This window comes from Microcystis sp. (assembly GCF_048564745.1).
In the GTDB taxonomy this organism is placed as follows: Bacteria; Cyanobacteriota; Cyanobacteriia; order Cyanobacteriales; family Microcystaceae; genus Microcystis; species Microcystis ichthyoblabe_A.
Window position 1 is genome coordinate 1 of the sequence record NZ_JBLZRT010000007.1, and the last position, 81,984, is coordinate 81,984.

Annotated in this window: 84 protein-coding genes and 4 pseudogenes; 34 read left to right on the forward strand and 54 right to left on the reverse strand. The window is 42.7% G+C overall.

Annotation, left to right across the window (positions count from 1 at the left end; genetic code table 11):
* Positions 1–213 precede the first annotated feature (213 nt).
* The 7 genes from ACOCD9_RS00815 to ACOCD9_RS00845 form a co-directional block, all read right to left on the reverse strand.
* The gene (locus tag ACOCD9_RS00815) at positions 214–1,296 is read right to left on the reverse strand and encodes a sulfate ABC transporter substrate-binding protein (protein WP_419546156.1); all 1,083 of its coding nucleotides are present in this window, start codon (positions 1,294–1,296) and stop codon (positions 214–216) included.
* Positions 1,297–2,045: 749 nt separating this feature from the next.
* Positions 2,046–2,438 (reverse strand): DUF5615 family PIN-like protein, encoded by a 393-nt coding sequence (locus ACOCD9_RS00820; RefSeq protein WP_287701071.1) that lies wholly within the window; start codon positions 2,436–2,438, stop codon positions 2,046–2,048.
* On the reverse strand, positions 2,435–2,812 hold the full coding sequence (locus ACOCD9_RS00825) for a DUF433 domain-containing protein (RefSeq protein WP_002734748.1): 378 nt from the start codon (positions 2,810–2,812) through the stop codon (positions 2,435–2,437). Before ACOCD9_RS00825 ends, ACOCD9_RS00820 begins: the two co-directional genes overlap by 4 nt.
* 260 nt (positions 2,813–3,072) lie before the next feature.
* Positions 3,073–3,444: a hypothetical protein gene (locus ACOCD9_RS00830; protein ID WP_002793820.1), complete on the reverse strand. Its 372-nt coding sequence runs from the start codon at positions 3,442–3,444 to the stop codon at positions 3,073–3,075.
* Complete coding sequence (locus tag ACOCD9_RS00835) at positions 3,441–3,716, reverse strand: hypothetical protein (protein ID WP_002733756.1); 276 nt, start codon at positions 3,714–3,716, stop codon at positions 3,441–3,443. The genes ACOCD9_RS00830 and ACOCD9_RS00835 overlap by 4 nt, the downstream gene beginning before the upstream one ends.
* Before the next feature lie 248 nt (positions 3,717–3,964).
* Positions 3,965–4,174, reverse strand: a complete 210-nt coding sequence (locus tag ACOCD9_RS00840) for a hypothetical protein (RefSeq protein ID WP_002732654.1) — start codon at positions 4,172–4,174, stop codon at positions 3,965–3,967.
* Entirely contained in the window at positions 4,161–4,652 is a 492-nt protein-coding gene (locus ACOCD9_RS00845) for a type II toxin-antitoxin system VapC family toxin (protein WP_419546157.1), read from the reverse strand. The genes ACOCD9_RS00840 and ACOCD9_RS00845 overlap by 14 nt, the downstream gene beginning before the upstream one ends.
* 241 nt (positions 4,653–4,893) lie before the next feature.
* Between ACOCD9_RS00845 and ACOCD9_RS00850 the strand changes: the two genes are divergently transcribed.
* From ACOCD9_RS00850 to ACOCD9_RS00860, 3 genes are all read left to right on the forward strand, one after another.
* Complete coding sequence (locus ACOCD9_RS00850) at positions 4,894–5,118, forward strand: DUF433 domain-containing protein (protein WP_002753441.1); 225 nt, start codon at positions 4,894–4,896, stop codon at positions 5,116–5,118.
* Between the two features lie 191 nt (positions 5,119–5,309).
* A complete protein-coding gene (locus ACOCD9_RS00855) occupies positions 5,310–5,528 on the forward strand; it encodes a hypothetical protein (RefSeq protein ID WP_002753442.1) in 219 nt (72 codons plus the stop codon).
* Positions 5,521–5,913 carry a hypothetical protein gene (locus ACOCD9_RS00860; RefSeq protein WP_002753443.1) on the forward strand — a complete coding sequence of 131 codons (393 nt, stop codon included), beginning with the start codon at positions 5,521–5,523 and terminating at the stop codon, positions 5,911–5,913. The genes ACOCD9_RS00855 and ACOCD9_RS00860 overlap by 8 nt, the downstream gene beginning before the upstream one ends.
* A 266-nt stretch (positions 5,914–6,179) precedes the next feature.
* On the opposite strand, the gene ACOCD9_RS00865 is transcribed toward ACOCD9_RS00860, so the two are convergent.
* Positions 6,180–6,458 carry a hypothetical protein gene (locus tag ACOCD9_RS00865; protein WP_104397832.1) on the reverse strand — a complete coding sequence of 93 codons (279 nt, stop codon included), beginning with the start codon at positions 6,456–6,458 and terminating at the stop codon, positions 6,180–6,182.
* Between the two features lie 1,004 nt (positions 6,459–7,462).
* On the opposite strand from ACOCD9_RS00865, the gene ACOCD9_RS00870 reads away from it, so the two are divergent.
* Complete coding sequence (locus tag ACOCD9_RS00870) at positions 7,463–7,687, forward strand: type II toxin-antitoxin system HicB family antitoxin (protein WP_002779120.1); 225 nt, start codon at positions 7,463–7,465, stop codon at positions 7,685–7,687.
* Positions 7,684–7,905 carry a type II toxin-antitoxin system HicA family toxin gene (locus ACOCD9_RS00875; protein ID WP_008195914.1) on the forward strand — a complete coding sequence of 74 codons (222 nt, stop codon included), beginning with the start codon at positions 7,684–7,686 and terminating at the stop codon, positions 7,903–7,905. The genes ACOCD9_RS00870 and ACOCD9_RS00875 overlap by 4 nt, the downstream gene beginning before the upstream one ends.
* A 149-nt stretch (positions 7,906–8,054) precedes the next feature.
* Here the strand turns inward: ACOCD9_RS00875 and ACOCD9_RS00880 are convergent, their stop codons facing one another.
* Positions 8,055–8,843, reverse strand: coding sequence for a hypothetical protein (locus ACOCD9_RS00880; protein WP_419546158.1), 789 nt, complete (start codon positions 8,841–8,843; stop codon positions 8,055–8,057).
* Between the two features lie 614 nt (positions 8,844–9,457).
* Here ACOCD9_RS00880 and ACOCD9_RS00885 point away from each other — a divergent pair.
* Complete coding sequence (locus ACOCD9_RS00885; protein WP_419546159.1) at positions 9,458–11,788, forward strand: heavy metal translocating P-type ATPase; 2,331 nt, start codon at positions 9,458–9,460, stop codon at positions 11,786–11,788.
* Between the two features lie 197 nt (positions 11,789–11,985).
* Here ACOCD9_RS00885 and ACOCD9_RS00890 read toward each other — a convergent pair whose 3' ends face one another.
* Positions 11,986–12,327, reverse strand: a complete 342-nt coding sequence (locus tag ACOCD9_RS00890) for a hypothetical protein (RefSeq protein WP_194014184.1) — start codon at positions 12,325–12,327, stop codon at positions 11,986–11,988.
* Between the two features lie 12 nt (positions 12,328–12,339).
* Between ACOCD9_RS00890 and holB the strand changes: the two genes are divergently transcribed.
* Both holB and ACOCD9_RS00900 read left to right on the forward strand, forming a co-directional pair.
* Positions 12,340–13,305, forward strand: coding sequence for a DNA polymerase III subunit delta' (gene holB, locus ACOCD9_RS00895; protein ID WP_419546160.1), 966 nt, complete (start codon positions 12,340–12,342; stop codon positions 13,303–13,305).
* A gap of 37 nt (positions 13,306–13,342) precedes the next feature.
* Positions 13,343–13,561: a neurohypophysial hormones like protein gene (locus ACOCD9_RS00900; protein ID WP_419546161.1), complete on the forward strand. Its 219-nt coding sequence runs from the start codon at positions 13,343–13,345 to the stop codon at positions 13,559–13,561.
* Between the two features lie 433 nt (positions 13,562–13,994).
* On the opposite strand, the gene ftsH2 is transcribed toward ACOCD9_RS00900, so the two are convergent.
* Positions 13,995–15,881, reverse strand: coding sequence for an ATP-dependent zinc metalloprotease FtsH2 (gene ftsH2 / locus ACOCD9_RS00905; RefSeq protein ID WP_016515060.1), 1,887 nt, complete (start codon positions 15,879–15,881; stop codon positions 13,995–13,997).
* Between the two features lie 439 nt (positions 15,882–16,320).
* On the opposite strand from ftsH2, the gene ACOCD9_RS00910 reads away from it, so the two are divergent.
* Together ACOCD9_RS00910 and ACOCD9_RS00915 are read left to right on the forward strand one after the other, a co-directional pair.
* Positions 16,321–16,434, forward strand: coding sequence for a type II restriction endonuclease (locus ACOCD9_RS00910; RefSeq protein WP_287699767.1), 114 nt, complete (start codon positions 16,321–16,323; stop codon positions 16,432–16,434).
* Between the two features lie 48 nt (positions 16,435–16,482).
* A complete protein-coding gene (locus ACOCD9_RS00915) occupies positions 16,483–17,415 on the forward strand; it encodes a DNA adenine methylase (protein ID WP_287699766.1) in 933 nt (310 codons plus the stop codon).
* Between the two features lie 35 nt (positions 17,416–17,450).
* Here the strand turns inward: ACOCD9_RS00915 and ACOCD9_RS00920 are convergent, their stop codons facing one another.
* Positions 17,451–17,750, reverse strand: coding sequence for a hypothetical protein (locus ACOCD9_RS00920; protein WP_002803105.1), 300 nt, complete (start codon positions 17,748–17,750; stop codon positions 17,451–17,453).
* Between the two features lie 327 nt (positions 17,751–18,077).
* On the opposite strand from ACOCD9_RS00920, the gene psbX reads away from it, so the two are divergent.
* Complete coding sequence (gene psbX, locus ACOCD9_RS00925) at positions 18,078–18,197, forward strand: photosystem II reaction center X protein (protein WP_002733679.1); 120 nt, start codon at positions 18,078–18,080, stop codon at positions 18,195–18,197.
* Positions 18,198–18,242: 45 nt separating this feature from the next.
* Here psbX and ACOCD9_RS00930 read toward each other — a convergent pair whose 3' ends face one another.
* Both ACOCD9_RS00930 and ACOCD9_RS00935 read right to left on the reverse strand, forming a co-directional pair.
* The gene (locus ACOCD9_RS00930) at positions 18,243–18,890 is read right to left on the reverse strand and encodes a ComF family protein (RefSeq protein WP_419546162.1); all 648 of its coding nucleotides are present in this window, start codon (positions 18,888–18,890) and stop codon (positions 18,243–18,245) included.
* On the reverse strand, positions 18,859–19,158 hold the full coding sequence (locus tag ACOCD9_RS00935) for a DUF1816 domain-containing protein (RefSeq protein ID WP_287699764.1): 300 nt from the start codon (positions 19,156–19,158) through the stop codon (positions 18,859–18,861). The genes ACOCD9_RS00930 and ACOCD9_RS00935 overlap by 32 nt, the downstream gene beginning before the upstream one ends.
* Before the next feature lie 255 nt (positions 19,159–19,413).
* Here ACOCD9_RS00935 and ACOCD9_RS00940 point away from each other — a divergent pair, with 255 nt between their 5' ends.
* The 5 genes from ACOCD9_RS00940 (at position 19,414) to ACOCD9_RS00960 (ending at position 22,875) form a co-directional block, all read left to right on the forward strand.
* Positions 19,414–19,773, forward strand: coding sequence for a ferredoxin-thioredoxin reductase catalytic domain-containing protein (locus ACOCD9_RS00940; RefSeq protein ID WP_287699763.1), 360 nt, complete (start codon positions 19,414–19,416; stop codon positions 19,771–19,773).
* Between the two features lie 9 nt (positions 19,774–19,782).
* Complete coding sequence (locus ACOCD9_RS00945) at positions 19,783–20,208, forward strand: DUF309 domain-containing protein (protein ID WP_002803089.1); 426 nt, start codon at positions 19,783–19,785, stop codon at positions 20,206–20,208.
* A 47-nt stretch (positions 20,209–20,255) separates the two neighbouring features.
* Positions 20,256–20,756, forward strand: a complete 501-nt coding sequence (locus ACOCD9_RS00950) for an LptA/OstA family protein (protein ID WP_052276045.1) — start codon at positions 20,256–20,258, stop codon at positions 20,754–20,756.
* 187 nt (positions 20,757–20,943) lie between these two features.
* Positions 20,944–21,672, forward strand: a complete 729-nt coding sequence (lptB, locus tag ACOCD9_RS00955; RefSeq protein WP_104397819.1) for an LPS export ABC transporter ATP-binding protein — start codon at positions 20,944–20,946, stop codon at positions 21,670–21,672.
* Positions 21,673–21,705: 33 nt separating this feature from the next.
* Positions 21,706–22,875, forward strand: a complete 1,170-nt coding sequence (locus ACOCD9_RS00960; protein WP_287699762.1) for an LptF/LptG family permease — start codon at positions 21,706–21,708, stop codon at positions 22,873–22,875.
* Between the two features lie 36 nt (positions 22,876–22,911).
* Here ACOCD9_RS00960 and rsmI read toward each other — a convergent pair whose 3' ends face one another.
* Positions 22,912–23,751 carry a 16S rRNA (cytidine(1402)-2'-O)-methyltransferase gene (gene rsmI, locus ACOCD9_RS00965; RefSeq protein WP_419546163.1) on the reverse strand — a complete coding sequence of 280 codons (840 nt, stop codon included), beginning with the start codon at positions 23,749–23,751 and terminating at the stop codon, positions 22,912–22,914.
* Between the two features lie 396 nt (positions 23,752–24,147).
* Between rsmI and ACOCD9_RS00970 the strand changes: the two genes are divergently transcribed.
* Together ACOCD9_RS00970 and ACOCD9_RS00975 are read left to right on the forward strand one after the other, a co-directional pair.
* On the forward strand, positions 24,148–24,264 hold the full coding sequence (locus tag ACOCD9_RS00970; protein WP_002732356.1) for a photosystem II reaction center protein I: 117 nt from the start codon (positions 24,148–24,150) through the stop codon (positions 24,262–24,264).
* Positions 24,265–24,404: 140 nt separating this feature from the next.
* Complete coding sequence (locus ACOCD9_RS00975; protein ID WP_419546164.1) at positions 24,405–26,798, forward strand: DUF3769 domain-containing protein; 2,394 nt, start codon at positions 24,405–24,407, stop codon at positions 26,796–26,798.
* Between the two features lie 120 nt (positions 26,799–26,918).
* Here the strand turns inward: ACOCD9_RS00975 and ACOCD9_RS00980 are convergent, their stop codons facing one another.
* The 13 genes from ACOCD9_RS00980 to ACOCD9_RS01040 form a co-directional block, all read right to left on the reverse strand.
* Positions 26,919–30,662 carry an NB-ARC domain-containing protein gene (locus ACOCD9_RS00980; RefSeq protein WP_419546165.1) on the reverse strand — a complete coding sequence of 1,248 codons (3,744 nt, stop codon included), beginning with the start codon at positions 30,660–30,662 and terminating at the stop codon, positions 26,919–26,921.
* A 104-nt stretch (positions 30,663–30,766) separates the two neighbouring features.
* Positions 30,767–31,312 (reverse strand): Mov34/MPN/PAD-1 family protein, encoded by a 546-nt coding sequence (locus ACOCD9_RS00985; protein WP_287699758.1) that lies wholly within the window; start codon positions 31,310–31,312, stop codon positions 30,767–30,769.
* 97 nt (positions 31,313–31,409) lie between these two features.
* Positions 31,410–31,805 carry a hypothetical protein gene (locus ACOCD9_RS00990; RefSeq protein WP_016516321.1) on the reverse strand — a complete coding sequence of 132 codons (396 nt, stop codon included), beginning with the start codon at positions 31,803–31,805 and terminating at the stop codon, positions 31,410–31,412.
* A 23-nt stretch (positions 31,806–31,828) separates the two neighbouring features.
* A complete protein-coding gene (locus ACOCD9_RS00995) occupies positions 31,829–32,830 on the reverse strand; it encodes a hypothetical protein (protein WP_287699757.1) in 1,002 nt (333 codons plus the stop codon).
* A gap of 5 nt (positions 32,831–32,835) precedes the next feature.
* Positions 32,836–33,081 (reverse strand): hypothetical protein, encoded by a 246-nt coding sequence (locus tag ACOCD9_RS01000; RefSeq protein WP_419546166.1) that lies wholly within the window; start codon positions 33,079–33,081, stop codon positions 32,836–32,838.
* The gene (locus tag ACOCD9_RS01005; protein ID WP_130757985.1) at positions 33,074–33,340 is read right to left on the reverse strand and encodes a hypothetical protein; all 267 of its coding nucleotides are present in this window, start codon (positions 33,338–33,340) and stop codon (positions 33,074–33,076) included. The genes ACOCD9_RS01000 and ACOCD9_RS01005 overlap by 8 nt, the downstream gene beginning before the upstream one ends.
* 14 nt (positions 33,341–33,354) lie before the next feature.
* On the reverse strand, positions 33,355–36,225 hold the full coding sequence (locus ACOCD9_RS01010; protein WP_419546167.1) for an FtsK/SpoIIIE domain-containing protein: 2,871 nt from the start codon (positions 36,223–36,225) through the stop codon (positions 33,355–33,357).
* 5 nt (positions 36,226–36,230) lie between these two features.
* Complete coding sequence (locus ACOCD9_RS01015) at positions 36,231–36,692, reverse strand: hypothetical protein (protein ID WP_046662091.1); 462 nt, start codon at positions 36,690–36,692, stop codon at positions 36,231–36,233.
* Between the two features lie 25 nt (positions 36,693–36,717).
* On the reverse strand, positions 36,718–37,080 hold the full coding sequence (locus tag ACOCD9_RS01020) for a hypothetical protein (protein ID WP_002779156.1): 363 nt from the start codon (positions 37,078–37,080) through the stop codon (positions 36,718–36,720).
* Positions 37,081–37,136: 56 nt separating this feature from the next.
* Positions 37,137–37,616, reverse strand: coding sequence for a hypothetical protein (locus ACOCD9_RS01025; RefSeq protein WP_419546168.1), 480 nt, complete (start codon positions 37,614–37,616; stop codon positions 37,137–37,139).
* A gap of 37 nt (positions 37,617–37,653) precedes the next feature.
* Positions 37,654–37,896, reverse strand: coding sequence for a DUF4282 domain-containing protein (locus tag ACOCD9_RS01030; protein ID WP_069475656.1), 243 nt, complete (start codon positions 37,894–37,896; stop codon positions 37,654–37,656).
* A gap of 45 nt (positions 37,897–37,941) precedes the next feature.
* Positions 37,942–38,484 carry a hypothetical protein gene (locus ACOCD9_RS01035; RefSeq protein ID WP_159293588.1) on the reverse strand — a complete coding sequence of 181 codons (543 nt, stop codon included), beginning with the start codon at positions 38,482–38,484 and terminating at the stop codon, positions 37,942–37,944.
* A 322-nt stretch (positions 38,485–38,806) separates the two neighbouring features.
* Positions 38,807–39,892, reverse strand: a complete 1,086-nt coding sequence (locus ACOCD9_RS01040; RefSeq protein ID WP_419546169.1) for a hypothetical protein — start codon at positions 39,890–39,892, stop codon at positions 38,807–38,809.
* Between the two features lie 300 nt (positions 39,893–40,192).
* Here ACOCD9_RS01040 and ACOCD9_RS01045 point away from each other — a divergent pair, with 300 nt between their 5' ends.
* Positions 40,193–41,710 (forward strand): ATP-binding protein, encoded by a 1,518-nt coding sequence (locus tag ACOCD9_RS01045; RefSeq protein WP_419546170.1) that lies wholly within the window; start codon positions 40,193–40,195, stop codon positions 41,708–41,710.
* Positions 41,703–43,025 carry a tetratricopeptide repeat protein gene (locus ACOCD9_RS01050; protein ID WP_287699753.1) on the forward strand — a complete coding sequence of 441 codons (1,323 nt, stop codon included), beginning with the start codon at positions 41,703–41,705 and terminating at the stop codon, positions 43,023–43,025. Before ACOCD9_RS01045 ends, ACOCD9_RS01050 begins: the two co-directional genes overlap by 8 nt.
* 109 nt (positions 43,026–43,134) lie before the next feature.
* Here ACOCD9_RS01050 and ACOCD9_RS01055 read toward each other — a convergent pair.
* A pseudogene (locus tag ACOCD9_RS01055) lies at positions 43,135–43,266 on the reverse strand (ISL3 family transposase); the annotation flags it as partial.
* A 292-nt stretch (positions 43,267–43,558) separates the two neighbouring features.
* Here ACOCD9_RS01055 and ACOCD9_RS01060 point away from each other — a divergent pair.
* Positions 43,559–44,995, forward strand: a complete 1,437-nt coding sequence (locus ACOCD9_RS01060) for an NADP-dependent isocitrate dehydrogenase (protein ID WP_287699752.1) — start codon at positions 43,559–43,561, stop codon at positions 44,993–44,995.
* 536 nt (positions 44,996–45,531) lie between these two features.
* Here ACOCD9_RS01060 and ACOCD9_RS01065 read toward each other — a convergent pair.
* From ACOCD9_RS01065 to ACOCD9_RS01100, 8 genes and pseudogenes are all read right to left on the reverse strand, one after another.
* Positions 45,532–46,161, reverse strand: coding sequence for a DUF1294 domain-containing protein (locus tag ACOCD9_RS01065; RefSeq protein ID WP_002731896.1), 630 nt, complete (start codon positions 46,159–46,161; stop codon positions 45,532–45,534).
* Positions 46,162–46,665: 504 nt separating this feature from the next.
* Positions 46,666–47,061 (reverse strand): annotated as a pseudogene (locus ACOCD9_RS01070) (ACP S-malonyltransferase).
* Positions 47,058–47,432: a DUF433 domain-containing protein gene (locus ACOCD9_RS01075; protein WP_002784772.1), complete on the reverse strand. Its 375-nt coding sequence runs from the start codon at positions 47,430–47,432 to the stop codon at positions 47,058–47,060. The pseudogene ACOCD9_RS01070 and the gene ACOCD9_RS01075 overlap by 4 nt, the downstream one beginning before the upstream one ends.
* 520 nt (positions 47,433–47,952) lie before the next feature.
* A complete protein-coding gene (locus ACOCD9_RS01080; RefSeq protein ID WP_419546171.1) occupies positions 47,953–48,747 on the reverse strand; it encodes a hypothetical protein in 795 nt (264 codons plus the stop codon).
* Between the two features lie 407 nt (positions 48,748–49,154).
* Complete coding sequence (locus tag ACOCD9_RS01085; protein WP_123230820.1) at positions 49,155–49,619, reverse strand: DUF29 domain-containing protein; 465 nt, start codon at positions 49,617–49,619, stop codon at positions 49,155–49,157.
* Positions 49,620–49,635: 16 nt separating this feature from the next.
* Complete coding sequence (locus ACOCD9_RS01090; RefSeq protein WP_002734421.1) at positions 49,636–50,094, reverse strand: DUF29 domain-containing protein; 459 nt, start codon at positions 50,092–50,094, stop codon at positions 49,636–49,638.
* Between the two features lie 43 nt (positions 50,095–50,137).
* On the reverse strand, positions 50,138–51,121 hold the full coding sequence (msrP, locus tag ACOCD9_RS01095) for a protein-methionine-sulfoxide reductase catalytic subunit MsrP (protein WP_419546172.1): 984 nt from the start codon (positions 51,119–51,121) through the stop codon (positions 50,138–50,140).
* Between the two features lie 85 nt (positions 51,122–51,206).
* Positions 51,207–52,592 (reverse strand): cytochrome P450, encoded by a 1,386-nt coding sequence (locus ACOCD9_RS01100; protein WP_419546173.1) that lies wholly within the window; start codon positions 52,590–52,592, stop codon positions 51,207–51,209.
* Positions 52,593–52,988: 396 nt separating this feature from the next.
* Here ACOCD9_RS01100 and ACOCD9_RS01105 point away from each other — a divergent pair, with 396 nt between their 5' ends.
* The gene (locus ACOCD9_RS01105; protein ID WP_419546174.1) at positions 52,989–53,744 is read left to right on the forward strand and encodes a TVP38/TMEM64 family protein; all 756 of its coding nucleotides are present in this window, start codon (positions 52,989–52,991) and stop codon (positions 53,742–53,744) included.
* 5 nt (positions 53,745–53,749) lie between these two features.
* Here the strand turns inward: ACOCD9_RS01105 and ACOCD9_RS01110 are convergent, their stop codons facing one another.
* The 4 genes from ACOCD9_RS01110 to ACOCD9_RS01125 all read right to left on the reverse strand — a co-directional run bounded on the left by ACOCD9_RS01110 (position 53,750) and on the right by ACOCD9_RS01125 (position 58,421).
* The gene (locus ACOCD9_RS01110) at positions 53,750–54,373 is read right to left on the reverse strand and encodes a ribonuclease HII (protein ID WP_419546175.1); all 624 of its coding nucleotides are present in this window, start codon (positions 54,371–54,373) and stop codon (positions 53,750–53,752) included.
* Positions 54,370–56,544, reverse strand: a complete 2,175-nt coding sequence (locus ACOCD9_RS01115) for an Rne/Rng family ribonuclease (protein ID WP_419546176.1) — start codon at positions 56,542–56,544, stop codon at positions 54,370–54,372. Before ACOCD9_RS01115 ends, ACOCD9_RS01110 begins: the two co-directional genes overlap by 4 nt.
* Before the next feature lie 807 nt (positions 56,545–57,351).
* A complete protein-coding gene (locus tag ACOCD9_RS01120; RefSeq protein ID WP_287699747.1) occupies positions 57,352–58,107 on the reverse strand; it encodes a DUF2232 domain-containing protein in 756 nt (251 codons plus the stop codon).
* Between the two features lie 140 nt (positions 58,108–58,247).
* On the reverse strand, positions 58,248–58,421 hold the full coding sequence (locus tag ACOCD9_RS01125; protein ID WP_287699746.1) for a hypothetical protein: 174 nt from the start codon (positions 58,419–58,421) through the stop codon (positions 58,248–58,250).
* 34 nt (positions 58,422–58,455) lie between these two features.
* On the opposite strand from ACOCD9_RS01125, the pseudogene ACOCD9_RS01130 reads away from it, so the two are divergent.
* From ACOCD9_RS01130 to ACOCD9_RS01165, 8 genes and pseudogenes are all read left to right on the forward strand, one after another.
* Positions 58,456–58,734 (forward strand): annotated as a pseudogene (locus ACOCD9_RS01130) (transposase); the annotation flags it as partial.
* Between the two features lie 337 nt (positions 58,735–59,071).
* Complete coding sequence (gene ylqF, locus ACOCD9_RS01135; protein WP_287699745.1) at positions 59,072–59,911, forward strand: ribosome biogenesis GTPase YlqF; 840 nt, start codon at positions 59,072–59,074, stop codon at positions 59,909–59,911.
* Positions 59,912–60,290: 379 nt separating this feature from the next.
* On the forward strand, positions 60,291–61,775 hold the full coding sequence (locus tag ACOCD9_RS01140) for a glutamate synthase subunit beta (RefSeq protein WP_419546177.1): 1,485 nt from the start codon (positions 60,291–60,293) through the stop codon (positions 61,773–61,775).
* 153 nt (positions 61,776–61,928) lie between these two features.
* Positions 61,929–62,171: a DUF433 domain-containing protein gene (locus tag ACOCD9_RS01145; protein ID WP_419546178.1), complete on the forward strand. Its 243-nt coding sequence runs from the start codon at positions 61,929–61,931 to the stop codon at positions 62,169–62,171.
* 143 nt (positions 62,172–62,314) lie between these two features.
* A complete protein-coding gene (locus ACOCD9_RS01150; RefSeq protein ID WP_419546179.1) occupies positions 62,315–62,788 on the forward strand; it encodes a type II toxin-antitoxin system VapC family toxin in 474 nt (157 codons plus the stop codon).
* 2 nt (positions 62,789–62,790) lie between these two features.
* A complete protein-coding gene (locus tag ACOCD9_RS01155) occupies positions 62,791–63,018 on the forward strand; it encodes a hypothetical protein (RefSeq protein ID WP_016516182.1) in 228 nt (75 codons plus the stop codon).
* Between the two features lie 114 nt (positions 63,019–63,132).
* A complete protein-coding gene (locus tag ACOCD9_RS01160; protein ID WP_419546180.1) occupies positions 63,133–65,082 on the forward strand; it encodes an AbiA family abortive infection protein in 1,950 nt (649 codons plus the stop codon).
* A 246-nt stretch (positions 65,083–65,328) separates the two neighbouring features.
* Positions 65,329–65,604: pseudogene (locus tag ACOCD9_RS01165) on the forward strand (hypothetical protein).
* A gap of 536 nt (positions 65,605–66,140) precedes the next feature.
* Here the strand turns inward: ACOCD9_RS01165 and ACOCD9_RS01170 are convergent.
* Together ACOCD9_RS01170 and ACOCD9_RS01175 are read right to left on the reverse strand one after the other, a co-directional pair.
* Positions 66,141–67,139 (reverse strand): adenosine kinase, encoded by a 999-nt coding sequence (locus ACOCD9_RS01170; RefSeq protein WP_002774817.1) that lies wholly within the window; start codon positions 67,137–67,139, stop codon positions 66,141–66,143.
* A 164-nt stretch (positions 67,140–67,303) separates the two neighbouring features.
* Positions 67,304–67,516, reverse strand: coding sequence for a DUF2555 domain-containing protein (locus ACOCD9_RS01175; RefSeq protein WP_104395925.1), 213 nt, complete (start codon positions 67,514–67,516; stop codon positions 67,304–67,306).
* Between the two features lie 148 nt (positions 67,517–67,664).
* Here ACOCD9_RS01175 and ACOCD9_RS01180 point away from each other — a divergent pair, with 148 nt between their 5' ends.
* A complete protein-coding gene (locus ACOCD9_RS01180) occupies positions 67,665–68,441 on the forward strand; it encodes an SDR family NAD(P)-dependent oxidoreductase (RefSeq protein ID WP_024969702.1) in 777 nt (258 codons plus the stop codon).
* Between the two features lie 179 nt (positions 68,442–68,620).
* Here the strand turns inward: ACOCD9_RS01180 and ACOCD9_RS01185 are convergent, their stop codons facing one another.
* The 10 genes from ACOCD9_RS01185 to ACOCD9_RS01230 form a co-directional block, all read right to left on the reverse strand.
* On the reverse strand, positions 68,621–68,902 hold the full coding sequence (locus ACOCD9_RS01185; RefSeq protein WP_002732965.1) for a DUF2470 domain-containing protein: 282 nt from the start codon (positions 68,900–68,902) through the stop codon (positions 68,621–68,623).
* 51 nt (positions 68,903–68,953) lie between these two features.
* Positions 68,954–69,109: a hypothetical protein gene (locus ACOCD9_RS01190; RefSeq protein WP_287699738.1), complete on the reverse strand. Its 156-nt coding sequence runs from the start codon at positions 69,107–69,109 to the stop codon at positions 68,954–68,956.
* Positions 69,110–69,404: 295 nt separating this feature from the next.
* Positions 69,405–69,881 (reverse strand): hypothetical protein, encoded by a 477-nt coding sequence (locus tag ACOCD9_RS01195; RefSeq protein ID WP_419546181.1) that lies wholly within the window; start codon positions 69,879–69,881, stop codon positions 69,405–69,407.
* Positions 69,882–70,021: 140 nt separating this feature from the next.
* Positions 70,022–70,915, reverse strand: a complete 894-nt coding sequence (locus tag ACOCD9_RS01200) for an ABC transporter ATP-binding protein (protein WP_147069380.1) — start codon at positions 70,913–70,915, stop codon at positions 70,022–70,024.
* Between the two features lie 117 nt (positions 70,916–71,032).
* Positions 71,033–71,806, reverse strand: a complete 774-nt coding sequence (locus tag ACOCD9_RS01205; RefSeq protein WP_079208561.1) for an ABC transporter permease — start codon at positions 71,804–71,806, stop codon at positions 71,033–71,035.
* 62 nt (positions 71,807–71,868) lie between these two features.
* A complete protein-coding gene (locus ACOCD9_RS01210) occupies positions 71,869–72,492 on the reverse strand; it encodes a HEAT repeat domain-containing protein (RefSeq protein WP_287699736.1) in 624 nt (207 codons plus the stop codon).
* A 225-nt stretch (positions 72,493–72,717) separates the two neighbouring features.
* The gene (locus ACOCD9_RS01215) at positions 72,718–73,149 is read right to left on the reverse strand and encodes a DUF29 domain-containing protein (RefSeq protein WP_287699735.1); all 432 of its coding nucleotides are present in this window, start codon (positions 73,147–73,149) and stop codon (positions 72,718–72,720) included.
* 54 nt (positions 73,150–73,203) lie between these two features.
* Positions 73,204–74,016 (reverse strand): HEAT repeat domain-containing protein, encoded by an 813-nt coding sequence (locus ACOCD9_RS01220; protein WP_008201786.1) that lies wholly within the window; start codon positions 74,014–74,016, stop codon positions 73,204–73,206.
* Between the two features lie 151 nt (positions 74,017–74,167).
* On the reverse strand, positions 74,168–75,943 hold the full coding sequence (pyk, locus tag ACOCD9_RS01225; RefSeq protein WP_149973234.1) for a pyruvate kinase: 1,776 nt from the start codon (positions 75,941–75,943) through the stop codon (positions 74,168–74,170).
* 156 nt (positions 75,944–76,099) lie between these two features.
* Positions 76,100–77,797 (reverse strand): iron uptake porin, encoded by a 1,698-nt coding sequence (locus ACOCD9_RS01230; RefSeq protein ID WP_419546182.1) that lies wholly within the window; start codon positions 77,795–77,797, stop codon positions 76,100–76,102.
* A 670-nt stretch (positions 77,798–78,467) separates the two neighbouring features.
* Here ACOCD9_RS01230 and ACOCD9_RS01235 point away from each other — a divergent pair.
* Genes ACOCD9_RS01235 through ACOCD9_RS01245 form a run of 3 tightly spaced genes read left to right on the forward strand, consistent with a single transcriptional unit; the run spans position 78,468 to position 80,347 of the window.
* The gene (locus tag ACOCD9_RS01235) at positions 78,468–79,283 is read left to right on the forward strand and encodes a Ycf66 family protein (RefSeq protein ID WP_287699732.1); all 816 of its coding nucleotides are present in this window, start codon (positions 78,468–78,470) and stop codon (positions 79,281–79,283) included.
* A 12-nt stretch (positions 79,284–79,295) separates the two neighbouring features.
* Entirely contained in the window at positions 79,296–79,832 is a 537-nt protein-coding gene (locus ACOCD9_RS01240; protein WP_194017393.1) for a TolB family protein, read from the forward strand.
* Entirely contained in the window at positions 79,829–80,347 is a 519-nt protein-coding gene (locus tag ACOCD9_RS01245; RefSeq protein ID WP_002741428.1) for a TolB family protein, read from the forward strand. Before ACOCD9_RS01240 ends, ACOCD9_RS01245 begins: the two co-directional genes overlap by 4 nt.
* A 159-nt stretch (positions 80,348–80,506) precedes the next feature.
* Here the strand turns inward: ACOCD9_RS01245 and ACOCD9_RS01250 are convergent, their stop codons facing one another.
* Positions 80,507–81,604, reverse strand: coding sequence for a patatin-like phospholipase family protein (locus ACOCD9_RS01250; protein WP_419546183.1), 1,098 nt, complete (start codon positions 81,602–81,604; stop codon positions 80,507–80,509).
* Positions 81,605–81,984 lie beyond the last annotated feature (380 nt).

The window sequence follows — 81,984 nt, forward strand, 5'->3', positions numbered from 1 at the left end:
TTTCAAGACTCGGTTAACAATTTGTAATATTCCTTGTTGACACCCTTACTGACAAAGAAAAAACTGAAATCAAGTCAGGATAAGGGTTGGAGTGCTTACTGCAAAAATTGTTAAGAAAGATCCCTATAAGGGATAGCTTATTAAGGGGGGATTAAGGGGGGATCAATTAATCAGAACCACTTACTTAGCTGACAGCTGACGGCCTACTACTAATTAACGCTGAATTTGGTCAAAAATCGCCCCATCAGCGAAGAATTTTTTCTGGATCGCATCCCAGCTACCGATCGCCGTATAGGGGAACAGATTCGACACTTTTGGGTATTGTTTACTAAACTCTTTAGCCACATTAGCATTAACGGGACGGAAACCCACCTTGGCGAATTCCCGCTGCGCTTCCGGAGTAAAGAGAAATTGGGCAAAAGCTGTCGCTACTTCCCGGGTTTTGCGTTTATCAACTATTTTATCCACTACGGCCACGGGCGGATCGATCGAAACATTTACCGGAGGAATAGTATAGGAAAAACCGGTTTCTCCTTTTTGACGGGCCAAAATTACCTCGTTTTCGTAGTTAAGCAGCACATCCCCCTGATCCTGTTTAAAGAAGACATCGCTGGCTTCCCGGGCATCTTTGGGTAGTACAGGCACGTTTTTATAGACATTGCGGACGAAATTGGTCGCTTGTGCTTCACTGCCGCCGGTCCGAGTTACCGATCCCCACAGGGCCAGAAAATTCCACCGGGCCACCCCAGAGGTTTTCGGGTTGGCAGTAATGACTTTAATCCCCGATTTGGCTAGATCTGGCCAGTTGCGGATTCCTTTGGGATTGCCCTGACGAGTAACTAAAGCTACCACGGAACGAGTGGCGATGGCGTTATTGGGGAGTTCTTTCTGCCAACCGGGGTTAACTAAACCCGCTTTTTGCAAGCGTTCCACATCGGAACCGATAGCCAAATTTACCACATCTGCATCTAATCCGTCGATAACAGCGCGGGTTTGGGACCCAGAGCCGCCATAACTCTGTTTAATCACCACATCCTGTTTTTTCTCTCTTTTCCATTTGTTGACGAATAGAGGAATGATTTTTGAGTAGGCCGATTGAGTCACCGCGTAGGAAACCAGGGTGATTTCCACGGTTTTTTGTTTAGCTTGCTGTTTATCCGGACTTGCCAGCAGCTTACTCGATGCCGATAGGGGACTAAAAGTTAGTCCGATTCCCGTTGTGACGACGGCAGCCGTAGCTAGAGAAATAAAAGGTAAGAGGGTTTTCGGTTTTGGGGATCTAGGATCAGGGATCACGATGTCATCGGCTCCTTTGTTTATTTATGGGAGATTGCTAGGTATTTTTTCTAGAATTGTATTCTATACGAAATAAAAAACAATTTCAATACATTGGAGAAAAAATTATACTGTCTTAGTTCGGTTATATGCAAATAAATCAAGCTATTAATGGCTTGATTAGCTGAAAAAAGTGTAAATATTCGATTTATACGGCTTAAATGCGCCTTTAAATCTGCCTGAAGCCTCTTTATGCTTCCAGAATAGAGATTTTATCGTCTTTATGGAGAGGAAATAATTTTTTAGCACTCAAAAACCTCTCCCTAGGTGGGTTCACCGGTGAGGTTAGCGGACCTTAGCAACTATTACCCTAAAATTGAAGCGGTCTAACGACTTCCATCAATGTGCATGGTGCGTTCCCCAAAATCTATTGGTGGAGCAGTAGGACTTGCATTATCGCACTGAGACAGTCCAGTAGGGTGTGTTAGCGTCAGCGTAACGCACGAATTTTGAACATTAGATAAGGTGCGTTACATTTTATTAACGCACCCTACCAGATCGGCGTACTGCTATGCAGTGCCTTCGGCATCGCACTTAGACTGACAGCTTCAATCAATGTGCATGGTGCGTTCTCAAAAATCCTGCATTAGGGAACGCACCCTACAGCGATTGAGATCTATTCAGAAACTTGCCGCATAACGGCTAAGTTATGCCGTGCATCTCACCGATAAGACTGCGATCGCCCTAATTTTTAAGCGTAGCCGACAATATCATGAAATGAATAACCGACCAACCCCCTTGTAATTATCAATATCTACAGCAATTTCGATCAGTCGTTCAGCGCAGCGCTCTCTATACTCAGCTTCACTCAAACGATCGAGATTTCCAATCGTCAACACTGGAAACGATTTCTCTGTGTTCTCTTCTCGCATAACCTGCTCAAGGGAATCATCACCCTTCATATTTCGGTTAGCAGTAAGAATCATCATCTCCTGTTCTTGAGCATAGCGCCAGACTACGCGATCGCTACTTTCCATCGACAATCCAACCTCTCTAAAGGTGACAAATTGGACAGACTGAAACTCAAGCCAACCACGTTTTGCCAATATACCAAGAAAAATCAGCGCATAACCGTCGAGGTTGTAGTCAACTAAGAAAGTCATTGTTTTTGTGCGGCACGTCTGGCTCTCTGCTCCTCAAGCTTTGCCCAAAAAGCTTCTTGTCCTGGTTTATGTGGCATTGCTGCAATTCGAGCAAAGCGTTCACGGTTACGATCTTCCCAGTACTGGCGAATTTCTTCCCTATTCTGAAGAACCTCTTGATATTCAACCTCGACCTGAGCTTGGTTTGCCTCAATGTAGGACAAAGCTGCGTCAATTTGCGCGTTCGTGAGGTTAAATGTGTCACGAATCAGTTTAGGAGGATAATCAGCTTTTAGGAGATCGATCACATCATAGAGGGTGATGCGCGTGCCAGCGATCGTTAGTCCTCGCTCTGTACGGATAATTTTCGCTTGTTGGTTTGCCGTCCAGGTCATTCCCTTAGCTCCTTAGAATCCACTTAATGGTCAATGGTTTCACCAGACAAATATTGGTCAATTTTTTCTGACCAATCAGGTTCACCGTTCATTATAGCCCGCCTCTTACGCGACAAAATCAGTGTACTGCTAGGCCGTGCCTTCGTCATCCCACTTAGACTGACAGCTTCAATCAATGTGCATGGTGCGTTCTCAAAAATCTATTGGTGGAACAGTAGGACTTGCATTAGGGAACGCACCCTACGGCGATTGTGATCGCACTATGACAAAGGTTTAATTGTCACTAATCCCCCAGCAAAACCCTGAATATTCAACTCATAGCCATCAAGTAAACCCATACCAACTAATGGATCTGTCTCTGACTCATTGATTTCAATAGATTTGATCTGACCATCCCAGATCACAGTTGCCTCAAATACGTTAAACATACAGAGGCTTCCATCGCCCAAGATTCCCTCTTCTTGCATATACCACGTTAATCCTAGTGTTGTAATGATAGCGGAAGGCAACGTGAGAAATCCAGTGTAACCAGTGTCAATAACTGCTTTAATCGCTTGCCTCTGGTGATTTTCGCCTAGCACTACGAATTGAATAATTGCTTCTCGGCGCGAATTGACGCTCCCCATCATCATGGCGACACACTGGGGGAACGAAAGCCAAAACGATGGACGGCACGATGTCCAATGCGAATACCAAATATTTGTGCATCAGGAAAACGTATTAACAGTTGTTTAGCAGCTGTTAGGCTGTCGTCAGCCACTTCAAAAGCCCCTGTTTCGATGTCTATTGCTACAATCTTCCCATGATTCCCTTCCTCGATTTGGGAGCGTACCTGAGACTCATAGACTTCGTGTCCACGTCGGGCAAATTCTTCTTTGCTGTAGCGGGGTTGTCGAACTGTCATTGAAGCGACCCTGTGGCAACTTTTGCCCCTCTATCTTAACCTAAACATTGGCAATCTTCGCTAACATTCCTCAACTGGGCCCACAAGAGCAGCACCGCACCTAACCTCACAGCTTCAATCAATGTGCATGGTGCGTTCTCAAAAATCCCGCATTAGGGAACGCACCCTACAAGATCGGCGATCGCTACAATCGGAACGATCGCACTTGACTCGCTGGTCGGCATAACGGCTAAGTTGAGCCGCCAAGATTAGATTTGAGATTCTTGTGGTTCATCCTGTTTTGGTCGGCTCCAACGACTTGTTAGACCTTGCTTTGGTGGTAAGCTGACTACCTGCCTGCCACTTTCTGCTTGTCTTTTTTGCCAATCTACAAACATTGCATCCAAATCGTAGTTAAAGGATTTAGCGTGTTCTTCTCGAAATTTATGAATTTCATCTAAAATGTCATCTTGCCACATCGTTATAGTCTCCTAAAAGTTCGTAAGGAGTACAAATTATGGGTAACTCGTATCCCAAATCAAGACTGAGCTCTGCCAACTTCCTCTGAATTTGAGCGTTGGCAATATGTTTACAGTTCCATGTTAACAAGTAATCTAGCCCGTGGACAGTCGCCGCAGCAATGTGAACCGCATCATCAGAAGCTTTGGCAGGAAGGTTGCTTCGTATAAGAAACAGTGAGGATAAGTTGCGTACAGCTTGATTGAGTTCAACCAAAGGCATTTCATTGACAATTTCTAACCTTTTCAAAGCAATCTCTGTATCTCCCTTAGCGACTTCATCTAAAACAACCTGTAAAATATAGAGAACAAAATCATTACGGCGATTTTGCCACCAGTCCCTTGTCGTTTCGATATTCCCAGCAATAACCAAATTTCGGGTCGATCTGGCTGTCAGATAGCCAATAATGCTGGTTTCAATATAGACGGTTTCCCTCACAGCACTTTCTGAATTTTATTTGTCCCTCATTCTATCGCATTTGAGCTTTATTTTGAGGGTTTGCGAGGGAATTAGTGCGTTCACTTCGTTAACGCACCCTACCAGATCGGCGATCGCACTAACGCACCCTACGATCGGAACGATCGCACTTGACTCGCTGGTCGGCATAACGGCCAAGTTATACGGCTTTTTTTGTGCAATGTGATCTAAAATAAAGGCATCTTACGACTAGGTGACAACAATGTATAAAATTTCTGTTAACCCTCAAATTCATTTTGGGAAGCCCTGCATAGAAGGGACGCGCATCACTGTGCAGAGTGTTCTTGAGTTGCTAAATGAGGGACTCTCTTTCAGTATAATTATTCAGGATTATTACCCTGATTTACAAATTGAAGACATTCGTGCTTGTCTGCAATATGCTATCGCTTTAGTAGCGGCTGAAGACATTAAACTCGTGTCGGCTTAATAATGAAATTTCTTCTCGATCAAGACGTTTACGCAATCACTGCGAGATTTCTAATTGATGCTGGACATGATGTGGTTCTTGTTACTCAGCACCGACCAACCTGATACGGTCGGTGTGCAACGGGATTGTTAGACCGTACCTCACAGATCGCTTATGATCAATTTATTCTCGCATATCTAGAAGTTTAAGCCATGTCACTCACTGAGTTAATTCTTCTGGTCAACAATCTGAGCCAGACAGACAAATTATCACTCTTCAAACTCCTAGCTGCACAAATCCCGGATGCTGAACTACAGGTTATCTTTTCCGCATCAGAGTATCCGATTTGGTCGCCCTACGATGCCACGGAAGCCGCCAATATTCTGATGCATATGATTCAGGATGACCGAGAGGCATCTACCCATGCCTAGTACAGTCGAATTTCCCCTTTCCGACGATGAAGCATTACCCACGATTCCCATCACTCTGAGTCATGCAGGCCTTTCTGTTTCTGCGAATGCCCTGCTGGATACCGGATCTACGGTCAATCTATTACCTTACGACATCGGGCCGCAATTGGGTGCAATTTGGGAGGAACAAACTGTCCGCTTGCCATTGGCCGGAAATCTTGCAAGGGTTGAAGCACGAGGGTTATTTGTGTATGTTCAAATTGGGAATTTGGAACCTGTTCGTCTAGCCTTTGCTTGGGCAAAAACCTCTCAGATACCCTTAATTCTTGGGCAAACGAACTTTTTTCGAGAATTTGATGTCTGTTTTCAACGATCGCGATGCACGATCGAAATTATCCGCTTCTAATAAGGGTCGATGTGTTTTGGGTGGGATCGCGCTTTTGGTTAGTGTTGATAGAGAAAAGCAATGCTGGGTTTCCTGCCGTCAACCCAGCCTACGGAGATAAACGATCGCACTTAATCTTGGCGATCAAATATGATGTAGCCTGTGTTAGCGTTAGCGTAACGCACGGATTTTGAACATTAGATAAGGTGCGTTCACTTCATTAACGCACCCTACCAGATCGGCGTACTGCTATGCAGTGCCTTCGGCATCGCACTACCCTAAGGCCCTTAGGCAGTATATTTAATTTCAGTTACTGTGCCAACGCCGCTAGGATGTAAATTTCCATTCTCGTCAACGTTTAATCCAAGTGTTGAACCGTCGGCACCCTCATAACCAAAAACCCAGGCTTTGGTTCGCCAATTGATTAATACCCCCCAGTTTTCTTTGGGAAGTCCAACGACTGAACCATGACCAATATCAGTTAACACAACCGTACCCTGAGCAACAGCCAAAGTTACTTGATTACCCTGAGCAGGGATGCTGATTTTTTGTAAAGCCCACGTCATTTTTAGTTCCTCCTTTATACTGATTGTCACAGCTTGCAGTCAATGACAGTAAGTCAATTTTATCCGTTAAACTTTTGTCCACAATTACGTAGAAAAAGTGTACAAATTAGCCAACTTTAATTGACACACTCTCAATCAAGCACCGTGCATGACAGAAACGACGCTTAATATTCTAAGTAGTCCATATGCCGCCCTATAAGCAGGCAGCTAGGCAGTATTAGCTGTCGATATTCTTTGGATTTCTTATTCATGACTCTAGATACCTTTAAGCATCTAACTATATGTTATGCGGAAAGTTTTCGTATGTGACGCTAAATACACATTTTTTTAAGAATCTTTCCGTGTACTACGCTCAAATGGAGCGATCGCGAGAAGTTTTCCGTATTATATTACGATAAGCGTGTTGTACCGATTAGCGTACTCTGTTATGAACCCTTCCCCACTGATTTGTTCAAAGTTTTCTCGTTGTGCGACTGTCAGATAAACTTTATCTCGCCTACATCTTCCCATGATTGATGTCCTCAGTTGAGCTTATCTATTGCCCTATTTTAGCTGTGTCAGTCCAGTAGCCTGTGTTAGCGTCAGCGTAACGCACGAATTTTGAACATTAGATAAGGTGCGTTACATTTCATTAACACACCCTACAAGAGCGGCGATCATACTCCCCGTTAACGCTCCTTGCGCCTATCTGTTTTGGCTCTGATTGCGTCCTTGTTCCCCGCTTCAGCCTCTAGATTTCCGAGTCCAGTCACTGGGGGCAGGTCGGGAGTCACTGTGTCCCTTACAGGGTAGGTCTTTCACCTACATCCTTTTTGTCAGTTATGCTGTTTTATCAGCACTCTAGGCTATTTATTCCCCTAGAAACGAATCGCACCGTTACACTTCGTTAACGCACCCTACAAGAGCGGCGTGCTGCTACGCAGTGCCTTCGGCATCACACTGGTTCTAGAACATAAAATGTTAATATTTGAATGAAACAACCAAATAGTTATCGAGCAATGATTATGGTTAAACCACAAGCTGAATCCAGCCGTAAAGTACTTCTCTATCCTGGTGAGGATAGTTACTTTGTTGTCGAAGTTCCTAGTTTGCCAGGATGTATTAGCCAGGGAAAAACTCGTGAGGAGGCTCTAGCCAATATTGAAGAGGCAATCGCTCTGTATATCGAAGTTTTACAGGATCGGGGTGAACCTGTTCCCAATGATACGGTTGAGGTCATTCTGGTATGAGTAAATTACGTGTTATCTCAGGCGCAGAATGTGTAAAAGCACTTGAGCAAATAGGCTTTGCCGTAGAGCGTCAGCGTGGAAGTCACATGATTTTAGTACGTGAAGCTCCCAAAACAACAGTCTCGGTACCAGATCATAAAGAACTAGATCGAGGTACTTTACGCGCAATTATTCGGCAAGTCGGCTTGAGCGTTGACGAATTTGTTGAGCTTTTATAAAGCACTTTACTATGGGATTACACTCCCACAGATAATTCAGAATTTTCCGGTTCTAGAGCAACCCATAAAATTGTCGGCATAAACCTGCAAAATATCATCGGTACGTTACACTTCATTAACGCACCCTACGAGATCGGCGATCGCACTAATTATTCAAACCTTAGTGGAGGGTACCAAGGTACAGATATTTCGTAATAACTTTCACCGGGAGTACTTAAACCTCCCGGATGATAGCTAACTTCATAGCTTTCAGGCAATGATGGTTCTACAACCTTGTTAAAAACTTGTTCAAGCATCTCAATGAATTCCTCCTCTTCTTGCTGAATTTCCCTATAGCTTTTGGAAACCGCTTCTTCACTACAGAACATGCCTTTGTCTGTTAAACGAAAGCGTGCATCTTTCAACGTTTCACGAGTAAGTTTTCCAACGCCTGAAAAATAGTAAATGCGATGATAATAGTACACTATAGAGCTTTCACGAGCCGCTTTAACCATAGATTCATCTTTTAAAAGTCGATAGCAAAAAGCTATCAAATTACTTGCCATAAAAGCCTTTGTGTAGCTCTCTCTCAATATATCCTCACTCTGAAATATTCCCCATTTAGAATGTTCCCTCTCGATAATGTTCAAAAAGGTGTTTCTACCCTTCTTTAAATTGGTTAATGCTTGCACAATTTCATATTCAATATTGTTGGCACTCAAATCCTCAGTAAGTATTTCGATTCCAGTTTTAATATCTATATTTCCGCACTCAGACAAAAAGCTTGTTAATTTTGCTCTTTGTAAATTAGATAGAGATTTACATATTTTCCAAGCTGATTCACCGAAGGGAACTTGAGAGGCAATATAGGGTGCTATTTCGTCAAGTATATCAACGTATACATTAGTCGTGTTGTTAAGCAATCTTCTAAATCTTGCGGGTAGAAAGTCGTCAATCATGGCAATAAGTGTCTAGCTTGTATAAAGTTTTGCAAATCCTGGCAATACCGTGAACCTGACTGGTTGACAAAAAAGGTTGATAGTTACTTCAGAGGGCAGATGAGGAAGAAAAGCTTTTGAGTCATGGGGTATGTCAATACAAAGAAATCATTATTGGGAAGTATCCTTGTCTCTAACTTGCGGTCTAACTATATATTATGCGGAAATTTTCCGTATATCACGCCAAATACACATTTTTTAAAGAATCTTTCTGTATATTACGCTCAAATGGAGCGATCGCGAGAAGTTTTCCGTATAATATTACGATAAGCGTGTTATGCCGATTAGCGTACTCTGTGATGAACCCTCCCCCACTGATTTGTTCAAAGTTTTCTCGTTGTGCGACTGTCAGATAAACTTTATCTCGCCTACATCTTCCCATGATTGATGTCCTCAGTTGAGCTTATCTATTGCCCTATTTTAGCTGTGTCAGTCCACTACCAGATCGGCTACCTGAAATTTCAGCTATCTGTAATGAAATTTCATCTATCTGTAACCCTACAGGCCAAAATAGTTTAAAAATCGGCCGAGAATTTCTAGGATAGAAGTAAAGACCATCCTTGCCTACTTTTTCTATGATCCTAGCCGCCGAAACTGGACTAAAAACCGCTACTCTAGACGTAAAAGGCATGAAATGCGCCGGCTGTGTGAGTGCCGTAGAACGACAACTCAGCCAAAATCAAGGGGTAAAATCGGCCCAAGTTAACCTAATCACGGAAATTGCCGTGATTGAATACCAACCAGATGCGATCGCACCAGAGCAATTAGCCGCAAAATTAACCGCGATTGGATTCCCCACCCAACCGCGCAGCTCATCGACTCCCCTTTCTCAACAAAATCAACGGCTGCAAAACCAACAAAAAGAACGGCAACAACAATTATACCGATTAGCGATCGCTTGTTGTTTACTGGTTTTTTCCCTGATTGGTCACTTACACCACATCGGGGGACCAGAAATCCCCATCCTTCAAAGTATTGCTTTTCACTGGACTTTAGCAACCCTAGCCATTTTATTCCCCGGCCGCGATATTTTCATCGATGGTTGGCGCGGATTACGGCACGGGATGCCAAATATGAACACTCTCGTTAGTTTAGGCACAGGTAGCGCCTATATAGCCAGTTGTTTGGCTCTTATCTTGCCTAATCTCGGTCTAGAGTGCTTTTTCGATGAACCGGTCATGCTGTTAGGTTTTATTCTCCTCGGACGGACTCTAGAAGCGCATTCCCGTCATCGCGCAGCCGCAGACTTAGAAGCGCTTACTTCCCTACAACCGGCAGTGGCTCACCTAATTGGTAGTACAGATGACCGTGTGGGCGTGGCCATTCCCGTGGAACAGCTGCGCGTCGGGGAATGGGTGCGCGTCTTACCCGGGGAAAAAATTCCCGTGGATGGGGAGATTATTCAGGGAAGAACCACGGTAGATGAAGCTTTATTAACGGGGGAATCGCTGCCGGTGGTTAAGGAAATGGGAGATCTAGTCATTGCTGGCAGTTTCAATCTCTCTGGTGCGATCGCAGTGCAAACTCGTCAGGTGGGGACCGATACCACCCTAGCTAAGATTATCGCAGCCGTGGAATCAGCCCAAACTCGCAAGGCCCCGGTGCAGAAGATAGCGGACCGGGTAGCGGGTTATTTTGCCTACGGAGTGATGATAATTGCCCTAATTGTGCTGCTCTTTTGGTATTTTTGGGGAACTAGGCTCTTTCCAGAGGTGTTAGGGTCAACCACAGGACACCACGAGATGATTCAACCCACTTCTCCCCTACTTTTGTCCCTAAAATTAGCGATTTCTGTGCTTGTGGTCGCTTGTCCCTGCGCTCTCGGTTTAGCCACACCGACGGCCCTACTGGTGGGAACCAGTTTAGCAGCCGAACGGGGCATTTTAATTAAAGGGGGCGATGTTTTGGAAACCGTCTCGCAACTGCAAACGGTGGTTTTTGACAAAACGGGAACCCTTAGCCAAGGTCATCCAGAAATTACCGATTGTTTGAGTTTTTCTGAGCTTAATTCCCTGGAAATTCAACAATTAGCGGCAGTAGTGGAGAGTGGGACTAATCATCCTCTTGCTCAGGCGATTTTAGACGCGGTTACTCCCCCTACTAACCTGACGGGGGAAGATTTTCAAACTGTGGCCGGATTGGGAGTTTCTGCAAGGGTGCAGGGGTCGAAAATTGTTCTAGGAAATCGGCAATGGTTGGCGCAGAACGGCATTAAAATTGATGAAACTATCTGGGGGATTCAAGAGCTTTTACAAGCGGGTAAAACGGTGATTTATCTGGGGATGGAAGAACAATTACTCGGCGCGATCGCTTTTCAGGATCGATTACGTCCCGATGCTCAAACAACCGTGAATCAGTTGCAAAAACTCGGTTTAGAGGTGATTTTACTCAGTGGCGATCGCCAAGAAGTGGTAACAGCGATCGCTAATAGTTTGGGTATTAGCCAATTTTATGCCGAAGTTGCCCCCACCGAAAAATCCGCCTTAATTGCCGACCTACAGACAAAAGAGGGCAAAATCGTGGCTATGGTCGGGGATGGTATCAATGATGCTCCTGCACTAGGACAGGCTAACATCGGTATTGCTCTGGCCGGTGGCACGGAGGTGGCCATGGAAACAGCCGGGATCGTTTTAATTAGCGATCGCCTGGAGGATGTGGTGCAATCTCTGCATTTAAGTCTGGCCACATGGCAAAAAATCCGACAAAATCTTTTTTGGGCTTTGGGTTATAATACCTTTGCTATTCCCATTGCCGGTGGTTTATTACTGCCCCGTTGGGGTCTAGCTTTCAGTCCGGCCTTAGCAGCAGCTTTAATGGCTTTTAGTTCGGTTATGGTAGTGAGTAATTCCCTGCTTTTACGTCGTCAATTTCCTCCGCTCAAATCGACGCAGGAAGGCAAAAATTAAAGCAATTACCGATTTTTTCTCGATAAATCTATCAAGCACCAAAAAGAGCATTTTTTCATCGTCGAAGATGATCAAGACAGAACCCAAATTCTCTTAGAGGATAGGGAAGGAAAAGTTAGCACCCCAGTTAAATCACGGTGATAAGATGGTATTTTGTCCCTGTCTTTGTCAGTTGACGAGGACAGGAACAAATCGGGTTAAGCGGTAATTCTGGTCAGGGATTGACCTTGATAATTGTTGGTAATAATCTGGTGAATAGATTCAAAAAATCGCCGACAACGATTATTAGTTCTCAGGGGCAATTCATGATTTTTTACCAATAAATCGATCTGAAGTTCCGAGCTAGTGGGAGGATGGATAAACAATTCCACTTTCACTAACTGGGGAAAGAGAGCATCGTTAGGAACTTCCGATAAAAGCAAGACATCGGTCCGGCGCTTGATGATTTCAAATTCACCCAAACTTAATATATCATCGTATAAAAACCCGGTCTGATGAGGAGAAATCCCGACAAAATAGGAACAGCAATAGCGAGCCATGGCAGGGAAAAGATGATAAATTGGTCAAGGTTAATCGGTCAAAATCAGGCCATTGAACTACTACAAAGAGCGCTTGAAGTCAATTCGATCGCTCCCGCTTACTTATTCGCCGGCGCTAAGGGGATCGGACGCAATCTGGCAGCAAAATGTTTCTGTCAAGACTTATTAACTAGAGATCGATCGCCGGAAGCAAGAGAATTAATCCTGAAACGCTTTCTCGGGGGCAATCATCCCGATTTACTCTGGATTGAACCCACTTATCAACACCAAGGCAAACTGCTCACCGCAAAAGAAGCACAGGAAAGCAATCTCAAGCGTAAAGCTCCCCCGCAAATCCGCATCGAACAAATTCGCGAGATTACTAACTTTTTAAGTCGTCCTCCCCTCGAATCGGCCCGCTCTGTGGTGGTGATCGAGGAAGCAGACACCATGACGGAATCGGCGGCAAATGCCCTCTTAAAAACGCTTGAGGAACCGGGAAAAGCGACTTTAATCCTGATTGCTCCCAGTCCCTCCTCTTTACTACCTACTCTCGTTTCTCGCTGTCAACACATCCCTTTTCAGCGTCTTTCGGAAGAAAATCTCGCTCAAGTCCTGCGCTCTAACGGACAAGCTCGCGTTCTCAATTATCCGGCAATTCTCGGTTTAGCTCAAGGTAGCCCCGGAGAAGCGATCGCCGCTTTAGAATTTCTCGACAGTCTCCCCCAAGATTTACCGCGATCTTCCGGCAAATTTCCCCTAAAACTCTCCCAAGCACTGGAATTAGCCAAAATTATCGCTCAAAATCTTGACACGGAAACCCAATTATGGTATGTGAGTTATCTTCAGTATGAGGATTGGCAACGACGACGAGAGCGATCGATTTTAGAAATCTTGGAAAAAACCCGCCGGCAGCTGTTAGCCTACGTTCAACCCCGTTTAGTCTGGGAATGCACTTTCTTGGCATTGGCCAAACTATCCACCGCCCAAAAGTCTTAAAATTGTTATATTTATCGATCGAGTGGGGAGAAAGACCATGAAAATCAAATCCTTAGTTTTGCTGATTCTGTTAACCTTGACTACGGTTTTAGGTGCTTGTCAGGGAGGAAAAGAAGCCGAAGAACCGAAAAACGTCCCCACCACGGTGGAATCGCCGCAAAAAGACGATGATAGCGATAAAGACGGGGAAAACCAGCAAAAAGACGGTGATAATCAACGGGATAAAAAAGACGATGACGATGACGATGACGACTAATTGTAAAAATCAAAAAATTATTGTTAGGGTTAGGAGTCAGTAGCCAGTAGTCAGTAGTCAGGAGAATTAAGAATGAGAATAATAATCAATTAAATGGTCTATTTACAGATTTTATGCCATTTAATCTTTATTTTTGTCGTTTTTGAACCCTTAACTAGGGTTTGCGGCAAAAAGTACGGGCGAAGCATTCGGTTAGAAAATCTACGGTTTCACCGATAGGTGATTGTCCGAATGCTTCGCCCCTACAGGACGCGGGCCGATGAAGACGCAAGGTTTTGAACGACGATTCTCTCAAAATCTTGCACCTGTTTCGCGAAAAAAGCCACAAAACTCTTACCTTGCCTACATTTCACATTTATTCAGCAAACCCTAACTAGGATAAAAAAATCGGGTGAGCTTTAACCCACCCGATCGCATATAGATTGAAATCAACCTATAACTGTGGTACAAACTGTTCTTTTTCGGGAACGTAGGCGTATTCAGCCACAATTTGCCGGAATTCTTCCCCATTGATCGTTTCTTTTTCGATCAGCAGGTCCACCACTCGATCGATCACTTCGCGATGATCGCGGACAATTTGCCGAGAAATTTCATGGCAGTGTTCCACGATCGATCGCACCTGATCATCGATACGAGTAGCGACCTTCTCAGAATACTCGGAACGAGTCATCAAACCGCCACCGAGGAACACTTCACCCCCTTGACTTTCTAGGGACAAAGGACCCAAATCGCTCATCCCGAAACGAGTCACCATCTGGCGGGCCATATCAGAAACTTGCTGTAAATCGCCACCAGCACCAGTAGTCACCTCATCATAGCCGAAGATTTCTTCCTCGGCTGCGCGACCACCTAAAGCACCGGAAATCCGGGCCATTAACTGCGCTTTCGTGGTTAAACCCTGTTCTTCGTTGGGAGTGAACCAAGTTAAACCCTGGGCCTGTCCCCGGGGAATCAGAGTCACTTTCTGGACGGGATCGTGATCTTTTAAGAGCGTACCCACGATCGCATGGCCCACTTCATGGTAAGCGATTAGGCGCTTGCTCTTGCTATCGACTAAAGGAGTACCTTCCATACCGGCGATAACGCGATCTACCGCGTCATCTATCTCTAGGAGGGTAATGGCATCTTTACGACGACGGGCGGTTAAAATTGCCGCTTCGTTCAGTAAATTGGCTAAATCTGCTCCACTGAACCCCGGAGTGCGACGGGCGATCGCTTCGATGGAAACGTCGTTGGCCAGCTTTTTATTGCGGGCGTGAACGTCTAAAATCTCTAAACGACCTTTAAAATCGGGCGCATCGACGGTTACTTGGCGATCAAAACGGCCCGGACGCATGAGAGCAGAATCGAGAACATCGGGGCGGTTAGTGGCGGCAATGATGATAATTCCCGTATTCCCCTCGAAACCGTCCATTTCTGTCAATAATTGGTTTAGGGTTTGTTCCCGTTCATCGTTACCACCACCGATACCGGCACCCCGTTGACGACCTACTGCGTCAATTTCATCGATAAAGATTAAACAGGGAGCATTTTCCTTGGCTTTTTTGAACAAGTCGCGCACGCGAGAAGCACCGACACCGACAAACATTTCCACAAATTCCGAACCGGAAATGCTGAAGAAAGGTACACCCGCTTCACCGGCGATCGCTTTAGCCAACAGGGTTTTACCCGTACCAGGAGGGCCAACTAACAGGACTCCTTTGGGGATTTTGGCACCGACGGCGGTAAATTTCTCCGGTTGTTTGAGGAAAGTGACGACTTCCTGTAATTCTTCCTTCGCTTCGTCAATTCCCGCCACATCATCAAAGGTGATACCGGTTTTCGCTTCCATCTGGAAACGGGCTTTTGATTTACCAAAACTCATCGCTTGACCCGGACCGCCTGGCATATTATTAGAACGGCGGAACAGGAAAAAGAGAGCGGCAATCAGCAAAAAGGGGAAAAGTAGATTACCGAGGAATCCCCACCAAGCGCCGTCATTCCGCATCGGGTGAGCATCGAAACTAATTTTAGAATCGCGTAAACGGGCGATTAAATCGGGGGAATTGGCTGGTAAATCGACCCGTAGGCGTTGTACTCGGTTTTCTAGTTCCGGATCTAGGGCCTGTACGATCGCAGTTCTGCCCCCTTCGTAGAGATCGACGCTAACAACCCTACCACTGTCTAGGTATTCTAGAAAGCGTCCGTAGGTCATGCGGGTAGTGGCGGTGTTATTGCCGATATTACTGGTGGCGGTGGCAAAAGTGCCTTGCCAGAGGAAAAAACCGACCACGAGGGCGGGCAATGTCCACAGTAAAATCGTTTTCCAAGATAGTTTCATGTTTGTTTAGTGGTTCTAGGATAAAGATTTTTGCTTAACTCATTTAGCTGTTTTTGTCAAGGATTTTACGTTATTTTTTCGAGATTAATCCCCGCAGCCAATTAAATCTTAACTAAATGTAACGTAATTCTCATAATTCTGACAAGAATGGTGACGAGAGATTTTGGCTCTCTTGGGTTTGGTGGGTAAAATGTATTCTAAGATACATTCTTCCTAGCGGGGGGGTGGAACGAACCACAAAGACACAAAGGACACCAAGATTGATCGATCCTATATATATAAGTTAAACTTATCACACAGAACCGAGAAGAGCCAGATTTTTGAGTTCATTTGTTCTAACAAGATACCATGGTTTCTGGGATAAGCTGTACTGAATTTAAACTGCCTAGAAGTATATACTATATCTATTGATACGAAAATCATCTCCAAAATCCTAAAATTGCTTCTTTTTCCCATATTTGATCATTTTGCTAGATGTAACCAATTAAAGATAGAGTTACTATCTCAACAAACTTTTTACCCTGATTTGACCTTTATTCACGAGCCAACATGAGCTAAGTTTGCTGTGGATAGAGATTACTATTGATGAGGAGAGTGTTTAGTGAAGTTAACGCCACTTGTGCCACCGATTAAGTGTCAAGGAATTAAAACTAAATTGGTAAAAGATGTTAAAAATATTGTGTCTGATCTGAGCTTTGGGCGTTGGATAGAACCCTTTGCTGGATCAGGGGTGGTGGCTTTTAATATTAATCCCCAAAAGGCTTTACTTGCGGACACAAATACTCATATTATCCAGTTTTATAATAATCTAAAAAATCAAGTTATTACCAGTAAAACTGTGAAGCTTTTTTTGCAAGAAAATGGTCAAGTTCTTAAGGAGCAGGGAGAAAGTTATTATTATCAAGTACGAGAAAGATTTAATCAAGCTCCTAATTCTCTAGATTTTTTATTTCTCAATCGCTCCTGTTTTAATGGCGTGATGAGATTCAATCGTAAGGGACAGTTTAACGTACCTTACTGTCATAAATCAGAACGATTTTCTCAAGCATATATTACCAAAATAGTCAATCAAGTTATTGCCCTAGAAAATATTCTTATTAAAACTGATTATAATTTTCAAGTTGCTGACTTTCGAGAGACTTTATCTGATTGGCAAAAAACAGACTTGATCTATCTCGATCCTCCTTATTTAGGGAGACACGTCGATTATTTTAACTCTTGGTCTGAAGAGGATGAAGATTGTTTGGTGACTATTTTAAAGGATATTTCTTGTCGGTTTATTTTGTCCACTTGGCACAGTAATCATTTTAGAAGCAATCCTTTAATTAAAAAAAATTGGAGTGCTGATAAGTTTTATATCTATACTAAACAGCATTTTTATCATGTGGGTTCCACAGAAAAATTACGTCATCCGATCACCGAAGCACTCATTACTAACTTTAACATTCCCTTGTTGCCAGAGCGAGGAACTGATTTGCAACAACTGTCATTATCCCCATCGACAGCAGAAAATGAGGGAGCGAGAACAGTCTAGAAGATGCCTAGTTGCAAATTCTCACTCCTTACTATTTATCCTTGGCTTTGGCGCAGATGGTCGTTAATTTGGCGTTTACGCTTTTCTTGGGGGGTAGTGCTAGTAATTTCGCCAAAATCTTCGCTACTCATGGAAAGATGGGACATTATCTTTCTTTTGCGCTCTTTAGCAGTTAATTCCGGTGAAGGAGTTACTGGCGGCGGCGCTGCCACGGGTTCCGCTGCCACCGGAGGAGTTTCCACAATTGGCAGCGGTTTTTGGGGAATATAGTCAGCACCAGTGGTACTTCTGGAGAGATGATCGAGAATGCGCCGTTTGCGATCGTCAGTAGCCATAAAAATCTTTGCCAGTCTAGTGTGAACTTTTGTAACTATCACCCATTGTCAAACATCCCTATCTCCTTGAGAAGTCAAGGGAGATTTTATTTTCAGCGATTGAAGACATATATAGCGTTTTTCAGTCTGCTGAGGTACAAAAGTTATGGGTTTTAGGCAAAAGGCAAAAGTCAAAAGGGAAGAAAAATATGTGTACCTCACTAGCTTAGGAAACGCTATAATAACCTGCGATCGCATTTATCTGACTGTGGAACTGGGGGTCTTCTCGCCCAAGGTGATAAGATAAAAAACTAAGTCTTTGAAAATATGACAAAGGATTTATCTATCATGACACCCTCTTTAGCTAACTTTCTCTGGAGCCTTGTTTTAGGTGCGGTTATCGTCCTGATCCCTGCCACTATCGGTTTGATTTTCATCAGTCAATACGACAAGATCAAACGGACTTAATTTAATCTAACTCTAAAATGCCCAGACGGAATCGGTCTGGGCATTTTAGCTAATTTTGGAACTGGCAAGAGCGATCGCACCGACTACCCGATATCCCTGTGTGCGTAAAACCTGCACAGCTTCCTCGATCGTGGTTCCTGTGGTATAAATATCGTCAATTAAGAGAATCGGTACTGATTTCGGTAAATTTTTCCCCAGTTGAAAAGCCGCTTGCATCGTCTTTTTTCTCTCCTCGGCTGCCAGACTAAATAAAGCTGCCGTGTTCTTAATCCGAATTAATCCGCGACTAGCCAGAGGATAACCGGTTAAACGGCAAAAACCCTCGCCAATGACTTCTGCTTGATTAAAACCCCTTTCCCTTAACCTTTCCGGGTGGAGAGGGATAGGAATCACCGTCAAACGTTTATCGGTGAGGGGAGGACGCAGCAGCCAAGTTTCCCCCATGCAACTGCCTAGCAAAGAGCCGAGAGCCGGATGGCGATTATATTTCATTGTAGCGATCGCCTGTTTTAATTTACCTTCGTAGCGTCCCCAGATAAACAGGGGAATAGAACCACGCCAGAGAAAAAGCGGGTTATTCTGACGATAGGCCTGTAATTGTCGCCCACAATCACGGCAAAGCTCTCGATCGCTCTGCCGTTGACAAAGAGGACAGGGAGACTTAAGAAATAAAGCGAGAAAAGGTTCGAGCATGGGAAGCAAAAGTTTTAGCTAGATGCTGATTTCCATCGTCAAAAACGGTCAAATAATGGGGATTACTCCGCTCGATCGAAAGACTGATTCCTTGCGCTCCTTCGGACTCTAGATCTTGTAGATAACCCCCCTGATGCTCTTGTGCTTCCTCAAAAGAAGCAAAGGGACCAAAATAGTAAATACAGTGGGGGGAAAGGGAGGTAATTTTCAGCCACCAAGGCGTGTTATCGTCAGAAATTTTATTTGTCTCCAAGAAAGATAAAATCATGTTCTGGTAGTGATAGGGGACAGGGATTGCAGGAATCAAGGACAGGTTTTGAGGAACTTTGCCCCCATAATTCCGATTTGCTGGCCAAAAAATCGAGCTTTTGGCCAAAGAGAGTCTTTTTATCGTATTAGATTAACAAGGGGATCGCTCGCAAAATCAAAAGAGATTCTAAAAATTCCCTTCGGCCAAGGGGAAGCGGATCGAGATAGGATAGTAAAAAGTTTTTTTTTAGAAAGCTAAGGGGATCAGATAACTATGAGCCAGATCACAGACACAGATAAGAGTCTTGAGGCGATGAAGAAGTTTGCCGAACAGTACGCTAGAGGTACAAATACTTACTTCTGTAGCGATCTCTCGGTGACAGCGGTAGTAATTGAGGGATTAGCGCGTCATAAGGACGAATTAGGCTCTCCTTTATGTCCCTGTCGTCACTACGAAGACAAAGAAGCGGAGGTAAAAAATACTTTCTGGAATTGTCCCTGTGTGCCGATGCGGGAACGGAAAGAATGTCACTGTATGCTATTTATTACCCCCGATAACGAGTTTGCTGGGGAAGAACAGGTAATTTCCCTCGACTATATCCAAGAAGTCCGCGAATCGATGAAGGGGCATTAGTATAGGGTAATGACAGCCAGCGCTTTTGGGCAAGGAATCGACGAATTTAATCGCCAGCAATTCTATGCTTGTCATGATACCCTAGAGGCTTTGTGGATGGAGTCCGCAGAGCCTGAAAAAACCTTTTATCAAGGCATTTTGCAGATTGCTGTCGCTTGTTACCATCTAGAAAATAATAACTGGCGCGGAGCGGTAATTCTTTTGGGAGAAGGGGTTAGACGTTTACAACACTATCAACCCGATTACGAGGGGATCAACGTGACGCACTTGGTGGGGGAGAGTTTGGATCTATTAAACTTTTTACAGAATCTCGATCCCCAAGCATTACCGGCAGTGCTAGAAGCGATGAAAAGCAATCAGGAACATCCTCATGCCCACCTCGATCGATCTATCTGTTCTCTGCCGAAAATCCTCAAAAGTCATCCCGTTCTCTAAAAAGCTAGATTAGTTAGTAAGTACAAACGTCTATAGGTGACATTTCTATGAGAGCAAGATCCGCAAAAATCAGGGGATGGCTAGTTGCCCTCGTTTCTACTAGCTTAGTCATGGGATTGGGCAATTCTCCCCTAGTCAAGGCACAGCAGAATATTGTACCAGGTAATGCCATGACAGTGCGATCGGATATTCAGGAGGCAAACTCAAAAACGGGGGTAATTACCGCTCGGGGTAACGTACAGGTGTTCTATCCTGCCCGCAAAATGCAGGCCACTTCCGCCCAAGCTCAGTATTTTAGCCGCGAACGTCGTTTAGTGATGACGGGTAACGTTTACGTTTTGCAGGAAGGCAACAGTATCCGCGCCGAAACGATGACTTATCTTGTCGATGAGGGTAGATTTATCGCTACTCCCCAAACCAGTCAGCAGGTGGAGTCAATTTATTTAGTCAAAGATAACGAAACTTCCCCCCAACCGGCTGCTTCTCCGACACCCGCGCCCATACCTTCCCCTTCCCTCCCCGCTGCCCCAATTATTAACCCGCAGTGATAGTCAGGAGTCAGGAGACAGGAGACAGGAGACAAAAGGCAAAAGGCAAAAGGCAAAAGGCAGTATTCTCCCCACACCCCACACCCCACACCCGTTCGGCTGAGCTCACGGCCGAAGCCCACATCCCACACCCGTTCGGCTGAGCTCACGGCCGAAGCCCACACCCCACACCCCACACCGGATAAAGATGACTTTAGTATTAGAAAATATCCATAAATCCTACGGTAAAAGGCTCGTGGTTAACCGAGTGAGTATTACTGTTGCCCCGGGGGAAATTGTCGGGTTATTAGGACCAAATGGTGCGGGAAAAACCACAACTTTTTATATCGCCACGGGATTAATTAAACCGAATCTGGGGCGCGTTTGGCTCGATCAAAAAGAAATTACCAAATTACCTCTTAATCAAAGGGCGCGTCTGGGTATTGGCTATCTGACGCAGCAGGCCAGTATTTTTCGTTATTTAACTGTATCAGAAAATATTCAGTTAGCCCTAGAACAGTCGGGAGTTCCCTTTTCCCAACGGGCAAATCGTCTCTATGATTTATTAAAAGAATTTCGCCTCGATAAGATTGTTGGCACTAAAGGTGCTTACGTTTCTGGAGGAGAAAGAAGAAGGACAGAATTAGCCCGCGCTTTAGCGGTGGGAGTCAACGGACCGAGATTTTTATTATTAGATGAACCCTTCGCCGGGGTGGATCCGATCGCTGTGTCCGAGATTCAAACGATGATCGCCGGTTTAAGGGATCGTCAGATGGGAATTTTAATTACCGATCACAATGTGCGAGAAACTTTGGCTATCACTAATCGGGCTTATATTATGCGCGAAGGGCAGATTTTAGCGGCGGGAAGTGGCGAAGAACTTTATAATAATCCTCTGGTGCGTCAGTATTATTTGGGTGATAATTTTTTCAGATAATTGTTATTAATAAAAAAATCGCTGCATTATATCATGAAAGTTGGCAATTGGCAAGGAAATTTAAGTAGAATACCCGGATTTAGCATCTTAGACCGCTATATTTTTGTCGAGTTATTATTACCCTTTCTATTTGGTATGGGTTTATTCACTTCTTTGGGAGTGGCGATCGGCACTTTATTTGATTTAGTGCGACGGATTACCGAATCGGGTTTACCTTTTACTTTGGCCCTAAAAATTCTCTTATTAAAAATGCCAGAGTTTATCGTTTTAGCCTTTCCCATGTCGATACTTTTAGCGGCTTTAATGGCCTACAGTCGTTTAGCCAGTGATAGCGAATTAATTGCTTTGAAAAGTATTGGAATTAGTGTTTATCGCCTAATAATTCCGGCCATTGTGCTAAGTTTAATAGTGACGGGATTAACCTACGTTTTTAACGATTATGTGGCTCCAGCTGCCAGTTATGAAGCTAATGCTACCATGACCAAAGCCCTACGACCAAATCGCAAATCTTTTATTGAAGATAATATTATTTATCCTGAATACGGCAAAGTGCGGCCACCGAATGGAGGGGAACCCCAAACGGTATTAAGAAGGTTATTTTATGCCGAAAGATTTAACGGTCAAGAAATGTTAGGTTTAACTATTCTCGATCGTACCCAACCGGAAGTTAATCAAATTATTACCTCAGAATCAGCTTCTTGGAATATTGAAAAAAATATCTGGGATTTTTATAACGGCACAATTTATCTAATTGATCCTAAGGGTTCCTATCGTAATATTGTCCGCTTTCAACATCAACAATTAGCCCTACCGCGTACCCCTTTAGATTTAGCTTTTCGGGCGCGAGATGGTTCGGAAATGACCCTGAGACAAGCGCAGGAATACCTAAAAATACTGCAATTAAGCGGCAATCCCACCAAAATTAGAAAATTACAGGTTCAAATCGAGCAGAAAATATCTTTACCCTTTGTTTGTTTAGTTTTTGGGATGATTGGGGCAGCCTTGGGATTACGTCCCCAAAATTCTAATAAAGCCACCAGTTTCGGTATTTGTATTGTCCTAATTTTCTCCTATTATCTCCTATCTTTTGTCACCAGTTCCTTAGGCATTGGCGGAGTTTTAACCCCCTTGATGGCCGCTTGGTTGCCCAATATTTTAGGATTAACTGCTGGGGGAATTTTGTTAATTCAATCGGCTAAATAATCAAGGGTTAGCGGTGGGAATAAAAATTGATAATCATCAAATTTCTAGGGCCAATTTGTATAAACGACTGCGGGATAAATTAGTAACCTGTGCTAATTGTCTGCTGGCTTGCGATCGACTAACTCCCCGTTCTATAATTTGTTTTAATTCCCGTTTTAATTCCTCCTCGGATAATTGGATATTATCGGACTGATCTTTGCCCATAACTACGATTGTAAATTCCCCTTTAGGAGTTTTTTTCTCCCGATATAAATTAATCGCCTCGGCGATAGTTCCTCGCCAAATTTCTTCGTAAAGCTTGGTTAATTCCCGACCTAAAACTATCTTTCTCGTTGATCCGAAAGTTTCGCGTAAATCCTCCAAAGTCTTAATAAGTTTGTGGGGTGCTTCATAAAAAACCATCGTTCTCGTTTCAGTTTTTAAACCCTCTAAGCGCTCTTGTCTCAGCTTTTCCTTACCCGGAAGAAATCCTTCAAAACAGAATCTTTCCGTGGGTAATCCCGACACCGCTAAAGCGGTAATTACCGCGGTTACTCCGGGGATGGGAACCACTTCGATCTGAGCTTCTATACAAGCTTTAATTAACTCATAACCCGGGTCAGAAATCCCCGGCATTCCCGCATCAGTAACCAAGGCGATATCCTGACCTTGGCTGAGAATATTTAATAACTGATCGAGACGGGAAAGGCGATTATGTTCGTGGTAACTAATTTGAGGGGTTGGAATATCAAAATGCTGTAATAATTTGCCCGTGTGTCTGGTATCTTCGGCAGCAATTAGAGCAACTTTTTTGAGAGTTGCCAGGGATCGGAAAGTCAGATCGTCTAAATTGCCGATCGGCGTTCCCACCACATATAATTTACCGATATTATTCATAAATTGGCTAAAAATAGGCTATTTAGTTGTATTTTCAGTGATCAGTACCCAGTAATCAGTAAACTAAAAACTCGGCTCTCCCAGGTTTGGTGGGTAAAATGTATTCTAAGATACAGTCTTGGGGCAGTGAGTGGAACGAACCACAGAGACACAAAGGACACAAAGATCGATCAATCCTCTGTAAGTTAAACTTATCACACAGAACCTAGAAGAGCCAAAACTCACATCTGCTCACCGCTCACTGATAACTGCTCACTGATAACTGATAACTGATAACTGATAACTGAAGACCGATCGCTTTTCTCTGTTCAGGGATCACTCAAATAGGGTAAAGTAGGTCAAGGTATGCTCACCCCTGTTATTGAATTAATCTAGTCTAAGGAGAACGTCTTAGTAATGTTAACCCTAAAAATCGCCGTTTATATCGTTGTTTCCTTCTTTGTCTTACTTTTTATCTTTGGCTTCCTTTCTGGCGATCCTACCCGTAACCCCGGACGCAAAGACTTTGAGTAGAAGACAATTAACAAACTGGTTCTAGGGTAGAGGCACAGGGAACAAGTTATTAAACTTTCCCTGTCTCCCTAGAAATAATGATCATGGTAGTATCATTGAGGTTCGCTCGTCCTCTATTTTGATCGCCGACTCGTGCAGTCATGTCTTTTTTTTTCTTAGCTGTTGAACCACCTGCCCTGATTAATACTGTAGCTGAACCGGAAACGGAGGAGCGCCAAGTTGCTGAAAATATTCCTGCGTCTGTAATTCCTCTCCCTGTCACCCCAGCACCTCTAGAGGCAAAAAAGCCTTCAGAAGAGAGCGTTTCTATTCCCCTCACCGTCACTCCACCCCCGGAAACCGTCGAGGTAAAACCCTTGGTTCCCGATCAGGGTATTCCCTTAGAACCTTTACCTAGCAGTGGGGGTGATGCGGCAGCTTTAGGAAAACCCCTTTCTGTCCAGAATTCTCCACCCCCCGCAGCCGTTGGTGTCACCATTCATCCCGAAACCGAGATAGTTTCAGGATTAAATCAAAAAGCTCTTAACCAGAAAAATGGCTCAACTCGGCTATTAGTGCGGAAAAAAGGCGAAAAAACCAGCCAAGAATACTTGATTTCCCTCAATAACAGCCTAGCTCAGACCGATGCAGTTAATCCAGAAGGGGAAAAGCCCCTAGAATTAGTGGCCGATGAGCAGGAATTTGACCAAAATCGGCAGATTATCACCGCTAGGGGTAATGTCACCCTACGTTTTGCCCAAAGTGTACTAACGGCCGATCGCTTACAGATTAATCTTCCCGAAAAGTTAGCGGTAGCGGAGGGCCAGGTGATCCTAACCCGGGGAGATCAAATCCTGCGCGGCGATCGCTTTGAGTATTATTTCGTCCAGGATAGCGGTGTGGTATTTAATGCTAATGGGGAGATTTTTCAACCCAGCACCGCTAGGGATTTAGGACAAACGCTGCCCACGGATGTGGGGGCCGGTGGTTCTTTTGGAACCCTAACCGATCGTTTGGCATTAAATCAACCCTTGCAGAGAATCACCACGGGAGAGGGTTTTCAATTTGTCGTCGGGGGACAGGATCCCAGTCGACGCGATCGACAGAATATTAGTAGTCCATCGGGGGGAACGATTAATCGTGTCCGTTTTCAGGCCGAACGCTTGAATTTTGATGGTAAGGTGTGGAATGCCACTAATGTGCGTTTGACTAATGACCCTTTTTCCCCCCCTGAGTTGGAAGTTCGGGCTAATTCCGCCACTTTTCGCAGTACCGGCCCCTTTACCGATGAGTTACGGATGAGTAATTCCCAGTTGGTTTTCGATCAACGGTTAGTGGCACCCACTTTTATTAATAGTCTTACGTTCGATCGCCGTCGTCGTCGTCCTTTTTTAATTGCCCCGGGCTATGATGGGGAGGATCGGGGCGGATTTTTCGTAGAAAGTCCCCTGACTTTGCTGGAGACACCGAAGACTATTTTTGAGTTGACACCGCAATATTTAATTCAAAAAGTCCTTAATCCCGATGCTTTTCCCTCAGCTAACCCCGGAGGTGGCGAAGTTTCGCCCCTTAGTCCGAAAGCTTTTGGTTTATTGGGCAATTTTGCCACTAATTTCGGTGAGCGCTCGTTTTTGCAAGCGACAGCTTCTTTTTCTAATTTAGATTTGGAACAGATCGAAAATAGTGTTCGTTCTAAGATTCGCTTTCAACAGACGATCGGACAGTTGCAGGATCCCTATCTGCTCAATGTGGAGTACAATTATCGCGAGCGTCTCTTTAACGGTTCTTTGGGTTTTCAGACGGTTAATAGCAGTTTTGGGGCAATTTTGACCTCACCGGTGATTGTCGTCCCGAATACGGATATTAGACTCAGTTATCAAGCTTCTGTTCAGAATGTTAACGCACCCACTGATCGCAGTGATCTCTTAGCTGCCAATGCAACGGATAATGTGACTAATTTAAGCCGTTTTCAGGGTGCTGTCTCCCTCAATCGCAGTTTTTTACTCTGGTCTGCCCTTACTTTACCACCGACCCCCGACCAAGGGTTAAGATTTTCTCCTCTTCCCGTTCAACCCTATATTGCTATTGTCACTGGTGTCACTGGTGTCACCGGTTATTACACCAATGGAGAGACGCAAAATTCCGTCACGGGAACCGTGGGATTATTAGGACAGTTTGGGCGTTTTTCCCGCAATTTTTTCGACTATACCGGGTTTAATATTAGTTTTAGTCAGGGTTTAGTTAACGGACAATCACCCTTTTTCTTTGATCGCTTTGTTGATCAACAAACAATGTCCTATGGTATAACTCAACAGGTATATGGTCCGATCCGCGTGGGTTTCCAGAGTATTTATAGTATCGATCAAGCTAAGGAAATCAGTACAGAATATTTTCTCGAATGGAGTCGTCGCACCTATAGTTTAATTTTGCGCTATAACCCAGTGCTGCAGTTGGGAATACTCAACATCCGCGTGTCGGATTTCAACTGGACAGGCAACCCCGGCTATTTTGAGGGCAGCGATGTCCGTCCGGTGGTGGATGGAGTAACCCGTTAAGACTACATGGGAATGATGAATTATGAATGATGAATTATGAAGTGGGATGTGGGGTTTTAGGGATTTTCAGATCGGGATTACCTCTCATTGAGACTCCCTTGACTAACTTCTATCCTCTCTTCAACGTGACAGAAAAGCTCCTAAAATTTTCATGGTGTTGCTCGTTTCATAATTCAACCCTTCTACTCCCTTAATATTTGTTTGTTCATAAAGTCTAGGAGAGCGTAAAGTGTTCTGACACTCTCCTGTTTTTAGGTTCCAAAGTTTAATCGTCTCGTCTTCACCTGCGCTGGCCAATGTCTTACCGTTGGGACTAAAACAGACTGACCTGACACTTTTAGTATGTTCACACAGGAGTTGATGAAGTTCACCTGTTTCAACATCCCAAATTCGGATTGTTGCGTCATCCCCCCCACTTGCTAGTAACTTCCCATCGGGACTAAAAGCTACTGACCATACCCAAGACTTATGACCTTCAAAACTATTAATTAATCTACCATCTTTGACTTGCCAAACTTTGACCGTTTGATCATCACTTGAACTGGCTAATAGCTGACCGTCAGGACTAAAGACAACAGACCAAATTCTTCCTTGATGACCTTTAAAAGTCCGCAAAGATTGAGTCATATCATCTTCAATAGACCAGAGTTTAATAGTTCGATCTTCACTACCAGTTGCTATTAATTTTCCATCAAGACTAAAATTTACTGATAATACCCAGGCCTGATGTTCCTCAAAAGTTTTAAGACAAAATCCTCTCGGAACTGACCAAAGCTTAACAGAATTATCTCCACTACCACTTACCAGCATTTGACTATTAGGACTAAAAGCGATCGACCATACGCGCTTTTGATGTTCTGGGGAAAAAGTGTACTTTTCATCTGTCCTAATATCCCAAAGTTTGATGGTGTTATCGTGACTGGTACTAGCAATCAGTTGACCATTCGCACTAACTGCGACTTGATGCAATAAAACCCAATAATCTTTTTCTTGTAAAATTTTAATTACTTTGCCACTTTCCCCTGACCATAATCTAATCGTTTGATCTCCACTTCCACTTATCAATGTTTTTCCATCGGGACTAAAAGCTACTGAACAGATCCAGTCAGTATGACCATTAATCTGTTGAAGACATTTATGGTTTTTGATAGACCATAATCGGATCGATCGATCTATAGAATCACTCAAAATATATTGACTATCGGGACTGAAAGTAATTGATGATAATCGATTGCCATATCCCCTAAAACATTGAAGACATTCTCTGGTTTTTACTGACCATAATCGCAGTGTAAAATCTTCACTCCCACTGGCTATATATTGACCGTCCGGACTAAAAGCAACTGACCAAATCCAGCTTTCGTGTCCTGTTAAAGTATCAATATTTTGATATTTTCCTTCTATAAGAGACCATATTTTAATGGTTTTATCGCCACTTCCACTGGCTAGAAGTTGACCATCGGAACTAAAGGCAACTTGCCAAACCCAATCTTGGTGTCCTGTAAGAGTATGGAGACATTCTCCCGTGTCAACTGACCATATTTTGATGGTTTTATCAGCGCTCCCACTGGCTAAAAGTTGACCATTTGGACTAAAGGTAACACCACCTACTCGTTCTTGATGTCCTTCAAGGGTGTGGAGACATTCTCCTGTTTCAACTGACCATATTTTGATGGTTTTGTCCTCACTTCCTGTGGCTAAAAACTGACTATCAGCACTAAAAGTAACGGCTCTAATAGGAGCATAATGTTTTTGAGAAGGGTGGGGCAAAGAATGACAATTTATAGATATATCTGTTGTAATAGACCAAATTTTAACAATTCCGTCTTGTCCCCCACTTGCTAGTAACTGTCCCTCAGAATTTAAGGCTACTGACCACACCCAACTTCCGTGAGCAGGAAAACTTTTGCTTAATTCTAATTTTCCATCTTGTTTGACTTTCCAGAGGTAAATCATCCCATGACTGTCACCAGTTGCTAAAAGCTCTTCTCTTGGAAAAGAGCGATTAAACTGACTGCAAGAAATTGATAAAATACTGCCACAAGTTTGAGGAAAAATACAGTCAAAAAACTGTGAATAGGAAAAATCTACTTGGTTGAGTCTAATGTTTGAGAAATCGACTTGTCGAATAGAGATATGAGAAAAATCGTAGCCGATTAAGTGACCATTTTTCAGTATATTAAGTAAGTTGATAATATTGCCAGCAATGCCCCCAATTTGTCCAGAAGGTTGATGTTTTAATGTCTTTAAACAATCAATTAGTTTGCTTTCTAGATTATTTTCTTGAAAGTTATGAATTAAGTTATTGATTATTGGGTGTAAAATAACATTAATTTGAATCTTTCTTAGATAATCAGGAACAGTAGTTTTAGTCAAGGAGTTACTTCTTAATAATTGGAATTTTTGAGTTTTGATTTCTTCGGTTGCTATGGTAATAATTTTTTGAGTGAAATATTCAATCAGTAGAGGATGTATGGTAAAGTAGTCATCTTTTTTATCTAACAGAATTTTGCTAGATAATGATCTGATCCCTTCTTGGATACTTTTACCGTCAGGTTCAATGATAATATTATGTTCTAGTTCCGACAAAGAAACTGGATTTCGATTAATCGCTAACTCAAAAATAATCGCTTTTTCTAAATTAGATAGTTGCTGAAAGTAAGAATTTAAAATAGACTCGACTTTTTCTATCAGAAGATTCCCTTTTAAAAGAAAATCCGAGAGATTATTATGATGAACTCGTTGAATATGATGAGCGATAGATTTGATGAATAAAGGATTGCCGTGACAGACTTGTTGAATTAAAAATTGCCATTCATCCTCTGAACCATGAAAGGTGTCAATATCTCCCAAAATTTGTCGTCCAGTTTGATAGTCAAGTCCTTGTAACTCTCGGAAATAAGTTGAAGTTTTATTTCCCACTAACGATTCAAGTTTTTGAGGAATTTTTCGACTGGTTATAATTAAACAGCTATTGTGCTTTGACTGACCAATTGCTTGTAAAATTTCGCTATATTCTCGATAGTTTTCATGCTCAATAATCGCATCAATATTATCTAAAAATAATAAACAACGATATTTGGCTAGTATCTTGATAAATTTTATCAGTTTTATTTTAAATTTATCTTCTGTCTTAAAACTAATATTCTGTGAAATAATATTACTGGTATTTTCAAGAAATTCTAGGGGTAAAGGAGGATTCAAAAAAGACCAATAAATAACACGAGGAAATTCCTCTTGAATTTGCTCAATCAGTTTACAGACAAGAGATGTTTTTCCGATTCCTGCTATTCCGAAAATTCCGATAATTTTACACGGGGGACTATTTTGAAAAAACTTTTGTTTTAATAATTCTAGTTCTTTTTCTCTACCATAAATCTGAGAAATATCAGGAATTAATCCGAAATTATCATAATTTATTTCTGGTTTAATTGATGAGTTTTGAAGATTAGGAGATTTACGCTTATCCCATTCTTCTTCAAATTTTTTCAAATTTTCTTCTGTTGATGAATGCCAAAGATTTAGGGTAAAGTGCAAATTTGCTGCGCCTTTAGCTTGTTTGTATCTATTATCTGTTAGTATTTCCCATTCTTGTAAAACCTTAAGGTCATTTCTCATCTGTTCAACAGTAATGGCAGCCCCTAACTTTTGCTTAGTAATTCCATGACAAAAATCTGTTAATATTTTTAAAGTTGTATTGATAATTAGCTTAGGATGTGATGCACCTTCTGCAAGCCACCTGAAAGATAGGTGATTCGACCAATACTGATGATCTGCTGATTCCTTATTAACATGAGTTAATAGTCTTTCTAAGAAGATCAGAATTCTTTTTTTGACGTTAGCACTGGTATTGAGATTAGGCATAGTCTGAAATTTCACTTTTTAGGATTATAGCCTGATAATCTATTCACCGTCAATTAAGTTAAGTATGAAAAAAGTTAATACTTGTGTAACTAGATTGAAGAAAATTAATCATTAACTATTGATAAATAATCAGATAAAGATTTAATAGTTAGCAAATTTTTGGGAATTAATTGATCTCCAATTTCTATAGAAAGCTTAGTATATTCGGGTCGTGAATCAGATTGAGAAGGGAGGGAAACGTGATACATAGTCAATCGAAAAAATGGGTCAAAATTAACTAAAGCAGAAATAGCTCCCTCAGAATGTTGAGAAGCATATTTTTTATTAATTGTATCATCAGTTAAGGAAAAGTAATCAAAACTGCCCGGATGTCTATGCCATAGTCCAAGAACTTCTATGGGTTCTCGATAAAATCTGGCAATTTTGTTAGACAGGTGTTTGATATAAGCATTATCATACTCAAAATAGCCGGGGCGAAAGATAGGATTTAGACCCGAATCTAAGGTTTCTAAAATATACCATTTATTAGGGTTTCTAATTCCTAAAAAAATGCCACCTGTTTCTGTTTTATAGCTTTCATAGGTTTCAGCTGCAATAGCTAAAAATGATTTCTGAGAAAAAATAGTTTTGATATTCTGGTAACTTAACATTGTTTTTATTCTCTTAGTTATTCATCTTTTTTTCTGTCTAAGATAGATATTTATCAAACATTTATTTTAATAAAATTTCGTAATATAAATATCTTTTTTAGTTACAACTGCGATTAGCTTGTTGAATTAATCTGTGAATATTAGGTAATTCTGCTTGAGTTAAGCCGTAATATTCGATAGATCGATCATAAGAATAATAAGCTTGTTTAACTTCCTGTTTTTCTCGTTCTAAGAAATGTTCAACTTGTTGGGAATAGCGTTCAGCCTCTAAAGCATAATCTTTGGCTTTAACCAACTCCTCATTGGTTTTTTCTAAGCCTTGTACCTGTTTTTGCAAAAATTCTATCATTTTCTGATCGTCATCTTCATGGGGGTCAAGATAACGACGGTTAAGAGTTTTGGCAGCCTCATCTTGCCATAGGCCTCGAATATCTTTACGATAGTCTTGCAGAGTGCGAGATCGCTGCTGCATCTTCCAAACAATATCTTCCATCATTTTTTATCCTCCAAAAATCACTAAAATTGAAAAGGACGGTTGAATTCAATCAGACTTTCTACTCGATATTCTATTTCTCTTGTTACCCCAATTTCTAAACATTGAGCGGAGTTTCCTTGCTTTTCCGCTCCTTTGAAATCATTTCGGGCTTCTTCGGTGAAATTGCGGGCATTATTTACGGCTAAAGACATTAAATCTGCCATTTCCTGCTCATTGCTTGCCTCTAATTGCGCTCTATCAACTTCCCGTCTAGCTGCATTCGCATTTTCTAAACTACGTTCGGCAAAACTCAGGGCATTATGGGCATAATTTAAAGTAATATTCGCCTGATAGACGGCTTTTTGGGCATATCCGACGGCATTTCGACAACAATTCACCCTAGCTTGCGCTCGTGCGACTTCTTCTCTTGCTGCTTTTTCTTCTTCAATGGCTTTATTTAAGCGAGCAATCGCAGCCTGAACCTTTTTTTGGGCTTGACTAACCCTAGCTTGCTGACCAGAACAATTGGGCGCATGATATTGTCCATCCTTGTCAGTATAGCCTGAATTTTGGCAACTGGTAAGGGCGGATTGTGCGCTTTGTAATTCAGATTCTGCACTGCTTAAAATAAATTCTGCTTGCTCTCTTTCGTTTATGGCAAGTTCTAATCGGGCTTCTGCCCGTCTTAACCAGTCAATTGCAATACCTAACTGATATTCCCAATCATTTAGGGTTGATTGCGCCTGATTTTGGGTATTTTGAGCTGCTGCCAAATTTTGTTGAGCTTTTTCTAAAACTTGATAACAATTAGACAACAATTGAGCAACTTCATCATTAGCCTGATCAACTAATTTTTGATCATTTTTAGCCTGATCTTGAATAATTGAAGCATGATACAGAGCTTGACTGACTTTTTCTTCACTTTGCCTTTGATGCCATGACATTTGATCAAGCGTCTCACGGGCGGTTATTTTCCAGTATCTAAGTTCTTCAATTAAGTCATTGAGAAGGGTAATAAGAATACGCGGATCTTGAATGGTCATAATGATTAAGATTTATCGGGGATTTCTTGGAGAAAATTGAGGATCTTCTGAACTTCTAGCCTTGAATCTTCCATTTCTGCCAAGGTTCTTGTCCAAAAACCTGTAAATTCTTCGGCGACTGATCCTTGAAAAACTTCATCAAGCGATCGCCATGCCGTATCGAGAAATTCCAATTCTTCGCTTAAAATCAAATAATATTGATTGAGTGCAGTTTGATAGGCTAAAAGGGCTGTTTTTCGGGAATTATCCACCGTTTAAATACCTCTCTAATACTTGTAATTTATGGTTTAAAAAATCATTATAGCTGGGAATTTGGCGACTATAATAATTCTTAGTCTTTTCTTGCAAATCAAGCCACATTTCGTCATGTTTTTGTCGTTTTTGGTCTTGCCAATGGGGAGAAAGATCCTCATAGGTGGTTTCCACTTCTCGCCACGCCGATTGAACGCGATCATGGAATTGTTCGAGGGTTTGTTGAAAGTGTTTGAGTTGTAAAAATGAGTCATCCATGGTTAAATTAAGCTTTAAGCTCTTTTGATTAAACTATTAGCAATTTTCTCTATTTGTTGCTTAAATTCGGGGGTAGATTCCGTACTATAAGGTTTAAAAAGAGTAGTGCGATCGCTATCTATGTCCCGATAAAGGGCTTTAATTGGAACATCTCCATCTGCTTGTAAGCGTGAGGCTTGGCGATCACTAACAAAGGTAAAAGAATCATCTTCTGACATCTGTAAAGCGACTCTATGGCGAAAATAAGCTAAATTTCGCCGAATATCAAGGACATTAGAGAAAGCTTTGATCCCTGAAAAACTGAGGATGAGATGAATACCTTTACTCGGTCCTTCCTTCAATAATCGCTTAATTTGAGTAGTTAAGTGACTTTCTGGGCTATAAGACTGCTCATTGCTCCGTCTTAAGTCATCTACTCTATCTAATTCCGTCATGATGACGAAAATAGAAGGTTGAGTCATCAAGTCTGCTTCACTGAGTTGGTTTCTTTCGTCAAGTTGAAGAATTAAATTGTTCAAAATTGCCGTAATAATTCTATTTTCGCGGTTAAATGCCGTCGTAAAGCCCAAAGGTTTTAGAATAATCTGACATACTTCTTCCAATGCTAAATGCCATTGTGTACCAGATACACTGCGATCTACCACAACAAAACGAGTTTGTTGAAGATTGCCATTAATAGCAAGACTGGTCAAAATAGCCGATAGAATTCCATAACGGGCTGTATTATAGTCTCCACCGATAACTAGAACGTTTTCACTTGGACGACGGCGTAATATCAGCCTTGCCTGTTGCCTTACACTAAATTCTTGTCCTAGCCATGTTAAGACCGGGTATTCTGCACTAAACCAGTCAGAAATGCCTAATCCTCCTTTGTAGAAAGGTAAACGGGCGATTTTTTCCCAATCTTCTGAGGTTAACCATTTACCGTAATCTAAAATATGGCGTAATTGAGGATTATCTGCTAAATTAGGCTGAGAATCTCCATCAAAGACCACTGTTTCCGTGTAATCTTCTGGGGAGAGTTGATCAGCTTTTTGAGATAAAGCGTTAATGATCATATCTCGGCGAGATTTTTCGATAAATGCCACTTTCCCAAAATAATTAGAGTTATCATCGCCACTACGGTCATTAATAACAATTTTTCCAGGCAAATCACAGGTCATTAATAATTGTTTTCCTCGTTTTCCAAATTCTGTCAGGGCTTGAATTTCTGTTTTTGACATCTGCATTCCCATTCTCAGGTGAATATTACCCAAAATTCCCGTTTGATTCCGCATTCCTTCAGCCCCAAACCTTTGGGAAGCGAGTAACATATGAATACCCGCACTCCGCCCCTGTTGGGCTAAAATCAGTAGTTGACTGGAAGCAGTATCCTCTTTGTCGTTAAAAAATAACTCCTGATATTCATCAATAATTAGAAGAATACGGGGCATTTTGCCCTCTGGTTGTCCTAGGCGGCGATAACCTGCCAATTCTGACACCCCTAATCTTTTAAATAAGGCGTTACGTCGTTCTTTTTCGGCGATTAATTCAGTTAAAACACTACGCGATAATTCAGGGGAGGAATGTAAGGAAACTACTTCGGTATGGGGCAAATTGCGATAGGGGGCTAATTCTACGCCATATTTGCCATCAATGAGATAAAATCTTAATTCTGAGGGACTATAACGAGTTGCCAAGCCTAAAATAAGCCCATGATACAGGGTAGATTTTCCTGATCCAGTCATTGCTCCTAGCATACCATGAGCGCATTGATGACCTTCGCTATCTTTACCAAACCAAATATTTAATTGATCAGAACTTCCTCTTCCACCGATAGGTGTGGTTATCCATTCTTCACTACTATAATTCCACCAATTTTGCGGATCAATTCCTACTACATCATCCCAATCTAATTTTCGTTCGGGGGGTTTAGCTTGTTTAACTTTATCAAGTAATTGTTTTTGTAAATCCGCGTCGGGAATACTATCCGCTTTAAATTGAAGTTGACAAGATGTTGCTGTCTTTGACTGTTTATTGAGATCAATATAAAAGGCATTTTCAAACCCACTCATATTAATATCTCTAGGGAGATCAATATCTTGATTATAGTGAATAAACACATATCTTCCAGCTTCTGGTCCACTATTACCAATTTTTTGTAATTCTTCAATATCTCTACGGTCATATCTTTTAGGAAAATCTGCGACAAAAATCCCCTCAAATCTTTCATTGACTCGAATATCTGGGGGGAGTAAATGTAAGGCAGGAGACTGAGGATCTAAATAGGTTTCTTTGACGCGACGAATATCTTGAGTTACTTCTAATAAATCTCGATAAACTTCGCCACTATTTTCTCTAATCAAAGCCTCAGGAAGGGAACGACGCATTAAAAATGCACCCCCATTATTAACGGGATCACAGAAGGTATAACGTATTTGATAAGGAAGTAAAATAGCGGTACGAATCACAAGAGATTGCAGTAATTCTAGTCCCGTATTACGGGTATTATTGCTACAGCGAATAATAATAGTTTTATTCCCACCAATAAAGGGAGCAAATTCGGGAACACAAAAAGTGTTATTACTCGATCTTTGTTCAACTAATTGACCAATACGAATTAATTCTGTATGCTCTAATGAGGATAATAAATTATCGTTAATGTTCCAATTTTCCCAACGATAATCTTGCCAACTTCCTATTATTTCTAATGGTTGCTGTTCTAAATAAGATTGAGTCGATAGATAGCTATCTTGGAGAAATTTTCCAAAATAATTAGGTAATTGTTCGCCGTTTAATTTACCATGATTGAACAAAGAAGCACAAAACCCTAAATAGTCGGTTATGCGTTGACTACTTTGTTCAATTTTTTGGTTTAACCCTTCAATTTGTTGTTGCCAAAACATAAGCATTATTCTCCTTGTTTAGATAATTTTAAAACATTTTTTTGAGTATTTAACTGATACAGTTGAGAAGAATTAGAGTCATCAGAGGAGTTATTGTTAGTAAAGATAAATAAAGTGAACAACAAGAAAGAACCCCCCACACTCAGCCCAATGATTAGCCCGATGATTAGGTTACGAGCTTTAATTTTTAAAGACTCTATCTCATTTTTATGAGATTCTATGTTAGACTGTTCTTGGTTAATTTTACGGTCTGTTTCTTCTAATTTATCCAGACAAGCTTCAATTTCAGCCGGGGGTAATTGTTGAGAAGTTAAAGGGGAAATAGTCGTAACTTGACTTGGATTACTATAATATTTAGCAAAGCGTTTACTTAGGTCTTTTCGATTAGAATCAGCCCGATCATATTGTTGCCAAATTTGCTCTCTATTAGCAATCATACGAGCAATTGAATTTTGAATTGTTTTCATGTTTAAACCTCTGGGTTATTGTTAATTAATCAACGAGTTGAGGAATAGATAAATCACAGTCATGTAACCACATGGTTGTGCGTGAGGGTTGATAGAAAACTTGCCAAATTTTATCACCTCTATTATTGGTGTTAATAACACCTGTCAATGAGACGACTTGATCAACAATTAAATAACTTCCACGAGTCCCCTTCCTTGCGTCATAAACCCTGCCATCTTGTCGAATAAAATGATTGCTACAATATCCACTCCGATGAGGTTTAACAATAGCTACCACATTACGATAGTTATTTTCTTGATGACGACGCCATGTTTGAGCGTTTACTGGTAAGACTAAGCTGGTTAAACTGACAAGACAGGTGATAAAAAATAAATGAGTAATTTTCATATTTTTTGCTAAATTAATGAAAGAAATATTTGAGGTTAATTAAGACTTTTAGAAGCTTAATGACAATACATTTCATTCCAATTAGCAGTTAAATTACTACCAGAAGGAATACAATCTCGTGGGCGAGTTTTGCCATCAGATTGAATAGCAAAGTCTGCTCCCCAATCTGTCTGATCAGCCCCGAACATTACAACGGCAATATCTTGACAATTAGAAACTATTCTATCGGCATAACTTTTCATTAAAACAGGAGACCTCATGATGTTATCAACAATCCTATCACTTCTTGTATCAAGAGATGTATAGCTTTCATTATAAGGGCTTAATACGAAACTAATTTCATCTTTTCTATTAGTTGGATTTCTCCTATTAGTTACAGTCCTTTTTGTAAGTATCACCCTTCTAACTCCTTTAGATTCTATTTCATTGACAATAGAATTAATGGTTGCTTGACAGCGAGATTGAGCTTTAAGTGGTAAGCTAAACCCTAGCTGACTCAGGATCAAAATAGATAAAATGAAGTTAATTTTTTTCATGATTTTCAATTCGCAAGATGGTCAATTGCTGAAAACATTACTTACTGTTAAGCTTGACTAATTCTTGGTGAATACTAAAAACTAGAATCAATGATTCACAGAAAATTCGCCAGAATAAATTACCAATAATTAAAGTAGCGATTCCTGCTAAAGGTTCCACAAATAGTCCACTTAAACCTCCTAGGGTAATCATAAACAAGCCTAAGATATAGAGAAACTTGATAATGGTAATGCTAACCATTTTCCGAAAGGTAAAAAAGTCTTGCCAGAAACTGTTCATTAAACCCTCTTATTGGCTTAGAAAAAAGATAATTTTTGAGGTAGATTACGAATTATTTTCAGGTAATTGTAAGGAATCTTGAGTTCCTTTTAAAGATTTACGCGCCACCTCTCTTGCGTCTCTGCTTAATTGTTCTATGGCTTTTTTAGAAACTTGTTCTAACCACAGTCTAGTACCATAAGAAATTGCCATAAGAGGTAGAATTACCATTAAAGCGTAAATCCATGCTATTGCCAACAAAGCAAGGATAATTAAGACAAACATGATGCCATAAATTCCAGCACCACCAACTCCTCCGAAGATAGAGGTAAAGATACTCATAACAGTGGTTAGTACCCAAATAACGCCATCGGATAGCGCAATCAAAACTTTAAAAGCAATATTTGTCCGTCTTTCATATTCTTTGATTAAGTCTTCAATATTGCGTTTATTAGATTCTAACGCATCCGCTACGACATTATAGACGTATAAAGATTTCCCTTCTCCATTGTTATCAATTCCAATAATATTACAGGACTGATTAACATCTGGATTGCTGACTTTAAGCGTTAAAGGATTTCCCAAAAGTTGAACTTGTTGTTGATACATAATACACCAAAACCATACAATTTATTCAGGTAAAGTGCGAATTCTAACCTATCGGTTATTCGACAAAAGCCAATCATCCCCTTATTTCTAAGTTTCGGCTGAACAGGCCGCATCTGGTATGCCAGTATAGCTTGAGAATAATTTGGGAATCTACCCAAACTGGTATCAATTTTAAAATAGCCTCAAACCCTTATAGAGTAAGGAATATGACATCTAAAGCTGAGATTGACTTCGGGACACTTAAGGATATAGCCAATTTTCAGGGTAATTTACCTTAAGTTCCCAAAATCTAGTATTTATCGGAAACCTATTCAGCTAGACTTCACACCGCAAACGCTTCCTTGTGTTTATGAAAAATCTGGTCAGCGTTGTGGTACTGATGCTTAATCATCCACTGCTCCAGTTCAATGAGATACCATTGACCGGCAAATGTTCCATATTTTAAGCAAACTTTTTCATTATCGTGTAGAGTGTGCTTAAATCCAAAACGTTCTTTATACAGTGCTTCAATGGTTTCGTCCCCTTTTGGATAAGTCGTGTAGGAAATTTCAGTGTGAGCAATATCATGTTTGTAAGTCAAGATAGCTCGAATCAGTTGCTGATAAACAAGATAACTTGTTCCTTTTTTGCCAGTTCCCTTTTCATCATACAGAGAGAGACTTTCTCCGATGCTTGTTACATTTTTGGGTAACATCAAATGCTTTCCTGTGTGTTTTCCTTCACAAAATGTTGCCAGTTGACAAGGCAAATAGTAGCCATATTCAGCCAGAGAATAGGTATAACGTGCAACACCGATTACCTGAGAGGGATTCTGTTCAGGATAGGCTAGAAAAATAACCGATTGGTGAGTAAATAAATCGTCGATTTCTCTGCGATAATTTTGTGACTCAGGATAGCGATTCTTGAGAAATAAGAAATAGGATTCAATTTCTGCTGGTGTTTCCGCTTCCTTGACCAGATAACCTTTGACCTTTGGCACATCAAAAGAAAGTAAGGCTCTTTTGCAAAGAATCCAGCAGTTGCCAATGTTATTTAATACAATAAATCCAGCACAAGAAAACAGAATCTTCACATATTGCTCAATATCAGGGGTTTGGGATATATCATAGACAAAGAGAAGACCGTTATCCTGTAACATTCTTCGGACAGTCCTTAAAGTGAATAGCGGATCTTTTTGTGTGTAATTTGTGGTCTTTAGCGTTTCAAATGTTTGTGCCGTTGAATCCTTTTCCTCGTTTGGTTTTAAATTAAGCCAACAAGAAAGTTGCTCATAGTGACGCTCTGGTATTTGACCGCTAAATAAGTGATTGACATCAACTCCATCCGACGACAGTAGCCGCACCGATGTAGATGATAATGAGATAAACTGTTTACCATTGGTTTGGTTGATTATTTGAGAAATAGCCATTTTGCTACCCTTAAGAAGAGGACAACGAGCAATGAGGCTCTCTTCATTGGGAGTAAAGCGATAGAAATCCTTAGATTTCTACGGAGAAGCAAGCAAAACGATGATTTTTGGGCGCAAAAAGCAAAAGAAGCTGGAATTAGAAAGAATTAGAAAGCTTGAATGGCTTCCTATACCTATAATTGAGCAAATAGCTGATATGTACTTAGTCACCTTGAGAGAAAGTTTTTCAAAAAATGAGAATTTCTGGGGATAATTGATCAACAATAGAGAAATAAACTTATGTAGATTGAATAGAGAGCAATGAAGTTAAAACTCTCCGTAGCGGGACTTGAGCAAGTCAAAACCCGATGGGCGCAAAAACAAAAAGAAGGCTGGACTAGAAAATACTTATGCACCGAGGCTAGTCAATTTTCCAAACCCGATGGGAATTGGGAGGAAATTTCAAATGACCCAGCCCACACTTATTACTCTTATTACGCCGACAACTGCTCACCAGAGACTTTAGATCATTTTTTGAGGGGTAAAACCATTCAATCGGAAGGTTTTTTCGCCTTTTGTCGAGCTTTGAACATCGACCCTTCAAAAGTCGCAGATCTAGATAATCTTTTGCAAAAACTGACTCAAGATATCGAGCCTATTTGGGTGGGGCGAGAGTCTCTTCAAAGTGATTTACTGGAAAAACTAAGAGGCGATTGTCGCATTGTCGTAATTACAGGAATAACAGGTATTGGGAAAACTGCCCTCGCCTACAAATTGGCCTTAGCTTTGTGTCAAGAAGGGTTTCCTCCTGAACTGCCTATTGATTTTGATGGGTTTAATCAACGGGAGGATCAACAGTCGCAATCAGAAGCACAAAACTTTATCAGCACAGCTATTGATTTACTCAATCGTGGCGATGAACCTGTTACGGCAAAACAAGCAAAAAACCCAGAACAATTATTAACTCAACTGGTTAATCATCTGAGCAATAATCGTCGATTGATTTGGTTTGATTCAATGGAAAATCTTTTACAAGGAGAAAAACAAGATGGCAGTAATCGATTTAAAGACCCCCTCTGGCGAGTCTTTTTTCAAAAGATATTAGAAGCCGAAAATTGTCAGACTCGAATTGTGATAACTTCGCAGGATAAGCCTGAAGATTTTGAAACTTTTAGTCAAGATCAATATTGGCATATTCAGCCATTAATGGGATTAGAAGAGCAGGAAAGTTTACAGTTATTTGAACGTTTATTTCAACAAGCAGAAGTCGAATTAATTCTTCATGGACGTAACCTTGCTTACCTTAAAGAGATCGGAAAACTTTATGAGGGACATCCTCTCGCTATCCGCTTAATTTCCGGTGATATTATTGATAGACTGAATGGAGATATCAGCACTTATTATGACGAGAATAAATCCCGATTTCGACGATTAAGAGAAATGATTGATGAAGCTCAAAAAGCCAATCCTGATGATTATTACAAAGTTAACTTAATGACCAAACAATTACGAAAACAACTGCTAGAGGAGGAAGTCGAAAGAACAATAGAGCGACTTGAAAAAACTTTTGAAACTGCTTATTTATTGCTTATCTATTGCTCCACTTATTCATCTTTTGAATTTAAAAATGCGTGGTTTGAAAATCTTCAATTATTTTCAGAATACGAGGAACAAGATTTAGACCTAGCTCTTTTTACCTTGTTTAACCGTTATTTAGTAGAAACTCAAAAACAACCGGGATATGAACCACATATCAAACAGCACAGCTTAATTCGCAATGTTGCTTTCAAGCATCTAGTATCTACCCAAAGAAAAGAAGGAAACCCAAATCATGAATGATTTTCAATCTCCTCAATTAAGAGTCAAAGAACGTCTCACAAGTATCGATTTTACTGTTTTTGGAGAACTCGCTCAAGTTAAACAAAAAGGGGAAATTTTAGGGGCGACAGGAAGTCATTTTGAAAAAGCACATTTTGGCGCATTTATCTGGCATTTAATTGGTTATGAACGCCATATTAAGGATAAAATGGGACAGCAGCTCTCTATTCAAGAACGGGCAAGTCGTTATGTGGAAGCATTTCTCTGTCTGTGTCGATTAGGTTGGTACAAAGAAGCTAAATCTTTATTTTCTTTACCCTTAGAAATTCATGATCCAACTTCTTTACCTTTGCACAAACAATTACGCATCTGGGGACGGTATGAAGATGGCATAAAACTGTGTAAAGAATTATTAGGAAATCTTGACAATGAAACCGATTTTATCTGTTTAAGTGAACTCGGTTATATGTATCGAGAATTAGGACAATTTGACCAAGCAAAAAATTATGCGGAGAAACTCTTATCCTTAGCCGAGCAATTAAATAATCCTCTTTGGAAAGCAAGAGGAAAAGGAAATATAGCCACAATTGATGGAATAAAAGGGGAATATTTAAGCGCTGAAATAGGACTGAATGAAGTTTTAAATCTAGCCGAGATTATTCCCGATTGTGACGAAAAATTTGAGATTATTAATGTTGCCCATTCAAATCTGGGTAATTGTTATGTTTATCAGGGAAAAATTGACCAGACTATTCCTTGTTTAGAAAAATACTTAAAATGGGCAGAAAAAATTAAAAATCTTATTTATCAAGCAACGGCTTTACGAAATTTAGGAGAAGCACACCGGCGAATCAATGATTTGAATACAGCTATCGATTATACTCAAAGAAGTCTTGATTTATCTGAGCAAATAACCGATGAAGCAGGAATTATTTTTTCTTTGGGAAATTTAGCCGCAATTTATTGGCAACAAGCAAATTTTCAGGAGTCTGAAAAATACTTTAAACAACAAAAGAAAAGAGCTTTAGCTATTTCAGATGTGGCAGGTGTTGCCCATGCTTGCGCTGGATTAGGAGAAATTTATAGTATCACTCGAAAGGATGATCTAGCCTATCAATATCTTAATCAAGCTTTAGATATTGCCCTCGATATTGGAGAACGATATGTAGAACTAGAGACTTTAATTATTTTGGCCGAATTTGAAGAAAAAACCCATGATCTTAAATCAGCTATTAATCACTGGCAACGAGCTTTACATCTTTCTGAAAAATTAAATATGCTCTCCCATAAAGAGAACTGTGAACAAAATCTAGAAAGGTTGTTAAACCCCAACTAAGTTGAGACTCGTATTATATACATGACTACCATTCCACGGGTACATTAAGAAAAGTTAATGAGTGTATCCATTAATGGATAAGGGGTTTCGGCTCTTGTAGTATATATATTTGATGGCAATTCGGACATTCAATTGTTTCATTTAAAAGAGCGAGCTTTAAGAAAATTGTCTGAGCAGTTTTTTGATAATTGACCCCTGTTACATTCGGTAAATCGAGGAGTTGATCAAAATTTATCCACATAACCCACCTCCTGTTCTGTGTCACCATTATACCATGCTCACACAGAACCTAGAAAAGCCCAATTTTAGGTAAAGTGTCATCAAATTCCTGCGAAGTCTCTTGCCTCATCTCAACAAGCAATCTAAATACGCGGGCAGCTTAAAAGAGTCTTAACTATGGCAGTTATCTTAATGGTGAGGTACGAAGTTGATGCCAGTAAGGGAATCTTTAAGAAATTAGCCAAAATGCCTGAGTATAGATATTGACGGCGCTAGACTGCCAACGTATAGATAAATACTGTTTCTGGAAGCCCATGACTGTCAGCTACGAAAAAATTACCCCACCGACAACAGGCTCGAAAATTACTTTTTCTGACGGAAAACCTCTAGTTCCCGACGATCCCATCATTCCCTTCATTCGCGGTGACGGTACGGGGGGCGATATCTGGCCCGCAACCGCAAAAGTTATCGATGCAGCGATCGCCACAGCCTACGGTGGTCAAAGGAAAATCCATTGGTTTAAAGTCTATGCTGGTGATGAAGCTTGCGAAATCTACGGGACTTATCAATATCTACCCCAAGATACCTTGACAGCGATTAAAGAATATGGTATAGCCATCAAAGGTCCCTTGACCACTCCCATCGGTGGCGGCATTCGTTCCCTGAATGTGGCTTTGCGGCAAATTTTTGACCTTTATGCCTGTGTTCGTCCCTGTCGTTACTATGCGGGAACCCCTTCCCCCCATAAAACCCCGGAAAAACTCGATGTCATCGTCTATCGGGAAAATACCGAGGATATCTATCTCGGCATCGAATGGAAACAAGGCACGGAAATCGCCGATAAACTGATTAATTATCTCAATACAGAACTAATTCCCGCCACTCCCGAACACGGTAAAAAACAAATTCCCCTCGATGCGGGTATCGGGATCAAACCGATTAGTAAGACGGGTTCCCAAAGATTAGTCCGCCGGGCGATCGAACGAGCGCTGACTTTACCGAAACCGAAAAATCAAGTTACTCTCGTCCACAAGGGTAACATTATGAAATATACGGAAGGGGCGTTCCGGGATTGGGGTTATGAATTAGCTAAGAGTGAATTCCGGGATGTGTGCGTTACCGAGATGGAATCATGGATCCTGAGTAATAAGGAGAAAAACCCTGATCTGACCATCGAAGATAACGCCCGCATGGTAGAACCGGGTTATGATGCCCTTACGGACGAGAAAAAAGCCAAAATCTGCCAAGAAGTGACCAGTGTTCTCGATGCTATCTGGGAAACCCACGGCAATGGGCAATGGAAAGATAAAATTATGGTTAACGATCGCATTGCCGATAGTATCTTCCAACAGATCCAAACCCGTCCCGATGAATACTCGATCCTCGCTACTATGAACCTGAATGGCGATTATCTCTCCGACGCAGCAGCGGCGATCGTCGGTGGTTTAGGGATGGGACCCGGGGCGAATATTGGCGATACTTGCGCTATTTTTGAGGCAACCCACGGCACAGCCCCTAAACACGCCGGTTTAGACCGAATTAACCCCGGTTCGGTGATTCTTTCCGGGGTGATGATGTTGGAATACATGGGATGGCAAGAAGCGGCCGATTTGATTAAAAAAGGCATTGCGGCGGCGATCGCTAATCGACAAGTTACCTACGATTTAGCGCGTCTGATGGAACCCCCCGTTAATCCTCCCCTGAAATGTTCCGAATTTGCCGACGCGATTATCTCCCATTTTGGCGATTAATTTTCTGGTTAGGGTAGCCTGAAAACTGCCCTATTTTTCGGAAAATACCCTAACTACCGAGGTCTTGACAAAATAGGAAAAAACCAGAATTCCCCCCTTGATACCAAATTTCTAAATCTATGACAGACATCCAGGCTTGAATGCTTGCCAGGCGTTGTCAAGTTTGAAGATGATGGCGCATCAGAGCAGACTTGAAAACGCTTTAACAGTAAGGCTCTCGTTGTGTCGCAATTCATTCTTCATATTCTGATCTGACAACGCCGTAAGCAATGCCTGAAAGACATCCCCCACATATCCATTCTTTGTCATCAGATAAACCATCACCCATACTATCTTTATATCACGCCCAAAAGCGTGTTAGCCAGATTAGCCCACACCGCACTTAAACCCACAGCTTCAATCCATGGGCATGGTGCGTTCCCCAAAATCGATCGCTGGAGCAGTGGGAGTCACATTAGGGAACGCACCCTACAAGATTGGCGTACTGCTACGCAGTGCCTTCGGCATCGCACTGCTGCTTTTAGAATCGCAATACGTCATAGCGTTCCTCCCGAAAACAGCCAAAACAGCCATACAACATAATGAATGATCACGATCGCCCAAAAAGTGACTTGATAAGACTTTTTCTGACCTTTATGGCGCAATATTCGCTGGGCAATAAACCCGCCCAACCATCCACCTGCAAGTTCACACAGATGTAGCGTTTGTTCAGAAGTTCGCCAATCCTTTCGTTTAGCACGAGATTTATCATCTGCGTATAGAGCGTAAGTCACTAAGCTCATTACGGGATAAAGAATCAGTGGAATGGGATTGCGTGTCGTCCATGTAAAACGAATAGCTCCAAACAAAGGCAGAAGCGACAACAGAACTAACTCAACTATCGGAAAGCTTGAAATGATGGCATCAGAGGGTTTAGTTCGACTACTTGAAGGTTCTGACTTGTTTCTTGCTCCCAGAATAAATGCGTTGTAAGCTCGAACTTTGCCATCTGAGTCAACTATGCAGTGGTAATAAATCGTGTCGTTTTCTTGTGGACGACGGGTTGCATCTTTAATTTCAGAAATATGCAAAAAAACTTCCTGACTCCCATCAACGGGTTGAATAAAACCAAATCCACGCTCATCTTTCCATTTTGTAAGCTTTCCACTGCGGAGACCGGATTGCATAAAAAATCTCAATAACGAAAACTTTGTGATTCTAACAAATCACCTTCAAGGACAGCCACAACCAAAAAACGAAGCAGCCCAACTACATATTATAGGTCAACTTTCCGTATAACACTCTTGAAAGTAACAATATGTGGAAACTTTCCGTATATCACTCCATTTAGGCGCAATCGCCAGAACTTTTCCCTATATCACGCCCAAAAGCCTGTTAGCCAGATTAGCATATTGCCAAAAACCTTGTTTAACTAAATTTCTGACAATTAGGCTTATTCTAGCGATGATTCCTCTGTCTGACCGCACCCCTTGACAAAAATTTATAATTATTAGACCTTTAGCGATCGCTATCGGGAGATAGTTGTTTTTTGTCACAGCAGTGGGGAGAAGGGAGCGGGTTTTTCAAGTTGGATTGGCAGTTAATCATGCTATTAAAAACCGATTTAGTATAAAGACCCCGTTATGCCGTGTCCCTACAGATAGACTTCAACGGCTCTAGCATTCGGCGCGTCACGGAATAAAAATGCGTCTTGCACCTCGATAGGTATCAATATCAAGCACGATTTCAACAAGACTTTCAACACACCGACCTCGATATTCGGAATCATTCAAAAGCCGATCAGCATTGCTAACGGTGATCACAGGCAATGACTCTGAGGTATTTTCTTCACGCAGGACCTGCTCTAGGGAATCTTTCCCTTCCATACTGCGATTAGCGGTAAGCAAAATCATCTGATTCTCTTGAGCAAGTCGCCAAACCGTCCTGTCATCACTGTTGATCGACAAATCCATCTCTGCAAAGGTGACGAACTGCATCGGGACGATATCAAGCCAGCCCTAAGTTGCGATCGCACCCAAGAAAACCAAGGCATGACCTTTGAGATTGTGATCAATCAAAAAAATCATACTTTCGACTCACGCTTTGCCTTAGCCACTCGAAGCTTTTCCCAAGCAGCCTCGGAGCCTGGCTTAGGTGGTTGCGCAGCAATACGGGCAACTCGCTCACGATTTTGCTCTTCATAATATTGTCGGAGTTCTTCAGCTTCTTTGAGAACTTGCTGGTACTCAGCCTCTACATCCGCACGATGAGCCTCAATATAAGCCAGGGCAGTGTTAATTTGCTCTTCCGTCAGATCAAATAATCCCTGAATGAACTTAGGTGGATATTGAGCAGTCACATAATCCATCACATCGTAGAGGGTGATGCGGGTTCCTGCGATCGTCAGTCCCCGCTCTGTACGAATGATAGCGGTTTTTCCATTAGATGCGAGCGTCATAGCTATAGTCTCAGTCTTTCACCATCTCATTCCATATTACCGCATGAAAAAGCAAGGTGAGCAAACGCCCACCCTGACTACTAATTCGCAAGCTCTTTAATCCTCGACCCAGACTTTCAAAATGTATTTCAGCCTCGTTCCTGCATCTAGCCAGTAGTGAACTCCAATATCTGGCAATTCAGTATCATTTGTGTGAGCATCACCAGGCCCCGTACTACAAGATCGGCGATCAAATTTAGACCACAGCTTCAATCAATGGGCATGGTGCGTTCCCCAAAATCGATCGCTGGAGCAGTAGAAGTTGCATTAGGGAACGCACCCTACAGCTGATTCGAGCCAATTATTTTTATTAATAAATATTTAACACAATTCATACCAGGTAAGCAAGAGAGCTACGCCACTACTACCGAATCATTACCCTTCAGCGGACAGTAGGTAGTACACTTTGGATCATACCCTAACGCATTGCTCTGTTCCGCTGCAAGCCCTTATTAGGTGTTTTGTAAGCATTTTATAAAGATTATCCAAAATTTAGAAATTGTCGCAGATCAGAAACTAATTTTTGGTTGCTACAATTACCATGAGGTAATGCAATTTCTTTGCCAGAGTTCAGTTTTATAATAACCTTATGTTCTATTGACATACCATTATCTTGAGTTTCAAGATCGATCGATTCAATTGCAGATAGAGGAAACTCCTCTATATTTGTGGTGCGGAACCACCTCTTGCGAGTGATTGTAAAACAGTTACGATCGAGATCGAATATACAGACTGAGAAGCTATCACGCGCTACTAAAGCTGACATTAACAACCCCATTAACAAAAATGGGCTGGAGTACAATAAAACTTCTTTCCAGCTTCCTCGGTGAATATCAAGCTGGTCTTCTGTGGGAGTTGAAATAAAGTAATTAATTTCACGGACAACTCTATTTGCTTCAAGCTCAGAACAAATACCCGGTATCATGGTAAAAACTCTAAGGGAAGCATCTTGCTTTACTACTACAGTCGGCAAGTGACAGTATTCTCCCGATTCGCTATCTCGGCTACTTGATTTTTCTGTCTTGGACATGGACAGTGCAGATAATTCAAATGAGACTCTTTCTCGTTTAAAGAATGATCCTATAGCTATTTCGCACGTTCCTTCATATAACTTTGCTCTTTGGCATGTCAACCTAAAACCATTCCCTGATAAGAAAGCTCCCAGTAACGGAATAAATGAAACAAAGCCAAAAATGATAAAAGCACCGCATAAAGGTTGCCTAAATTTGAATTGTCGAGAATTAGTTTGCTGAATACTCATAGTTGGATTTTCCACGAATTTATCTCACTAATATGACTTTGCGCTGTTTCACTGATTTTCTGATACGGCAGATCAAGGGGTTTAGCTTTAGTGGGAAGGTTCACCTAACTATTAATTATAGAGAAACTTTCCGTATAACACTCTTGAAAGTAACAATATGGGTCAACTTTCGGCATATTACCCCATTTAAGCGTGATCACAAGAAGTTTCCCCTATATCACGCCCAAAAGCGTGTTAGCCAGATTAGCATATTGCCAAAAACCTTGTTTAACTAAATTTCTGACAATTAGGCTCATTCTAGCGATGATTACTATATCTGACCGCACCCCTTGACAACAATTTACAATTATTCGACCTTTTGCGATCGCTATCGGGAGATAGTTGTTTTTTGTTAGAGCAGTATGGAGCAGTCTAACTGATGGCTATATTTCCAGATTATCGCCCGCAGGAAACCAATCTTCATCGAGAATTTGTTCAAGGGAACCAATGGGAATAGCGGGGAAAGTATCGAGGGGTAATTGAGAGCGATCACTGGCATTTTTTCGGGCCGAAAGATAACATTCATCGAAAATTTCTAAAAGATAGGGTTTCAGACTAGGACTATCTTTAAGTTCATCTAATATATCGAGACGAAAAGTTCTAATCTCTCCCTTCCAGTGACCTTCGTTTCTCTCTCTTTCTGCCGCCCAATATTTGAGCTTAAGTAAATGTTCTAATAATCGGGTTAACAGATTTTTAATTGTGCGCTTTTCACTCCTTCCCATACTTGCTAATTCCTCCAGTAAATTCTCTAAATCTACCCGCTCAAACTGTCTGGCTTGCAGTTGATTAATAGTAGTTCTAATCCAGAGATAAAAGTCTTCTTCGTACTGGGTTTTATTATCCATAATTTACCTCTATATATTACTCGTGGTTATTAGTGGGAAACCAATCTTCATCGAGAATTTGTTCAAGGGAACCAATGGGAATAGGGGGGAAAGTATCAAGAGGTAATTGAGTTCTAACTTGAGCCTCTTTTCTAGCAAATTGATAGCATTCCTCAAAGATTTCTAGAATATAGGGTTTCAAACTAGGGCTATCTTTAATTTCTTCGATTATTTGTCGGCGAAAGTTGAGAATTTCTCCCTTCCAGTGACCCTCATTTCTAGATTTTTCTCCTGTCCAGTAGGTTAGTTTCAGCAAATGTACCAGTAATTGAATCAAAAGATTTTCGATTTTGCGCTTTTCACTCCTTCCCATACTTGCTAACTCCTCTAGTAAATTCTCTAAATCTACCCGCTCAAACTGTCTGGCTTGCAGTTGATTAATAGTAGTTCTAATCCAGAGATAAAAGTCTTGTTCGTACAGAGTTTTATTGTCCATAGATACTTAGTTAAACTGAATAAAACGAGGGTAATCATCAAAATCAACTATACAAACTAGCCACATATTCACCGTAGCCATTATAGGGCAGAGTTTCGATAATTTCCCAAGATAAATCACTTCTACTGCCGATAAATTTCTCCGTTGCTTGCGACCAACGGGGATGGGGTTTACTGGGGTTGACATTAGCCTCAAAATCGTATTCGTGAGCGTCAATTGTGTTCCAGTAGGTGGCGGGTTGTTTGGCGGTAAATTCAATTTTTACTATCGATTTTGCCCCTTTAAAACCGTATTTCCAAGGAATAACCATTCGCAAGGGTGCGCCGTGTTGTTTTGGTAAATCATGTCCGAAAATTCCCACAGCAAAGAAAGCTAATTCGTTGGCCATTTCTTCAATTCTTAAACCTTCTGCATAGGGCCAGGGTAAGGCTCCTAAATGTAATCCTGGCCCCTGGGTAATTTCCGGTTCATAAAAGGAGGTAAAACGGACGAATTTTGCTTCTGGTTTTGGTTCCACTGCCGCAATTAAAGCACTCATGGGAAAACCCAGCCAAGGTAACACCATTGACCAAGCTTCCACACAACGAAAACGATAGATTCTTTCTTCGAGAGGGAAGGTTTTTTTAATAGTATCTATATCGTAGGTTTGGGGATTTTTTACCAATCCTCCCACTTCTACCATCCAGGGATTCGTCGGTAGTTTCTGCGCTTTTAACCAGATATTTTTCCCCCCTCCGAACTCATAAAAATTGTTATATTTCCCCGCTACAGTTTCGGCAACTACGGGCCGATTTACCGTTGAAAACTGCGGATTTTTGCTGAACCCTTCAATTTTAGGTAATTGCAAACTTTTTTCTAAAGCTTCCGAGGAGGAGGATTTACCACAAGAAGTTAATAATAGGGAACTCCCCGCAATTCCTGTCCCGATTAACCCCTGTAAAAAGCGACGACGGTTAAAATAAACACTTTCGGAAGTAACTTCATTTTCGGAAATTTGCCAGGATTTAGCTAAACGAATTAAGACCATAATTATCCCCAATTTTATTGACAAAAAAGCAGAGTTATGATATGGGATACCACAACTCTGATTGTACAATATTTTGTCAGTTTTTTTAAGAAATTTCGGCGAGCATGGGGGCAGTCACCAGAGGTTCCCGTCGTCCTTTTAAGACCATGGGAACTCCTCGCGAGGGAGCAAGGGTGACACCGCGGCGACTGGGTTTTTCGGGGGTATTATTAACTAGAGTTAACTGATAATTGGCCAAAATTGTGGCGATAGCGATTTTCATCTCGTAGATAGCTAAAACTTCCCCGATACAACGACGCGCCCCACCACCAAAAGGCATATATTCGTAGGGGGTGAATTGTTTTTCTAAAAAGCGTTCTGGTTTAAAAGTATGGGAATCGGGGAAAGTTTGCTCACGGTGGTGAGCTAGATAAATACAACCCATAAGAATTGTCCCTTTTTCTAAAGGATAACCATCTAGTTCTACCGGTTCTTCCACTACTCGCGGAAAAGTTAACATTCCCACGGGATGAATGCGTAAAGTTTCCGAACAAACCGCCGAAAGATAGGGTAATCTAGTTATATCAATGGGGTTAGGATTATCTCCTAAAGTGGCTATTTCTTGGAGAATTTTTTCTTTAATTTCTGGATAGCGATGAGTCCAGTAGAGCGCCCAAGACATAGCAGTGGCTGTGGTTTCATGACCTGCGAATAATAAGGTCATTAATTCATCGCGCAATTCCTTATCGCTCATCGGGTTGCCTTCTTCATCCAGGGCCGACATCAGTAGTGATAAAATATCGCTACGATTGGGGTTAGGATTAGCTTTTCTTTCGGCAATTTCTGTATAGACAATATCATCAATTTTTTCTTGGTAACGCTGGTATTTTCCCCAGGGACTCCAAGCACCCAAATCAGCCTGCAAAATTGGGAAAAATAACAAAGAAACCATCACCGGAGAGTTAAAAATATCGAGCATTTCAGCCAGAATTTTTTTCAAGGTTTGATAACGTTCCCCTTGACTAATTCCAAAAACTGCCTCCATAATTACTTGTAAAGCGATTGCTGTGGTCGCTGAACGGGCCTTAAAAGGTTGATTTTGTGGCAATTCTGCCATTACTCTTAGGGTAATATCCCGGATTAAATCGCCGTAGAAACGCATTCTTTCCCCGTGAAAAGGTGGCAATAAAAGCTGACGACGTTTTTTGTGGATATCTCCGTCTAACATGACGACGGAATAATCACCAATAATCGGGGCAATAATCCGATTGGCTTCCCCCGGTGCCGAAAATTTTTTACGGTCATTAGTTAAAACCTGTTGTAGGGCTGAAGGACTACTGACAAAGATAAAATTATCTACAGTTAAACCCACTTTTGTGCTAAAAATATCGCCATGCTTGCGGGCGGAATTTTCCATAAAAGCTACGGGATTAATGATCCATTGTGCCATTTGCACGAAGGTGGGGACTTTGACTTCGGGGAGGATTTTCATAGATTGATTGCTATATCCAATGCTAATTATTTCTAATTGTGACATTTTTTACCCAGAGACGGCAAGGTGTAATAAGCTGCCCGCGCATTTAAATTGCTTATTGAGATGAGGCAAGAGGCAACAGGCAAGAGGCAAGAGGCAACAGTAAAGGGATTAGGGGAGATTCAGCTAATCTAAGGATAGGCGGTTAAGATGCGTCCTAGCTTATCAAGTAAACAGCAAAAATTACCGGGCTGTTGCTTGTCTTATCTTCCAGGAGAGAGAGGGATTTTCTGGGAATTTTCAGGATTGGCTTTCTGGTCTAAACAATGATAATCGGGGTAGAATAGCCCCAGTTCTATTTAATTCGCTTCTATGGTTCAATCTCTTTTTTTTCATTCCTTATAGGGACTTTTTATGATTATTTCCAAGTTTTTGCCCTTAGGAAAAACTGTGATTATCAGGCATTTACTGTTATTAACTACATTTAGCCTTGTTTTTTTCCTGACTACTCCCCCTGCTTTTGCCCTCGAATCCAGTGCCTCCACCGGTTTTAATCCTCAAACTATTCTTTTTAATGCCTTAACTTGGGTGGATAGTTTGGGAGCCGTGGGAGCGATCGCGTTTATAATTATCTATATTCTAGCTACTGTGGCCTTTTTTCCAGGTTCAATCCTGACTTTAGGGGCTGGTGTGGTTTTTGGCGTGGTTTTAGGCTCTTTTTACGTCTTTATCGGGGCGACTATCGGCGCTACTGCCGCTTTTCTGGTGGGACGTTATCTGGCTAGGGGTTGGGTGGCGGAAAAAATTCAAGGTAATAATAAATTTCAAGCTATCGATGAAGCTGTGGGGAAAGAAGGCCTAAAAATAGTGCTTTTAACCCGTTTATCTCCCATATTTCCCTTTACTCTGCTCAATTATGCCTATGGTGTCACCGGGGTTTCTCTGAAAGATTATCTACTAGGTTGCGCGGGCATGATTCCGGGGACGATAATGTATGTCTATATTGGCTCTTTAGCGGGCAGTCTTGCCACTATCGGGACCTCGGCACCAGCCACTAACCCAGTTTTATCATGGACTATTCGTCTTATCGGTTTTATCGCTACTGTTGCTGTCACCCTCTACGTCACAAAAATTGCCCGTCAGGCCCTGGCATCAGTTATCAGTGAGTAAACCCCTCAATCGCCATCCCCACCCCACTCTGCCCTTGAGTGGGGACTGACGCGGATTTGTTGACAGGGACTAAAAGAGAGCCGGTGCTGAGAAGTAAGTCCATGGTTGCCAATCGCTTCTAGGTGTTGAGCAGTGCCATAACCCTTGTGACGAGGGAGTCCATAATCGGGATAGCGTCCGTGCCAACGAGCAATTAAGTCATCGCGCCAGACTTTGGCCACGATACTAGCCGCCGCAATTACCGGCGATTGTTGGTCTCCCTGAATTACCGCCTTTTGGGGGATTGACAAATCTTTAATAATGTGCTTGCCATCGATCAAACAGAGACTGGGGGAAAGGGGTAATTTCCCGATAGCTCTGCTCATTGCCAGTAGGGAGGCATGAAGAATATTCAAGCGATCGATCTCTTTCACCGTAGCATAACCGATGCGACAAACAAAATCCCGTTGTATTTGCTGGCTCAATTTTTGCCGTTTTTGGGGGCTAAGTTGCTTACTATCCTTCACCCCCAACTCCCACAGCCGGGCAAAACCAGAGGGGACAGTGACCACTACGGCCGCCACCACGGGGCCAAATAAAGCCCCGCGCCCCACTTCATCGACACCAGCAATTAAGGGTTCTGCGCTCATGACTCATCGGCAGTGGCGGAGGAACGACGGCGACGACGACGCAGCACCGTGGTTTCGGCCTCTACTTGTGGCTCCTCCTTCACCTCGGCGCTCACCGGAGTTTCTAAAGGAATGACTTCGCCGAGAAAAACTGGAGTTTCGGGCGCAATCGGTTCGGGCGTAAAAGTCACTGGCGCACTAGCTTCTTGGTTGATTTCCTGACTAACTTCGCTAGTGGTGGGACGACGACGACGGCGCACTAAGGGACGATTTTCGGCTTCCTCGCCAGTTTCCGTCGCCTCTACTGGGGCGGTGGCGGCTGTGTCCTCGGCTTCTAGGGTAGGAGTCAAGGATATTTCAGGAGTGGCAGCAGGCGTTTCTGGGTTTTCCGCTTCTCTTTCCCCTGGCAGTTTCACGGAAACAATCACCGATTTCGGGTCTTTAAACTCCTTATCCACCAAAATCAGGGGAGAAATGCCCATTAAAGAATAAACTTCCTGTTCTACCGGGGTCATTTCCACGGAAACCCTTTCCCGTTCGGCGACGGGGATATTTTTGGCGGTGCTGGCATCTTCTCCTCGTTTCGAGAGACGGGCGGGGCGTTCTCGTTTTTCCTCAAGGCGTTGGGGTTCTGATTCTGGCTCGATTTCGTTGTTAACACCGTTAGTAGAGGCTTTTTCGCTCCGTTCCTCTTTGAGTAACAGTTCCGAGGGACGACGACGACGGCGACGACGAGAATTATTAACCTGTTCTTGATAGTTGGGATGGAAGGAAAGATCTATCTCTTGGGCGTTTTCTTCGGCCTCAAATTCGGAGAAAACTTCTAGATAGGGTTCGGCAGCGGCAACGCTAGGAGCGCTCTTATCTGGTAGAACTTTTGTATTAATCGGGGCAACGACAAGGGTTTCTTTTTCCGCGCGGCTAAGGGTGGGGGTTTCTAGGGCGATGGCGTTGCCTTCTCCGGGTAGATGGGCTAAATGGCCTAGTCCGCCGCAATGGTCACAGGTTTTGCCGAATAATTCATAAATGTTTTTCCCCTGACGCTTACGAGTTAATTCCACTAACCCCAATTCCGATAATTGGGCAATCTGGGGCCGGGCTTTATCGCTTTTCAGGGACTTATTAAACAATTCCAACAGTTTCAACTGGTCGCGACGGGAATCCATATCGATGAAGTCCACCACCACCACACCGCCGATATTTCTCAAGCGCAGTTGTCGAGCGATTTCTGTGGCGGCCTCGCTATTAGTCCAGAGTACGGTTTCCCGGGCCGTGGCCGAACGGGTAAAGGAACCAGAGTTAACATCAATTACCGTTAAAGCTTCCGTCGGTTCGATGATAATGTAGCCGCCGGAGGGTAAATCAACCCGGGGTTTCAGGGCCTCGCGAATGGCGGCGTTAACCCGGAAATAGTCGAGAATTGGCTGGGTTTCCCGATGGGAGTCGATATAAACCCCTTCGAGAGCCTTGCCGCCGCCCCAGTTCGTCAATTGCTGTTTAACTCGTTTTACCGCCATCGGGTTATCCACAACAATGCGATTGACATCGGCACTGTACATATCCCGCAAAACCCTTTGAATAAAGTCATCATCGCGGTTCAGCAAGGCCGGGGCCCGGGTGCTGACGGCCATCTGTTGGATGCTCTCCCACTGTTTTTGCAGAAATTCCAAATCCTCGATAATCGCCTCTTCCGCTTTGCCTTCGGCCTCGGTGCGTACCAGCAACCCCATCCCCGCTGGTTTGACCAAAATCGCTAAGGCTCGTAAACGGGAGCGCTCGTCTTCACTGCGGATGCGACGGGAAAGATTCACCCCACGACCATTGGGCATCAATACCAGATAACGACCGGGGAGAGTGACATTTCCCGTTAGTCGCGGTCCTTTATTGCCAGTGGGTTCTTTCATTACCTGTACCAGCACTTTTTGCTGGGGGGCCAGTAATTCCGTGATAGCACCGGCGGTTTTTTTCAGTCTTAAGGGGCCTAGGTCGGTGACATGGATAAAGCCATTGCGTTCCGCATCGCCAATATTGACGAAGGCTGCATCTATCCCAGGAATGACGTTTTCTACTAATCCTAGATAGATGTCGGCCACCTGCTGATTACCTGTGGCTACAACTAATTCCTGAATTTGATCTTCCCAAAAAACAGCCGCTATATGGTGTTGTTCGGCTATGATTATTTGTTTTGGCATTCAATTTCCTCAATCTTTCGGTTTCAAAAGCGACGGACCATGGGCTATTTGTCTATGCTTTGAGGCTACTTCCGGAAATCTGGTCTTGTTAAGAAAGTTCTAAGAAGATGAGTCCGCATCGTTAAAGCCTCATCTTGATATTCATCTGCCCCCCAGACGTGGGAACTGAGTCTTGGTTTCAGTTGTTAAGTCTGTTTGGCAAGTGCCGGCTTGACCCACAATTGGACAAGCACAGCCAGGAGACGAGATTTTCAATTAATCCCTGAGTCTTGCTCGATAACAGCATTTTTTATCCGTTTCCGCCGGTTCTGTCTATCAGAATCTAGGAAAAAAGGAGTTTTTGAGTTACTCCCCTCGGCAACAGGTTTCTGTGGAAGGGAAAATAGCGCACTTTTCGATTTTCCAAAAACCACGATTCTTTTAAGAAATGCTTTAATCGAGTCTTATAGACGACTATAACTCACTCGGTCACTCTCTGACAAGACGATAATCGGGGAAAAATGATCGATTAACAGTTGACTGGAGATACTGACCATAAAGCACTAAGGGACTTGCGTGGGAATAATATCCCAGCCAGAAAATCGCTCTGTAGAAGAATCAGACCGGCCAGATGGCATATTATCAAAGCGCAAGTCCCTTAGCTGCGGAGGCGCTCGAAGGCTCTCCCCCTACTTAGAGTGATCAGCAAACCTGAACGCTCGGAGGGCGCAAGCATTGCGCCCCTACAGTAACGGATTTTGTCCACAATGTAGGGGCGAACTGCGTTCGCCCAAAAGGTAGATTATCAAAGCGCAAGTCCCTAAATAATTACTCATAATCTAGTATGACCTGTACCCATTTGGGCGGACGAGGAATCGGATTACCGAGGCGATCAAGAACTAATAACGCCACTAAATGCACGGCAAATAAGTATAATAAACTATTGACAAATATACCCACAACTGCTAACGATTGCACTTGCAGCAGCGTCGGTTTAGCGAGAATCCCTAACTGGGTGAAAATCCAATCAATAAAATTAGTCGCTTGGGTAATCACATATAACCAGAGATTTTCGCCTAAAAGAATTGAAAACAGCCAAAAACGAAAGAATAAACCAAAAGCCCCCAACAGTCCCCCAGTCAAGATAGAAAATTCCCAGCGCGCACCCCGGCGCCAGCATAGCCCCAATTGTAACCCCATCAGGCCGTGGGGAATCAAAAAGACGATACTGCGAGTCGGTCCCATTAACACCGACAAAAGTAAACTAGAAACTAATGCTGTCATCCAAGCACAACGAGCGCCCCAACGTAAATAGGCTAAAGCGATAGGAATCGGGAAGAAAACCCTTAATAACGGTCCGAGGGGAAAATAATAATCAATTAACCAGATTAAACTGGTAGCACTGGCCAAAAAAGCCGTCTCCACCGTGATCAGGGTAGCGATAGACTTGAGAGGAGATGGTTGCATAGGTTTGGCAGTGGGTTTATCTAAGGGTTTCTCCTCTTCCCCCAGATCTACCCAATTGGTTTCATCTATTGTCTCTTCTGAGGATTGATCAGGAGAATTAGCGTGAGAATCATTCATTCTATCAGTTATCCGGTGGTCGGTACGGGTTGGCCGGCTATCCTTAGCTTAGACTTGCGACTCCCAGTCAGGCAAGAGGCAGAAAATAAGTAGTTAGGTGTTAAAAATTGTCAAACCCCCCTTATTAAGCTATCGATTAGTCAGATTTTTCTTAACAAAAAGATAAGAAAATAAAAAAAAGGGAAACGATTGATAGGCATAGTTTTGAAAGAAGGAATCATACCAAATCCAGTTGTTAAAGACTGATTATTTATTCTTCCTGTTGCCTCTTGCCCCTTGCCTTTTGCCTGTCTTGATATGTAGCCTATACTCAACGGATTTAGTATCAAGGTCGAGGTGAGCAAAAAAATGGAGAAATGGGCAGCCCAAGAATTACAGTATGCAGATCTAGGGGACACGAGAAGAAAGAAAGGATTAATCAGTATCGTGGAAAACTTCGCCAGCCAACCTAGTATAAGTGTGCCACAAGCCTCGGGAAATCTAGCCGCCGCCAGTGCCACATCCGACTTTTGGAATTCACCCTATTTTCACCCCTCAGATCTAATTGCCGCCCAAGCTAAAAGTACAGTAGAAAGAATCAAAGAACATCCAATAGTTTTGGCAGTTCAAGACACAACCAGTTTAGACTTAATAATTGCTTCTCTTGGGTTTTTTTAGGTAGAAAAGGCGACCCCTCGGCTTCTCTCAGGCTTCGGCCGTGAGATCAGCGTTGAAACTATTTGCTTGGAACCGCGAAGGTTAGATGATATCAGCCAGACTTGCAAACTATCTGATCAAATTAGTTCGGCCATAGAACTCCCTTGAGCCATCAGGCACACTTTTTTCTTTTTGTCAAATTTTATGTTAAGAAAGATGTAACTAATGGATAGCTTAATAAGGGGGAATCTGACAATTTTTAAAACCTACCTACTTAGCTATCTAGGGACTATTTCTGATAAGATTTAATTTTATACTCCCATCTCCCATGTCGTTAATTCAATGGTATCCCGGTCATATTGCCAAAGCGGAAAGAAAACTCAAGGAACATCTTAAACTCGTGGATGTGGTCCTAGAAGTGCGCGATGCTCGCATTCCTTTAGCCTCCCATCATCCCCAGGTGGACGATTGGATTGGCAATAAACCGCGCTTGTTAATCTTAAATCGTCTCGATATGATTCCCGAATCTGCCCAGCAACAATGGGTAACATGGTTTAAAAGTCAAGGAGAAACCGTCTATTTTACTAACGCTAAACAGGGAGAAAGAGTTAAAGCAATTATCAAAGCGGCGGAAAAAATTGGCGATGAAATTAACCAAAAACGCCAACTAAGAGGAATGTTACCCCGTCCAGTGCGCGCCGTGGTGATTGGGTTTCCCAATGTGGGTAAATCTGCCCTGATTAACCGTTTATTAGGGCGAAAAGTCGTTGCCAGCGCCCGCAGGGCCGGAGTAACGCGACAATTACAATGGGTACGAATTTCCGACACCTTGGAATTATTAGACGCGCCAGGGGTGATCCCTTCCCGTTTAGATAATCAAAGGGATGCGGTGAAATTAGCTATCTGTGAGGATATTGGGGATGCTGGTTATGATAACCAAAGGATAGCGGCGGCTTTTGTCGATTTATTAATAGAATTACACTATGAAGGTCTTTTACAATCTCGTTATGGGTTGAATACTCTAGACATGACCGGGGAAGATTTTATCGAAAAATTGGCCAATCTCAAATATCAAGAAGATAAAGAAAGGGCAGCCATGCAGTTACTCAATGATTTTCGTAAGGGAATAATCGGGGCTATCCCGTTAGAATTGCCCCCTTCCTCTTGAAATAGCCTGTTTTTAACTCAATAGTTAGGGTCTGCTGAAAAAGTTTTTCCTAGTGGCAGGGTGTAGGGTGTAGGGTGTGGGGTGTGGGGTTTTACCGATTTTGAGGGGGTCAATTACCTAATTTTCAGGGAAAAAGTAGCTGAATTTCCCCCTGATCACTCCCATATCTGGTACTTTTGGATTTCAAAAAAGGCTAAAAGTCTTATCCAGCAAGGTTTTTAGATTTATTCAGCAGACCCTAGTTAATTCCCGAATTTGTCAAAATTACCGCCTGTTAGTCCACTGAGTTGCCGATAAGATTAAAGAAATCGGTAAAGTTGCGGGGATCGATCGAACCCTGAAGGAAGATAGGGAATAAACGACAGAGATAAAAAAGACTATGGGCAAACCGACTGGCTTTATCGAATTCCTGCGTGAACTTCCTTCCGAACTTACCCCCCTTGATCGCCTTCATAATTGGGATGAGTTTCATCTTCCCATGCCAGAAGATAAACTCCGCAATCAGGCCGCCCGTTGTATGGATTGTGGTACACCATTTTGTCACACGGGAACCCTAATTAGTGGCATGGCCAGTGGTTGCCCGATTAATAACCTGATTCCCGAATGGAATGATTTAATCTATCGAGGATTGTGGCGAGAAGCCCTTGATCGCCTCCATAAAACCAATAATTTCCCCGAATTTACCGGTAGAGTCTGCCCCGCTCCCTGTGAGGGTTCCTGTGTTCTCGGTATTCATAATCCCCCCGTTACGATCAAAAATATTGAATGTTCGATTATCGACAAAGGTTGGGAATCCGGGTGGATTACTGCCAATCCCCCCGCCATCCGTACCGGCAAAAAAGTGGCTGTGATCGGTTCCGGACCTGCTGGATTAGCGGCTGCCGACCAGTTAAATAAAGCTGGTCACTGGGTGACGGTTTACGAACGGGCCGACCGACCCGGAGGCCTGTTGATGTACGGTATCCCTAACATGAAGTTAGATAAGGAAGAAGTGGTTCTGCGTCGTCTCCAGATGCTGGAACAGGAAGGGGTAAAAATGGTCTGTAACACGGAAGTGGGCAAGGATATCAGCAGCCAAGACCTATTAAACGAATATGATGCCGTGGTTATCTGTACCGGAGCCACCAAACCCCGGGATTTGAACATCGAAGGTCGCCAATTAAAGGGCATTCACTTCGCCATGGAATTTCTCACAGCTAATACAAAAGCACTACTAGACGGACAGCCGGGGGAGGATTTTATCTCGGCTGCGGGTAAAGACGTAGTAATTATCGGCGGTGGTGACACGGGAACCGACTGTGTGGGGACTTCCCTGCGTCATAACTGCCGTAGCGTCACCCAATTAGAGATTATGCCGCAACCGCCCCGCGAACGGGCCGCCGATAATCCCTGGCCCGAATGGCCAAAAATCTACCGTCTGGACTATGGACAAGAGGAAGCAGCCGCCCGTTTTGGCGATGACCCCCGGGTTTATACCACCACAGCGACTAAATTCGAGGGGGATAGCGAGGGTAACGTCACAGGGATTCACACGGTACAGGTGGAATGGCAACGCAACGAAAAAGGGCAGTTTATCCCCCAACCGGTGGCAGGAACCGAAAAATTCATCCCGACGCAATTGGTTCTATTGGCCATGGGATTTTTGGGACCAGAACAGCCTTTACTCGATGATTTGGGACTAGAAAAGGATGGCCGCAGCAATATCAAGGCCGAACACGGTCAATTTGCCACTAGCTTACCGAAAGTCTTTGCAGCGGGAGATTGTCGTCGTGGTCAAAGTTTGGTGGTTTGGGCGATTAATGAAGGTCGCGGGGCTGCCAGGGAATGCGATCGCTTTTTGATGGGGGCGACGGATTTACCTTAAACCAGTAGTTAGGGACTTGCGTGGGAATAATATCCCAGCCAGAAAATCGCTCTCTAGAAGAATAAGACCAGCCCTAAATGGTACATTATCAAAGCGCAAGTCCCTTACTCCCGCTAAAGGTTAAAGTGATCATGAAGCAATAGAATTACTCTAATGAAACTAGATCGTATTACGAGCAATCCAAACCGTATGAATGGGCAACCCTGCATCCGTAACCTTCGCCTTACGGTTCGTCGAGTGATTGAGCTACTGGCAACTTATCCCGATCGAGCAGAATTACATCAAGAGTTTCCGGAACTGGAGGATGAAGATATTCGACAAGTCCTAATTTTTGCCTCTTCCTACTTGGATGATCGCATCATTGAACTTCCTAATCGCTATGAAGCTGTTGCTTGATCAGGGACTACCGCTTTCTGCGGCAACTTTATGCTGACAAGAATATTTCACGTACAAGGTTGGGTTGACGACTGTTACCCAACACCCTCAGAACCAAGATTAAATGCGGTAGGATAGGCATTGGATAGATTTTCTAGATTGCCGTGAGCGAAACCGTCTATATTGAAACCAGTATCTTAGGCTATCTTACTGCTCGACCCAGCAGAGATATTGTTGTGGCCGCAAATATTGAGGTGACGAAGGAGTGGTGGAATACACGTCGCGGCGATTTTCAACTTTACTCATCCCAAGCGGTCGTGAAAGAAACCTCACAAGGTGATGTTGTGATCGCATCTCAACGACTAGAAATCCTTGCTAATCTATCTTTACTCGACTTGAACCAAGCTGTGCTAGATTTAGCAGAGCAATTTTTGGAACGCAGCAACCTTCCCGCAAAAGCTGATATTGATGCTGTTCATATCGCCGTCGCAACCGTTCACGGCATGGATTACCTGCTCACCTGGAATTGCAAGCACATCGCCAATGCTCAAATTCAGGGAAAGTTGGCAGAGATCAGCCTTGATTTTGGCTACGAGTTGCCAATTCTTTGTACACCCTATGAACTTCTCGGAGGTTGATTATGTTTCAGGATGAGATTGTGGAAGAGATCCACAAAATTCGTGAAGAGTACTCTCGGTCATTCAATCATGACTTGAAAGCCATCTTTGCTGATTTGCAAAAGCAACAAGCTGAAAGTGGCAGAGAAGTTGTTACCTTATCTCGAAAACACGGTCTAACAACACGTTGGAGCGGACGAGCGAGAGATATTGATAGTGGTGCAAAGGATATTAGCCGCCGCTCAACTTAGCCGTTATGCCGCATAGCCCTTAGGGAGCAGGCCCAAAAGATTATCAGCATGTGAAGGAAGGGCTTACTTCATGGGCGCTCTAGATTAAAACAAGGCTTCTGTTGAAATTGAGCAATGACCAAAAGTGGCACAACCCAACTTGGGTATTTCATAAACTTCGACCTATGGCAAGATGCACTGGATCTTCTTAATTTTCAGATTAAGCAGAAGATGAACAATAGGCACTTTAATACTCTCAGTATGTTTTATTATGAGAGGCTAGATATAAATTGCCTCAACCATCCAACACAAGACTATTTCAATATAAAAATATCCAGTAGCCTCTTTTATGGTTTAAAGAAAGAGTTTTCTGTTCTCTCCTACGTCATTCCTAAACCAGGGCTAGGGCTAAGAGATTATAAATTTTTTACCTACCCAATGAGAACTGTATACTATTCCATCGGGCTTTATTTGCTTAAGTTATCGCAAGAATTCTTAATTGAAACATATAAAAAGATTGATAGCATTGAAGCTTTTTATGGTGGCAACCTCACCTACAAATCCAACAAGCTCCAAATCAATCCAAAGAATGTATATTATCGTAGTTTTCACGAGCAGTTTAAGTTAAAAATTAAAGAAGAAACTAAGTTAGACAACGCAAGCAAAGTAATATTAAAGCTTGATATTGAAAATTATTTTAATGAGTTATCAATATCAACATTGTTAAGCCTTCTCAGCCGTTTTATCAAGCCAAGTGTTCAGGCTAATTTGGCTTATGACATGTTTACAAGGGAGCAAATTATTTGCTTATTTCAATTCATCTCGAATGGTAAGTCTGGCATACCTCAAGGAGACAACAATATTATTTCAAGTTTCCTTGGATACTTGTATTTAGTTTTTGGTGATCTATTCATTGACGATGTACTGAATAGCTACAAACATGTTGTTGACTCGCATAAGATTATTAGATACACCGATGACATTTATATCTCTATAACATTCAAAGATATTATTGATCAAAAGGATCAGGGTTTGTTCGTTCATTCAATTGCTTCTCAAATCGCCGAGGTTCTATATAGTCAGCTTGGTCTCAAGCTTAATCTGAAAACACGGCTTTACAGACTATCTCAAGAAGAAGAAAAAGAGGAGCTATTGAAAAATATTAGAAAGTCATCTCCCAGTGATGAATATTTTAGTGCTATTCAAGAAGACGAGGAGGAAGAAGAGGAGGAATCCGAACCCCCTACTAAAACTCCTCAAGATAAACTAGAAGAAATATTTGAAGAGTTAAGGAAAATTAAAAACTCCAGAGTAGAAGACTATTTTGTGAGAGGTGATTCAGTACAAGAGGAAATTCTTCAAGAAGTATTTGACAAAAGTGTTGAGCAGATCCTTGATAAACCAGAAAACAAGGAAAAAATAGAGAAAATTTTTAATGATTTTGATTTTAATTTAGTTAAAGTACAGCCCCTTGAAATATTAATCATTCTACTTAAAGATACGACTGCAACTAATAATTTTAGGAAGTTTTGTTTAGATAAGACAATTATCACTACAGGGGATGCCGACTTAATTATCAAGTTCTTGTGTCAGACTAAATTTGCTGATATAAAACTATTAGAGAAGCTGAAGCAAAACTTTCACATGAGTAACATTATTGGTATTTTCCTTGATTGCAAGTTAAATTGTCATCAGCCTGGATACTATAATCTTGCCTGTATGCACATGAAAAAGTTGTCTGAGATGCCTGATGTTCTTGAACAGACAAAGCTACGAGTTTTAAGTGAGAAAAGCGCATCTTATTCCGTTGCACTTAATCATTTAGTTAATGAAATTCATGCCGTTTGTATAAAACAGGAACAAGCAAACAAGAAAAATTATGATGTCAACGATGTAGTTAAGTTCTTGCAATCAAAGGGTATCCAGCATGAGGTATGTATAAAAGTCAGAAACCTATTTGATCGTAGAAACTCTAATCGTGTTTCACATCCTGGTTCTGATGAAAGTATTGCTTGGGAAGTCACAAAGGAGGAGTACCTGGATTACTATGAGCATGTTGGGCGGTGCTTAGATTTTCTCTTGTAGCGCGATCGCCGATCTTGTAGGGTGCGTTCCCTAATGCAAGTGCGATCGCGTATCTTGTAGGGTGCGTTCCCTAATGCAAGTGCTACTGCTCCAGCGATCGATTTTTGGGGAACGCACCATGCCCATTGATTGAAGCTGTGGGTTTAAGTGCGATGCCGCCCTTGTAGGCCTAGTTGGGGAATGTTAGCGAAAATTCCCAATGTTTAGGTTAAAATAGAGGGCAAAAGTTGCCCCAGGGTCAAGCCAATGACAGTTCGTCAACCCCGCTACAGCAAAGAAGAATTCCCTCGACGTGGTAATGAGATTTATGAGTCTCAGGTACGTTCTCAAGTGGAGGAGGGAAATCACGGGAGAATTGTGGCGATCGACATCGAAACTGGAGCGTTTGAGCTTGCCGACGATACGATTACTGCTACCGATCATCTCTAGGAGCGTGTCCCTGATGCTCAACCTTGGCTGATTCGGATTGGACATAGAGCCGTCTTCCGTTTTGGCAGTCGCAGCCAGAGAAAGCCCGTATGATGTGTGGGGATGGGTCTTTTGTATGGCTTTAAACTTCAGATTGAGGCAGTGGAAGGTGGGCGCGTTACAATTGAGGCGCTATGACTCAGCCAAAGTTATCGGTGAAGACGGTCTAACTTTACCGTTATACTGAATCGGTTTTTAATAGCATGATTAACCCCCAATCCAACTTGAAAAACCCGCTCCCTTCTCCCCGCTCTCCTATAACTTTTAAACAGGATTTAGTATGACTATCTAGGGTTTGCTCAATAAGTACGGGCGAAGCATTCGGATAGAAAATCTACGTTTTCACCGATAGGTTATTGCCCGAATGCTTCGCCCCTACAGGACGCGGGCCGATGAAGACGCAAGGTTTTGAACGACGATTCTCTCAAAATCTTGCACCTGTTTCGCGAGAAAAGCCCCAAAACCCTTACTTTGCCTACATTTCAAATTTATTCAGCAAACCCTATCTAAATTACTCGTTAAGACTATGAGCAGGGAGCAGGGAGAAAAAACCTGACTCCCGATGACTGAAAGCTGATCACCGACAAAACCTATCCCAAAACGATCGAATCGCGCAGGGATTGAATTTCCTCGGTTTGTAAACGCGCCCCAAAAGTAGAAACCACCCGGGCAGCCGCTAGAGAAGCGAGATTTCCCGCCCCTTTGTAACCCATACCGTGGGTAATGCCGTAGAGAAACGCACCTGCGTACATATCCCCCGCGCCGACGGTATCGATCGCCTGTACGGGATGGGGGTCAATTTCCAGGAGATTTTCGCCATCATAGATCAAAGAACCACTGGCACCCCGGGTGATAGCGAATCCTTTGGCAATGGTTTTAAAATAGGCGATCGCTGACTCGATTTCCTCGCTGCCGGAAATAGTCAAAGCTTCCGACTCATTAGCGAAAACGAAATCTAACCCGGTTCCGATCATTTCCAGTAATCCCTCTCGGAAGAAGATCGCCATATTGGGATCCGACAGGGATAAAGCGGTTTTGACTCCAGCAGCCTGAGCAATTTCTCGCCCTTTAATAGCGGCAGCTTTGGCAGTGGGAGAGGTGACGAGATAACCTTCGAGATAGAGATAATCGGCATTAACGATCGCTGAAGGGACTAATTCCCGTTCGGAAATTTCCCCGGTGATGCCGAGAAAAGTATTCATGGTGCGATCGGCATCGGGAGTGACGAACACTAGACATTTTCCCGTGATTCCCACCTCTTTTTCGCCGCCGTGTTCATTGGTATGCAAACCACAGGCCCGCAGATCTTGCAGATAAAACTTACCTAATTCGTCATTGCCCACTTTACAGGAATAGAAACCTCTACCCCCCAACTGAGCGATCGCTACTAGGGTATTCGCCGCCGATCCGCCACCGCTGCGTTTACAATCAAGAGCCAATTTTTCCATCAACTGGGTTTGACGATTTTCGTCCACCAGCGTCATCACTCCTTTATCGATGCCTAATTCTTGCAGTAATTCAGGGGAGACTTGAAATTCCATATCGACAAGCGCGTTACCGATCCCATAAACGTTGTATTGTTTGCCCATAATTTAGTCGATCGCCTAAAAATACTTTGTTATTGATAGTAGGGAAATAAGGGGCAAAAAGCTAGGGGCTTTTTTCAGCCGGAGAATATCATAATCAAAAATAATGGGTGTGCTAGTCTCACACCCCCAGTAATTTGTGTTAAGTTTTATTTAACTAAGCCACTTTAAGCCTCATCGTAGGCTTCTAGATCCAACAGATAAAGATAAGGTTCGGCTAATTCCTGCCTTTGAAAAGCGATCGCCCGCAACAGATGCCAATCCCGCAAAGCCTCGAAGGGGTTACTATACTCATCTTTTTCTAGTCGTTCGGCTAAAGAAGCCATATCAGCGGCGGTATACTTGGCAATATCTTGATCAGTGAAGCTTATAACTGTCATTTGTGTACCTCCCTCGACCTTTGTTCTATTTCTAGCCTAACATATATTCTGAGTTGAAAAAATGCCTTCCCCGCCAAGTTAAGAACTGTAAATGGAAGGGTAATTGTGGTAAAATTCCAGCAAAAAAGCTATTTTTAGTTGATCTTCTATGAAAACAGCCCTCATTACCGGCGCTTCCACCGGTATCGGTGTCGTCTTTGCTCGTCAACTTGCCCAACGGCAAATGGAGCTAATTTTAGTCGCTAGATCTAGGGATAAACTAGAACAATTAGCAGCGGAATTGGGGGAACAATACGGGGTAAAAGTGACGGTTATCGTCCAAGATCTGACCGTTGCTGGGGCGGGAAAGCTAGTATATGATACGGTGAACCAAAAAGGAATCAACGTTGATTTACTGGTAAATAATGCCGGTTTTGGTGGTTATGGTGCTTTTAGCGAGCAGGATTTAGCCCGACAGTTAGAAATGATCCAGTTAAATAATCTGGTATTGGTGGAATTAAGCCACTATTTTCTCCGTCCGATGCTTGCTGGTGCTGGGGGGGCAATTATCAATGTTGCTTCCATTGCTGGGTTTCAACCGCTCCCCTATCTTTCCGTTTATGCGGCGACAAAAGCCTTTGTCCTCAGTTTTAGCGAGTCTCTCTGGGCAGAAAATAAGGACAAAGGCGTTGAAATCCTCGCTCTTTGCCCCGGTCCGACGGAATCGAATTTTTTTGAGGTGGCCCGATTTCCCAGTGCCTTTATGGGCAAAAACGGCCGGTTAGATTCGGCGGAAGTGGTGGTACAAGAGGCTTTAACTGCCTTGGCAAACAAACGCCCCAACGTGGTAGCCGGTAAATTGGCTAATAAAATTATCGTCAATCTGCCCCGTTTTTTACCCAGAAGTTGGATCGTGTCTTTGATAGAAAAGCAATTCAAGCTATAACTAGGGTCTGCTGAAAAAGTTTTTCCGGGGGGTAGGGTGTGGGGTTTTACATATTTTCAGGGAAAAAGTAGCTCAATTTCCCCCGGATTACCCCCATGGCTGACACTTTTTAATGGCGAAAAAGTCTAAAAGTTTTATCCAACAAGGTTGTTAGATTTATGGCGCAAAATCGAGCTTTGTCAAGGGGTGGTTTGATTAACTTTTAGCATCTCAACCAGAATATTATGGGCATCCTTGGCTGATTCTAGGGTGCGCTCAAAAGGTATTCTAATTGTTTGACTCTCCCCTAATTTTTCTATGGCTAAATCCATGCCTTCGGGATCGATGGAGAGCATTTGAGCGGTTTCTGCATCGGTAATATTGCCGTAAACTTGAGCGTAGAAAAGCACGGCATCACCGTGATCTTTATTCATGTGTTTACAGATGCGATCGCTAATGGCGGGAGTGATAGTTTCAGACATAATATTCCCGAAAAAAATCGATAATAAGGTGGGGACGGATAAAAGCCAGTTCTAAATCGAGGCAAATGGGGGGATATTAGTTAGGGTAGCGCAATTAATCGCTAATTGCCAGATAATTTGGGCGTGGGCATGGCAGACATCAATAATAAGTTTAATATTATTTTCTTGACAAAAATCCTTAATTGTGCATTGATCTAATTTTCCCACTGAAGGTCAATCGGGGTAGAGAGTAAAGTCCGGGGCTGCCCGCGCATTTAATACTAAATCCGTTGAGTATAGGCTACTTATGAGGATAGGCAAGAGGCAAGAGGCAAAAGGAGGAATAGATAATCAGTCTTTAATAACTGGATTTAGTATAAATTGCCTGTTGAGATGAAACAAGAGGCAACAGTAAAGGGATTGGGAGAGATTCAGCTAATCGGATAGGCGATTAAAATGCCTCTTAGCTTAAAACCCCACACCCTGCCCCCAGAAAAAACTTGTTCAGCACACCCTATATATTTTATCGTTCACAACCGACAACAGAAGCGGTGTAGGTATTACCAATGTGCTGAATACCATTGACAAAAAGATTGACTAGAAAAGGTTGATCATTTGCGCGTACTGTGGCAGTAATTGTTAAGGGTTTATCGGGTTCGATTCGTACTCCATTAGTATTAAAAAATTCCTCATTAGTTTGATCGCTATACTTGAGAAACAGCCGAATATCAAAGGAGGCAGCCCTGGGAACAGAAACCGTAACGATAAACCTCTGAAAACTTCTACCCCCCGGAACTGCCCAATCGGTATTCCAATTATTACGAGTTATCGTGACACCGAAAGGCCCCGGAATAGTGGGTTGCGAGACGGTTTTGGTAATTTCACTACCCTCACCCCCTAATAAAGAAAGTGGCCGACAATTTTGCGCCGCTGCCGGTAGCTGTGAGCTTAATAATACCGCCGATAGACTCAATAACCCAGTGATAGAGGTTAATTTCATTATTGATTCTGTCTCCAATTAATAGAACCTATCCAAAAATTATAGATGATCATGACGGTAAGAAAAACGGCGATTTAGCTTAATCGAGGCCAATTACTGAAAAAAATGCCGATCATCAACCTGAATTTTCAAAAACGTGGTTAAAATTGATTCATAATTTCCATATAAATATGTTCTAACTGTACCGTCTGACGGGCGAGAGAATCAATATTAATGCCATCGAATGCCTGAATAATCTCGCTTAATTCTAGATGTTCATGTAACCAAAAAGCTAAATCTTTTCCGTAAAATTTGGGAGTAAATCCTAATTGTTTACCTCGATTTATTGCCGCTTCTTGATCCTGGGTATCCATGATAATAATTTCTTTCGCAGGAATATGCTGACGCAGCTGATTTAAATTACCTTCGGCAATAATACGACCTTGTTTTAAAATCCCGATACGTTGACAGAGACGCTGTGCTTCATCGAGGAGGTGGGTAGTTAATAAAATTGTCATTCCCTGTCGCCGTAATTCTCCGATTAAATCCCAAATTTCATAGCGAGATTCGATGTCTAAACCGGTGGTTGGTTCATCGAGAATTAATAATTTTGGCTGATGAACAATAGCCACGGCAATATTCATCCGGCGCTGCATTCCACCGCTTAAAGTTTCCACTGGACTACGGGCGCGATCAAGCAAATTTACTGCGGATAAACTGGTTTTAATCCGATGACGACGCTGGTGGCGATCGAGTCCATAAATCTGAGCAAAAAAGTTGAGATTTTCCTCACAAGTAAGGGATTTGTACAACAAATTTTCTTGCGGGGCAACCCCAATTAATTCTTTAGTAACTCTGGAAATTGGCAAATAATTAAAGGTAATTTCTCCCGATGAGGGTTTTAATAAATTACAAATTAAGTTAATAGTGGTGGTTTTTCCCGCACCATTGGGACCGAGTAAACCGTAAATTTCCCCCGCTTCAATATGAAAGTTTAATTGATCTAATACTAAGCGTCTTCCGTAATTTTTTTTGATATTATTAATAGTCAGCATTTTTAATAAAGTAACAAGGATAGTCAGGAGTCAGGGGACAGGATTAGGGAGTGGAAGATATGGGAAGACAAATTAATGAATACTCTTGCCTTTTCTAACTGATAACTGATAACTGATTTACAGTCGGCGTTCAAGGTTTAACATTTGTCGATAGGTAAGCCAACCACCTGCTACCATAGCTAGAGCAAAAAGACAGAGAAAGCGAAAATGAGAGTTAATATCTTGTAGATTTTCGCCCTTTGCCCAAACAGCAATTAAAGCTTCATTCATGTGGTAGATCGGGTTATATTTAGCCAGAGATAGAATATTGTCGGGGAATAAAGCAGTTGGGAGAAAAACGCCGCCTAAAATTAATAAAGGAACCCCAAAAGTTCCCACCAAAGCATTAACATCTTCTGTTCTTTTCGCCAGTTGAGTACCGAGGATAAATCCTAAACCCACATAGGCGGTGATACTAAGAAAAATAATTAATAATTCTAGAGGAATTGAGCCTTTAAAAGTGGCTCCATACTGTTTAGCAATAGAATAAACTAAAACTGTCTGACAGGCGGCAATCGCACAATGGGCGAGAAAAATGCCGATAAAATAGGAAACACCGCTTAAAGGCGATAAAAATAACCGTTTAATCGTTTGTTGCTCCCTTTCTGCCACTACCGTCGCCACGGTTCCCCCCAAACAACTAAAGAAAAGTGCCGCCCCGACGAGGGTGGGAGGAGTAGCCAGAGCCATCGCCTCGTCAAGCTCAATTTTGCCTTTTTCTGCCATAATATAGCCATTTAAGAGCAGGACAAGGATCGGGAAAATGCCCCAGAGGATTAAGCTACGCCCGCGCCGGATTAATTCTACTAAAATTCGTTGAGCGATCGCTAAAATTTCCTGCCAATATTTCATAGAATGTTAGTGTAATTGTTTCTCCCTGTAGAGAAATAAGTTTTTCTACTTTCGACTTAGGCTTATTGTAAGTGTTCCAGAGCTTGATCGGCGCGCAATCTTACCACTATTTCCGCTTCCGTCTCCCGAATCTGTCCTAAAAGTTCCCGAATCGCCCCGCGAAATGCCGCCGCCGCAGTTCCTAACCCCTCCAATCCGACGATCGCCGCATATCTAACCACCCACTCTGCATCCCCTTGCGAAAGTTTCTCCAGTGCCGTAAAAACAGCCTTATGAGCCTCAGAAACCCGACTTTCCTCCAAATCAGACCAAATTATATTTCCTAAGCCTCTAGCCGCCCCTCGCCGCACGCTAAAGGAAAAATCACTCACCGCCGCCTCAAGCAATAAGTCCAATCCTCGCACATCGCCAATTCCTGCTAGGGCGCGGGTTGCCCAAGCTCTCGCCCCATAATTATAACCGTCTAGGTTGGCCAGTAAATAGGGAACCGCCGCTTTGCCGATGGCGATTAAACCATCCACTGCTGCCACGGAGGCACCGGGGTTATTATATCTCAGCACATCGGTGAGGGTGGGTATTGCCGCTTCACTTTTGGCGGCGGCTAAGTTTTCCACGGCTGTTAGTAACTCATTAGCTGAGTCGGCTTTTTCGACGGCAATAATTAAAGTCTCAACGGTGGGAAGCATTGGTTATCATTGGAGGGGATGAGGGGTTGGGGTGTGGGGTGTGGGGGTGTGGGGAAGTGGGGGAGTGGGGTGTGGGGTGTGGGCTTCGGCCGTGAGCTCAGCCGAACGGGTGTGGGGTGTGGGGAGAATAAATAAAATAATCTCCTGTCTCCCGACTCCTGACGACCGGCTACTGACTGCTAACTCCTATCTCCTAACCCCACCAACAAACTTTTAAAGATAATTTTATCGCCAAACTTTTTTCTGTAAAATCTGACTAATTTCTTGGGGAAAAGGACAATCATTGGGAAAGTTAAAGGATTGATAATCGGGGTTATCTCGCAAGCTTTTTAAAGCCGTGGCATAGCAATCTAAAAATACTTGCTCCCAGTAGGTTTTTAAACTAGGACAATCGGTCAAAAGTTCTTCTAGTTCCCGTTGACTGCGCCCGATAGTTTCTTGCCAACCTCGATAATCCTCAACGTAGTCAGTATAGCAGAGTTTGAGGCAGTGTTCTAAGATGGTGGTTAACCGGTTGCGGAGTTCACGTTTTTGACTTCTGCCCAAACTTTCTATCTCCTCGATCAAGTTTTCCCAGTCAACTTTATCAAAGTTTTTTTGTTTTAACAGAGTGATTGTTTCGTTTAGCCAGCCAGCATAATCAGTTTGAATTAGCATAAAACCTCTGGATTTTATGAGTTTGAATTTAGATAAAAACTAACCAATTATTGATTACAATAAACTATCCATTAAAGTGAGAATTTCCGAGATATTTTCGCCCCTAGAATTAGTTTTTAGATGGTTTTCTAAAAGTTCCTTGAGAGCAACCAGTTTCAGACTATTTTCCGCCAAAGTATTAGCGATCGCAGGAGCAGCCGGCAGATAACCCGTAGCGCCCAAATCCATTAAAGCAGAACGGCGCAGCTGTAATTCTTCCCCTTGCAAGGCATTAATCAGAATATCGCCATAGTGGGGGTTAGTCGTGAGTTGATAGAGGGCGCGAGCAGCCGCATAACGCACTTTTTCGACGAAATGCTTTAAAAACGGTTCGATGAGGGGAATCGCTTCCGTCGCTTGCAGGGTTCCCAAGGCTTCGATAATCGCTTCGTAGGGTTGGACTAAATGGGGTTTTCCCGCCACTAAAACAGCCCCTTCGATGCCACCCTCTAATAGTTTCTTTAAAGGTGCGATCGCGCTTCGATCCTGAAGCATTTCCAATGCCTGGGCAGCCGATTCGCGCACATAATAATCTTCGCAGTCGAGACAGGCAATCAAAGCGGGAAGACAACTGAGATCATCTAATTTCCCTAAAGCGCTGGCGGCATTGCGTCGCAGGGGATAACCGCCATCGGGAGTGCGATCGCTTTCGTCCTCTAAAGCGGCAATTAACGCCGAAATCGCCTCCGGTTGACGAACACGAAATCTACCCAACCACCAAGCGGCATAATAACGCGCTCCTAGGTCTTCTCTTTGCTGGATATTAGCGATCGCTTGTTCAACAGTATAGGCCGGATTATCGACGGGAGGAGAGTAAGAATCGCTCATAGACAAGTGAAAATGGGTGTAGGGTGTGGGGTGTAGGGTGTGGGGTGTGGGGTGTAGGGTGTGGGGAAGTGGGGAAGTGGGGATAATAAATAAAAGCTGCCTCCTGTCTCCTGTCTCCTGTCTCCTAACTGGGAAAAAACTGACTCCTGACTCAGTTTTTCATAGTCGCCGCACCCTTGCCAATACCAGAATAAATCAAACCCCGTTGAGCATCGAGACTAATGATCACCCCTTCGCGGATAATTTTCGTGGCATTTTTAACCCCGACAATCACAGGAATACCCAATTTTAAACCGATAGTAGCGGCGTGATTGTTCATCGCGGTATCTTCGGTGATAATTCCGCCAGCTTTCCGCATCATATCCACATATTCGGCGCTGGTGGTGGGAACGACTAAAATCTCCCCACTACTAAAACTACCCACTTCTCGGGCATTATGGGCTACTCGCGCCCGGCCACTAGCCACACCCTGGCCGATACCCGTACCCTTGCCCAAAAGGGATTTTACCACTTCCACCTTAATTAAATCCGTGGAACCAGCCACCCCTTGCAGAGTTCCCGCCGTCATCACCACTAAATCACCATCTGCGAGGAGGTTATTTTCCTGGGCGAGATTCATCGCCACTTGAAAAGTTTGGCTGGTGGAGGGTAAATCGAGCAATAACATCGGTTTTACGCCCCAAACTAGCTGTAACTGCTGTGCCACTTCTCGATGGGGAGTAACGGCTAAAATCGGGGTTTTGGGGCGAAATCGGGAGACGTTACGGGCAGTAGAGCCGGTTTTTGTCAGGGTAATAATTGCCGCTGCCCCCAATTGTTCGGCAATTTGACTAACTGCCGAGGAAATAGCGTTAGGAATCGATTGTTTATTGTTAGAGCGAGCGGCACTATTGATCTGTTCCCGTTCGATCCTTTCGGCAATGCGGGCCATGGTTGCCACTGCTTCGATGGGATAATGACCCACAGCCGTTTCATTGGAAAGCATGACCGCATCAGTGCCATCTAAAATCGCATTAGCCACGTCCGAAACCTCGGCACGGGTGGGACGAGGATTACTGGCCATACTGTCAAGCATTTGAGTGGCGGTAATAATCGGGATGCCTAGCTGATTAGCAGTATTAATCAGGCGTTTTTGCAGGATTGGCACGTCTTCGGCTGGTAATTCTACTCCTAAATCTCCCCTGGCCACCATCACACCATCACAGAGGGATAAAATTGCCTCCATTTCCTCGATCGCTTCGTGTTTTTCAATTTTAGCGATCACGGGGATAGATTTACCCGCACTGGCGATTAATTCTTTAATTTCGAGAATATCTTGGGGATTACGCACAAAACTGAGGGCGATCCAATCCACATCCCACAGCAGTCCGAACATTAAATCTTTTTTGTCCTTATCGGTTAGAGCTTTTACCGACAGATAAACGTTGGGAAAATTTACCCCTTTATTACTGGATAAGACACCCCCAACCACCACGCGACAGGAAAGATCACCTTTCAGACGATCCACTGATTCCACCCGCATTTCGACTTTACCATCATCAAGGAGAATTCTCGAACCTTCTGGGACTTCCTGGGCTAGAGAGGGATAGCTAATGGAACTTATTTCCTGATTACATTCCACATCCCTAGAAGTAAGGATAAAGGGTTCCCCCGGTTTCAGGGTAATCGACCCACAGGCAAATTTACCTAAACGAATTTTTGGTCCCTGCAGATCCTGAAGGATGCCAATCGGTTGATTGAGTTCAAAGGCTAACTGACGGATCAAGTTAATGCTGTGACGATGGTAATCGTGATCGCCATGGGAAAAGTTTAATCTAAATGTCGTCGCCCCCGCCTTGATCATCTGACGTAATGTTTCCTTATTTTGCGAGGCTGGGCCAATCGTGGCCACAATTTTAGTGCGACGGGGGAAAGACGGAGAGTGCATAGATAAGCAACTAAATAGGCGAAGTAAATATAGCAGCGTTTGGGACGCTCCGATCATCTTCTCATAAATGGTTATACCCAGTGAAAAGTTAAAAGTAAAAAAACGGTGAGATTTATAAATCCCACCGTTTTAGATTGTTTAATCAATCAAGTTAGCTTAGAAGCGGAAAGTTGTCCGGATGACACCGACAACAATGCTGTTGTGTGAGTTGTTGGCATTGAAGACCGCATAAACGCCTGGGGTAATCAGGATATTTTTGGTGACTGGGAACTTATACTGAGCTTCCACCATGTAGGAAGTGCTATCTTCCTTGTCGGAACGGGGTACTTGACCGCCTCCCAAAGAAAGGGCTGCACCTTCGGCAAAGAGATCGAGAACCGAGAAGTTAAGGTTCCAAGACCAGATACCAGTGCTATTATCTCCGATCGCCTCATTAACTCCTGTGGCCGAGGCATCGGCATAACCAGCCCATGCCCCTATATTTAAGACTCCAGGGATAACTTGAGCGCTACCCTGTAAACCGAAACGGTTAGCAGTAGTACCAACGTCACCGAAGGGAGTTTCCGTCAGAGGGCTGCTGATGCGACCGAATAAACCACCAGAACGAGGATTAGCAATATCATCAGCGGTTTGATAACTGTGAACGTAAACGAAGTTAATATCGGCAAATTTGATGAAGGAGAAACCTACCTGCGCGCCAGCACTGTAGGAACCATTGAACAAACCGTTACCCGGTTCAGGATTGGAGGCACCACTGCCGGCCAGATAAGCCCCTGTAACTTGGAAAACATCGCCGACATTGAATCGAACCCCTGCACCTATGCCAGAAGGACCACGGAAGACGATGTTATTGTAGCGTTGACCGCGAGATAAAGCACCCGTGCCGCTATCGGCGAGGAAGGGGTTAGCAGTGATGAAAACGTCATCAAGGTTAAGGGCGTTAGCACCAACCCAAACGGTGATGTCACCGAAGGGAGTGCCGATGGGAGTGCGGTAGAACAAGTCATCGATGGTTACATCGTTGTCACGACCGTCATCGTATGCCAGACGGGTCATGTTGGTTCTCGTCGGACCACTTTGGTTGAAAGTGTTGTTAAAGTTACCCGCTTGTAAACGGGTTCTCAACAAATCTTTACCGGTGAAGCTGGTTTCAAAGTTGAGTCGAACCCGATTATTAAATACTGTTTGACTTTCATCTTGATTGCTGCCATTATCCTCCCTCGTACCGTCAATCTCTGTAATGGAAGCTCGACCACCCCAGCTATCGGCGATACTGAAAATTACCTCACCTCTGAGTTTGGTGGTGGTAGAAAATTGATTATTTTCCAGGAAAGAAACCCGCTGTTCCAGGTTATCTACTCTAGCCCCTAAAGCCGCTAGTTCGGTTTCAAATTCTTGAACAAGACGTTTTAATTTATCGATATCTTCTCTGAGTACAGCGACACCATCTTGAATTAAGCGTTCCATGACGTTTAAACAAGCGTTTAAACCTGCGGCAAATTCCCAACGAGTGGTGGCGCGATCACCACGGAAGGTACGGTCGGGATAACCAACGATACAACCGTAACGCTCCACAAGGCTTCTTAATGCCTCGTAGGCCCAAGCGGTGGGAGATACGTCCCGCAGTTGGTTAACGCTAGTCACCTGGGACATGGAACCCTGATAAACACCCGTATTAATCTGCTGACTATTTTGGGCGCGTTGAATGCGATCGAGTTGTTGTTGTGCTACCGGATCAACTTTGAGTTGAGGTGTACCGGAAACAGTTTGAGCTACGGCACCACCTGCGGCGGCCAGGGAAGCACCCAATACTAAAGGAGTTACCTTTGTTAAATTCTTGATTAGTTTTGACATGGGTCAATCCTCACACCTTATTCTATGGATTGAATGAACTATGGATACAAGCAGACTATTTGCTTAGCCTGAATTATACTCACATTCTATGCTAATTCCCTCTTGGCTGGGTTAAGTTAATTTTATGATATGACAGAAAAATTTCTGTCTGATCTTATTAAAATTAGGACTTACGCCCTTGACAAATTAACCATGATGTGCATCGATGAAAATTGGTCGTTTCAGAAGCGATCGCTCAAAGGTGATCAAGAAATCAGGTTCAAATGCCCGAAACCCCTAGCACACATTTTGTCAATCCTGTCAATGGGTAATTCCTAAAGATTTTGTTAAAATCTCAGCCTTTTCAGTGATCAGTTATCAGTTATCAGATGTGAGTTTTCAGTTCACTGTTTACTGTTCACTGTTCACTGATAAAATCTCCCCACTTCCCCACTTCCCCCCGCAACGCGCACGAAGTGGTCTCCCCACTTCCCCACTTCCTCAACAATAGTTGTGTGAGCTAGGCTCGATCGAGTAAGTTAGAATCGAGGATGATAGATATAGTGCTAGACTTGGGGGTTAGGATATAGATCGACTCCTTGAGTTAAAAACAGCAGGATTGCTTCTGAAAGCTGAGGGCTAGAGATAAAGACTCGATTCTTAAATTTAAGCACCGAGAAGGGAGATAAAGATGGTCAATTTTGGGCTGAATTCGGCCAGTATCTTAGGAATTTTTCTGGCAGTAGCCGGAGCCGGGTTATACTTCCTGCGCTCGGTGCGGCCGGAACTTTCCAGGGATCATGATATATTTTTTGCCGCCGTTGGGTTACTGTGCGGTTTAATTTTACTTTTTCAAGGGTGGCGACTGGATCCGATTTTGCAATTCGGACAATTTTTGCTGACTGGGGCAGCGGTGTTTTTTGCCTTCGAGACGGTAAAATTGCGGGGTTTAACCACGGAACAGGCCCGCCGCGGCACCTCTTTTGTGGATGAACGTCCTGTGAGTCGGGAATATCGGGCCGAATTGGAACCCCTCGACACCTACGAACCAGAGGAACGTTACGAAGATAATCCCCGTTTACGCGGTTACGAGGAGCCCCGCTCTTCCCGCACTTCTAGTTATCAGGACGAGGAACCCCGCAGCACCCGCACCCGTCGGCCGGCCGATACTAGCAGTCGCAAAACGGCTAATCGTCGTCCCCGCAATAGTTCCCCCACTAGCGATCGAGATGTTTATGATCAGCGCCGTAGCGGTGATGATTGGGAAGAAACCAGTCCCCGTCCCCGTCGTCGTCCCGCTAGTGAAGAAACGAGCAGTAAACCGCCCCGCACTGGACAAAAACGTCGTCCTCGCCCAATAATTGAGGACGATCCGCCATTTAAAGGTGAATACGTCGATTATCAACCGATCGATCCTAGGGATACGAGCGATCAAGAAGATTGGGAGAGACCGGATAATAGTGAACGGGAGTCGAGTAATGATCATCCGACTAGGTTTGATTATTAAGGAGTAGGTCCGATGACCAAAGCTCCCTTTTTCCTGTTTATCTGCTTGTTTTTAGGGGTTATAGGCGGTTGTAATCTCAATAACCCCGGTTTCTCTACAGGAACCCTCAATAGTCGCTATAATGACGAAAAACCTGCCCTGAGTGGTGATGGTCGTTGGCTTGCTTTGCTGTCTAATCGTCGCGGTAGTAATCAGATACTGCTGTATGATTTGCAGACAAAACAATACCAGACCCTAGGGGGATTATATACGGGTCAAGAAATTACCGATAGCCCCAGTTTAAGCCAAACGGGGCGTTATCTGGCTTATGTGGTGATTATTGAGGGTCGTCCCGTCATCGCTTTATATGATCGCATTACCGATCGCTCTGAGTTATTGAGTCAAAATTATCGCGGTTGGTTGCGAAATCCCCGTCTTAGTCCCGATGGTCGTTATCTTGTCTTTGAATCCGCTCGTCGGGGACAATGGGATGTGGAGGTTCTTGATCGCGGTCCGAATATCGAGTTAGATATTGCCGATGGCAGTCCCGTTGAAAGTCCCAAACCGTGAAACGTCATTTTTTTATTAGTCTTGTTGCTGTAATTAGTTTGTTAACTGGATGTGCGGGTTATCCCAGTTTATTGTCTTTTCCTTTCGATCGAGGGGGGAGAAGTTTAAATAGTGCTGCTAGTGAATTAACTCCCTATCTTGCCTCTCGCTATCTCGTTTTTGCTTCCGATCGCAATGGTTCCCAAGCTATCTATCTTTTTGATGCTATTGATCGCCGTTTACTGTCTTTACCTGGCCTAAATTCTCTCGATCAGATCGCTTCTAGTCCTTCCATTAGTGAAGATGGTCGTTATATCGTTTTTACTGCTAGTCGTCAGGGAAAAACGGCTATTTATCTGTACGATCGACAAACTCAACAGAGAAGGGAAATTGCTCCCGATCTGCTCGCGGAAGTACGCAATCCGATCATCAGTGCCGATGGTTCTAAAGTGGCTTTTGAAGCGGCAAAAAATGGGCAATGGGATATTATGATTTACGATCTATCTGGACGGGTATTAGTCAATGAAAATCAGTGATCATTAGACCTCTTATAAAAATCAAAAATTGTTGTTAGGGTTAGGAGTCAGTAGCCAGTAGTCAGTAGTCAGGAGAATAAATAATAATCAATTAAATAGTCTATTGACAGATTTTATGCCATTTAATCCTTATTTTTGCCGTTTTTGAACCCTCAAAAATTATCTTAAACCCATAGCTTTTAGTCGATGTTCTAGAAATTGTTTTCCCTGTTTTTCCCCGTCAGCAATCAGACGCTGGATATTGGCAGGAGAGCGATCAAGTTTACTTTCATAGTTGAGACTATTGGCTAATTCCGCAGACATTTCGATCATCGGAATATGGTAATCTTGATCGGGATCTTCCGGGAAAGATTTAGGAATTTTAAATGGTTCTTTTAATTCGATCTCGCGCAAAAATTCCTCTTTAAAGGCTCCTTTGAGAAATAATTGATTGAGAAAGTCAATCTGATCGAGACTTTGAAATAGGGAAACATTGCCTTCTAATTCATTGCGGCGATCAGCAATATCATCGGATTGCACGGGGATCTTATCTCTAGAGGTGGGATTAATTTTAATTACCCAAATTTCATCGGGAATATTTTCGATTCCAACAAATTCACGGCGAATTAAAGAACGGATGGGGGGATTATCAGAAAATAGTCCATCCCAGTAGGCCATAGTTTCAATGGTGACAGCAGGAAAAATGTTAGGAACACAAGCAGAAGCTAGGATATGTTCAATTTTAACTGCTTCCTGGCGCGAGCTAAATTTACTTAACTTTCCTGTCAGGATATTACAGGCCCCAATTAATAAAATTGGTGGTTCTGGTTTAGCTCCCCAGGTGGCTAATTCCGAAAAGTCAATATGCGCTCTTAGTAACTGATCAAAGTTGGTAAAGCGACTGCGTAAACCGTAGGTAGCTATAGAAAATAAGGTTTTAGTAATCGGAGAGGAAGGACTGAGATTATACTGGGGAATTAATCCTTTGCTGGCTAATTCTAGAGCTTTAATAGCTGAGTCATTAAATAGTTGTTCTTGGGGAGTTCGAGCGCTATTATCTTCCCAAAAATCAATCATTCTTTTCCAAACGATGCTATCACCTTTTTTGAGAGCATACCAGGTGAAAAAGGCACAGATAGCACCGCCAGAAGTACCACTGAGACTGACAATATTAAAGTAGTCTTGCACTTTATTGTCAAATAATGCTTTCAAGGCGCCAGCAGTAAAAGCAGTTTGACTGCCGCCTCCCTGACAAGCGATCGCGATTTTGGCTTTCATAAATATCCTTTAAATGGCTTCTATCTAAGCCCTAGGCTTTTGATTTAAGGTTAATTGAAAACCTAGAATCGGATGCAAAAATATAGAAATTTTTCTGATTTTCAGAAGAGCTGCCCGGGATATTTTGCTATCACTTCTAGGAAAGGATAAGTAGGTAGGTATTAAAAACTTTCAGATGTCCCCCTTATTAAGGGGGGATTAAAGGGGGGACTAAGGGGGGATCGGCACCCCCCTTATCAAGCTGTCCTTTAGTCACATCTTTCTTAACATTTCAAACCTTTGTAGCACAAGGCTTTCAAGACTCGGTTAACAATTTGTAATATTCCTTGTTGACACCCTTACTGACAAAGAAAAAACTGAAATCAAGTCAGGATAAGGGT

Coding starts and splice junctions, on each gene's coding strand:
- ACOCD9_RS00820 (WP_287701071.1), bottom strand. CDS start 2,438: ATGACTTTCTTAGTTGACTACAACCTCGACGGTTATGCGCTGATTTTT.
- ACOCD9_RS00825 (WP_002734748.1), bottom strand. CDS start 2,812: ATGACCTGGACGGCAAACCAACAAGCGAAAATTATCCGTACAGAGCGA.
- ACOCD9_RS00830 (WP_002793820.1), bottom strand. CDS start 3,444: ATGATGATGGGGAGCGTCAATTCGCGCCGAGAAGCAATTATTCAATTC.
- ACOCD9_RS00835 (WP_002733756.1), bottom strand. CDS start 3,716: ATGACAGTTCGACAACCCCGCTACAGCAAAGAAGAATTTGCCCGACGT.
- ACOCD9_RS00840 (WP_002732654.1), bottom strand. CDS start 4,174: ATGTGGCAAGATGACATTTTAGATGAAATTCATAAATTTCGAGAAGAA.
- ACOCD9_RS00850 (WP_002753441.1), top strand. CDS start 4,894: ATGTATAAAATTTCTGTTAACCCTCAAATTCATTTTGGGAAGCCCTGC.
- ACOCD9_RS00855 (WP_002753442.1), top strand. CDS start 5,310: ATGTCACTCACTGAGTTAATTCTTCTGGTCAACAATCTGAGCCAGACA.
- ACOCD9_RS00860 (WP_002753443.1), top strand. CDS start 5,521: ATGCCTAGTACAGTCGAATTTCCCCTTTCCGACGATGAAGCATTACCC.
- ACOCD9_RS00865 (WP_104397832.1), bottom strand. CDS start 6,458: ATGACGTGGGCTTTACAAAAAATCAGCATCCCTGCTCAGGGTAATCAA.
- ACOCD9_RS00870 (WP_002779120.1), top strand. CDS start 7,463: ATGGTTAAACCACAAGCTGAATCCAGCCGTAAAGTACTTCTCTATCCT.
- ACOCD9_RS00875 (WP_008195914.1), top strand. CDS start 7,684: ATGAGTAAATTACGTGTTATCTCAGGCGCAGAATGTGTAAAAGCACTT.
- ACOCD9_RS00880 (WP_419546158.1), bottom strand. CDS start 8,843: ATGATTGACGACTTTCTACCCGCAAGATTTAGAAGATTGCTTAACAAC.
- ACOCD9_RS00885 (WP_419546159.1), top strand. CDS start 9,458: ATGATCCTAGCCGCCGAAACTGGACTAAAAACCGCTACTCTAGACGTA.
- ACOCD9_RS00890 (WP_194014184.1), bottom strand. CDS start 12,327: ATGGCTCGCTATTGCTGTTCCTATTTTGTCGGGATTTCTCCTCATCAG.
- holB (WP_419546160.1), top strand. CDS start 12,340: ATGATAAATTGGTCAAGGTTAATCGGTCAAAATCAGGCCATTGAACTA.
- ACOCD9_RS00900 (WP_419546161.1), top strand. CDS start 13,343: ATGAAAATCAAATCCTTAGTTTTGCTGATTCTGTTAACCTTGACTACG.
- ftsH2 (WP_016515060.1), bottom strand. CDS start 15,881: ATGAAACTATCTTGGAAAACGATTTTACTGTGGACATTGCCCGCCCTC.
- ACOCD9_RS00920 (WP_002803105.1), bottom strand. CDS start 17,750: ATGGCTACTGACGATCGCAAACGGCGCATTCTCGATCATCTCTCCAGA.
- psbX (WP_002733679.1), top strand. CDS start 18,078: ATGACACCCTCTTTAGCTAACTTTCTCTGGAGCCTTGTTTTAGGTGCG.
- ACOCD9_RS00930 (WP_419546162.1), bottom strand. CDS start 18,890: ATGCTCGAACCTTTTCTCGCTTTATTTCTTAAGTCTCCCTGTCCTCTT.
- ACOCD9_RS00935 (WP_287699764.1), bottom strand. CDS start 19,158: ATGATTTTATCTTTCTTGGAGACAAATAAAATTTCTGACGATAACACG.
- ACOCD9_RS00940 (WP_287699763.1), top strand. CDS start 19,414: ATGAGCCAGATCACAGACACAGATAAGAGTCTTGAGGCGATGAAGAAG.
- ACOCD9_RS00945 (WP_002803089.1), top strand. CDS start 19,783: ATGACAGCCAGCGCTTTTGGGCAAGGAATCGACGAATTTAATCGCCAG.
- ACOCD9_RS00950 (WP_052276045.1), top strand. CDS start 20,256: ATGAGAGCAAGATCCGCAAAAATCAGGGGATGGCTAGTTGCCCTCGTT.
- lptB (WP_104397819.1), top strand. CDS start 20,944: ATGACTTTAGTATTAGAAAATATCCATAAATCCTACGGTAAAAGGCTC.
- ACOCD9_RS00960 (WP_287699762.1), top strand. CDS start 21,706: ATGAAAGTTGGCAATTGGCAAGGAAATTTAAGTAGAATACCCGGATTT.
- rsmI (WP_419546163.1), bottom strand. CDS start 23,751: ATGAATAATATCGGTAAATTATATGTGGTGGGAACGCCGATCGGCAAT.
- ACOCD9_RS00970 (WP_002732356.1), top strand. CDS start 24,148: ATGTTAACCCTAAAAATCGCCGTTTATATCGTTGTTTCCTTCTTTGTC.
- ACOCD9_RS00975 (WP_419546164.1), top strand. CDS start 24,405: ATGTCTTTTTTTTTCTTAGCTGTTGAACCACCTGCCCTGATTAATACT.
- ACOCD9_RS00980 (WP_419546165.1), bottom strand. CDS start 30,662: ATGCCTAATCTCAATACCAGTGCTAACGTCAAAAAAAGAATTCTGATC.
- ACOCD9_RS00985 (WP_287699758.1), bottom strand. CDS start 31,312: ATGTTAAGTTACCAGAATATCAAAACTATTTTTTCTCAGAAATCATTT.
- ACOCD9_RS00990 (WP_016516321.1), bottom strand. CDS start 31,805: ATGGAAGATATTGTTTGGAAGATGCAGCAGCGATCTCGCACTCTGCAA.
- ACOCD9_RS00995 (WP_287699757.1), bottom strand. CDS start 32,830: ATGACCATTCAAGATCCGCGTATTCTTATTACCCTTCTCAATGACTTA.
- ACOCD9_RS01005 (WP_130757985.1), bottom strand. CDS start 33,340: ATGGATGACTCATTTTTACAACTCAAACACTTTCAACAAACCCTCGAA.
- ACOCD9_RS01010 (WP_419546167.1), bottom strand. CDS start 36,225: ATGTTTTGGCAACAACAAATTGAAGGGTTAAACCAAAAAATTGAACAA.
- ACOCD9_RS01015 (WP_046662091.1), bottom strand. CDS start 36,692: ATGAAAACAATTCAAAATTCAATTGCTCGTATGATTGCTAATAGAGAG.
- ACOCD9_RS01020 (WP_002779156.1), bottom strand. CDS start 37,080: ATGAAAATTACTCATTTATTTTTTATCACCTGTCTTGTCAGTTTAACC.
- ACOCD9_RS01025 (WP_419546168.1), bottom strand. CDS start 37,616: ATGAAAAAAATTAACTTCATTTTATCTATTTTGATCCTGAGTCAGCTA.
- ACOCD9_RS01030 (WP_069475656.1), bottom strand. CDS start 37,896: ATGAACAGTTTCTGGCAAGACTTTTTTACCTTTCGGAAAATGGTTAGC.
- ACOCD9_RS01035 (WP_159293588.1), bottom strand. CDS start 38,484: ATGTATCAACAACAAGTTCAACTTTTGGGAAATCCTTTAACGCTTAAA.
- ACOCD9_RS01040 (WP_419546169.1), bottom strand. CDS start 39,892: ATGGCTATTTCTCAAATAATCAACCAAACCAATGGTAAACAGTTTATC.
- ACOCD9_RS01045 (WP_419546170.1), top strand. CDS start 40,193: ATGAAGTTAAAACTCTCCGTAGCGGGACTTGAGCAAGTCAAAACCCGA.
- ACOCD9_RS01050 (WP_287699753.1), top strand. CDS start 41,703: ATGAATGATTTTCAATCTCCTCAATTAAGAGTCAAAGAACGTCTCACA.
- ACOCD9_RS01060 (WP_287699752.1), top strand. CDS start 43,559: ATGACTGTCAGCTACGAAAAAATTACCCCACCGACAACAGGCTCGAAA.
- ACOCD9_RS01065 (WP_002731896.1), bottom strand. CDS start 46,161: ATGCAATCCGGTCTCCGCAGTGGAAAGCTTACAAAATGGAAAGATGAG.
- ACOCD9_RS01075 (WP_002784772.1), bottom strand. CDS start 47,432: ATGACGCTCGCATCTAATGGAAAAACCGCTATCATTCGTACAGAGCGG.
- ACOCD9_RS01085 (WP_123230820.1), bottom strand. CDS start 49,619: ATGGATAATAAAACCCAGTACGAAGAAGACTTTTATCTCTGGATTAGA.
- ACOCD9_RS01090 (WP_002734421.1), bottom strand. CDS start 50,094: ATGGACAATAAAACTCTGTACGAACAAGACTTTTATCTCTGGATTAGA.
- msrP (WP_419546172.1), bottom strand. CDS start 51,121: ATGGTCTTAATTCGTTTAGCTAAATCCTGGCAAATTTCCGAAAATGAA.
- ACOCD9_RS01100 (WP_419546173.1), bottom strand. CDS start 52,592: ATGAAAATCCTCCCCGAAGTCAAAGTCCCCACCTTCGTGCAAATGGCA.
- ACOCD9_RS01105 (WP_419546174.1), top strand. CDS start 52,989: ATGATTATTTCCAAGTTTTTGCCCTTAGGAAAAACTGTGATTATCAGG.
- ACOCD9_RS01110 (WP_419546175.1), bottom strand. CDS start 54,373: ATGAGCGCAGAACCCTTAATTGCTGGTGTCGATGAAGTGGGGCGCGGG.
- ACOCD9_RS01115 (WP_419546176.1), bottom strand. CDS start 56,544: ATGCCAAAACAAATAATCATAGCCGAACAACACCATATAGCGGCTGTT.
- ACOCD9_RS01120 (WP_287699747.1), bottom strand. CDS start 58,107: ATGAATGATTCTCACGCTAATTCTCCTGATCAATCCTCAGAAGAGACA.
- ylqF (WP_287699745.1), top strand. CDS start 59,072: ATGTCGTTAATTCAATGGTATCCCGGTCATATTGCCAAAGCGGAAAGA.
- ACOCD9_RS01140 (WP_419546177.1), top strand. CDS start 60,291: ATGGGCAAACCGACTGGCTTTATCGAATTCCTGCGTGAACTTCCTTCC.
- ACOCD9_RS01145 (WP_419546178.1), top strand. CDS start 61,929: ATGAAACTAGATCGTATTACGAGCAATCCAAACCGTATGAATGGGCAA.
- ACOCD9_RS01155 (WP_016516182.1), top strand. CDS start 62,791: ATGTTTCAGGATGAGATTGTGGAAGAGATCCACAAAATTCGTGAAGAG.
- ACOCD9_RS01160 (WP_419546180.1), top strand. CDS start 63,133: ATGACCAAAAGTGGCACAACCCAACTTGGGTATTTCATAAACTTCGAC.
- ACOCD9_RS01170 (WP_002774817.1), bottom strand. CDS start 67,139: ATGGGCAAACAATACAACGTTTATGGGATCGGTAACGCGCTTGTCGAT.
- ACOCD9_RS01175 (WP_104395925.1), bottom strand. CDS start 67,516: ATGACAGTTATAAGCTTCACTGATCAAGATATTGCCAAGTATACCGCC.
- ACOCD9_RS01180 (WP_024969702.1), top strand. CDS start 67,665: ATGAAAACAGCCCTCATTACCGGCGCTTCCACCGGTATCGGTGTCGTC.
- ACOCD9_RS01185 (WP_002732965.1), bottom strand. CDS start 68,902: ATGTCTGAAACTATCACTCCCGCCATTAGCGATCGCATCTGTAAACAC.
- ACOCD9_RS01195 (WP_419546181.1), bottom strand. CDS start 69,881: ATGAAATTAACCTCTATCACTGGGTTATTGAGTCTATCGGCGGTATTA.
- ACOCD9_RS01200 (WP_147069380.1), bottom strand. CDS start 70,915: ATGCTGACTATTAATAATATCAAAAAAAATTACGGAAGACGCTTAGTA.
- ACOCD9_RS01205 (WP_079208561.1), bottom strand. CDS start 71,806: ATGAAATATTGGCAGGAAATTTTAGCGATCGCTCAACGAATTTTAGTA.
- ACOCD9_RS01210 (WP_287699736.1), bottom strand. CDS start 72,492: ATGCTTCCCACCGTTGAGACTTTAATTATTGCCGTCGAAAAAGCCGAC.
- ACOCD9_RS01215 (WP_287699735.1), bottom strand. CDS start 73,149: ATGCTAATTCAAACTGATTATGCTGGCTGGCTAAACGAAACAATCACT.
- ACOCD9_RS01220 (WP_008201786.1), bottom strand. CDS start 74,016: ATGAGCGATTCTTACTCTCCTCCCGTCGATAATCCGGCCTATACTGTT.
- pyk (WP_149973234.1), bottom strand. CDS start 75,943: ATGCACTCTCCGTCTTTCCCCCGTCGCACTAAAATTGTGGCCACGATT.
- ACOCD9_RS01230 (WP_419546182.1), bottom strand. CDS start 77,797: ATGTCAAAACTAATCAAGAATTTAACAAAGGTAACTCCTTTAGTATTG.
- ACOCD9_RS01235 (WP_287699732.1), top strand. CDS start 78,468: ATGGTCAATTTTGGGCTGAATTCGGCCAGTATCTTAGGAATTTTTCTG.
- ACOCD9_RS01240 (WP_194017393.1), top strand. CDS start 79,296: ATGACCAAAGCTCCCTTTTTCCTGTTTATCTGCTTGTTTTTAGGGGTT.
- ACOCD9_RS01250 (WP_419546183.1), bottom strand. CDS start 81,604: ATGAAAGCCAAAATCGCGATCGCTTGTCAGGGAGGCGGCAGTCAAACT.